The organism is Roseivivax sp. CAU 1753 (genome assembly GCF_054482575.1).
Genome location: NZ_JBTLRF010000005.1, coordinates 172,009 through 262,175, shown reverse-complemented (window position 1 = coordinate 262,175; position 90,167 = coordinate 172,009). Strand labels below are relative to the sequence as shown.

At 65.8% G+C, this 90,167-nt stretch carries 80 protein-coding genes and 1 tRNA gene (1 of these 81 running past the window's edge); 39 read left to right on the top strand and 42 right to left on the bottom strand.

Features of this window, described 5'->3' with window-relative positions:
• Window positions 1-187 precede the first annotated feature (187 nt).
• The 9 genes from ACXYMN_RS12795 to ACXYMN_RS12755 all read left to right on the top strand — a co-directional run bounded on the left by ACXYMN_RS12795 (window position 188) and on the right by ACXYMN_RS12755 (window position 9,986).
• Window positions 188-460 (top strand): DUF2160 domain-containing protein, encoded by a 273-nt coding sequence (locus tag ACXYMN_RS12795; protein WP_459014080.1) that lies wholly within the window; start codon window positions 188-190, stop codon window positions 458-460.
• Window positions 461-547: 87 nt separating this feature from the next.
• Window positions 548-2,269, top strand: a complete 1,722-nt coding sequence (locus ACXYMN_RS12790; RefSeq protein ID WP_459014079.1) for an ABC transporter substrate-binding protein — start codon at window positions 548-550, stop codon at window positions 2,267-2,269.
• Between the two features lie 127 nt (window positions 2,270-2,396).
• Window positions 2,397-3,560, top strand: a complete 1,164-nt coding sequence (locus ACXYMN_RS12785; protein ID WP_459014078.1) for an iron-containing alcohol dehydrogenase — start codon at window positions 2,397-2,399, stop codon at window positions 3,558-3,560.
• Between the two features lie 143 nt (window positions 3,561-3,703).
• On the top strand, window positions 3,704-4,690 hold the full coding sequence (locus tag ACXYMN_RS12780; RefSeq protein WP_459014077.1) for a tripartite tricarboxylate transporter substrate binding protein: 987 nt from the start codon (window positions 3,704-3,706) through the stop codon (window positions 4,688-4,690).
• Between the two features lie 288 nt (window positions 4,691-4,978).
• Complete coding sequence (locus ACXYMN_RS12775) at window positions 4,979-5,467, top strand: tripartite tricarboxylate transporter TctB family protein (RefSeq protein WP_459014075.1); 489 nt, start codon at window positions 4,979-4,981, stop codon at window positions 5,465-5,467.
• A gap of 12 nt (window positions 5,468-5,479) precedes the next feature.
• Complete coding sequence (locus ACXYMN_RS12770) at window positions 5,480-6,997, top strand: tripartite tricarboxylate transporter permease (protein ID WP_459014073.1); 1,518 nt, start codon at window positions 5,480-5,482, stop codon at window positions 6,995-6,997.
• A complete protein-coding gene (locus ACXYMN_RS12765; RefSeq protein ID WP_459014072.1) occupies window positions 6,987-8,198 on the top strand; it encodes a CaiB/BaiF CoA transferase family protein in 1,212 nt (403 codons plus the stop codon). Before ACXYMN_RS12770 ends, ACXYMN_RS12765 begins: the two co-directional genes overlap by 11 nt.
• On the top strand, window positions 8,195-8,962 hold the full coding sequence (locus ACXYMN_RS12760; protein WP_459014071.1) for a citryl-CoA lyase: 768 nt from the start codon (window positions 8,195-8,197) through the stop codon (window positions 8,960-8,962). Before ACXYMN_RS12765 ends, ACXYMN_RS12760 begins: the two co-directional genes overlap by 4 nt.
• Window positions 8,952-9,986: an AbrB family transcriptional regulator gene (locus ACXYMN_RS12755; protein WP_459014070.1), complete on the top strand. Its 1,035-nt coding sequence runs from the start codon at window positions 8,952-8,954 to the stop codon at window positions 9,984-9,986. The genes ACXYMN_RS12760 and ACXYMN_RS12755 overlap by 11 nt, the downstream gene beginning before the upstream one ends.
• Here the strand turns inward: ACXYMN_RS12755 and ACXYMN_RS12750 are convergent.
• Window positions 9,913-10,869, bottom strand: a complete 957-nt coding sequence (locus ACXYMN_RS12750; protein WP_459014068.1) for a LysR substrate-binding domain-containing protein — start codon at window positions 10,867-10,869, stop codon at window positions 9,913-9,915. The two genes, ACXYMN_RS12755 and ACXYMN_RS12750, sit on opposite strands and share 74 nt — an antisense overlap.
• Before the next feature lie 232 nt (window positions 10,870-11,101).
• On the opposite strand from ACXYMN_RS12750, the gene katG reads away from it, so the two are divergent.
• Window positions 11,102-13,306, top strand: coding sequence for a catalase/peroxidase HPI (gene katG / locus ACXYMN_RS12745; protein ID WP_459014179.1), 2,205 nt, complete (start codon window positions 11,102-11,104; stop codon window positions 13,304-13,306).
• Window positions 13,307-13,391: 85 nt separating this feature from the next.
• Here the strand turns inward: katG and ACXYMN_RS12740 are convergent, their stop codons facing one another.
• Window positions 13,392-14,561, bottom strand: a complete 1,170-nt coding sequence (locus tag ACXYMN_RS12740) for a pyridoxal phosphate-dependent aminotransferase (RefSeq protein WP_459014066.1) — start codon at window positions 14,559-14,561, stop codon at window positions 13,392-13,394.
• Between the two features lie 179 nt (window positions 14,562-14,740).
• On the opposite strand from ACXYMN_RS12740, the gene ACXYMN_RS12735 reads away from it, so the two are divergent.
• The 5 genes from ACXYMN_RS12735 (at window position 14,741) to ACXYMN_RS12715 (ending at window position 20,792) form a co-directional block, all read left to right on the top strand.
• Complete coding sequence (locus ACXYMN_RS12735) at window positions 14,741-15,202, top strand: (2Fe-2S)-binding protein (RefSeq protein WP_459014065.1); 462 nt, start codon at window positions 14,741-14,743, stop codon at window positions 15,200-15,202.
• A 1-nt stretch (window position 15,203) separates the two neighbouring features.
• Window positions 15,204-17,450, top strand: coding sequence for a xanthine dehydrogenase family protein molybdopterin-binding subunit (locus tag ACXYMN_RS12730; protein ID WP_459014064.1), 2,247 nt, complete (start codon window positions 15,204-15,206; stop codon window positions 17,448-17,450).
• A gap of 12 nt (window positions 17,451-17,462) precedes the next feature.
• Window positions 17,463-17,792, top strand: a complete 330-nt coding sequence (locus ACXYMN_RS12725) for a hypothetical protein (RefSeq protein ID WP_459014063.1) — start codon at window positions 17,463-17,465, stop codon at window positions 17,790-17,792.
• Window positions 17,793-17,925: 133 nt separating this feature from the next.
• Window positions 17,926-19,413 (top strand): glycerol kinase GlpK, encoded by a 1,488-nt coding sequence (gene glpK, locus ACXYMN_RS12720; RefSeq protein ID WP_459014062.1) that lies wholly within the window; start codon window positions 17,926-17,928, stop codon window positions 19,411-19,413.
• A 146-nt stretch (window positions 19,414-19,559) separates the two neighbouring features.
• Window positions 19,560-20,792: a lytic murein transglycosylase gene (locus tag ACXYMN_RS12715; RefSeq protein WP_459014060.1), complete on the top strand. Its 1,233-nt coding sequence runs from the start codon at window positions 19,560-19,562 to the stop codon at window positions 20,790-20,792.
• Window positions 20,793-20,794: 2 nt separating this feature from the next.
• Here ACXYMN_RS12715 and nagA read toward each other — a convergent pair whose 3' ends face one another.
• Together nagA and ACXYMN_RS12705 are read right to left on the bottom strand one after the other, a co-directional pair.
• Window positions 20,795-21,850: an N-acetylglucosamine-6-phosphate deacetylase gene (gene nagA, locus ACXYMN_RS12710; RefSeq protein ID WP_459014059.1), complete on the bottom strand. Its 1,056-nt coding sequence runs from the start codon at window positions 21,848-21,850 to the stop codon at window positions 20,795-20,797.
• Between the two features lie 62 nt (window positions 21,851-21,912).
• Window positions 21,913-22,776, bottom strand: coding sequence for a glucosamine kinase nucleotide-binding domain-containing protein (locus ACXYMN_RS12705; RefSeq protein ID WP_459014058.1), 864 nt, complete (start codon window positions 22,774-22,776; stop codon window positions 21,913-21,915).
• A gap of 127 nt (window positions 22,777-22,903) precedes the next feature.
• On the opposite strand from ACXYMN_RS12705, the gene lexA reads away from it, so the two are divergent.
• Window positions 22,904-23,602, top strand: a complete 699-nt coding sequence (lexA, locus tag ACXYMN_RS12700; RefSeq protein WP_459014057.1) for a transcriptional repressor LexA — start codon at window positions 22,904-22,906, stop codon at window positions 23,600-23,602.
• Window positions 23,603-23,752: 150 nt separating this feature from the next.
• On the opposite strand, the gene ACXYMN_RS12695 is transcribed toward lexA, so the two are convergent.
• Window positions 23,753-25,810: a ComEC/Rec2 family competence protein gene (locus ACXYMN_RS12695; RefSeq protein WP_459014056.1), complete on the bottom strand. Its 2,058-nt coding sequence runs from the start codon at window positions 25,808-25,810 to the stop codon at window positions 23,753-23,755.
• 81 nt (window positions 25,811-25,891) lie between these two features.
• Here ACXYMN_RS12695 and gltX point away from each other — a divergent pair, with 81 nt between their 5' ends.
• Window positions 25,892-27,304, top strand: a complete 1,413-nt coding sequence (gene gltX / locus ACXYMN_RS12690; protein WP_459014054.1) for a glutamate--tRNA ligase — start codon at window positions 25,892-25,894, stop codon at window positions 27,302-27,304.
• 95 nt (window positions 27,305-27,399) lie between these two features.
• Entirely contained in the window at window positions 27,400-28,695 is a 1,296-nt protein-coding gene (gene gltA / locus ACXYMN_RS12685; protein WP_459014053.1) for a citrate synthase, read from the top strand.
• Between the two features lie 173 nt (window positions 28,696-28,868).
• Here the strand turns inward: gltA and ACXYMN_RS12680 are convergent, their stop codons facing one another.
• From ACXYMN_RS12680 to zwf, 9 genes are all read right to left on the bottom strand, one after another.
• Complete coding sequence (locus ACXYMN_RS12680) at window positions 28,869-29,645, bottom strand: enoyl-CoA hydratase-related protein (RefSeq protein ID WP_459014052.1); 777 nt, start codon at window positions 29,643-29,645, stop codon at window positions 28,869-28,871.
• Between the two features lie 67 nt (window positions 29,646-29,712).
• Entirely contained in the window at window positions 29,713-30,186 is a 474-nt protein-coding gene (locus ACXYMN_RS12675; RefSeq protein WP_459014050.1) for a cytochrome c-type biogenesis protein, read from the bottom strand.
• Window positions 30,183-32,147: a heme lyase CcmF/NrfE family subunit gene (locus ACXYMN_RS12670; protein ID WP_459014049.1), complete on the bottom strand. Its 1,965-nt coding sequence runs from the start codon at window positions 32,145-32,147 to the stop codon at window positions 30,183-30,185. The genes ACXYMN_RS12675 and ACXYMN_RS12670 overlap by 4 nt, the downstream gene beginning before the upstream one ends.
• Window positions 32,148-32,223: 76 nt before the next feature.
• Window positions 32,224-32,808: a holin family protein gene (locus ACXYMN_RS12665; protein ID WP_459014048.1), complete on the bottom strand. Its 585-nt coding sequence runs from the start codon at window positions 32,806-32,808 to the stop codon at window positions 32,224-32,226.
• Complete coding sequence (locus tag ACXYMN_RS12660) at window positions 32,799-33,422, bottom strand: holin-associated N-acetylmuramidase (RefSeq protein ID WP_459014047.1); 624 nt, start codon at window positions 33,420-33,422, stop codon at window positions 32,799-32,801. Before ACXYMN_RS12660 ends, ACXYMN_RS12665 begins: the two co-directional genes overlap by 10 nt.
• A gap of 170 nt (window positions 33,423-33,592) precedes the next feature.
• Window positions 33,593-34,447, bottom strand: a complete 855-nt coding sequence (locus tag ACXYMN_RS12655) for a PRC-barrel domain-containing protein (protein WP_459014046.1) — start codon at window positions 34,445-34,447, stop codon at window positions 33,593-33,595.
• Between the two features lie 169 nt (window positions 34,448-34,616).
• Window positions 34,617-36,209, bottom strand: a complete 1,593-nt coding sequence (gene pgi / locus ACXYMN_RS12650; RefSeq protein ID WP_459014045.1) for a glucose-6-phosphate isomerase — start codon at window positions 36,207-36,209, stop codon at window positions 34,617-34,619.
• 5 nt (window positions 36,210-36,214) lie between these two features.
• Window positions 36,215-36,892: a 6-phosphogluconolactonase gene (gene pgl, locus ACXYMN_RS12645; protein ID WP_459014044.1), complete on the bottom strand. Its 678-nt coding sequence runs from the start codon at window positions 36,890-36,892 to the stop codon at window positions 36,215-36,217.
• Window positions 36,889-38,340 (bottom strand): glucose-6-phosphate dehydrogenase, encoded by a 1,452-nt coding sequence (gene zwf / locus ACXYMN_RS12640; RefSeq protein WP_459014043.1) that lies wholly within the window; start codon window positions 38,338-38,340, stop codon window positions 36,889-36,891. The genes pgl and zwf overlap by 4 nt, the downstream gene beginning before the upstream one ends.
• A 368-nt stretch (window positions 38,341-38,708) precedes the next feature.
• Here zwf and ACXYMN_RS12635 point away from each other — a divergent pair, with 368 nt between their 5' ends.
• The 3 genes from ACXYMN_RS12635 (at window position 38,709) to ACXYMN_RS12625 (ending at window position 40,803) form a co-directional block, all read left to right on the top strand.
• A complete protein-coding gene (locus ACXYMN_RS12635) occupies window positions 38,709-39,650 on the top strand; it encodes a nucleoside hydrolase (protein WP_459014042.1) in 942 nt (313 codons plus the stop codon).
• The gene (locus ACXYMN_RS12630; RefSeq protein WP_459014041.1) at window positions 39,647-40,261 is read left to right on the top strand and encodes a glutathione S-transferase family protein; all 615 of its coding nucleotides are present in this window, start codon (window positions 39,647-39,649) and stop codon (window positions 40,259-40,261) included. Before ACXYMN_RS12635 ends, ACXYMN_RS12630 begins: the two co-directional genes overlap by 4 nt.
• A 92-nt stretch (window positions 40,262-40,353) precedes the next feature.
• The gene (locus ACXYMN_RS12625; protein WP_459014040.1) at window positions 40,354-40,803 is read left to right on the top strand and encodes a GNAT family N-acetyltransferase; all 450 of its coding nucleotides are present in this window, start codon (window positions 40,354-40,356) and stop codon (window positions 40,801-40,803) included.
• An 18-nt stretch (window positions 40,804-40,821) separates the two neighbouring features.
• On the opposite strand, the gene ACXYMN_RS12620 is transcribed toward ACXYMN_RS12625, so the two are convergent.
• Window positions 40,822-41,361 carry a CBS domain-containing protein gene (locus ACXYMN_RS12620; protein WP_459014039.1) on the bottom strand — a complete coding sequence of 180 codons (540 nt, stop codon included), beginning with the start codon at window positions 41,359-41,361 and terminating at the stop codon, window positions 40,822-40,824.
• A gap of 95 nt (window positions 41,362-41,456) precedes the next feature.
• On the opposite strand from ACXYMN_RS12620, the gene ACXYMN_RS12615 reads away from it, so the two are divergent.
• Window positions 41,457-42,878 carry a protein adenylyltransferase SelO gene (locus ACXYMN_RS12615; protein WP_459014038.1) on the top strand — a complete coding sequence of 474 codons (1,422 nt, stop codon included), beginning with the start codon at window positions 41,457-41,459 and terminating at the stop codon, window positions 42,876-42,878.
• 19 nt (window positions 42,879-42,897) lie between these two features.
• Here the strand turns inward: ACXYMN_RS12615 and ACXYMN_RS12610 are convergent, their stop codons facing one another.
• The gene (locus ACXYMN_RS12610; protein ID WP_459014037.1) at window positions 42,898-43,776 is read right to left on the bottom strand and encodes a DMT family transporter; all 879 of its coding nucleotides are present in this window, start codon (window positions 43,774-43,776) and stop codon (window positions 42,898-42,900) included.
• 96 nt (window positions 43,777-43,872) lie between these two features.
• Between ACXYMN_RS12610 and ACXYMN_RS12605 the strand changes: the two genes are divergently transcribed.
• The 6 genes from ACXYMN_RS12605 to ACXYMN_RS12580 all read left to right on the top strand — a co-directional run bounded on the left by ACXYMN_RS12605 (window position 43,873) and on the right by ACXYMN_RS12580 (window position 50,016).
• On the top strand, window positions 43,873-44,817 hold the full coding sequence (locus tag ACXYMN_RS12605) for a CorA family divalent cation transporter (RefSeq protein WP_459014036.1): 945 nt from the start codon (window positions 43,873-43,875) through the stop codon (window positions 44,815-44,817).
• Window positions 44,818-44,898: 81 nt separating this feature from the next.
• Window positions 44,899-45,693, top strand: a complete 795-nt coding sequence (locus ACXYMN_RS12600) for a DUF533 domain-containing protein (protein ID WP_459014034.1) — start codon at window positions 44,899-44,901, stop codon at window positions 45,691-45,693.
• A 13-nt stretch (window positions 45,694-45,706) separates the two neighbouring features.
• The gene (locus tag ACXYMN_RS12595) at window positions 45,707-46,585 is read left to right on the top strand and encodes a DMT family transporter (protein ID WP_459014033.1); all 879 of its coding nucleotides are present in this window, start codon (window positions 45,707-45,709) and stop codon (window positions 46,583-46,585) included.
• A gap of 186 nt (window positions 46,586-46,771) precedes the next feature.
• Window positions 46,772-47,704, top strand: coding sequence for a DMT family transporter (locus tag ACXYMN_RS12590; RefSeq protein WP_459014032.1), 933 nt, complete (start codon window positions 46,772-46,774; stop codon window positions 47,702-47,704).
• A gap of 85 nt (window positions 47,705-47,789) precedes the next feature.
• Window positions 47,790-49,067, top strand: a complete 1,278-nt coding sequence (eno, locus tag ACXYMN_RS12585) for a phosphopyruvate hydratase (protein WP_459014031.1) — start codon at window positions 47,790-47,792, stop codon at window positions 49,065-49,067.
• Between the two features lie 298 nt (window positions 49,068-49,365).
• Window positions 49,366-50,016, top strand: coding sequence for a DedA family protein (locus ACXYMN_RS12580; RefSeq protein WP_459014030.1), 651 nt, complete (start codon window positions 49,366-49,368; stop codon window positions 50,014-50,016).
• A 4-nt stretch (window positions 50,017-50,020) separates the two neighbouring features.
• On the opposite strand, the gene ccmE is transcribed toward ACXYMN_RS12580, so the two are convergent.
• The 4 genes from ccmE to ACXYMN_RS12560 form a co-directional block, all read right to left on the bottom strand.
• Window positions 50,021-50,482 (bottom strand): cytochrome c maturation protein CcmE, encoded by a 462-nt coding sequence (gene ccmE / locus ACXYMN_RS12575; RefSeq protein WP_459014178.1) that lies wholly within the window; start codon window positions 50,480-50,482, stop codon window positions 50,021-50,023.
• A 250-nt stretch (window positions 50,483-50,732) separates the two neighbouring features.
• Complete coding sequence (gene olsA, locus ACXYMN_RS12570) at window positions 50,733-51,569, bottom strand: lyso-ornithine lipid O-acyltransferase (protein ID WP_459014029.1); 837 nt, start codon at window positions 51,567-51,569, stop codon at window positions 50,733-50,735.
• Window positions 51,566-52,327, bottom strand: a complete 762-nt coding sequence (gene olsB / locus ACXYMN_RS12565; protein WP_459014177.1) for an L-ornithine N(alpha)-acyltransferase — start codon at window positions 52,325-52,327, stop codon at window positions 51,566-51,568. Before olsB ends, olsA begins: the two co-directional genes overlap by 4 nt.
• A 100-nt stretch (window positions 52,328-52,427) precedes the next feature.
• A complete protein-coding gene (locus tag ACXYMN_RS12560; RefSeq protein ID WP_459014028.1) occupies window positions 52,428-52,616 on the bottom strand; it encodes a DUF3553 domain-containing protein in 189 nt (62 codons plus the stop codon).
• A gap of 11 nt (window positions 52,617-52,627) precedes the next feature.
• Here ACXYMN_RS12560 and ACXYMN_RS12555 point away from each other — a divergent pair, with 11 nt between their 5' ends.
• Entirely contained in the window at window positions 52,628-53,248 is a 621-nt protein-coding gene (locus ACXYMN_RS12555; RefSeq protein ID WP_459014027.1) for a histidine phosphotransferase family protein, read from the top strand.
• A gap of 156 nt (window positions 53,249-53,404) precedes the next feature.
• On the opposite strand, the gene ACXYMN_RS12550 is transcribed toward ACXYMN_RS12555, so the two are convergent.
• From ACXYMN_RS12550 to ACXYMN_RS12520, 7 genes are all read right to left on the bottom strand, one after another.
• On the bottom strand, window positions 53,405-54,670 hold the full coding sequence (locus tag ACXYMN_RS12550) for a glutamate-5-semialdehyde dehydrogenase (RefSeq protein WP_459014026.1): 1,266 nt from the start codon (window positions 54,668-54,670) through the stop codon (window positions 53,405-53,407).
• Window positions 54,671-54,697: 27 nt separating this feature from the next.
• Complete coding sequence (gene proB / locus ACXYMN_RS12545; RefSeq protein WP_459014025.1) at window positions 54,698-55,804, bottom strand: glutamate 5-kinase; 1,107 nt, start codon at window positions 55,802-55,804, stop codon at window positions 54,698-54,700.
• Complete coding sequence (gene obgE / locus ACXYMN_RS12540) at window positions 55,792-56,844, bottom strand: GTPase ObgE (protein WP_459014023.1); 1,053 nt, start codon at window positions 56,842-56,844, stop codon at window positions 55,792-55,794. The genes proB and obgE overlap by 13 nt, the downstream gene beginning before the upstream one ends.
• A gap of 82 nt (window positions 56,845-56,926) precedes the next feature.
• On the bottom strand, window positions 56,927-57,466 hold the full coding sequence (locus ACXYMN_RS12535) for a GNAT family N-acetyltransferase (RefSeq protein ID WP_459014022.1): 540 nt from the start codon (window positions 57,464-57,466) through the stop codon (window positions 56,927-56,929).
• Between the two features lie 208 nt (window positions 57,467-57,674).
• Window positions 57,675-57,944: a 50S ribosomal protein L27 gene (rpmA, locus tag ACXYMN_RS12530; RefSeq protein ID WP_459014020.1), complete on the bottom strand. Its 270-nt coding sequence runs from the start codon at window positions 57,942-57,944 to the stop codon at window positions 57,675-57,677.
• 28 nt (window positions 57,945-57,972) lie between these two features.
• Complete coding sequence (locus tag ACXYMN_RS12525; RefSeq protein WP_459014018.1) at window positions 57,973-58,623, bottom strand: 50S ribosomal protein L21; 651 nt, start codon at window positions 58,621-58,623, stop codon at window positions 57,973-57,975.
• A 213-nt stretch (window positions 58,624-58,836) separates the two neighbouring features.
• Complete coding sequence (locus tag ACXYMN_RS12520; RefSeq protein WP_459014016.1) at window positions 58,837-59,652, bottom strand: DUF2059 domain-containing protein; 816 nt, start codon at window positions 59,650-59,652, stop codon at window positions 58,837-58,839.
• 147 nt (window positions 59,653-59,799) lie between these two features.
• Here ACXYMN_RS12520 and ACXYMN_RS12515 point away from each other — a divergent pair.
• Window positions 59,800-59,889 (top strand) — tRNA-Ser (locus ACXYMN_RS12515).
• 567 nt (window positions 59,890-60,456) lie between these two features.
• On the opposite strand, the gene ACXYMN_RS12510 is transcribed toward ACXYMN_RS12515, so the two are convergent.
• From ACXYMN_RS12510 to ACXYMN_RS12490, 5 genes are all read right to left on the bottom strand, one after another.
• Window positions 60,457-61,011 (bottom strand): TadE/TadG family type IV pilus assembly protein, encoded by a 555-nt coding sequence (locus ACXYMN_RS12510; protein ID WP_459014015.1) that lies wholly within the window; start codon window positions 61,009-61,011, stop codon window positions 60,457-60,459.
• 11 nt (window positions 61,012-61,022) lie between these two features.
• A complete protein-coding gene (locus tag ACXYMN_RS12505; protein ID WP_459014014.1) occupies window positions 61,023-61,553 on the bottom strand; it encodes a TadE/TadG family type IV pilus assembly protein in 531 nt (176 codons plus the stop codon).
• Window positions 61,550-63,142, bottom strand: a complete 1,593-nt coding sequence (locus ACXYMN_RS12500) for a pilus assembly protein TadG-related protein (protein WP_459014013.1) — start codon at window positions 63,140-63,142, stop codon at window positions 61,550-61,552. The genes ACXYMN_RS12505 and ACXYMN_RS12500 overlap by 4 nt, the downstream gene beginning before the upstream one ends.
• A gap of 514 nt (window positions 63,143-63,656) precedes the next feature.
• A complete protein-coding gene (locus ACXYMN_RS12495) occupies window positions 63,657-65,021 on the bottom strand; it encodes a hypothetical protein (RefSeq protein ID WP_459014012.1) in 1,365 nt (454 codons plus the stop codon).
• A 19-nt stretch (window positions 65,022-65,040) separates the two neighbouring features.
• Window positions 65,041-68,835 (bottom strand): OmpA family protein, encoded by a 3,795-nt coding sequence (locus ACXYMN_RS12490; protein WP_459014176.1) that lies wholly within the window; start codon window positions 68,833-68,835, stop codon window positions 65,041-65,043.
• On the opposite strand from ACXYMN_RS12490, the gene ACXYMN_RS12485 reads away from it, so the two are divergent.
• From ACXYMN_RS12485 to ACXYMN_RS12475, 3 genes are all read left to right on the top strand, one after another.
• Window positions 68,728-68,991 carry a hypothetical protein gene (locus ACXYMN_RS12485; protein WP_459014180.1) on the top strand — a complete coding sequence of 88 codons (264 nt, stop codon included), beginning with the start codon at window positions 68,728-68,730 and terminating at the stop codon, window positions 68,989-68,991. The genes ACXYMN_RS12490 and ACXYMN_RS12485 overlap by 108 nt on opposite strands.
• Before the next feature lie 608 nt (window positions 68,992-69,599).
• A complete protein-coding gene (locus tag ACXYMN_RS12480) occupies window positions 69,600-71,450 on the top strand; it encodes a hypothetical protein (protein WP_459014011.1) in 1,851 nt (616 codons plus the stop codon).
• Between the two features lie 25 nt (window positions 71,451-71,475).
• The gene (locus ACXYMN_RS12475) at window positions 71,476-72,471 is read left to right on the top strand and encodes an OmpA family protein (protein ID WP_459014010.1); all 996 of its coding nucleotides are present in this window, start codon (window positions 71,476-71,478) and stop codon (window positions 72,469-72,471) included.
• 169 nt (window positions 72,472-72,640) lie between these two features.
• Here the strand turns inward: ACXYMN_RS12475 and ACXYMN_RS12470 are convergent, their stop codons facing one another.
• Window positions 72,641-72,904 (bottom strand): 2TM domain-containing protein, encoded by a 264-nt coding sequence (locus ACXYMN_RS12470; protein WP_459014009.1) that lies wholly within the window; start codon window positions 72,902-72,904, stop codon window positions 72,641-72,643.
• Between the two features lie 430 nt (window positions 72,905-73,334).
• On the opposite strand from ACXYMN_RS12470, the gene ACXYMN_RS12465 reads away from it, so the two are divergent.
• Window positions 73,335-76,961: a Hint domain-containing protein gene (locus ACXYMN_RS12465; protein ID WP_459014008.1), complete on the top strand. Its 3,627-nt coding sequence runs from the start codon at window positions 73,335-73,337 to the stop codon at window positions 76,959-76,961.
• A 120-nt stretch (window positions 76,962-77,081) separates the two neighbouring features.
• Here ACXYMN_RS12465 and ACXYMN_RS12460 read toward each other — a convergent pair whose 3' ends face one another.
• The 3 genes from ACXYMN_RS12460 to ACXYMN_RS12450 all read right to left on the bottom strand — a co-directional run bounded on the left by ACXYMN_RS12460 (window position 77,082) and on the right by ACXYMN_RS12450 (window position 78,581).
• Window positions 77,082-77,318 (bottom strand): hypothetical protein, encoded by a 237-nt coding sequence (locus ACXYMN_RS12460; protein ID WP_459014007.1) that lies wholly within the window; start codon window positions 77,316-77,318, stop codon window positions 77,082-77,084.
• 142 nt (window positions 77,319-77,460) lie between these two features.
• On the bottom strand, window positions 77,461-78,174 hold the full coding sequence (locus ACXYMN_RS12455) for an RES family NAD+ phosphorylase (protein ID WP_459014006.1): 714 nt from the start codon (window positions 78,172-78,174) through the stop codon (window positions 77,461-77,463).
• Window positions 78,168-78,581, bottom strand: coding sequence for an MbcA/ParS/Xre antitoxin family protein (locus tag ACXYMN_RS12450; protein WP_459014004.1), 414 nt, complete (start codon window positions 78,579-78,581; stop codon window positions 78,168-78,170). Before ACXYMN_RS12450 ends, ACXYMN_RS12455 begins: the two co-directional genes overlap by 7 nt.
• 195 nt (window positions 78,582-78,776) lie before the next feature.
• Here ACXYMN_RS12450 and tmpA point away from each other — a divergent pair, with 195 nt between their 5' ends.
• Together tmpA and tmpB are read left to right on the top strand one after the other, a co-directional pair.
• Complete coding sequence (gene tmpA, locus ACXYMN_RS12445) at window positions 78,777-79,922, top strand: 2-trimethylaminoethylphosphonate dioxygenase (protein ID WP_459014003.1); 1,146 nt, start codon at window positions 78,777-78,779, stop codon at window positions 79,920-79,922.
• Window positions 79,919-80,515, top strand: a complete 597-nt coding sequence (gene tmpB, locus ACXYMN_RS12440; protein WP_459014002.1) for a (R)-1-hydroxy-2-trimethylaminoethylphosphonate oxygenase — start codon at window positions 79,919-79,921, stop codon at window positions 80,513-80,515. The genes tmpA and tmpB overlap by 4 nt, the downstream gene beginning before the upstream one ends.
• A gap of 50 nt (window positions 80,516-80,565) precedes the next feature.
• Here tmpB and ACXYMN_RS12435 read toward each other — a convergent pair whose 3' ends face one another.
• The 6 genes from ACXYMN_RS12435 to ACXYMN_RS12410 form a co-directional block, all read right to left on the bottom strand.
• Window positions 80,566-80,922: a chaperone modulator CbpM gene (locus tag ACXYMN_RS12435; protein WP_459014001.1), complete on the bottom strand. Its 357-nt coding sequence runs from the start codon at window positions 80,920-80,922 to the stop codon at window positions 80,566-80,568.
• The gene (locus tag ACXYMN_RS12430; RefSeq protein WP_459014000.1) at window positions 80,919-81,857 is read right to left on the bottom strand and encodes a DnaJ C-terminal domain-containing protein; all 939 of its coding nucleotides are present in this window, start codon (window positions 81,855-81,857) and stop codon (window positions 80,919-80,921) included. Before ACXYMN_RS12430 ends, ACXYMN_RS12435 begins: the two co-directional genes overlap by 4 nt.
• Before the next feature lie 195 nt (window positions 81,858-82,052).
• Window positions 82,053-82,940 (bottom strand): YghX family hydrolase, encoded by an 888-nt coding sequence (yghX, locus tag ACXYMN_RS12425; protein ID WP_459013999.1) that lies wholly within the window; start codon window positions 82,938-82,940, stop codon window positions 82,053-82,055.
• A gap of 214 nt (window positions 82,941-83,154) precedes the next feature.
• On the bottom strand, window positions 83,155-84,777 hold the full coding sequence (locus tag ACXYMN_RS12420) for a thiamine pyrophosphate-binding protein (RefSeq protein ID WP_459013998.1): 1,623 nt from the start codon (window positions 84,775-84,777) through the stop codon (window positions 83,155-83,157).
• A 253-nt stretch (window positions 84,778-85,030) separates the two neighbouring features.
• Window positions 85,031-85,183 (bottom strand): DUF3309 family protein, encoded by a 153-nt coding sequence (locus ACXYMN_RS12415; protein WP_459013997.1) that lies wholly within the window; start codon window positions 85,181-85,183, stop codon window positions 85,031-85,033.
• Window positions 85,184-85,207: 24 nt separating this feature from the next.
• A complete protein-coding gene (locus ACXYMN_RS12410; RefSeq protein ID WP_459013996.1) occupies window positions 85,208-85,543 on the bottom strand; it encodes a hypothetical protein in 336 nt (111 codons plus the stop codon).
• Window positions 85,544-85,617: 74 nt separating this feature from the next.
• Here ACXYMN_RS12410 and ACXYMN_RS12405 point away from each other — a divergent pair, with 74 nt between their 5' ends.
• From ACXYMN_RS12405 to ACXYMN_RS12395, 3 genes are all read left to right on the top strand, one after another.
• Window positions 85,618-86,469 (top strand): PRC-barrel domain-containing protein, encoded by an 852-nt coding sequence (locus tag ACXYMN_RS12405; protein ID WP_459013995.1) that lies wholly within the window; start codon window positions 85,618-85,620, stop codon window positions 86,467-86,469.
• A gap of 852 nt (window positions 86,470-87,321) precedes the next feature.
• Window positions 87,322-90,000 carry a bifunctional acetate--CoA ligase family protein/GNAT family N-acetyltransferase gene (locus ACXYMN_RS12400; protein WP_459013994.1) on the top strand — a complete coding sequence of 893 codons (2,679 nt, stop codon included), beginning with the start codon at window positions 87,322-87,324 and terminating at the stop codon, window positions 89,998-90,000.
• 23 nt (window positions 90,001-90,023) lie between these two features.
• Window positions 90,024-90,167: the 5' end (the start) of a histone deacetylase family protein gene (locus tag ACXYMN_RS12395; protein ID WP_459013993.1), read on the top strand. The gene runs 774 nt beyond the window's last position; 144 of the gene's 918 nt are visible here — the first part of the coding sequence; its start codon is at window positions 90,024-90,026; its stop codon lies off the right edge, out of view.

Here is a 90,167-nt window from a genome sequence, read left to right as displayed (position 1 = left end):
GCAGCTGCCGGGCCTGCGCCGGACCGGCCCCACCGGTCCGGCGCATCGTCAAAGCGTAAACGCCGTTCGACCAACGCGATGATACGGCACCATAAAGCGCAACGCTCAGCCGATGCAGCGCCAGCCCGCCGGACCGGTGCAGGCCGTATGAAACCGTTCCCCTTGCATCAACAGGAGACCCGCTGACATGGCATGGATGGCATGGACCTGGCCCACGGCGATCTTCTTCATGGTCATCGCGGCGCTGCTCGTCACCTTCACGATCCTCGCGATCAAGTATCCCGAAACGCCGCGCACGGGTATCCTGCGCATCGAGACCACGCGCGGCGACCGGCTGTTCATCACCCTTCTGGGCTCGGCCTTCATCAACCTGGCCTGGCTCGGACTGGTCGGCGCAAACCAACCCTATGCGCTGATCGTCTGCCTGGTCTACGCCGCGGCGGTGTTCCGCTGGGTCTGAGACAGGCACCCACAGCGCACGGGAGATCCGAGGAGGCCCGGGCGCGTCAAACGATCCTCGACACTGGTTCATTAAGGGAGGAACCACATGACCCTGAACTTGAGATCCACCACGGCCATGGCGCTTGCGCTTGGCCTGGCCACCGGACCGGCCTTTGCCGGAATGGAAGAGGCCGCCGCGTTCCTGGACGCCGAGATCGGCGATATGTCGGTGCTCAGCCGCGCTGAACAGGAAGCCGAGATGCAGTTCTTCGTGGACGCCGCCGCCCCCTTCCAGGGGATGGACATCAAGGTCGTCTCCGAGACCATCACCACCCATGAATACGAGAGCCAGGTCCTGGCCCCCGCATTCACCGCCATCACCGGCATCCAGGTCACCCATGACCTGATCGGCGAAGGCGACGTCGTGGAGAAGCTGCAAACCCAGATGCAGTCGGGCGAGAACATCTACGACGCCTATATCAACGACAGCGATCTGATCGGCACCCACTGGCGCTACCAGCAGGTGCGCAACCTCACGGACTGGATGGCGAATGAAGGCGCGGACGTGACGCTGCCGACCCTCGATATCGAGGATTTCATCGGCACCGAGTTCACCACCGCACCCGATGGCAAGCTTTATCAGCTGCCCGACCAGCAGTTCGCGAACCTCTACTGGTTCCGCTACGACTGGTTCAACGACGAGAAAAACAAGGCCGACTTCCAGGAGGCCTATGGCTACGAACTGGGCGTTCCGGTCAACTGGTCGGCCTACGAGGATATCGCCGAGTTCTTCACCGGGCGCGACCTGTCGCATCTGGGTGTCGAGGGCGAGGTCTTCGGCAACATGGATTACGGCAAGAAGGACCCCTCGCTCGGGTGGCGCTACACCGATGCGTGGATGTCCATGGCCGGCATGGGATCCGAAGGCGAACCAAACGGCCTGCCGGTCGACGAATGGGGCATCCGGGTGAACGAGAACTCCCAGCCCGTCGGCTCCTGCGTGTCGCGTGGCGGTGCCACCAACGGCCCCGCAGCGGTTTATGCCGTGACCAAGGCCATCGAATGGCTCGAGAAGTATTCCCCGCCCGCGGCGGCTGGCATGACCTTCTCCGAGGCAGGCCCGATCCCGGCGCAGGGCAACGTCGCCCAGCAGATGTTCTGGTACACCGCCTTCACCGCCGCCACGGTCGAGCCCGACCTGCCGGTGATGAATGAGGACGGCACGCCCAAGTGGCGCATGGCCCCCTCGCCGCACGGGGCCTATTGGACCGAGGGCACGAAGATCGGCTATCAGGATGTGGGGTCCTGGACGCTGATGAAATCGACGCCCGAGGATCGCGCCAAGGCGGCCTGGCTCTATGCCCAGTTCGTCACCTCCAAGACCGTGGACGTCAAGAAAAGCCACGTCGGTCTGACCTTCGTGCGCGAATCGACCATCCAGCACGACAGCTTCACCGAACGTGCGCCCAAGCTGGGCGGCCTGGTCGAATTCTACCGCTCGCCGGCCCGGACCCAGTGGTCGCCCACCGGCACCAACGTGCCCGACTACCCCAAGCTGGCGCAGCTCTGGTGGCAGAACATCGGCGACGCGATGTCCGGTGCAAAAACCGTGCAAGAGGCGCTCGACGCGCTGTGCGAGGACCAGGAAAGCGTGATGGAGCGGCTTGAGCGCGCGGGCATCCAGGGCGATATCGGCCCGAAGATGAACGAGAAGAAGGACCCCGAGTTCTGGCTGAGCCAGGAAGGCTCGCCCAAGGCCAAGCTCGAGAACGAGGACGAAGAGCCCAAGACCATCTCGTATGACGAGCTGATCAAGTCCTGGAACTGAGTGACACCCGGTCGGGGCCTTCGGGCCCCGGCCACACCCAGCGGCCACCCTTTGCCAGTCCGACCCGGGCCGCGCGTTCTTCGGCCCTTGCCTTTTCCCGAAGCCCCTGCCGCTTTAGGATCATCCCATGCACAGCTTTACCCTGACCCTTCCGCAGCACATCCGCTTCGGTCGCGGCACCGCCTCCGAGGCCGCCGCAGCGGCGCGCGCCTTCGGTCCCGACGTGCTGATCGTGCGCAGCGCCTCGGCCGCGTATGCCGACACGCTGATCGCCGATCTGGTGCAAGGCGGCGGCCCGCCACCTCGCGTCATCACTGCCGCGGGCGAGCCGGATCTGCCCGGCGTCGAGGCGCATCTGGCAAGGCTTCGCGGGGCCGCGCCCGATGTCATCGTCGCGGTCGGCGGCGGGTCGGCCATCGATCTTGCCAAGGCGCTGGCAGCGCTGATCCCGCAGACAGGCAGCCCGCTCGACTATCTCGAAGTGGTGGGCAAGGGCCTGCCGCTCGGGGCCGATCCGCTGCCGATGATCGCCTTGCCGACAACGGCGGGCACCGGCGCCGAGGCCACCAAGAACGCGGTGATCGGCGTACCGGCACATGGCCGCAAGGTGTCGCTGCGCGATGCCCGGATGCTGCCGCGCCACGCCATCGTGGATCCCGCGCTGACCGATGGCTGTCCGCGCGCGGTGACGCTGGCCTCGGGGCTGGACGCGGTAACCCAGGTGATCGAGCCATTGCTGTCGTGCCGCGCCAATCCGGTGACCGATGCGCTCTGCCGCGATGCCATCCCCATGGGGCTGGCGGCGCTGACGACTTTGGTGACCGCCGAAGATCCCGCCATGCGCGACCGGCTGGCCTATGTCAGCCTCATCGGCGGCGTGGCGCTGGCCAATGCCGGGCTGGGGGCCGTGCACGGGCTGGCAGGCGTGATCGGCGGGCGCACCGGCATGGCCCACGGCGCGCTTTGCGGCAGGCTGCTGGTGCCGGTGCTGCGCGCCAATGCGGCGGCGATGGCTTCGGCAGGCATGGAGACCGCGCGCATCGACTGGGTCCTGCAGGTACTGGGCGGACAATTCGGCGTGCCGGGAACGGATGCGCTCGACAGGTTTCAGGGCTGGATCGACGCGCAGGACCTGCCCTTCATTCCGCGCCCCGACGCCGATGCCGCCACGCGCATGGCCTGGGCCGAAGATGCCGCCGCGTCGTCGTCGATGAAGGCGAACCCGGTAACGCTGGACGCCACGGTGCTGGCGCGGGTCGTCGACGCGGCCTGCGCGCCGAAGCCGCGCTGACCCGTCCGACCCCGCCGCCGACCGGCCTGAAACCGCATGTTTTTTTTGCACCGGATCGGCAGAGTCCGGTTCATATCGATTTGATCCTGTGTACACTCCGCGACAGGCGCCCTCGGGCGCAGGAACCAAACGGGAGGAAACCAATGACCACGATCACGCTGGGCCGACGCGCCCTGATCGCAGCAACGGCTGCGGCAATCGGCTTTGCAAGCCCCGTGCTTGCAGGCGGCCACCAGGTCGTCGAAAGCCTGCACTTTCTGATCCCCGGCGGCGCCGGTGGCGGCTGGGACGGCACCGCACGCGGCACCGGCGAAGCACTGACCGAAGCCGGTCTTGTCGGCACCGCCTCCTACGAGAACATGTCCGGCGGTGGCGGCGGCAAGGCCATCGGCTACCTGATCGAGAACGCCGAAAGCCTTGAGAACACCTTGATGGTGAACTCGACACCCATCGTGATCCGGTCGCTGACCGGTGTCTTCCCGCAAAGCTTCCGCGACCTCACGCTGGTGGCCGGCACGATCGGCGACTACGCCGCGATCGTGGTCCCCTCTGACAGCCCGCTGAACTCGATGTCGGACCTGCTCGAGACCTACAAGGCCGACCCCAACGCCTTCGCCATCGGCGGTGGCTCGGTGCCGGGCGGCATGGATCACCTGGTTGCCGCGATGACGATGAAGGCCGCGGGCGAAGATCCGACGGCGGTGAAATACATCCCCTACGATGCCGGCGGCAAAGCCATGGCGGCGCTGCTCTCGGGCGAGATCAAGGCGCTGTCGACGGGCTTTTCGGAAGCGATAGCACTGGCCGAGCAGGGCGAGGTGAAGATCCTCGGGATCACCGCGGATGAACGCGTCGCCGCCTACCAGGACGCGCCGACGATGCAGGAACAGGGCATCGATACCACCTTCGTCAACTGGCGCGGCTTCTTCGGCCCCCCGGGACTGTCCGACGACAAGCTCACCGCCTACCAGAACGCAATCAGCAAGATGTATGACACCCCCGAATGGGAAGCCGTGCGCGCACGCAACGGCTGGGTCAACATCCACAATTCGGGCGACGACTTCCGCAGCTTCCTCGAGCAGCAGGAAAAGGAAATCGGCGACCTGATGAAAGAGCTGGGTTTCCTGTAATCCGGCGCGCCTGATCCGGCCCGGTGCGAGGGACGCTGCCCCTCGCGCTCCCCGAGGTATTTTCGGCAAGAGGAAGGGGAGACCCGCGGCCTCCCCCTCCGAGAAAGGTGCGTCGCCTTCCCCTTGCACGGTCATCGGCTCCTCAGCCTGTGCCGCAGGAGGAAGCAGACACCAAAACGGTTAACAAGACCTTTCCTCTTGCCGAAAATACCTTGGGGTGAATTGAGCCGAAGGCTCAAGAGGGGCAACGCCCCTTCAACACCGCAGTCACGCAAGGAGAACGCGCACATGGCTCTCGACCGCTGGATCGCCCTGATCATCCTCGGTATCAGCCTCGCCTATGGCTATGCTGCCTTTTTCACCATGGACCAGTTGCTGCCGCCCTTCATGCAGCGCAATCCGATCTGGCCGTCGACCTTCCCGAAGGTGCTGGCGGTTCTGGCCATCATCACTGCCGCGGTGATCGTCCTCGGTCTCGAGAAAAAATCCTCTGACGACGAAAAAGAACCGGACATCGATTACCGACGCCTTGGCGACTATCACATCTACAAGGCGGCGGCCCTTATGGGGTTGATGGTGCTTTATGCGCTGATGCTGCGTCCTGCAGGCTTCATCATCGCGACTGTGGGCTTTCTCAGCGGCGGGGCCATCGTGCTCGGCGAGCGCAAGCTGTGGTTGTTGCTGCCGATCACTGCTTTCGCCACCGGCGTCGTCTGGTATCTGGTCGAGGGTGTACTCGGCATTTTCCTGCGGCCCTGGCCGTTTTTCCTGGGCTGAGGAGCACACGTCATGATCGAAGGACTTCTCATCGGCCTGACCACGGCCCTGTCGCTCACCAATCTGCTGATGGTCATCGGCGGCTGTCTTATCGGCACCTTCATCGGCATGTTGCCGGGGCTCGGGCCGATGTCGATCATCGCCATCATGATCCCGGTAGCGATCACGCTGGGCGATCCCTCGGCGGCACTGATCCTGCTGGCCGGGGTCTATTACGGCGCGATCTTCGGTGGCTCGACCTCGTCGATCCTGCTGAACGCGCCGGGGGTGGCGGGCACGGTCGCCTCGGCATTCGACGGGTATCCGATGGCGCAGAAGGGCATGGCCGGCAAGGCGCTGACCATCGCCGCGATCTCGTCCTTTCTGGGCGGCTCGATCGGGGCGCTGTTGTTGATGATCTTCGCGCCGATGCTGTCGACCGTGGCGCTGCTGTTCCATTCGGCGGAGTATTTCGCCCTGATGGTCGTGGGACTGTCGGCCATCGCCGCCTTTGCGGGCACCGGCAACGTCGCCAAGGCGGTTCTGATGACCCTTCTGGGTCTGATCATGGCCACCGTTGGAGAGGGTGCGCTGTTCAACATGCCGCGCTTCACCATGGGTCTGATGGACCTGCAATCGGGCTTTTCCTTCATCACGCTCGCGATGGCGATGTTCGCCCTGCCCGAGGCGGTCTTTCTGGTGCTGAACCCCGGGCGCACCGCGACCCAGTCCAGCGGCGGCAAGATCACCGGGTTGCGCATTTCCCGCGAGGAGGCGCGCAAGATTGCGCCGGTGATCGGGCGGCAATCGATCCAGGGGTTCTTCATCGGTGTGTTGCCGGGTGCCGGGGCCACCATCGCGTCCTTCCTGGGCTACGCGGTCGAGCGCAACCTTGCCACCGAGGAGGAGCAGAAGGAGTTCGGCAAAGGCTCGATCAAGGGGCTCGCCGCGCCGGAGACCGCCAACAACGCCGCCTGCACCGGTTCGTTCGTGCCGCTTCTGACGCTGGGCATTCCCGGGTCGGGCACCACGGCGATCCTGCTGGGCGCGCTGATCGCGCTGAACGTGACCCCCGGGCCGCGGCTGATGGTCGACAGCCCCGAGATCTTCTGGGCGGTCATCATCTCGATGTATATCGGCAACCTGGTGCTGCTGGTGCTGAACCTGCCGCTTATCCCCTATATCGCCAAGATCCTGTCGATCCCGCGCAACTACCTGATCCCGTTCATCCTTTTCTTCACGTTGATGGGCAGCTATATCGGCCAGAACAACGCCACGGAGCTTCTGATCCTCGTGGGCTTCGGGGTGGCGGCCACGGTGTTGCGCTTTGCCGACTATCCGCTTGCGCCGCTGCTGATCGGGTTCATTCTCGGGCGCATGCTGGAAGACAACTTCTCGCGGTCGATGCAGCTTTACGACGGAGCGGGATTCATCCTCGAGCGGCCGATGACGCTGGGTCTTCTGGTGATCGCGGTTCTGCTGGTCATCGTCCCGAGCTACCGGGCCCGCAGGGCAAGGGCGCGCGCCGCGGGTGTGGCGGATGGCGACTGACACCGCGACCGCCCCCCTGAAAGGGGTGCGGATCCTCGATCTGACCAACGTGCTGGCGGGGCCTTACGCGGCCTATCAACTGGCACTGATGGGGGCCGAGGTCATCAAGGTCGAGCGCCCCGGCCAAGGCGATCTGGCGCGGCAACTGGGGGCCGATGCCGCCCGCAACGACGCCTTCATGGGGATCAGCTTTCTGGCGCAGAACGCCGCCAAGGCATCGGTCACGCTGGATCTGAAATCGCCGCGCGGCAAGGCGCTGCTCAAGCGGCTGGTGGCGGGGGCCGATGTGCTGATCGAGAACTTCCGCCCCGGGGTGATGGACCGGCTTGGCCTGGGCCATGACGCCCTGAGGTCCGAGAACCCGGCGCTGATCTATTGCGCCATATCGGGGTTCGGACAGGACGGTCCGTGGCGCGACAACCCGGCCTACGACCAGATCGTGCAGGGTGTGGCGGGCGTCATGTCGGTGACCGGCGACGCCGAGAGCGCGCCTTTGCGCGTGGGCTATCCCCTGGCCGACACCATGGGTGGCATGACCGCGGCTTTCGCCATTGCCACTGCGCTGAATGCGCCCGAGCGCGGGACGTTCCTTGATATTTCGATGACCGAGGCGGTGATTGCCAGCATGGGCTGGGTCGTCTCGAACCATCTGGTCGGCGGCGTGGCACCGCGCCCGCTGGGCAACGAGAACATGACCGCCGCGCCCTCGGGCACCTTTGCCACCGCCGATGCGCCGATCAACATCGCCGCCAATCGCGACAGTCAATGGCAGGCGCTGGCCCGCCATCTGGGGCGCGACGATCTGCTGGCGGACCCCGACTTCGCCACCCGCGAGGCGCGCAAGGCCAACCGGCACCGCCTGCGGGCCGCGCTGGAGGCCGTGCTGACGACCCGCCCGGCCACGGCCTGGGTGGCCGAGCTGAACGCGCTGGACGTGCCCACCGGCCCGGTCCTGAGCGTGCCCGAAGTGCTGGCGACGCCGCAGATCGAAGGGCGCGGCCTGATCGCGGAGGTCGCCACGGAAAAGGCGACCGGTGTCGAGACGCTGCGGCTTTGCGCCTCGCCGGTGATGATCGACGGCCAGCGGCCGGTGCCGTGCCGGGCCCCGCCCGCGCTTGGGGCTGACAACGATGCGGTCTGGGGGGCGCTTGGCCTGACCCCGGACGAGATCGCAACCCTGAAGGACGAGGGCGTGATATGAGCGATGTCAGCGATTGGTGGCGCACCGCGATCATCGGCATGGAACCGGGGCGCATCGCCATCCGCGGCCACCCGATCGAAGCGCTGATCGGCACGGTCAGCTTTCCGCAGATGATCTGGCTCATGCTGCGCGGCGACCTGCCGACCGATGGCCAGGCGCGGCTTTTCGAGGCGGCCCTGGTGGCGGCGGTGGATCACGGGCCGCAAGCGCCCTCGATCGCGGCGGCGCGGATGGCGGTGACCTGCGGACTGCCGCTCAACAACGCGATGGCCAGTGCCGTGAACATGCTGGGCGACGTGCATGGCGGCGCGGGCGAACAGGCGGTCGAGCTGTATCACCACGTGCATGCCTTCGATGGACCGCTGGGCGCGGCGCTGGACGCGTGGATTTCCGACCGGGGCCGGATCGTGCCGGGCTTTGGCCACCGCTTTCACAAACCCGTCGATCCGCGCGCGCCGCGTCTGATGGCGCTGGTGCGCGACGCCGCGCGGGACGGCCATGTCGCGGGCACATTCGCCGATACAGGGGTGGCCATCGAGGCCGAGATCACAGCCCGCAAGGGCACGCCCCTGCCGATGAATATCGACGGGGCCACGGCGGTGATCTATGCGGAGCTGGGCTTTGCACCGCCCTTGGCGCGCGGGCTGTTCTGCCTCTCGCGGTCGGTTGGCATCCTGGCCCATGCCTGGGAACAGCAGCAACAGGGCGGGCGCAACAAGGGCCCGACCCCGCCGGGCTACCGCTGGACCTATGATGCGCCGTGACCTGCGCGACGCGGGCACCGCACTGGCGGTGGGACTTCTGGGGGCGGCGCTGTTCTGGCTGGTGGGCTTTCCGGCAGCGCCGCTGACCGGGGCCGCCACGTCGGTCACCGTCGCCGGGCTGTTGGGGGTCCGGGTGGCGCTGCCGGCGTTTCTGCGCATCACCGCCTTCATCCTTCTGGGGGTCGGCATCGGCACCGGCGTCACGCCCGAGATGATCCGCACCGCGACCGCCTGGCCCGCCACCATCTCGATCCTCGCGGTCAGCCTGCTGGTCGGTATGGCCGTGGCCCGATGGGGGCTGGAGCGGTGGATGGGGTTCGATCGGCGCAGCGCCGTGCTGGCCGCCGCCCCGGGCCATCTGAGCTATGTGCTCAGCCTGTCGCTGGACAGCGGCGGGCAGACCGCGCTGATCGCGGTGGTGCAGAGCATCCGCGTGCTGTTCCTGACGCTTTGCGTTCCGGTCTTCGTGGCCCGGGTGTTCGGGGCGACAGGGGCCGTGCTGGCGCCGCAAATCCACATGGGCCCCCTGCCCGCGCTGCTGCTGATCGCGGGCACCTACGGGCTGGGCCTGATCTTCGAACGCATCCGCCTGCCTGCGGCCTTCCTGCTGGCCGGGATGGCGCTGTCGGCTGCGGGCCATGCCACCGCGCTGACGCCAGGCCAGCTGCCCGCCCCGGTCACCTTTGCCGCCTTCTTGGTGATGGGCGTGCTGATCGGGTCGCGCTTTTCCGGGCAGGATCGGGACAATCTGCGGGCGGCTCTTGGCGCCGGGCTCTGGGTGACGGCGGTGACCATGATCACGACGCTGCTGGCGGTCGGCGGCGCGCTTGTCGCGCTCGGGCTGCCGCCCGCCCTGCTGATCGTGGCCTTCGCGCCCGGCGGGGTCGAGGCGATGGCCGCGATCTCGGTCACGCTGGGCCTCGATCCGGCCTTCGTGGCGGCGCATCACGTCACGCGGCTGCTGATCCTGACGGTGCTGATCCCGCTGATGATGGGACGGGCGCAGGCGCGTCCACCGGGCTGAGACCGGCGGCGCGCACGACCTTTGCAAGATCGGCGAGCTGCGCCGCGAGCGGCGACGATCTGCGCCAGATCATCCCGACCTTGCGACAGGGGCGCGGGGCGCGGAACCGGGCCACCGATACCGCGGCGCTGCGGGTCTCGACCGGGACCGCCATCTCGGGGATCAGGGTGACGCCGATCCCGGCCCCGACCATCTGCACCAGCGTTGCCAGCGACGACCCTTCCAGCCCTTCGCGCGGCAAATGCGCGGGCATCTTGCAAAAGGACAGCGCCTGATCGCGAAAGCAATGCCCCTCTTCCAGCAGCAACAGCCGCATCTTCTGCAGCGCCTCGCCATCGGGCACCGGCTCTGCCGCCTGGTCCATGGGCCGGATCAGCACGAATTCCTCGTCGAAAAGCGCCATCTCGGTCAGCGCGGGTTCGGACACCGGCAGCGCCACGATGGCCGCGTCGATCCGGCCCTCGCCCAACTCGTCGATCAGGCGGGCGGTCAGGGTTTCGCGCACATGGATGTCGATCCCCGGATGGGTGTCGGTCAGCCTGCCGATCAGACGCGGCAACAGGTAGGGCGCGATGGTCGGGATGATCCCCAGCCTGAGCCGCCCCGACAGCCGCGCCCCCGAGGCGCGCGCCATCTCGGCCAGCGCATCGACCTCGCGCAGGATGGTCCGGACCCGGAGCGCAAAATCCTCGCCGAAGCCGGTCAGCGACACCTGCCGCCCGCCCCGGTCGAACAGCCGCACCCCAAGGCCCTGCTCAAGCTCTTTTATCTGCACCGACAGCGCCGGTTGCGAGATCGCCAACGCTGCCGCCGCGCGTCCGAAATGGCCGTGCCGGGCCAGCGCGTCGAAATAGCGCAATTGGCGAAGCGTGATGTTGGTCATAATCAAAAACTATCGCGATAATGAAAAAATACAAATTAAACATATCGCCGGGAGCTGCTAGAAGACAACCGTGGTACCCATGGTGCCCTGCCTTGGACGCGCGGCAAATGCGCCTTCGTTTGCCCGAGGGGCTGTCACAGCGGGCCGCGACACCTTAGGTATTTCACAGGATTCGGGTCTTGCGACCCCCACGGCCGGACCGGCTTTGATCACCAACGGGAGACGAATTATGATGGACGGAAACGATATCGGCAGCGGCGGTGGTTGCCCGGTCATCCACGGCGCGACCACGCATACGCGCTTCAGCGCGCGCACCAGCAAGGATTGGTGGCCCAACCAGCTCAACCTGAAGATCCTGCACCAGAACGGTGCCGAGGGGAATCCGATGGGCGCGGATTTCGACTATGCCAAGGAGTTCGAAAAGCTCGACCTCGACGCGGTCAAGCAGGACATCTTCGCGCTGATGACCGACAGCAAGGACTGGTGGCCCGCGGATTACGGCCATTACGGCCCGTTCTTCGTCCGCATGGCCTGGCACTCTGCCGGGACCTACCGCACCGGTGACGGTCGCGGGGGCGCGGGGTCCGGGTCGCAGCGGTTCGCGCCGCTCAATTCCTGGCCCGACAACGCCAACCTCGACAAGGCGCGGCGCCTGCTCTGGCCGGTGAAGCAGAAATACGGCGCGAGCCTTTCCTGGGCGGACCTGCTGGTGCTGGCCGGCAACTGCGCCATCGAATCGATGGGTCTGAAGCCTGCGGGCTTCGGCGGCGGTCGGGAAGACATCTGGGAGCCGGAAGAGGACATCTACTGGGGCACCGAGGAAGAGTGGCTGGGCGACAAGCGCTATTCCGAAGGCCGGGCGCTGGAAAATCCGCTGGCGGCTGTCCAGATGGGCCTGATCTACGTCAACCCCGAAGGCCCCAACGGCAAGCCCGACCCCGCCGCCTCGGCCATCGACATCCGCGAGACCTTTGCCCGCATGGGCATGAACGACGAGGAAACCGTCGCGCTGATCGCGGGCGGCCATACCTTCGGCAAGACCCATGGCGCGGGCGATGCGGGCCTTGTCGGCGCAGAGCCTGAAGGCGGCGACATCGCGCTGCAGGGCCTAGGCTGGCACTCCACCCACGAGACCGGCAACGGCGTGAACACCATCACCTCGGGTCTCGAAGGGCCCTGGACGCCGAACCCGATCAAATGGGACAGCGGGTATTTCGACATGCTTTTCGGCTACGAGTGGGAGCTGACCAAAAGCCCCGCGGGGGCCTATCAATGGGCGCCCAAGGACATCAGGGAAGAAGACAAGGCGCCGCAGGTCGATGGCAACGGCAAGGTCGTGCCGATGATGGCCACCACCGATATCGCGCTGCGGGTCGATCCCGCCTATCTCGAGATCTCGAAGCGGTTCCACGCGCATCCCGACCAGCTGGGCGATGCCTTCGCCAAGGCCTGGTTCAAGCTGATCCACCGCGACATGGGGCCCAAGGCGCGCTATCTCGGCCCCGACGTCCCGGCCGAGGATTTCATCTGGCAGGATCCGATCCCTGCCCGCGATCACGATCTGGTCGACGCCGGGGATATCGACGCGCTGAAGGCGAAAATCCTCGAGTCGGGTCTGTCGGTGCAGGAACTGGTCTATACGGCGTGGTCCTCGGCCTCGACCTTCCGTGGCTCGGACAAGCGCGGCGGCGCCAATGGCGCCCGCATCCGTCTGGCCCCGCAGAAGGACTGGGACGTCAACCAGCCCGAGCAGCTGGCCAAGGTTCTGGGCACGCTAGAGGGTCTGCAGACCGCGTTCAACGACGCGCAGACCGGGTCCAAGCGCATCTCGCTCGCGGACATGATCGTGCTGGGCGGCAATGCCGGGATCGAAGAGGCCGCGCGCAAGGCCGGGCATGACATCTCGGTGCCCTTCACCCCGGGCCGCATGGATGCCTCCGAAGCGGATACCGATGCCGAAAGCTTCGAGCCGCTCGAGCCCAAGGCGGACGGGTTCCGCAACTACCTGCAGACCGAGTTCGACGTGCCGACAGAAGAGCTTCTGATCGACCGCGCCCAGCTTCTGATGCTGACCGCGCCCGAGATGACGGCGCTTGTCGGCGGCATGCGCGCGCTCGGGGTCAACCACGGCGGCGCGCAGCACGGTGTCTTCACCGACCGCCCCGGCGCGCTGACCAACGACTTCTTCGTGAACCTTCTGGACATGGAGACCGAGTGGAAGGCCATCGGCGACAGCACGCAGGAATTCGAGGGGCGCGACCGCAAGAGCGGCAACCGGAAGTGGACCGCCAGCCGCGTCGATCTGGTCTTCGGTTCCAACTCGCAGTTGCGCGCGATTGCCGAGGTCTACGCCGAAGGCGGCGTCGAGACGAAGTTCGTCGCCGACTTCGTCAAGGCCTGGACCAAGGTCATGGACGCCGACCGCTTCGACGTCTGAGACCCGCGCCACAGGGCCCGAGACCGCCAAGCCGCCCGCCCCGCGCGGGCGGCTTTCGTTTTGCGAAATTTTTTGTATCAGTGCATTACAGGACGCTCCTGATGCGGTCCATCGCCTTGCGGATATTGTCTTCCGAGTTGGCATAGGAAAAGCGCACGAAGCCTTCGCCATGGGCCCCGAAGGACGTGCCCGCAACGGTGGCGACCCCGGCCTTGTCAAGAAAGAGGTCCTGCGCCTCGACAGCGCCCAGCCCCGTGCCCGAGATATTCGCAAAGGCATAGAAGGCACCCGCGGCATCGGTGCAGCGCACCCCCGGCAACGCGTTCAGCCCCTCCACGATCACCCGACGCCGCGCATCGAAGGCCGCGACCATGGCATGCACCGCGTCCTGCGGGCCGGTCAGGGCGGCAAGTCCGGCAAATTGCGCCGCCGCGTTGACGCAGGAATGGTCGTTGATGCACAGCCGCGTGACATGATCCACCGCCACCTCGGGCCAGACCGCGTAGCCCAGCCGCCAGCCGGTCATCGCGTAGGTCTTGGACCAGCCGTCGAGCAGGATCAGCCGGTCGCGGATTTCGGGATATTGCAGCAAGGAGACGTGCCTGCGGCCATCGTACAGCATCTGGGAATAGATCTCGTCGGACAGGATGGCCACATGAGGATGCGCCTCCAGTCCCTTGACAAGCTTGTCGATTTCCACTTTTGGCAAAACGCCGCCGGTGGGGTTCGCGGGCGAATTGATGATCAGAAGCCGGGTCCGCGGGGTGATCTGCGACAGCACCGTTTCCGCCGAGAAGGCAAAGGCGTCCGCTTCGCGCAGAACGATGGGCACCGGTGTCGCGCCGGAATAGCGTATGACGGATTCGTAGATCGGAAAGCCCGGATCTGGATAAAGGATCTCGGCGCCGGGCTCTCCGAACATGGTGATGGCGAAGAACATCGTGGGCTTGCCGCCGGGCACGATCACCACGTGATCGGGATCCACCTCGGCCCCGTGACGCCGTTGCAGATCGGCGGCCACCGCATCGCGCAGTACCGGCAGGCCGTTGGCCGGGGTGTAGCCGTGATGGCCGTCGCGCAGGGCCTTCACGCCCGCCTCGACGATATGCTCGGGCGTGCGGAAATCCGGCTGGCCGATGCCGAGATTGACGATGTCGCGCCCCTCGGACGCCAGTTTCTGGGCGCGGTTCAGCACCACAAAGGCGGATTCGGTGCCGAGGCGCGACAGCGACTTGGCGAAGGTCAGGTGGGTCACGGGCATCTCCGGGGTGGACGTGTTGGGATATTCGGCAAGAAACGCCCGGCAATTGCAAGGCGGCAGGTGCGGCACCGAAGACGTAGCGTCACCGGACCCGTGGAGGTCGACCTGAAGGATGCACGCCCGCGCGGGGCTTGCTACCGTGCAGGCAACGGCAGCGATAAGGGGCGGCGCTCATGCAACTGACAGTCAACGGGTCGAAACACGAGGTGGATGTCGAGGACGACATGCCGCTGCTCTGGGTGCTGCGCGACGAATTGGGCATCACCGGCGTGAAATACGGCTGCGGTGCAGCGCTTTGCGGGGCCTGCACCGTGCATCTGGACGGCGTCGCGGTGCGATCCTGCCAGGTCTGGGCCGCGGATGCCGACGGGGCCGTGGTCACCACCATCGAGGGGCTGGGCCAACCGGACGCGCTGCACGCGGTGCAGGCCGCCTGGATCGCGCATCAGGTGGCGCAATGCGGCTACTGCCAGTCCGGCCAGATCATGCAGGCCGCGTCGCTTCTGGCCGAGATGCCCGATCCGACCGACGCCCAGATCGACGACGCCATGAGCGGCAACCTCTGCCGCTGCGGCACCTATCCCCGCATCCGCGCCGCGATCCACGATGCCGCCAAACGCCTGCAGGAGGTCTGAGATGAGCCGTGCCCGCACGATCACCCGCCGCGCCGTCCTTGTCGGCTCTGTCGCCATCGCCGGTGGCGTGGCCTTCGGGGTCTATGCCGCCCGCAGGCCCTTCGACAACCCGCTCGAGGTGGGGCTTGGCGCGGGGCAAGCGGCGCTGACGCCCTATGTGCGCATCGATGCCGAGGGCGTGACGCTGATCACCCCGCGCGCCGATTCCGGCCAGGGGGTCTATCACGTTCAGGCCGCCCTGATCGCGGAAGAACTGGACGTCGACCTCGATGCGATCCGCGTCGATCCCGGCCCGCCCGATGCGGCCTATTGGAACACCGCGCTCGGGGCCGAGGCGGCGGAGTTCATGGTGCCCTCGGCCGGGATCGCCCGGGATGCGGCCACCGGCGCGGTCAATACGGTGATGAAGCTGATCGGGCTGCAGATCACCGGCGGCTCGACCACGGTGCCCGACGGCTTTGTCAAACTGCGCGCGGCGGGGGCCTCGGCGCGCGAAACGCTGAAAGCTGCGGCGGCGGACCGGCTGGGCGTGGCGGTCGAGACGCTGACGACCGAAGCGGGCCACGTCATCGCCGCCGACGGCACGCAGCTGTCCTATGAGGCGCTGGCGCCCGATGTGGCCGGGCGCGCGCCGGTACAGGACGTGCCGCTGCGCGACCCCGCGCAGTGGCGCTACATTGGGAAACCCATGCAGCGGCTTGATATTGCGGCAAAATCCACCGGCACGCAGATGTATGGCATCGACGTTGCGGTGCCGGGCATGGTGCATGCAACGGTCCTGATGAACCCCGCCCAGGGCGGTGCGCTGGACAGCTTCGACACCGCCGAGGCGCTGAAACTGCGCGGCGTCAGCAGCATCGTGCCGATCACCGGCGGGCTGGGCATCGTCGCCGACAACACCTGGCGGGCGTTCCAGGCCCGCGCGGCGTTGCAGGCCCAATGGGGGCCGCCGGACTTCCCGCCCGACATGGACGCGCATTGGCAGGCGCTTGATGCGGCCTTCACCGACGCGGCGCTGGACAGCCGCAAACGCGACGACGGCGACGTCGGCGCGGCCCTTGCGGGGGCAGACACGGTGATCGAGGCGGAATACCGCGCGCCCTACCTGGCCCATGCGCCGCTTGAGCCGGTCAACGCCATCGTCCGGGTCGATGCCGATGCGGCCGAGGTCTGGACCGGAACGCAGATCCCGCGCTTCGTGCAGGCCAACGTGGCCCGCATTGCCGGGATCGCGCCCGACCGGGTCGTGGTGCATGCGCAGATGATCGGCGGCAGCTTCGGCCACCGCCTGGAGGACGAGGTCGTCAAGCAGGCGACCGAGATCGCGGTGCAGATGCGGGGCACGCCGGTCAAGCTGACCTACCAACGCGAAGAGGACATGATCCACGATTTCCCGCGCCAGATCGCCAAGGCGCGGCTGCGCGGCACGGTGCAGGACAACCAGGTCGCGGCTCTGGACCTCGGGATCGCGATGCCGTCGGTGATGGCCTCGCAGATGGCGCGGCAGAACCAGCCGGTGCCCGGCCCCGACAGCCAGATCGTCGCCGGGGCCTGGGACCAGCCCTTTGCCATTCCGCACCACCGCGTGACCGGCTACCGCGCCGCGCCGCTTGCGCCGATTTCATCCTGGCGCTCGGTGGGCGCGTCGTCGAACGGGTTCTTCTACAATGCCGCCCTTGATGAGCTGATCCACGCCGCCGGGGCCGACCCCCTGCAGGAACGGCTGCGGCTGGCGAATGACCCGCTCGCCCGCGCGGTGCTGGAAGCGGTGGGCGAGATGTCGGACTGGAGCGGACCCGATCTCGGGGACGGGCGCGGGCGCGGGATCGCGTTGACCCGAAGCTTCGGCGTCCATTGCGCCGAGGTGATCGAGGTCGCCCGGACCGACTCCGGGATCAGGATCGAAAAGGTCTGGGTCGCGGCAGAGGTGGGCCGCGTCGTCGATCCGGTCAATTTCGAAGCGCAGGTGCAGGGCGGCGTGATCTGGGGGCTCGGCCACGCGATGAACTGCGAGATCACCTATGCCGGGGGCATCGCCGAGCAGGACAATTTCCACGCCTTCGAAGGGATGCGCCTACGACAGACCCCCGCCATCATGGTGCGCGGGCTCGAGAACGGCACCCGGGTCACCGGTATCGGCGAGCCGCCGGTGCCGCCCGCCGCACCCGCGCTGGCCGGGGCGATCTTTGCCGCGACCGGCACGCGGTTGCGCGAAATGCCGTTCAACCGGTTCGTTCAATTCGCCTGACGGAGGCCCTCGATGTCAAATTTCGGATCCCTGCCCCATGCCGGTCGCCTGCTGATCGTCGCCACGGCGTTTCACCTGGTGGCGGCCTATTTCGCGGGCTTGCCCGAGATCGGGCTGGCGCTGCTCGCCCTGGCGGCGGGGCTGATCCTGCTGGCCGGAATGCGCTGGACCGGCTGGCTGGTCATGCTGGCGCTGATCGTGGCCATGGGCGCGCGGGCGGCGGCGCTGGGGGTGCCGCCGGTGCCGCTCTGGCTGCATGCGCTGGTGCTGGCGATGGACGCGCTGGCGGCGCTGAGCCTGTTTGTGGCGCTCTGGCGCCCCGCCTCCGCCAGCCCGACCTGACGCCCCTGCCCGGACCCGCGGTCCGCGGTCCGGCCTGCCGGATCGCAGGCGGGCCTGCCGCCCGCACCGACGCGGCTTTTCACAGGCGCGGCCAGCGGTTAAAACGAACCGGGACCAGACAGGGAGGCATGCCGTGACCTATATTCTTGCCATCGACCAGGGAACCACATCCAGCCGCGCCATTCTTTTCGACGAACACCTGAAGGTTGCGGCCCAGGCGCAGGAGGAATTCGAGCAGCATTACCCGGCCTCGGGCTGGGTCGAGCATGAGGCGGGCGATCTCTGGACCTCGACCGCCGCCACCTGCCGCGGGGTGATCGAAAAGGCCGGCACCCATGCGCGAGAGATCGCCGCCATCGGCATCACCAACCAGCGCGAAACGACCATCGTCTGGGACCCCGAAACCGGAAAAGCGGTGCACCGCGCCATCGTCTGGCAGGACCGCCGCACCTCGGCCTATTGCCAGGAGTTGAAGGCCGCCGGGCACGAAGACATGGTCACCGACCGCACCGGTCTGCTGCTCGACCCGTATTTTTCGGCCACCAAACTGAAATTCATTCTCGACGAGGTCGACCCCGACCGCAGCCGCGCGCGCGCCGGAAAGCTCTTGTTCGGCACTGTCGACAGCTTTCTGATCTGGAAGCTCACCGGTGGAAAGGTGCATGCCACGGATGCCACCAATGCCTGCCGGACGATGCTCTACGACATCCGCAAGGGTCGCTGGTCGACCTCGATCTGCAAGCTTCTGGACATCCCCCCCGAGATGCTGCCCGACGTGCGCGACTCCGCGGGCGACTTCGGTGTCACAAGCGGCGAGTTGTTCGGGCGCGAGATCCCGATCCTGGGCGTGGCGGGCGACCAGCAGGCCGCAACCATCGGTCAGGCCTGCTTTGAACCGGGCATGCTGAAATCAACCTACGGGACCGGCTGTTTCGCGCTTCTGAACACCGGATCAGAGCCGGTGCGGTCGGAAAACCGCCTGCTGACCACCATCGCCTACCAGCTTGACGGCACGCCCACCTATGCGCTCGAAGGGTCGATCTTCATCGCCGGTGCGGTGGTGCAGTGGCTGCGCGACGGGCTGAAGATCATCCGCGAGGCGAAAGAGACGCAGCCGTTGGCGGAACGCGCCGATGAGACGCAGAATGTCGTTCTGGTACCGGCATTTACGGGCCTCGGCGCACCTTACTGGAACGCTGAATGCCGGGGCGCGATCTTCGGGCTGACACGCAATTCCGGCCCCGAGGAATTCGCCCGGGCCGCGCTTGAAAGCGTCGGTTACCAGACCCGCGACCTGCTCGATGCGATGCGCGCTGACTGGCAAAGCGATGACGCCGGGCCGACCCTGCGCGTCGATGGCGGCATGTCCGCGTCCGATTTCGCCATGCAGTTCCTCGCCGACATCATCGGTGCCGATGTGGACCGCCCCGACGTGCTCGAGACGACGGCAATGGGCGCGGCCTGGCTGGCCGGAATGCAGGCCGGGATCTACCCGGGCCAAGACGGTTTCGCCGAAATGTGGGCACTGGACCGCAAGTTCGAGCCGCATATGACAGACGAGGTCCGCGAGACGAAATACGCCGCCTGGAAACGCGCGGTGGCGGCGGCCCAGGCGTTCTGATCCTGAGTAGCGCGGCGCAGGCCGACAAGGGGACAATCGCCGTCAGCGCGCCTGTGCCGAACGCGACGCACGCTCTTGCGGAGGGTCATCTCGCAGGTCACAGTCGCGCGCAGCACAAGACCCCAAAAGAGGCAAAGCCGAGCAGCATGACCCATTCGAGACGAACCTTTATCTTCGGGGCAACCGCCCTTCTGTCGGCCTGTGGCGGTGGCGTCGGCACGGCCCCGGCGCAGACAGCGGCGGTCGATCCGGGCCTGCGTCCCACGCCCAACCCTGCCTTTGACGCCTGGGTCGCGAATTTCCGCCCTCGCGCAGAGGCACGCGGCATTTCACGCAGCGCCCTGGACCGGGCGTTCCAGGGCGCCGGGTTCCTGCCCGGCGTCGTCGAACGCGACCGCAACCAGACCGAGTTCAAGCGCAGTTTCGAGGATTACCTCAACATCGTCGCGGGCGATGCGCGCGTTGCGACCGGTCGCGAAAAGTTTCGCCAAAACAGTGGCTTGCTAGGTGAGATTGAAGCGCGCTACGGTGTTCCTGCCGCGATTACCTGTGCGATCTGGGGGGTGGAAAGCCGCTTTGGCGAACGGCGCGGCGACATCCCGGTGGTCTCGGCGACGGCGACGCTAGCCTTTGACGGGCGACGCGGCGATTTCTTCGAGGCGCAACTGCTGGCCGCGCTGCGCATACTTGAACGCGGCGATACGACCGCCGCGCAGCTTACCGGGTCCTGGGCAGGCGCGATGGGCCATACGCAGTTCATTCCGACGACCTATCAGGCCCATGCGGTCGATTTTCGCGGCGACGGACGGCGCGACATCTGGTCGGAAGATGCAACCGACGCGTTGGCGTCGGCGGCGGCCTATCTCGCCGACAGCGGCTGGCGGCGCGGGCGGCCCTGGGGCCTTGAGGTGCAGGCCCCGGGCGGTCTGCCGGTGGGTCGCGGCGCGCGGCGCGGCGTTGCCGCCTGGGCGTCGCTGGGGGTGACGCCCGCCCGCGGTGGCGCGCTGCCCGCGCTAGGCGATGCGGCGCTGCTCAGACCCTCGGGCGACGGCGGTCCGGCCTTTCTCGTGTCGCGGAATTTCGACGTGATCCTGCGCTATAACAACTCGGAAAACTACGCACTCGGAGTGGGTTACCTGGCGTCGCGCATCGCGGGTGCCCCGCCCTTGTCCGCCGCCTTTCCGCCCGACAGCTTCGGCTTGACGGTCGACGATCGCAAACGCCTGCAGGAGCGCCTGACCGCACGCGGTTTCGACACTGGCGGCACCGATGGTGTCATCGGATCCCGCACCGAAGACGCCATCCGCGCCTATCAGGCCAGCGTCGGCCTGCCAGTGACCGGCACCCCATCGCAGGCATTGCTGCAGAGCCTGCGGTAGGGTCAGCCGTAGACGTCGATCAGGCGGAGGCCGCGGGCCTCCTGCCGCAACCGCACGGCGCGAAATGGCATCCCAGGTGCAAGTGCCCCGATCCCGCCACCAAGGCCCGCCGCCTCTGCGGGCAAGCGCGTTGCACGCGACAGCGCATCGGGCAAGGACAGCCCGCAAGTGGTCATCAGCACGGACACCGCGCGGGCCATGTCCAGATCGGCCCCTGCCAATGTCTGATCTTCGAGGCGCAACTCCCCGTTCTGTCGCAGTATTTTTCGATCTCCCAGCATGAAATCCGTCGCGTCGGTGCCCGCCACTGCCATCGCATCGCTGACCAGGAACAGCCTCGGATTGGCCATCAGCGCGACCTTCATCGCGACCGGATCGACATGTACCCCATCGGCGATCAGGCCACACCAGGCACCGTTTGCCAATGCGGCCCCCACCAGCCCGGGTGCGCGTGCAGTCATCTGGCTCATTGCATTGAACAGGTGGGTCACGCCACGCGCACCCGCATCCATGTAGTCCACTGCCGTCGCTGCATCGCAGGCGGTATGCCCGAGCGCCACGAAGATTCCAGCTTCAGACATCTCGGCAACCTGTTGACGCGAAACGTTTTCCGGGGCAACGGTGACCTTGAGAAGCGGCAATTTCCGGGCAGCCTCGATCAGCTCTGCCAGATCGCAAGCCTCCATCGGGCGGATCAGTTCCGGATTGTGTGCGCCGCATTTCGCTACCGACAGGTGCGGCCCTTCCAGATGAAGTCCGGCGATCCCCGGCACCCCCCCGGAGACGGCAGCAAGAGTAGCATCGATGGCGGCGCGGGTAAGCTCGGGGCGGTCGGTGATCAGGGTGGGCAGGATGGTCGTGGCGCCAAGCGCGCGATGGGCCGAGGCGATCCGCTTGAGTGTCTCGATGCTGGGATCATCGTTCAGGTTTACGCCGCCGCCGCCATTGACCTGCAGATCGACAAAACCCGGTGCCAGGATATCGCCATCTAGGTCCACAGAGACCGCCCCTTGTGGCGACTTCCCGTATTTTATCACTCCTTCGCATGTGGTTAGCATGCAATCTTCGTGCAAATCGCGCCCGTCGAACAGGTGCCCGTTGGAAAAGGCCAAAGTGCCGGTCATCGCGCGTTTTCCAATTCCTCGGCCAGGGAAAGCGCTCCCTCGAGCGGCGTTCCCTTCGGCCTGTGAAGGTTGGCCTGGATGCCAGCGGCAAGATACGGGGCCAGGTGTGGTCCGAGACCGCCGGTCAGGCAGACGGGCATGCCCGGGGTCATGCCGATATCCCATGCAATGTCAGACAGATACGCGGCACAGTTCACCAGCATGCGAACCGCTGCGGGGTCGTGCGGGGCGCATTCGACCACGCGCCGGGCAAGCGCCGCCACCTCGCGTACGGAAGACGTTCCGGCGAAGTGTATGACCTCGGCCGCGGCACCGATCTCCGCGTCGATCCACCGGGTCAAAGCGCCGGGTTCGGCGCGCCCCTCGGCCACGGCCAATCGCAGGCGCAAGACTTCGCGACCGAGCCAGAAGCCCGATCCTTCATCGCCCAGCCGCGCGCCCCATCCCCCCGCGAAACGGGTCGCGCCGCGCTGCTGGATGCCCACGAAGGATCCCGTGCCCGCATGCAGCACGACCCCGTCTGCGGCACCCAGCGCGCCCCGTATCGCGGCCAATCGGTCCTCGCGCACGCGCAGGTTCCGCATGGGCAAGGCCGCCTCGGCGCGCGCCGCGATCTCGTCCGAGACGACGCCCGCCAGCGCGAAGTAGGCCGGGATCGACAAAACCGCCCTGCCCGATGCTTGAGACAACGCATCAATTCCACGCTTCAATTCACTGATTCCAGATGAGAAATTCGTGGAAAGATTACAGGATTCCGTGTGTACCTCGATCACCTCGGCACCGACGCGCAATGCCAGCCGACAATGCGACCCGCCGCCGTCAACGCCGATGACCGGAGTATCTTCGTCGCCTGATGTCATTGAGACCTCTCGACAATTTCCTGCAGGACCCCGCGTTGACAAGCGAATATGTCCGATTCGGTAGACGGTTGACACAAAACGCGAACACAGGTAGAACAAAACCAGATAAAAGCAGGGATGTGGCCGTATGCTGACCAAGAAACAACTCGATCTTCTGGATTTCATCAACCGCCGTCTGCAACGCGACGGTGTTCCGCCCAGTTTTGATGAAATGAAAGAGGCGCTGGATCTGCGGTCCAAGTCCGGTATCCACCGCCTGATCACGGCGCTGGAAGAGCGCGGGTTCATCCGGCGGCTCGCCCATCGGGCCCGTGCGATCGAGATCGTCAAACTGCCCGAAAGCCTGGGCGGCGCATCGACGACAGGATTTCAGCCACGCGTGATCGAGGGCGACGCTGCAGGCAGTCAGCCTGCCGGTGCCACGGCGGTATCCGCACTGCATGCGACGGAACTGCCGATCCTGGGCCGGATTGCTGCCGGTCAGCCGATCGAGGCGATCAACGACTCGCCGCCGGAAATCGCGGTGCCCGGGCAGATGCTGTCGGGGGCTGGCAAGCACTATGCGCTTGAGGTCAAGGGCGACTCGATGATCGACGCCGGGATCAACGATGGCGACGTGGTTGTCATTCGCGAAACCGGCGATGCGCAGAACGGCGATATCGTGGTCGCCCAGGTCGAAGGCTATGAGGCAACGCTCAAGCGGTTCAAGCGCAAGGACGACATGATCGTGCTCGAGGCGGCGAACCCGGCCTATGAGCCGCGCATCCTGCCCAAGGGATCGGTCAAGGTGCAGGGGCGGCTGGTCGGATTGATCCGGACCTACTGACCCCGGCGGATCACCGGCGGATGGTTGTGCCGGGCCGGATAGATCGGGTGCCGCGCGGACCGAGTGCCGCGCAGGACGGATCAGGGCATCCTGGCGGCTTGTGTGACCGGCGCTGCAGATCGCGGGTCAGATGCGGGCCGGCGTTGGCTGCTACTTTGATGTACCTCCCGTACTCCTTGCCACGTCCCTCTTGCGTCGGCGTGGGGCTTCTGCGGTCCACAACCGGTGGCCGGACCGGGCGGTCGCGGCATCCAGATGATATCCGTCCGGCGTCCTGCTGACCGCAAGGGCGCCCGACGCTTGCAGGACATCCGGTCCGATCACCAGGCAGGGCAACTGCATATCGAGAGGATAGACGCTGACGACAAGGTCACCCTTGGCACAGCCCGAAAACGACTTGAGGTCGGACTTGCGTGACAGGTGATACACGCCCGCGCCGGATGGCGGCCATCGCGCCGCCGCGATGTCCTGCGGAGCATCGTCGCCATCGTTTTCGACCCAGAGCCGGGCCGCAAATCCGGCACCGCTCGGCTTGGACAGGGCGCGTCCCTCGGCGGTCATGACGCCGACAAGGCCGCCATCGCGCGCGATCAGCATCCAGGGCCGGTCGCTGGTGGCCCAGATCGCCATCGCCAGCACCGCGGGCAGCACCCCGACGAGGCGCCCGCGCCCCTGCCACAAGACCACGACCAGCCCGGCGACAGCGATCAGCGGCAGAACCACGGTGGGCGGCGCCTTGATCTGACCGACGGCACCGGGCCAGTCGAACACCGTCTGCGCCACACCCAGTATCCAGTCGAGCCCGAGGCCCATCGCCCACAAGGGGGCGGCCTCAAGTCCGAATGGCATTGCCGCGAGCGCCAGCAGACCGGCGGGCATGACCAGGATGCCCATCAGCGGCACCGCCATGAGGTTCGCCAACAGGCCGAAATGCGCAATCTGGTTGAAATGCGCCATCGAGAAGGGCGCCGTCGCCGCGCCTGCCACCGCCGAGGACAGGACCACCGCGGCGGCCCCGCGCGCCCATGTGGGCAGGCGGCCCTCGAAGCCGCGATTGCGCCAGGCGGCAAAGGCCGCGACAAGCGCGGTGGTGGCGGCAAAGGACATCTGGAAGCCCGGGGACAGAAGCGCTTCGGGGGTCAGGATCAGTACCACCAGCGCCGCCATCGCCACGGATCGCAGCGACAGCGCGCGACGGTCGAGAACGATGGCGAACAGCATCACCGCGACCATGATGAAGGCCCGCTGGGTGGCCACGTTTCCGCCCGACAGCAGCAGGTATCCGGCTGCCGCCAGAATTGCGCCGAGGGCGGCGATCTTCTTGACCGGCCACCGCAATCCGATGCCCGGCACGACCAGCAGGCCAAGCCGCAGGCTGGCAAAGACGAGCCCGGCCAGCAGTCCCATGTGCAGGCCCGAGATCGCCAGCAGATGCGCCAGGTTCGATTGCCGCAGCGCCGTCAGGGTCGCGGGCGTGATGCCGCTGCGGTCGCCGGTCAGGATCGCGGCGGCCACCGCACCACGATCCCCGCCCAGGGCGTCGCGGATGCGGGCGGCCAGCGCGTGCCGCAGCCGGGCCACCGGCAGCGCGCCGTCTGCCGCGCGCAGGGTCAGCACCGGTGTGCGGGTATAGCCGACGGCCCCCAGGCTCTGAAACCAGGCGTGGCGGCGGAAGTCGAAGCCGCCGGGTTCGACCGGACCCTGGGCCGCCGACAGATGCCCGGTCAGGATCACCACGCTGCCCGGGCGCGGATCGAGCCAGCGCTGATCGCCATGCAACGAAACACGAATACGGCGCGGGGCGCGCGATGGCGCGGTCCAGGGCAGCACCACCTGGTCGAGCGTCAGCCGCGGCTTGTCCGACGCCGACCGGTCGAGCCGCAGGATGCGCCCCTGGATGGGTCCGTAATAGCGCCCCTCGACCAGCGGGGTGGCGACCAGATGCGCGCGCAGTCCCGCCAGCGACAGACCGAGCCCCGGCACCGCCACGAGCAGAAGCAGCGCCGCCGCCAGGAGCCCGAGCCGCTGCGACCAGAGACACCCCGCCACACCCGTCGCCATCAGCACCGCCAGCGCCCAGGGCGGCGGTTCGACCGGCAGCGCGAAATAGCCGCCGACGCCCGCCGCGAACAGCACGGCGAGCCATGGAAACAGCGCCCCCGTCTGCCCCGCCAGCCATCCTTCCGTCACGGCCCAGAAGCGGCGCATGCTTGTCCTTTCGGCCCCTCGTGGGTATGGGTCCGCAACATCTTGCGCGCCCTTGGTTATCGAAAGGTTAACGCCCCTCCCATGTCCCAAGAGATCGTCACCCGTTTCGCCCCGTCGCCCACCGGATATCTGCATATCGGCGGCGCCCGCACGGCACTGTTCAACTGGCTTTATGCGCGGGGTCGCGGCGGCAGGTTCCTCTTGCGGATCGAGGATACCGACCGCGCGCGGTCAACCGAGGCCGCGACCGCCGCGATCCTCAAGGGTCTCGACTGGCTGGGGCTCGATCATGACGGCGCGGTTGTCAGTCAGGCCGAACGCGCCCCGCGTCACGTGGAAGTTGCCGAGGCGTTGCTGGCCAAGGGTGCCGCCTACAAATGCTTCTCGACCCAGGCCGAGATCGAGACCTTCCGGGACGCCGCGCGCGCCGAGGGCCGTTCGACCCTGTTCCGGTCGCCCTGGCGCGACGCCGATCCCGCGGCGCATCCCGAAGCCGCGCCCTACGCCATCCGGCTGCGCACGCCAGAAACCGGCGAGACCGTGATCGAGGACGCGGTGCAGGGTGCGGTCCGCATCGGCAACGACCAGCTTGACGACATGATCCTGCTGCGGTCCGACGGCACGCCGGTCTACATGCTGGCGGTGGTGGTCGACGATCACGACATGGGCGTCACCCATGTGATCCGCGGCGACGATCACCTCAACAACGCGGCCCGCCAGATGGGCATCTACAGCGCGATGGGCTGGGATCTGCCGGTCTATGCGCATATCCCGCTCATTCATGGACCGGACGGCAAGAAGCTGTCGAAGCGGCATGGCGCCGTCGGGCTCGAGGAATACCAGGCGATGGGCTACCCCGCACCGGGCATGCGCAACTACCTGGCCCGGCTGGGCTGGAGCCACGGGGACGCCGAATTCTTCACCGACGAGCAGGCGCTGGCGTGGTTCGATCTGGCGGGAATCGGCAAATCCCCCGCACGGCTCGACTTCAAGAAACTGCAAAGCGTCTGCGGGCAGCACATCGCCGTGATGAAGGATGCGGCACTGCTGCGGGAAATTGAGGCGTATCTGGCCGCCTCGGGCAACATTCCCTTGAATGCGACGCAAAAAGATGGTCTTTCTCGGGCCATGTTTTGCCTCAAGGATCGCGCGAAAACCTTGCCGGAACTTCTTGAAAAAGGGCACTTTATTCTGACGGAGACGCCGGTCGTTCCGGACCCGAAGGCCGCCGCGTCGCTGGATGATGTATCCCGTGGTATACTGCGAGAATTGACGCGGCAACTGCAAGATGTTAGCTGGTCGAGGGACGCGCTTGAGGCAGCTGCAAATGCTGTCGCAGACGCACACGGCATCAAATTCGGCAAGCTGGCGGGACCACTGAGAGCGGCTCTTGCCGGTCGTGCTGTCACACCCAGCGTGTTTGACATGATGCTGGTTCTGGGCCGCGCGGAGACGATCCTCCGGATGGAACAGGCGGGACAGGTCGGCGGGTAAGACCCCATCGCGGCCCCGGGCCCACGCGTGGGCCCAGTGAACAGGTACGTGCCGGTTTGGCGGCGCGGCAGGGAATGACAAGAAGGGATGACCGCATGGCAGAAAGCTCAAAGACCGCAACACTCACGATTGATGGCAAATCGTGGGACCTGCCGGTTTATTCACCGACCGCCGGTCCGGATGTGGTCGATATCCGCAAGCTATACAATCAGGCCGGTGTGTTTACCTACGATCCGGGATTCACGTCCACCGCAAGCTGCGACTCGACCATCACCTTCATCGACGGCGACAAGGGCGAGCTTCTGCACCGCGGCTATCCGATCGATCAACTGGCGTCGAAGTCGCACTACCTCGAGGTCTGCTACCTGCTGCTGTACGGCGAACTGCCCTCTGCCGCCGAACTGGAAGACTTCGAGACGACGATCACCCGCCACACCATGCTGCACGAGCAGATGGTCAACTTCTTCCGCGGCTTCCGTCGCGACGCGCATCCGATGGCGATCATGGTCGGTGTCGTCGGCGCGATGTCGGCCTTCTATCACGACAGCACCGATATCGCCGATCCGCGCCAGCGCGAGATCGCATCGCACCGGCTGATCGCCAAGATGCCGACGATCACCGCCTGGGCCTACAAGTATTCGGTCGGTCAGCCGTTCGTTTATCCGCGCAACGATCTGTCCTATGCGGCGAACTTCCTGCACATGTGCTTTGCGGTTCCGGCCGAGGACTACGTCGTCGATCCGATCCTCGCCCGCGCCATGGACCGCATCTTCACCCTGCACGCGGATCACGAGCAGAACGCCTCGACCTCGACGGTGCGGCTGGCGTCCAGTTCGGGGGCCAACCCGTTCGCCTGCATCGCCGCCGGTGTTGCCTGCCTCTGGGGTCCGGCCCATGGCGGTGCGAACCAGGCCTGCCTCGAGATGCTGAAAGAGATCGGCAGCCCCGAGAATATTCCCGAATACATTGCCCGCGCCAAGGACAAGGACGATCCGTTCCGCCTGATGGGTTTCGGCCACCGGGTCTACAAGAACTTCGATCCGCGCGCCAAGGTGATGAAGCAGTCCGCCGACGAGGTGCTGGACCTCATGGGGATCGAGAACAACCCCGTGCTCGCCACCGCCAAGGCGTTGGAGCAGGCCGCGCTGGCCGATCCCTACTTCACCGAGAAGAAGCTGTTCCCGAACGTGGATTTCTATTCCGGGATCATCCTCGAGGCGATGGGCTTTCCCACGTCGCTGTTCACGCCGATCTTCGCGCTGTCGCGCACTGTCGGCTGGGTCAGCCAGTGGAAAGAAATGCTGAACGATCCGCAGAACAAGATCGGCCGCCCGCGCCAGCTTTATCTCGGCAGCACGGCGCGCGACTACAAGGACATCGAGCAGCGCTGAGGCCTCGCGACCCGGAAACGGGAGCCCGACAAAAGGACGCCGCGGCATGGCTTGCCGCGGCGTCTTGCGTTCCGGATCTGTCGATGCCGCGTGGCTGCCGGTGCGGGGCAACCCGGGCCCCTGCCCGACCGTACCGGCTAATTTGCGGTGTCGACGGTGTCGACGATGCCGGCTCAGCGCCCCTCGAACACCGGCGGGCGCTTTTCGAGAAAGGCCACGACGCCTTCCTTGAAGTCGCGGGTCTTGCCGCATTCGCCCTGCAACCGCGCCTCGAGCGCCAGTTGCGCCTCGAGGTCGTTCTCGAAGCTGGCATGCAGCGCCGTCTTCACGCGGGCGAAGGCGGCGGTCGGCCCCTTGGCCAGCTGCGCCGCACGGGCCTGCCAGTGGTCGGCGAAGGCGTCATCGGCAACCGCTTCCCAGATCATGCCCCACTGGTCCGCCTGACGGGCGGTGATCTTCTCGGCGAACAGCGATGCGCCCATCGCCTTGGCCAGCCCCATCTGACGCGGCAGCGCCCAGGTGCCGCCCGCGTCCGGGATCAGGCCGATCCGCGTGAAAGCCTGGCTGAAAAAGGCGCTTTCGGTGGCGATCACCACATCCGCGACGAGGGCAAGGTTGGCCCCCGCCCCCGCTGCCGCCCCGTTCACCGCCGAGATGGTCGGCACCGGGCAGTCCACGATCGCGCGCAGCATCGGCACGTATTCGTCGCGCAGGGTCCGTTCCAGATCGAGGTTGGCCGCGTTCGACCGATCGCCCAGATCCTGCCCCGAGCAGAAGGCCCGCCCGGTGCCCGTCAGGACCACGCAGCGCGCCTCCGTGCCGCCCTGGCGGACCGCGTGGGTGATCTCGGCGCGCATCTGGCTGTTCAGCGCGTTCATCACGTCGGGGCGGTTCATGGTGACGACGGCGACACCGTCGGTCAGGGTGTAGGTGATGGTCTCGTATTGCATCGGTTCTCCTCTCGGGTTTGACGCATCAAACACACGCGGCCCGGGAAAGGCCAAGCGGGACGCGGCGTCAGACGTCGTCGAGAAGTTGCTTGAGGCGCTTCTGCTCTTCCGGGCTCAGCGCGGCCTCTGTCCCCGGTGTGGCCCGTGCGCGGGTGCGCAGGTAGCCCGCGCCCATCCCGCCCGCGACCAGCAGCATCAGGGGTCCCGCCGCCCAAAGCAGCCAGTTCCAGCCATCGGTCTGCGGGTTCAGCAGGACATATTCGCCGTAGCGTTCGACCAGGTAGGCCACGACTTCTTCGTCGCTGTCCCCGGCCACCAGCCTCTCGCGCACCAGCAGGCGCAGGTCGCGCGCCAGCGATGCGTTGCTTTCATCGATGGATTCGTTGCGGCAGACCAGGCAGCGCAGCCCCGCCGAGATCTCGCGCGCCCGGCTCTCGAGCACCGGGTCGGACAGCACCTCATCGGGCTGCACCGCCCCGCCCGGGGCCGCGAGGATCAGGGCGAAGACGCCCGCAAGGGCGGATGCGCGCCAGCCCGTCATTCCGCGGGAACCGCCTGGCGGGCGGTCTTGCGCGCCCCCGCCGCGACGCGGAAGCGGCGGTCCGACAGGCTCAGAAGCCCACCGAAGGCCATGATCAGGCAGCCCGCCCAGATCCAGTTGGCCAGGGGCTTGAGATAGGTCCGGATTACCCAGCCGCCATTGTCCTGCCGATCGCCGATCACAACATAGACGTCCCGCAGGAAGCGGTAATCGATGGCGGCCTCGGTGGTCGGCATCTGCGCCACCGGGTAGTTGCGCTTTTCGGGCGCAAGTTCGGCGATGACACGGCCGTCGCGCGCCAGGGTCACGTCGCCCATGGTCGAGATGTAGTTCGGCCCCTGCACCCGCGACACGTCGTTCAGGGTCAGGGTGAACCCCGCCACGTCGAAGCTTTCGCCGACCGCGACGACGCGGATATCCTCGTGTTGCCACGCGGTCAGTCCCGCGACCCCGATGAACAGGATGCCCAGACCGGAATGCGCGACCGACTTGCCCCAGTCGGCGCGCGGCAGGCGCAACAGTCGGCCCAGATCCCGGCTCTTGCCGGTGCGGGTCCACAGGTCGGTCAACGAGCCGCCGACCAGCCACGCGCCCAGAAACACGCCGACCGGGCCCAGCAGCGACCGCCCGGACTGCATCGCCCAGGCAAGGCCACCCAGCGCCAGCGCCAGCAGGAAGACGGGCAGCAGGGTTTTCGCGATCCGGCCCAGCTTGCCCCGCTTCCACGAAAGCATCGCGCCCAGCGGCAGGATCAGCCCGAGGATCAGCATGAAGGGGGTGAAGGCCGCGTTGAAGAAGGGCGCCCCCACCGACAGCTTCCGGTCGAACAGCATCTCGGCCACCAAGGGCCAGATGGTTCCGACAAAGACCACGAAGGACGACACCGCGAGCAGGATGTTGTTGGTCAGCAGCGCCGATTCCCGGCTGACGATGCCGAAGACGCCCTTGGCCTGCATGGCGCTGGCGCGGAAGGCAAAAAGGGTCAGCGCACCGCCGGTGAAAAACACCAGGATGGCCAGGATGAACACGCCGCGCTCGGGGTCGTTGGCAAAGGCGTGCACCGATGTCAGTACGCCCGAGCGGACGATGAAGGTGCCGATCAGCGAAAACCCGAATGCGAGGATCGCCAGCAGGATGGTCCAGGCCTTCAGCGCCTCGCGCTTTTCGACCACGATGGCCGAGTGCAACAGCGCTGCGGCGAAGAGCCAGGGCATGAAGGACGCGTTCTCGACCGGGTCCCAGAACCAGAAACCGCCCCAGCCCAGCTCGTAATAGGCCCACCAGGACCCCAGGCCGATGCCGATGGTCAGGAAGATCCAGGCCGCCAGCGTCCAGGGCCGGACCCAGCGCCCCCAGGCCGCATCGACGCGTCCCTCGATCAGCGCGGCGACGGCGAAGGAGAAGCAGATCGAAAGCCCGACATAGCCGAGATAGAGAAACGGCGGATGAAAGGCGAGCCCGGGGTCCTGCAACAACGGGTTCAGGTCGCGCCCGTCGAACGGCGGGATCGCAAGCCGCGTGAACGGGTTCGAGGTCCAGATGATGAAGGCGTAGAAGGCCACGCCCACCGCCGCCTGCACCGCCAGAACGCGTGCCTTCAGCGTTTCGGGCAGATTGCCGCCAAACCAGGCCGCCATCGCCCCGAACAGCGCCAGGATCAGCACCCAGAGCAGCATCGAGCCCTCGTGATTCCCCCAGGTGCCCGAGATCTTGTAGAGCATCGGCTTGGCCGAATGCGAATTCTGCACCACGAGGTCGAGCGAGAAGTCCGACACGATGAAGGCGTGCATCAATGCCGCGAAGGAGAACCCCACCAGCAGGAATTGCGTCGTCGCCGCGGGTTCGGCAACCGCCATCCATCCGGGCCAGCGCTTGTGCGCGCCGACGAGGGGGACGATCATCTGTACCAGCGCCACGAGAAAGGCGAGGATCAGGGCGAAATGGCCAAGTTCTGTAATCATGCCCCATCTATAGGCATGAAAAAGGGGCGGGCCAATGGTCCTTGGCCGCCCCCGGTTCAACTTGTCGCGCGCGGGCTTAGCCCCGCGCGGCACGCCAGTCGCTGAGCGCGGCATTCGGCCCGTCCGAAGCGCCGACAGATGCGCCCGTGGCCACCGGTCCGGGCGGACCCGGGATGTCAGCCGGTGCGGTGGCGGGTCCCGCATCGTCCCGCAGACCTTCGATGGCACGGACCTGGGCCATGACCTGCGGCACCCCGGCCATGGTCGCCGCGACCTGACGCTGGAAATCCTGGCCCTTGGACTGGTGGCGCGCGCCAAAGTAGAAGCTGACGATCGCCCCGAGCAGCCACCAGAGCGGCTCTGGCACCAGCGCGATGCCGCTCATCCGGGCGCCGAACCAGACCGGATCGACCATCGCGGTGACGAACAGCGCCAGCGTGCCCAGCGCCATCGCCGGGCGCGGTATCCGGTTCAGCCCGTCGATGACCCGATCAAAGAGCCCCTTCTTCGGCAGCGCGAATTCGGCCCCGAACTGCGCCATGGCGGCGGTGCGCAGGGCGGCCTCCCGGGCGGCATCGCCCTCTGCGTTCGACCGGAACACCTCGGCGGTTTCGGCCACCACGTTCCGGCCCGACCCGAACAGAAACTCGATCACGCCCATGACCGCACCCGCGCGCGAAACTCCGCGTCACTGAGATGGTAGCGCGGCGTGATGAATTCCTCGGCGCGCTTGATCCAGCCGCCCTTGCCGCCTGCCCGGGTCCGCGCGTATTTCCGCGATGCCGGGCGGCGGTCGGCCAGACCGAAGTAGTAGTTGCGCCGCGCGATACCGTAGGCGTCGACCATCAGGGGGCCGGCCTCGGCCCAGGCTTTCAGGCACGCCGCGCGCGTCTTTGGCCCGATTGCCCCATCGACCGACACCGGAAAGCCCATCTGCCCAAGCAGCCGTTGCAGGATCTTAACCGCGTTGCCGCCCGCGTTGACATACATGTCGAAGACCGACGCCTGCAGCGGTTCCGGCAGCCCCGGGATGCCGGGGCGCTGATAATAATGCGCGAGGAATATCTCGACCGCGTCCGCGCGGCTCAGCGCCCGCACGTCGGCCACATCGGTGTCGCCATCGCCATCAAGGTCGATCCGCAGCCGCATCATCGTGCCGATGGTAACGCCGTATTTCGTGGCCCCGCCGGGATCGTCCGGATCGTTCACGTAACCGCCCTCGCGGGCGACGATCGCCTCGGCGATCTTGCGAACCTTGGGATCTGTTCCGCTCATGTGTCTGGCCCTCTGCATGCCTTCGAGATGCCGACAAGGCTCTGCCGAACATCTTAATGCGGGCCTTCGACGCCGCACGCTGGGCCGGACCGGGACATCGGAGCATCGCGTGAACACGAAAAAACCGGGCCCCGCGAGGGACCCGGCTTGCCGAGGGAAACGTCGAAATCTCAGTTCCAGAAGCCTTCGTCGATATCTTCCATCTGCTCAAGCTGCTCTTCGGACTGACCGATGGCGATGGCATAGCTCTTGTCGTCAACGGGCACGAGTTGCACGTTATCGAGCGGCAGGTAGACATGCTTGTCACCGATATCGAGGAAGCCGCCAATTTCGATCACGACACCCATCATCTGGCCGCTCTTGCTCAGCACGACGTCTTCGATCTCGCCAATCTCGTCCCAGCCTTCGCCGACCATGTCGTAGGTCTGGGTGCCGAAGGACGCCACGCCGTTGGCGGTGTCCACGGTGTAGACCGGGCCGCCGGTGATGTCGCGGGTGCGGATCATCTGCGCGGGGTCGAACACGTCGAGGTCCATCGCGTTGACTTCGGCCTGAACCTCGTTGACCGCCTGATCGGTCGCGGCGGCAGCGTTCTCGGCTGCGTTCTCTGTGGCCTCAGCGGCGTTGTCATAGGCGTTCTCGGTTGCCTGGGCGGTGTTTTCGGCCGCATTCTCGGTCGCGGCGGCAGCGTTGTCGGCTGCGTTCTTGGTCGCCTCAGCGGCGTCTTCGTAGGCCTTTTCGGTCGCCTGCGCCGCGTTGCTGGCGGCGTTCTCGGTCGCCTGGGCCGCGTCGTTCAGCGCATCACCGGTGGCATTGGCGGCGTCGTTCAGCACCTTCTTGGTGGCGTCGGCGGCATCGCTGGCGGCATTGCCTGTTGCCTCGGCGGTGTTCTCGACCGCGTTGCCGGTCGATTCGGCCGCGTTCTCGAGGTTCTGCTCCGCCTCTTCCAGATTGGTATGGCTTTCGGCCATGGCGGTGCCGGCGGCCAGGGTCAGGGCGAGGATGGAGGTGGTCAGACGTTTCATGATCGGATCTCCTTTTATCGTGCACATTCAATGTTCATCGTTGTGCAAGGAGAACACGCCGCCGCGATGCTGCGTTCCAGAAAAGATGGGAAAAAGATTCACGAATTCTGCGGAACATTCCGGACCGCGCGGCGTTGGCGCGGCCCGTCGGGGATCAAACGTCGCACTGTCAGTCGGGTTCCCGGTAGAGGTTCACGTATTCCACCAGTTGCCGGGTCGAGCCGTCCTTGTCTTCGGCGCTTGCCTCGCCCGAGATTACCGGCCCGAGGGATGAGGCCAGTTCCTTGCCCAGCTCGACCCCCCATTGGTCGAACGGGTTGATGCCGAGGATCACGCCTTCGACAAAGACCCGGTGTTCGTAAAGCGCCACGATCTTGCCCAGCACCTCTGGGGTCAGCTGCGGATAGGCCAGGGTCGTCGAGGGCCGGTTACCTGGGAAGACCCGGTGCCGCGCCTGCCGCTCAAGCTCGGCCCCGGTCAGGCCCTTGGCGTGCATGATGGCGCGTGCCTCCTCAAGGCTGCGGCCCCGCATCAGCGCCTCGGACTGCGCCAGGCAATTTGCGATCAGCAGGTCATGATGGTGGCGCAGGTCCGGCTCGTGGCCCTCGGCACCGATCATGAATTCGCACGGCACGACCCGGGTGCCCTGGTGGATCAGCTGGTAGAACGCATGCTGCCCGTTGGTGCCCGGCTCGCCCCAGACGACGGGGCCGGAATGACACTGCAGGTCCGCCCCGTCCATCGAGACACGCTTGCCGTTGCTCTCCATCTCGAGCTGCTGAAGATAGGCCGGCAGCCGCGACATGCGGTTGTCATAGGGCAGAACCGCGCGCGTGGCGTGGCCCAACACCTGGTTGTGCCACATGCCGACCAGCGCCAGCAGGACCGGCAGGTTTTCCTGCGGTGCGGCGGCCTGAAAGTGGCGGTCCATCTCCTGTCCGCCGCGCAGGAAGGCGCGGAACCCGTCGGGACCGATGGCGATCATCAGCGACAGGCCGATCGGCCCCCACATGGAATAGCGCCCGCCGACCCAATCGGCGAAGCCGAAGACGCGGTCCGCGGGGATGCCCCATCCGGCCGCGGCGGCGGCGTTCGAGGACAGCGCCACGAAGCGCCCGTCGGTCGACACGCCCTTGTCCACCAGCCAGGCCCGCGCGGTGCGGGCGTTGGTCATGGTCTCGATGGTGGTGAAGGTCTTGGAGGCAACGATGAACAGCGTCGTCTCGGGGTCGAGCCCGCGCAGGGTGTCGGCGATGTCGGCCCCGTCCACGTTCGAGACGAAATGACAGCGCGGCCCGTCGCAATAGGGGGCCAGCGCCCGGTAGGCCATCGCGGGGCCGAGATCGGACCCACCTATGCCGATATTGACCACGTCGGTGACATCCGAGCTGCGCAGCTCACGGGCCAGCACCTCCATGCGGCGCAGCGTCTCGAGCACTTCGGGCATGACGTCCTGCCCGTCGACCAGCACCGGCCCGCCATCGAGATTGCGCAGCGCGGTGTGCAAAACGGCGCGGCCCTCGGTTTCGTTGATGGGCGCGCCGCCGAACATCGCGGCGCGGCGACCGTCAAGATCGCAGGTTTCGGTCAGCGCGATCAGCGCCGCCCGGATCTGGTCGTCCAATTGCGTCTTGGAATAGTCGAACAGCATGTCCACGGCGGTCAGGCTGAACTCGGGCGCACGGTTGTCATTCGCCTCGAACAGGTCCTCGATGCGGCGGTCCTGGATGCCTGCCGCCAGTGTCTTCAGATCGTCCCACATGTCGCTCACTCCGCCCAATGGACAATTGCACCGTCGAGGACGGCATTGATCGGGGCCTCTTCGACCGGCTTACCGCGTGCGTTCTCAAGCGCGTCGCGCTTGTCCGGCCCCAGTATAAGGATGTGCTTTGACAGTGCCCCGTTCAGAACCGGCGCCGTCAGCGTGATGCGCGGCTCGGGCGCACCGTCGGCGCGCATCGGCATCAGGATCGGGGCAGACTTCGACAGCGCGTCGGCCAGACGGTCGGCGCCGGGAAACAGCGACGCCGTGTGCATGTCGGACCCCATGCCAAGCAGCACGACCGACAGCGGCAGCTCGGGCCGGATGCGGTCCTCGATGTGCTTGATGCAATCCTCGGGGGTCTTGCCGTCGAGATACATCGGCAGCAACCGGGCCGCCGCCGCCTTCTCGACCAGAAGCCGTTCGCGCAGCAGCCGCGTGTTCGAGCGGTCGCTGTCCTCGGGCACCCAGCGTTCATCGGTGAGCAGCACGTCGACCCGGTCCCAGTCCAGATCCACCGAGCAGAGATCGTCGAAGACCGGCCCCGGCGACGTGCCGCCGGGCACCGCGAAGGCCACCCGGTCGGCCCGGTCCAGGGCGATGCGCAGATCGCCCGCCAGCCGCGCCGCGAGGTTGATGGTCAGCGCTTCGCGGTCGGGATAGGTCTCGAGCGTGTAGGTCATACCTTGATCTCCCGCCAGCGGCGTCCGTCGCGGTGCAACAGCATCAGCGAATCCTCGGGCCCGGAACTGCCCGGATCATAGGGCTGCGGCTCGTCGCCCCGGGACTGCCAGCCCGCGATGATCGGGTCGGTCCACGCCCAGGCGGCCTCGACCTCGTCGCCGCGCATGAACAGCGTCTGGTCGCCCCGGATCACGTCCATGATCAACCGCTCATAGGCATCGGGCACCGCGTCGCTTTCCGGCCCCAGCGCATCGGCGAAAGACATGTCGAGCGGCACATCGACAAGTCGCATGCCGCCCGGCCCCGGCTCCTTGATGGTGACGTTGAGGGTCATGCCCTCGTTCGGTTGCAGCCGGATCGACAGCACGTTGCGGTGCCGCCCGGCATCCTTGCCGAAGATCGAATGCGGCGCATCCTTGAACACCACCGTGATGTCCGAGGTCCGCGCCCGCAGCCGCTTGCCGGTGCGCAGGTAGAACGGCGTCCCCGCCCAGCGCCAGTTCGAGATGTGCACCTTCATCGCCACGAAGCTTTCGGTGAGCGAGCGGTCGTCTTCCACGTGGGTGCGATAGCTTTCCTCGCCCCCGCCTGCCGCATATTGGCCGCGCACGATGTCATGGGCGTCCACCGGATCGAGGGCGCGGATCACCTTGAGCTTTTCGTCGCGCACCGCGTCGGGATCGAACTTGGCGGGCGGCTCCATCGCGATCAGGCACAAAAGCTGCATCAGGTGGTTCTGCACCATGTCGCGCATCGCGCCCGACTGATCGTAATAGGCACCGCGTCCGCCGACGCCCACGGTCTCGGCCACGGTAATCTCGATATGGTCCACGTATTGCGCGTTCCACAGCGGCTCGAACAGGGTGTTGCCAAAGCGCACGGCCATCAGGTTCTGAACCGTTTCCTTGCCGAGATAATGGTCGATCCGGTAGATCTGCGTCTCGTCGAAATGCTGCGCCAGCGTGCCGTTCAATTCCTTGGCCGTGGCAAGGTCGTGTCCGAAGGGCTTTTCAACCACGATCCGGCTGCTGGCGTTGGCAAGGCCCTTGCCGCGCAGCCGCTCGGCGATGTCACCGAACAGCGACGGCGCAACCGAGAAATAGAAGGCGCGCACAGCGTCGTCGCGCATATGCCCCTTGAGGGCGTCCCAGCCGCCATCGCCCTTCGCGTCCACCGCCTCGTAATGGATCCGCTCGAGGAAGGCGTCGAGTTGGCCTGGGGCCTGCGGTCCGTGATCGAATTCCCCGATCGCGGCGCGGATCATGTCGCGGTACCCCTGATCGTCGATTTCGGAGCGCGCGGCGCCGACGATCTGCGCCTCGGGTGGCATCTGCCCCGCGCAGAAGCGGCGGAAAAGGCCCGGCAAGATCTTGCGGCGGGCCAGATCTCCGGTGCCTCCGAAGATTACCAGATCGAACGTATCTACCGGGATGACGCGGGATACCATGTGTGCAGCTCCGATTCGTCTTCTGTTTCGTCTATGGTGCGAACATCCTTGCCCGGTACGGGGTCACGGGCGCAATGCCCAAGGCAGGTCCGACCTATCTGTTTGTGGCCACGCCGACAGCGGTCCGCCGGTGTTCTGCCCGTATCTTGTGCGTTTCTTACGTATGGCAGGCCCGGGCGTCGTTAGCGCTAACGTTTTCGACGGATTGATTATCGCAGTTGTAGGGACTTGTCTAACCCTTCGCGGCGATTCTTGCCACGAAACTGCGTCTCGCATGCCAGTTGCGGGTATTGACCATGCCGGCAGAGGCCCGCTTGCACCGCCATCCTGCGCATGCGACGAACTCCGGACATGTGTGAGGAGTTGCCATGTCGCCGCGCAAGATCATCATCGACACCGACCCCGGGCAGGACGATGCCGTCGCCATCCTTCTGGCCCTGGCCTCGCCCGAGGAGATCGAGGTGCTGGGCATCACCGCCGTGGCCGGCAACGTGCCGCTGGCGCTGACCGAAAGGAACGCGCGGATCGTTTGCGAACTGGCCGGACGGCCCGACACACGGGTCTTCGCGGGTTGTGACGCGCCGCTGGCCCGCAAGCTTGTCACCGCCGAACATGTGCACGGCAAGACCGGTCTGGACGGGCCCGACCTGCCCGAGCCGACCATGCCACTGCAACCGGCCCATGCGGTCGACTTCATCATCGATACGCTGCGCCGCGCGGCACCGGGCACGGTCACGCTGTGTCCGCTGGGGCCGTTGACCAACATCGCCACCGCGCTGGACCGCGCCCCCGACATCGCCGGGCGCATCCAGGAAATCGTGCTGATGGGCGGGGCCTATTTCGAGGTCGGCAACATCACGCCCGCCGCGGAATTCAACATCTACGTCGACCCCGAGGCCGCCAGCGCCGTGTTCGCCTGCGGCGCCCCGATCACCGTCATGCCGCTGGACGTGACACACAAGGCGCTGGTGACCAAGGCCCGCAACGACGCCTTCCGCGCCATCGGCACGCCTGTGGGCACGGCAGTGGCGCAGATGACCGATTTCTTCGAACGGTTCGACCGCGAGAAATACGGCTCGGACGGCGCGCCGCTGCACGACCCCTGCGTGACCGCCTATCTGATCCGTCCCGATCTGTTCCGCGGGCGTCACATCAACGTCGAGATCGAGACCGGCTCGGATCTGACCCTGGGCATGACGGTCGCCGACTGGTGGGGGGTCACCGACCGGCCCGCCAACGCGACCTTCATGGGCGATCTCGACTCGGACGCCTTCTTCGCGCTGCTGACCGACCGGCTGGCGCGGCTGTGACGGCCCTGTTGCTCTATGGGCATCCGGATTCGGGCCATGCCTGCAAGGTCGCCGTGGCGCTGCGTCTGGCCGAACTTCCGCACGAGACGCGGCGCATCGATATCTGGGCCGCACGCGACACCCGACCGGCGGCGTTTCTTGCCGCCAGCCCCGCCGCAGAAGTGCCCTGCCTGATGATCGACGATGCGCCGCACGTGCAGTCCGGTGCCATCCTGCTCGAGATTGCGACGCGCTTTTCGGTGCTCGGCGGCGAGACGGCGCAGGGGCATCGGCGTGGTCGCGAGATCCTGTTCTGGGAGGCGAACCGCATCGGCATGTGCCTGCCGCAACTGGTCGAGGCGCGACGCCCCGGCGGCACGCCCTTCGCACCGGCGACGATCGACTGGCTGGCGGCGCGCTTCGCGGTCGACCGCGACCGGTTCGACCTGTTGCTGGGCGACGCCCCCTTCCTGCACGGACCCGCACCGGGCATCGGCGATTGCGCCGTCTGGGGCTACACCCAATGGCTGGAAAAGGCGGGCCAGTCGCCGTCCCGCGCCATGGACGGCTGGCGGCAGCGGATGCGGTCCCTGCCCGCCATGGCGGCGCCCGACGCGATGTTTCCCGCCTGAATCGCAAAGCTCCGCCGATCGCGCCGCCGCCTCTTTCACACCGGACGCGGATGGCATAGGGCACCGCTGAAGCACCTGCGCGAGAGGCGTCCATGAAATCCCTCCACCTTGCCACGCCCGACGACGCTGAAAAGCTGCTGCCGCTGGTGGCCGCGTTTCACACCGAATCCCGGTTCGACACCGATCTTGAGCACCGCACAGCCGCCATCGCCCCGCTGCTCGAGGGGATACCGCATGGCGCGATCTGGCTGATCGGGCCGCGCAAGGCGCCGGTCGGCTACATCGTCGTGACCTTCGGCTGGTCGGTCGAGTTCGGCGGCCTCGATGCCATCGTCGACGAAGTCTACATCCGGCCCGCCGTGCGCCGTCGCGGCATGGGCAGCGAAGCGCTGAACGAAATCGCCAAGGCGCTGAAGGAAGCGGGCGTCCGGGCGCTGCACCTCGAGGTGGATCGCGCCGACGAAGAGGCCCAGCGGTTCTATTCGCGCGGCAGGTTCAAGCCGCGCGAAAATTACCTGTTCATGTCGCGCGTCCTGCGCTGATTCGCTGCGGCAGCGCGATCAATTGACCGAAGCGACCACGATCACCATCAGGATCGAATAAAGCATGATGCCGCCGCCGATCATCCAGATCGGGTAGTTGCGACCGACGCTGGCCTGCGCAAGCTGCTTGGCCTGATGCAGCAGGTCTGGCCATGTGTAGCTGACGAAATCGCCCTGCGTGAAGACCACCTTGATACGGCCCTCGGCATCCACCACCGGCAGGCGGCGAAACCGTTCGTTCGACATGATGCGCAGCCAGTCGATCAGGTCGTCGTCTTCGCGTGCGACGCGCGGATCGGCGGTCATGATCTCGCCCAGCGTCAGGGTCGCGGCGTCTTTCTCGGCGGCGACGACCTTGCGCATGATGTCGCGTTCGGTGACGACGCCGGTCACCTTGTCGTCCGCGTCGCAGATGACCACAGAACCGTAGTTCTTCGCGCTCATCGCCTGCACCGCCTCGAGAACCTTGCGATCCCCGGTCATGGTCAGCGGTTTCGGCTTGGTCTTGAATTCCGGGCGATCCTTGATCGCCATTCCCACGCGGTCCGTCGCAGCCATCTTGCACCTCTTCTTTCCAACGTTGAATGCGAAGTAGCGCCCGGCACCGCAAGGCAAGGCTTTATGCCGGGCACCGATGCGCCTATATCTGGCCCATGACCCTGCATATCCCCTTCGACAACTCCTATGCGCGGCTGCCGGACGGCTTCTTTACCCGCCTCGCGCCGACGCCCGTGGCGGCCCCGTCGCCGATCGCCTTCAACGCCGATCTGGCCACCACGCTGGGCATGACGCACCCCGGGGACAGCACCGAGCTTGCGCGCATCTTCGCGGGCAACGCCGCCCCCGCCGGCGCAGAGCCCCTGGCCCAGATCTATGCCGGCCACCAGTTCGGCAGCTTCAACCCACAGCTCGGCGATGGCCGGGCCATCCTGCTGGGCGAGGTGGTGGACACGGACGGTCGCCGCCGCGACATCCAGCTCAAGGGGTCAGGCCCCACGCCCTACAGCCGCGGCGGCGACGGGCGCGCCTGGCTGGGCCCGGTGCTGCGCGAATACGTCGTCTCGGAGGCGATGCACGCCCTGGGCATCCCCACCACCCGCGCCCTTGCCGCGGTACGCACCGGTGAGCCGGTCTACCGCGAAGGTGCGATGCCCGGCGCGGTGCTGACCCGCGTCGCCGCCAGCCATCTCCGCGTCGGCACCTTCCAGATCTTCGCCGCCCGCCGCGACCTCGACGCGTTGCGCGCGCTTTATGACTACACCGTCGCGCGGCACTACCCCGATGCCACCGACCCGCATGACCTGCTTGACCGCGTCATCGCGCGACAGGCCGCGCTGGTGGCGCAGTGGATGTCGGTGGGCTTCATCCACGGCGTGATGAACACCGACAACTGCACGCTTTCGGGCGAAACCATCGACTACGGCCCCTGCGCCTTCATGGACGCCTACGATCCCGACCGGGTGTTTTCGTCGATCGACCGGATGGGGCGTTATGCCTATGCCAACCAAGCCGACATCATCGTCTGGAACATGGCGCAGCTGGCCACGGCGCTGGTGCCCTTGATGCCCGACCCCGAGGCATCGGTGGCGCGCTTTACCGATCAGGTCCACGCCATGCCCGACCTGATCCGAGCCGAATGGGAGGCCCGCTTTGCCGCCAAGATCGGCATCTCGCAGCCTCGCCCCGACGACAGGATGCTGGTGGCGGAACTGCTGTCGCTGATGCATGCCGGTCAGGCGGATTTCACCAACACCTTCCGGGCGCTGGCCCGGGGCACCGCCCGCGACGAGTTTGCCAACCCCGCCGATTTCGATGGCTGGGCGGTGAAGTGGCGCAGCCGCATCGTCGAGGAGCCTGAGCCAGAGGCGCTGATGGCCCGGACGAACCCCGCCTTCATCCCGCGCAATCACCGGATCGAGGAGTTGATCGCCGCGGCGGTCGCGGGCGATGACGCCCCGTTCCACCGGCTGCATGCGGTGCTGGCCCGGCCCTTCACGGACCAGCCGGAAGCCCTGGACCTCGCGCGTGCGCCCCTGCCCGAAGAGGTCGTGCCCGCGACGTTCTGCGGCACCTGAGCGCGGCGGTCGGCCTGCCTCAGGCCCGCTGGCGCACGTTGACAAGGGTGATGCCGACCGCAACCAGCACCAGCGCGCCGATCAGCCCCGGCCCCAGCGGTTCGTCCAGCAACGCCCAGCCCATCGCCACCGACAGGACCGGCGACAGGAACGAGAACGCCGCGATGTCGGATGCCCGGTAGCGGGTCATCAGCGTCAGCCAGAACAGAAAGCCCAGGCTCGCCACGAAGATCGACTGGAAGGCCAGCCCCGCCCAGTGGATCGGTGCGGGGTCCCGCAGCAGCGGCCCGAACAGCGGCGCCATCGCCAGAAGGACCACCGCCGACACCGCGAGTTGCCAGAACAGCTGCGTCTTGGGCGGCACCTGCGACACCCGGCCCAGCCGTACCGTCAGGGCGATCCCGGCCCATGCGAAGGCCGCCGCGAGCGACAGAAGATCGCCCAGCAGGTTTCCCGCCGCGCGCGAGCCCGGGTCGAACAGCGCCCAGCTCACCCCCGCCATGGCCAGCACCAGCCCCAGCGCGCGCCGCCGCGACAGCCGCTCTCCGGGCAGGGCCACATGCGCCGCCAGCGCCAGCCAGACCGGCATCGAGTAGAACAGGATCGACGCCCGCGAAACCGTGGTCAAGTCCAGCGCATTGTAAAGCAACACGAATTCCAGTGTGAAAAAGCCGCCCAGCCAAAAGCTCGAGGCCCCGCCCGCCCACAGACCCGGCAGCCGCCCCCGCGCGATGATCACAAGAACAGCCAGCGCCGCAACGGACCGCAGCCCGGCCCCGAAGACCGGCTGCAAGCCGCCATTGGTGACCGCGATCACCACCTGGTTGAAGGCCAGCAGCGTGGCAAACACCGTCAGCCCCGCCGCGCCTGCCATGTCCATTGATCTGCGTTCGCTCATCCCCGGTCCAGACACCCGAACGCGCCGGTCGTCAAGCACTTGGCGCGGCGGCGCACATCGGGCAAGGATCGCAGCACCCGAAACGAGGTCCCCGCCATGACACCGATCTGCGCCTTCGACATCACGCCCGATGGCCATGCCCATCCCTGCACCCCCTCCGACCCGCCCCGCGACGGCTATCGCTGGCTGCATTTCGACATGGCCGAACCGGGTCTCGATGCCTGGCTCTTCGCCAACCTGCCCGAACGCGTCGCCGAGACGCTGATCCAGCCCGAAACCCGCCCCCGGTCACTGGCCCATGCCGGTGGCATCATCGCCATCCTGCGCGGCCTGAACCTCAACGAAGGCGAGGATCGCGACGACATGGTCGCCCTTCGTATCTGGGTGTCCGAGCATCTCATCGTCACCACCCGCCGCCGCCGGGTCTTCGCCGCCGACGACATGCGCAAGCGCGGCCTGTCGGGCCGGTTGCCTGGAAGCCCCGGCATGTTCCTGGTGACCCTGGTCGAGAATTTCACCGTCCGCATCGAGGATAACGGCGTCGCGCTGGAGAACCGGGTCGATACGCTCGAGGATATCCTGTTTCTCAACGACCGCGACCCCTGTGCGCGCGAACTGCCCGAGATGCGCCGTGCGGTCATCCGGCTGGGGCGGTTCCTCGGCCCTCAGGCGCAGGCGCTGGGGCGTCTCGGCCATCCCGACATGCCCCTGATCGACGCCGAGGCGCGCGAGGATCTCGACGAGATCGCCAACCGCGCCGAACGCGCCGTCGAAGAGGTGCAGTCGACCCGCGAGCGGCTCGAGGCGCTGAACGACCATCTCGACCAGGTCCGCAACCTGCGTCTGGCGCGGAACTCCTACGCGCTGTCGATCGTGGCCGCGATCTTCCTGCCGATGGGCTATCTGACCGGTCTCTTCGGCGTCAACGTGGCGGGCATGCCCGGTGTCGACACGCCGTGGTCGTTTCACGCGCTGACGCTGGCGACCATTGCCATGGGCCTGTTCGTGTTTCTGGTCCTGCGGATATTCCGCCTTTTCTGACCCCGCCCGGGGCAATCGGGGCTGCACATCCCGCACGGATATGCCACCCTGCCCTTACCCCATGATCAAGGAGTTGACCCGATGAGCCTGATGAAAACACTGACCAAGGTCGCCTTGGGCTATGCCGCCGCCCGCGGCGTCGACCGCATGTCCTCGGGCAAGGGGCTTTCGGGCCTTTTCGGCGGCGGCGCGCAGCTCAAGGGGGATCATCCGGCGACCAGGACGGGCAGCCAGATGGCCAGTCAGATGCAGTCCGGGGCGAGCCAGGCCGCAAGCCCGATGCAGGGCCTTCTCGAGAATATGAAAAAGGCCGGTGTCGACCTGTCGGCGATGATGGGCGGCAATGCATCCGCCGCGCAGGGCCGGTCCGGCGGCCAACAGGGCCTGCTCTCGGCCCTGCCCGGCGCCGGATCGGGCGGCATCGCGGGCATGCTGGCAGCCGCGGGCGGGGCGGCGATGGGCAGCAGCGGTGCCGACAAACTCTTCGACCAGTTCAACGCCGACGCCGTCGCACCCGAGCTCGAAGCTTCCGCGGGCCTGATGCTGCGCGCGATGATCCAGGCCGCCAAGGCCGACGGCAAGATCGACGCGGACGAAAAGGCCAAGATCCTCGAACTGGTGGGCGACGACGCCTCCGCCGAGGACCTCGCCTTCGTCAAGGCCCAGCTCGACGCTCCGATCGACGTCGAGGCACTGGCCGCCGACACCCCCGAGGCACAGAAGATGCCGGTCTACTCCGCCTCGCTGATGACGATCCGCGTCGATACCGACGACGAGGCCCGGTATCTCGACGAACTGGCCAGAGCGCTGGGGCTCGACGAGCCGACGGTGAACGCGCTGCACGTGCAGATGGGCAACCGGCCGCTCTACGTCTGAGGCCGCGGCCATCATGGCGGCACGCACCCCGGCCTTCGGGCTCGGGCTGGCGACGGTCGGCGCGCTGATCCTGTCGCCGGACGCGCTTTTCATGCGGCTGTCGGGCATGGACGGGTTGCAGATGGTGTCCTGGCGCGGCACCTCGATGGGTCTCCTCTTCCTGCTGGCCTGGGGCCTGACCAGCGCCGATCGCCGCCGCGACCTCAGGGTCCTCGGCACCGGTGCCGGGGCCATCATCGTCGCCGCCCAGATCCTCAACGCGCTGCTGTTCCCGACCGGCATCGCGCTGGCCCCGGTGGCGATCATGCTGATCGCGGTGGCCACGAGCCCGGTCTGGTCGGCCCTGCTGTCGCGGGTGCTCTACGGTGAAAGAACCGGCATCGCCACATGGCTGACCATCGCGGCGGTGCTCTCCGGCATCGCCATCGCGGTGACCGGCACGGGCGACATCGCTCTGACCCGCGAAGCGCTAATGGGCGCGCTCTGCGGCGTCGGCGTGGCCTTCATCCTGGCGCTCACCTTTTCGGTGCTGCGCTTCCACCCCGAGGTGCCGATCCTGCTTGCCATGGGGCTCGGGGCCCTGCTGGCAGGCGGCCTCGGCATCGTCGCGACCGGCCCGGCCCACATGGCGGACGGCAACCTGCCCGCGATCCTCGTCACCGCCCTGCTGATCCTGCCGGTCTCGTTCTTCTGCCTCTCGCTTGCGGCGCGCTACACCGCGGCGGCCCATGTCAGCCTGCTGATGCTGCTCGAGACGGTGCTGGGCCCGCTCTGGGTCTGGGTCGGCATCGGCGAGGCCCCGACGCCCCGCATGCTCACCGGCGGCGCGCTCGTGGTATTCGCGCTGGCCCTCTTCCTCGCCCGCCGCAAACGCCGCCCGGTCCCACCCTGACCGCGCGCCCCCCCCCTTGCCCCCCGGCTCCGGTCGCGGCGCGCCCCTGCTCCTTTCCATTTCCGAAATACGCCGGGGGTGAATTGGTCCGCCACGGCGGGCCAAGAGGGGGCTGGCCCCCTTCGCCGCTGGCCAAGCGCGCCGATCCCGGTTACCGCCGGACACCAAACCCACACGCGAGGCAAGATGGACAACCTGCGCGGCATTGCCCTGATGGTGCTGGCCATGGCGGCCTTCGCCATCGAGGACGCCTTCATCAAAGTGGTCGCCCGTGACCTGCCGACGGGCCAGATCCTGATCGTGATAGGTGCGTCGGGCGGTGCGGTCTTCGCGCTCATGGCGTGGCGCCGAGGGATCACGCTTCTCGGCCCCGACCTGGTGCTGCGCCCGGTGCTGCTGCGCAACCTCGCCGAGATCGTCGGCACCATCGGTTTTGTCACCGCGATCACCACGATTCCGCTCTCGACCGCGTCGGCAATCGCTCAGGCCATGCCGCTGGTGATCACCATGGGGGCCGCGCTGGTGTTTGCCGAACAGGTGGGCTGGCGCCGCTGGTCGGCGATCCTGGTCGGCCTGACCGGGGTGCTGGTGATCATCCGTCCCGGCGTCGCGGGCTTCGATCCCAATGCGCTCTGGGCGGTTCTGGCGGTTTTCGGCCTCGCGGCGCGCGATCTGGCGGCCCGGGCGGTGCCGCGGACGATCCCGCATCTGCAACTGGCCGCCTACGGGTTTCTCAGCCTGATCCCGACCGGCCTGCTGCTGCTGCCGCTTGCCGCGACCCCTGTCGCGATGCCCGATCCGCGCCTTGCGCTGCTTCTTTCGGGCGCGGTGCTGTTCGGGATGCTGGCCTACTACGCCATCACCTCGGCGTCGCGCACCGGCGATATCTCGGTGGTCACACCGTTCCGCTTTTCGCGGATGCTGTTCGCGCTGATCATCGGCATGGCGGTCTTCGGCGAACGGCCCGACGCGCTGACCTATCTCGGGGCGCTGCTGATCCTGGCTTCGGGCACCTACACCTTCCTGCGCGAACGCAGGCTCGGTCGCACCCGGCAACCCACCCCGGTGGGCGTGGCAGTACCGCCGCCGCCACGACCGGACGCGCCGCGTTACCGCTAACAAATCCGGCCCGTCTCCGTTTACAAGCGCTTGCGGAGTGGTGTAGATCGAACAAAGGTCCCCCGATACAAAAGAGTATTAGCCCATGAGCATGATCATCGACATCCACGCCCGAGAGATCCTCGACAGCCGCGGCAATCCCACGGTCGAAGTCGACGTCACGCTCGAAGACGGCACCATGGGCCGTGCGGCGGTGCCCTCTGGGGCGTCGACCGGCGCTTACGAGGCGGTAGAGCGTCGCGATGGCGACAAGGCGCGCTACATGGGCAAGGGTGTGCTCGAGGCCGTCGATGCCGCCAACGGCGAGATCGCCGACGAGATCGTGGGCTGGGACGCGACCGAGCAGGTCGGCATCGACCGCGCCATGATCGAACTGGACGGCTCGGACAACAAGGGGCGCCTGGGCGCCAACGCCATTCTCGGCGTGTCTCTGGCCGTGGCCAAGGCCGCCGCCGATCACACCGAACAGCCGCTTTATCGCTATGTCGGCGGCACCTCGGCGCGGATCCTGCCGGTGCCGATGATGAACATCATCAATGGCGGCGAACATGCCGACAATCCGATCGACATCCAGGAATTCATGATCATGCCGGTGGCCGCAGAGAACATCCGCGACGCCGTCCGCATGGGTTCCGAAGTGTTCCACACCCTCAAGAAGGAACTGTCTTCGGCGGGCATGTCCACCGGCCTCGGCGACGAAGGCGGCTTCGCGCCAGAGCTTGGCTCGACCCGCGACGCGCTCGATTTCATCCTCAAGAGCATCGAAAAGGCGGGCTACAAGCCGGGCGAGGATATCTACCTCGCGATGGATTGCGCCGCGACCGAGTATTACCGGGACGGCAAATACGAGATGAAGGGCGAAGGCAAATCGCTGACATCCGAGGAAAACGCCGACTACCTCGCAGCGCTTTGCGACGCCTACCCGATCATCTCCATCGAGGACGGCATGTCCGAGGACGATTGGGACGGCTGGAAGATCCTGACCGACAAGCTGGGCGGACGCATCCAGCTGGTGGGCGACGATCTGTTCGTGACCAACCCCGCGCGCCTGAAGGACGGCATCGGTCGCGGCGTCGCCAACTCGATGCTGGTGAAGGTCAACCAGATCGGCACCCTGACCGAGACCCTGCAGGCGGTCGATATGGCGCATCGCGCGGGCTATACCAACGTCATGTCGCACCGGTCGGGCGAGACCGAGGATGCCACCATCGCCGATCTGGCAGTTGCCACGAATTGCGGGCAGATCAAGACCGGCAGCCTGGCGCGGTCGGACCGGCTGGCAAAGTACAACCAGCTGATCCGCATCGAAGAGATGCTGGCCGAAACCGCGGAATACGCCGGTCGCTCGATCCTGCGCGGCTGATCGCAGTCCGCCATGATCCGGCGGCGTGCGGGCCTTCTGGCCCGCACCCATGGCATCTCGATCCGGGCCAGATGGCCCGGAGCTCGGGTCTGGCCCACGTGGCGAAGGCGCGCGTTTGACCCTGTCCCGCGCCTGTGACACCGCCCCGCCGCTCCCGCCCGAAGGACCGATGCCGAACCGCTTCGCCGAACGGCGCCCCCCCATGCGACCGGTCGCGGATCCGCGCGGCATTTCGCCCCCCTGGCGCAACTTTTGGCCCGCCTCGCGCGTTGTGCAGGGAACCCACGAAGGAGGGCCCATGTCCGGCTGGATCACCCAATTCCTGAGCGATAACGGCTATTGGGCCGTCGCCCTGTTCATGTTCATCGAGAACGTGTTCCCGCCCATCCCGTCCGAAATCGTGATGCCGCTGGCGGGCTATACCGCCTCGACCACCGGGCGATCGCTGGTCCTGATGATCCTCGCCGGGCTGGCGGGGTCGGTCGCGGGCGCGCTGTTCTGGTACTGGATCGGCATCCGCATCGGCACCTCGGGGCTGCGTCGCGTGGCGCGCCGCTATGGCCGCTGGCTGACACTGACGCCCTCGGACGTCGACAAAGCCGACGGCTGGTTCGACCGGCACGGCCACAAGGCGGTCTTCGCGGGTCGGCTGATCCCGGGGGTGCGCACGCTGATCTCGGTTCCTGCGGGCCTGTCCGAGATCACGTTCCGCCGCTTCATGATCTACACCACGCTGGGCACGGCCCTCTGGACCACCGCCCTGACGCTGGCAGGCTGGGAACTGGGCCAGAACTACGAGGCCGTGGCAAGTTATATGGGGCCGGTCTCGAACGTGATCATCGCCGGGATGGTGCTCTGGTACCTGTACCGGGTGGTCACGTTCCGACCCAAGGCCGAGGCGATCGCCGCCAATGACGTCCACGCACCGGCATCAGACCCCCGGCGCTGACCGGTCAGCTGTCCGGCGGTGCCTCCCCCTTCGGGTCCTGGTAGACGCCCTGCGCCTTCAGCGCATCGACGACTTCCTTGGGCATGTAGGTCTCGTCGTGTTTGGCCAGGATCTCGGAGGCCTCGAAGGTGCCGCCGACCAGCCGCCCGGTGCCGACCATGCCCTGATTTTCCTCGAACAGGTCGGGCAAGACGCCGCGATAGGTCACCGGCACGCTGGCGCCGCCATCGGTGACCCGGAACGAGATGGTCTCGCCCTGCCCGCGCTTCAGCGACCCTTCCTCGACCAGGCCGCCGATCCGGAAGACCTCGTTCGGGGCGGGCGGCGCTTCGGCCACCTGGCTGGGCGAGCGGAAGAAATTGATTCCGTCGCGCATCGCATAGCCGATCAGCGCCGTGGACACGACCAGCGCCACCGCCGTCAACGCGACGATCTGGATGCGGCGTTTCTTCTTGAGGTTGGTCAGGGCCATGGGACGTCGCGCCTTCGTCTCGAAACATTCAACGGTGAAGATATATGCGATCCGGCGGCCCGCGCCTAGGGGCGCATGCCATCAACAGAGCAATCCGGCCTGCGACCCGGGCGCGCAGGCCGGGCCATACCGCGCGGCGCAGCGGATGCGCGGGTGCGGCGGTCCGGGGCACCGCGGATGGGACACTGCGGCCCGGGGCCCCTGCCGTTCGCCGTCGCCGGGATAGCTTGCCGCACCCCGACGCCTAGCCCGCCTGACCTCGGCGTGACGCCTCGAACCCCTTGCGCACCTGGTCTTCAAGCTGCCGCGCCAGCGTCTTGCGATTGGGAAAGGTATCGACGCGCACCGGCGCATGGTAGACCAGCTCGACCGCGCCCTGCCGCCGGGCCGCCAGCGTTTTCAGCAAATGCGGTCCGAAGTCCATGTCGCCCCACCAGCCGTAGAAATTGGACTCTTCGCCCTCGGGCGGGCGATAGATCAGCGTTACCGCCTGCATCTGCAACTCGTGGCGGATCCGCTCGCTCAGGAAGGCCTCGAACAGGGTCGTCTTGAACGGCAGCACCCTGAGTCCGTCGGTCGAGGTGCCCTCGGGGAAGAACACCAGCCTGTGCCCGTGGTGCAACCGCCATTCGAACACGCGGGTCTGTTCGGCGGCGTGTTTGCGGTCGCGCTCGATGAAGACGGTGCCGGTCGCGCGCGCCAGCCAGCCGATGCCGGGCCAGGCCGCGACCTCGGATTTGGACACGAAGTACAGGTTCATGCGGGAATTGAGCGCGAAGATATCGAGCCAGGACGTGTGGTTGGCCACCAGCGCCCCGTGCCCCTTCAGCGGCGTGCCGCGATGGCGGATCGGCAGGCGCAGGATGACGAAGGCCGCGCGGCAGACGCCTTGGGTGATATAGGGCGTGACCGGTCGGCGCATGCCGCCGAGGGGCCGCTCGATCAGGCGGGCCAACAGCAGGACAAGCAGCCCGCCGAAGACCAGCACGCCCAGAAGCGTGCCGCGCCAAGCCACGCGCAGCCAGTCGCCCGGACCGAACCGCCCGGGCGGCGGTGCGTCCGTACCGTCCCAGGTGTTCATCGCTGCCCCCGTTCATAGAGCGCGCGGCGGCTCGCGTTCAACCGCGCGGTGTCCATGATCAGGCAGACATCGACCGTGTTGAAGGCGTGATCGACAAACGCGCCCTCGCCCACGGTGCCGCCGAGGCGCAGGTAGGCCTTGATCAGCGCCGGGGTGTCGCGCACCGCCTGCCTGCGGTCGACCGCGGCCTCTGGCATCAGGTCCATCGGCTGGAACACCCGCGACCGGACCCGCAATTCGGGCGGCGCGAGGTGCTGGTAATGCAGGTTCGACAGAGGCTGGGCCAGGGCGCGCGGCGCCGTGCCCGGAAAGCTTGCCACGCCGAACAGGAGATCGATGTCGTGGTCGCGGATATACGCCGCCAGTCCCCGCCAGAGATGCATCATCGCCGCCCCGCCGCGATAATCGCGGTGCAGGCAGGACCGTCCCAGCTCCAGCAGGCGTCGGTTCGCGCGTTTGAGCAATGTCAGGTCGTATTCCGCCTCGGAATAGAACTGCCCGGCCTGCCGCGCCTGATCGTCGCGCAACAGCCGGTAGACGCCCACCACCGGATCAGCGCCGCGCGCGTCGTCGAACAGCAGCAAATGGTCGAAGACCGGATCGAACCGGTCCCGTTCCAGCCGGGCCGCGTGATCGACCATCGGACCGCCGCCGCCCAATTCTGCCACGAACACGTCATAGCGCAGCCGTTGCGCGGCGCGCAGCTCATCCGGTGTTGCCGCGAGGGCGACGCGAAACCGGGGCACGGTGTGCGGCATCCGGGCGGTGTCTCTCATGGCGCGACCCGGTCTAAAGGGCCACCGGGACGATTGCCAGGCGACCGTCATCCGGTGTTAAGTTTCTGATAACCTTACGCACCTAGTCTTGCCCGAAGATCGGAACCAGAAACACGCGGGTACCATCAATGACGACCTTGCCCTCATCCCTGAAATTGACCGTGATGCGACCGTTGATGTTGGATTGCACCTGGCCACGGCCCCAGTCGGGGCGGTCCGGATGCTCGACCAGCATTCCCGGCTCCAGCATCGCGTTCAGATCGTTGGACATGGGGCAGCCTCATGGATAGCCAACTGGATGTGATGCAGTGTAACGCAGAGCTCGCGGCGCTGATAGGGTCGCGCATCTGCCACGACCTGATCTCACCGATCGGGGCGATTGGCAACGGCATCGAGTTGATGAACATGACCGATGCAGGCGCGATGAGCCCGGAAATGGAACTGGTGGCCGACAGTTGCCGGGCGGCGCAGGCCCGCATCCGCTTTTTCCGGGTGGCCTTCGGGTCGGCGGGCTCCAGCCAGAACGTATCGGCGCAGGAGGCCGGCAAGATGCTTGCCGATTTTGCCCTGGGTGCGCGGCAGCGACCCGACTGGACCGTGACCGACGCCTTGCCCCGCTGCGAGGTGCAGCTGGCGTTCCTCGCCTATCTCTGCTTCGAGACGGCGATGCCCCATGGCGGTCGCATCCGCATCGCCAACGTGGACGGCATCTGGCATCTGCAGGCCGAGGCGGACCGCCTGTCGGTCGATCCCGGCCTCTGGTCGAGCCTGACCGGAACCACCAACGCGGGCGCGGTCGCACCTGCAAATGTGCAATTCGTGCTGCTGCCGATCGTCGCCGCCGACCGGGGCCGCCCCATTTCCGTGGGCCACGGTGAGACGACGCTGACGCTGACAGTCTGACCGTCGGGCAGGATCGGGGCCCGCACGTCAGTGCGGGCCCCGCCGGTCGGATCGCGTCAGCGATCCGAAACAATACGATGTCACCGGTCGGATCGCGTCAGCGATCCGAAACGTCCTGATATCACTTGCCGGATCGCGCCAGCGATCCCGCGCCGCCTATTTGCGCACTGTCCCGTCGCCCGTGACGAGGTACTTGAAACTGGTCAGCTGCTCGACACCGACCGGACCGCGTGCGTGCATCTTTCCTGTCGCGATGCCGATCTCCGCGCCCATGCCGAACTCGCCGCCATCGGCGAATTGCGTTGACGCGTTGTGCATCAGGATCGCCGAATCCACCCGCGCAAAGAAGCGCGCCGCGGTGTCGGCGTTTTCCGTCAGGATGCATTCCGTATGTGACGACGAATGCTGCCGGATATGGGCGATGGCCGCGTCGACATCCGCCACCACCCGTGCCGCGATCACCATATCGAGGTATTCGCAGCCCCAATCGCTGTCCTGCGCCGCAACAACACCCGGAATAGCGGTCAGCCGCGTGTCGCCCCGGACCTCGACGCCCGCGTCGATCAGCGCCCGGATCACGCCCTGCCCGATGGTGTCGACCACGTCTTCGTGGATCAGCAGACACTCGGCGGCACCGCAGATGCCGGGGCGCCGGGTCTTGGCGTTCAGCACCACGTCCAGAACCTTCTGCGGGTCCGCCTCGGCGTCGATGTAGATGTGCACGATGCCTTCGAGATGGGCAAAGACCGGCACCCGGGCCTCGCGCTGCACAAGCCCCACCAGCCCCTTGCCACCGCGCGGCACGATCACGTCGACATAGTCGGTCATGGTCAGAAGTTGGCTGACAGCGGCGCGGTCGCGGGTGGGAACACGCTGGATCGCGTCTTCCGGCATCCCCGCGGCGCGCAGGCCCTGCGCGAGGCAGGCATGGATCGCGGCGGACGAATGGAAGCTTTCCGACCCGCCCCGCAGGATCACCGCGTTGCCGGCCTTGAGGCAAAGCGCGCCCGCATCCGCCGTCACGTTGGGCCGGGATTCGTAGATCACACCGATCACGCCCAGCGGGGTGCGCACGCGCTGGATATGCAGCCCCGAGGGCCGGTCCCATTCGGCGATCACCGCGCCCACGGGATCGGGCAGCGCGGCGATGTCGCGGACCGCCTGCGCCATCGCCGCCACCCGCGCCTTGTCCAGCATGAGCCGGTCCATCATCGCATCCGACAGGCCCTTCGCGCGACCGTATTCAAGGTCCTGCGCATTGGCCGCCAGAATGGCGTCGGTCTGCGCAACCAGCGCCTCTGCCGCGGCTTCAAGGGCGCGGGTCTTGACCTCGGCCGGGGCCGCGGCCAGCTCTGCCGCCGCCGCCCTGGCGCGCTTGCCGATGTCGTCCATGAGCGTCGCGATATCGATGTCGTCTTTCATCTGCCAAGTCCCCTTTGCTGGCCCGGATCAAAGCGCCATATCGTCCCGATGCACAAGCACCGCGCGCCCCGGATAGCCGAGGATCGCCTCGATCTCGGCGGATTTGTGCCCTTGGATCGCGCGCGCCTCGGCGGCGGTGTAGCGTGTCAGGCCCTGTCCCAGAACCGCGCCATCGGCGCCCCTGATCGCCACCGGATCGCCGCGCCCGAAGCTGCCCTCGACGGCTGCGATCCCGGCGGGCAACAGCGACCGTCCGGCGCACAGGGCAGTCACCGCACCCGCATCGAGGATCAGCGTGCCACGCGTCTTCATCGCCGCGATCCAGCGCTTGCGGGCGGTGTGCGGGTCGCCCTGCGGCGTGAACCACGTGGCGGGCGCGCCGTGTTCCAGCGCCACCAGCGGGTGCATCCGGGTGCCTTCGGTGATCGCCATCGCGCAGCCCGCCGCCGTGGCGATCTTGGCCGCCATCAGCTTGGTCTTCATGCCGCCCTTCGACAGGCCAGACCCGGCATCGCCCGCCATCGACTCGATCTCGGGGGTGATCGCGTCGATCACGTCAAAGCGACGCGCGTCGGGGTCGTCATTGGGGTTGCCGGAATAGAACCCGTCGACGTCCGACAGCAGGATCAACTGGTCGGCCCCCGCTGTTACCGCCACCTGCGCCGCGAGCCGGTCGTTGTCGCCATAGCGGATCTCGTCCGTGGCGACGGTGTCGTTCTCGTTGACGATGGGCACCACGCCATGCGCCAGCAGCGCCTCCATCGTGGCGCGCGAATTGAGGTATCTACGCCGGTCGGCGCTGTCCTCAAGCGTCACCAGAACCTGCGCGGTGGTGATGCCATGCGGGGCCAGCACTTCTTCCCAGGCGCGGGCCAGCCGGATCTGACCCACCGCCGCGGCGGCCTGGCTCTGCTCCAGCGGCAGGACGGTCGCGGGCAGGCCCAGCACGCCGCGTCCCAATGCGATGGACCCCGATGAGACCAGCACCACGTCGGTGCCCCGTTCGCGCATCTGCGCCACATCCTCGGCCATGGCGCGCAGCCAGTCGGTGCGCAGCGCCCCGGTCGCCCGGTCGACCAGCAGCGCCGAGCCAATCTTGACGACGCAGCGCCGGGCGGCGCTCAGGGTTGCCACTGGCCCGTCTCCTCCGCGGCCTCGACAGGATCGGCCTTCTTGCGCCGCAGCCGTTCGTCCTCGATCTCGGCGCGGAGCGCGCGCAAGACCTGGGTCACTCCCTCGCCCGAGATGCCCGACATGGTATAGACGCGCTGACCCGCGACCTCTTCCAGCTCTTCGCGCAGGAAAGCGCGTTCCTCGTCGTCCATGGCGTCGATCTTGTTCAGAACGGTGATGCGTGGCTTGTCGGCCAGGCCCGCGCCATATTCCTCGATCTCGTGGATGATGGTCCGGTAATCCTCAAGCAGGGTTCCAGAGGTACCGTCGACCAGATGCAGCAAGGCGGCACAGCGTTCGACATGGCCCAGGAACTGGTCGCCAAGCCCGCGCCCTTCATGCGCGCCCTCGATCAGGCCCGGGATATCGGCGACGACAAATTCGACGTCATCGACCCCGACCACGCCAAGGTTGGGATGCAGCGTGGTGAACGGGTAATCCGCGATCTTGGGGCGTGCGTTCGAGGTGGTGGCGAGAAAGGTGGACTTGCCCGCGTTGGGCAGCCCCAGCAGGCCCACATCGGCAATCAGTTTCAGCCGCAGCCAGATCGTGCGGTCGATACCGGGTTGCCCGGGATTGGCGCGGCGCGGCGCCTGGTTCGTCGATGTCTTGAATTGCAGGTTGCCCCAGCCGCCATTGCCGCCCTTGGCCAGCGTCACGGTCTGACCAAGTTCGGTCATGTCGGCCAGCACGGTTTCCTGATCCTCGTCGAGAACCTCGGTCCCGACGGGCACCCGCAGCACGATGTCCTTGCCATCGCGACCGGTGCGCTGGCGGCCCATGCCGCCCTGACCGTTCTCGGCAAAGAAGTGCTGCTGATACCGGAAGTCGATCAGCGTATTCAGCCCGTCGACAGCCTCGACGATGACCGATCCGCCCCGGCCGCCGTCGCCGCCATCGGGCCCGCCATATTCGATGTACTTCTCGCGCCGGAAGCTGGCCGCCCCCGAACCGCCGCTGCCAGAGCGGATGTAGACCTTGCAGAGGTCGAGAAATTTCATGGCGTGGCCTCGTCGATGAAGTGTCAGAGGCGATAGTCGGAATGCACGCCCCGCTCAAGGGGCCGCGCGCGCCGATCCGGCCTCAGGAAAGCTGTTTCAGATAGGTCCAGGTCGGCACCGTGGCGCCCCGGGCGATGCAGAACTGCTCGGCGTCGCCGATATAGTCGAAGCCGCAATTGGTCAGCACACGGGCCGAGGCGGCGTTGTCCTGGAACACGGTCGCGAACATCGTGGCGTTGCCAAGCGGGTTGGTTTCGACCAGCACCCGAACCGCGTCAGAAGCCAGACCGGTGTTCCAGAAACCCGGGGCCACCCAATACGCGATCTCGGACTGGTTGCGGTCCATCCGCTTGAGCGCGATGACGCCCATCAGCTCCGGCGCGTCCGACAACTGCCCGTCGATGGCCCAGATATCCTCGGTCCGATCGGGCGCATGGGCGCGTGCGATATAGGCCTCGGCGGCACCCGGCGGATAGGGATGCGCGATCTCGCCGGTCATGCAGGCCACCCGTTTGTCGCCCGCATAAAGCGAGATCAGGCCCTGATCCGAAACGCGCAAGGGACGCAGCACGAAACGGTCGGACGATATTGTCGGTTGAAGATCGGTCTGCTCGATCGTCATGGCAGGGTCTCCTCCTGGTGCCGGTGCGGGTCTTGTGGCGCGGGTCGTGCGGTACAGGGTCGCATCCGGAATGTAGGGCGAACCGACCGCGAATACACCCTGCCGGTTCAAATGACAGCGCATGGCCCAAGGTAAAAAACGGATAAAATACAAAGGGGACCGGCCCGTCGCCGATCCCCCGATTGTCTTCTAGCGGCGTCGGACTGGCTTATTCAGCGGCCTCTGCCACTGGCAGAACCGATACGAAGGTCCGGCCCTTGAAGCCCTTGCGGAAGCTCACCGCGCCCTCTTCGACCGCGAACAGCGTGTGGTCCTTGCCCATGCCGACACCGTCGCCCGCATAGAACTTGGTGCCGCGCTGGCGCACGATGATATTGCCCGGGATGGCCCGCTGCCCGCCATAGAGCTTCACGCCCAGACGACGACCGGCAGAGTCGCGACCGTTGCGGGAGGAACCGCCTGCTTTTTTATGTGCCATTGGTTAAGTCTCCTTGATCTGTCGGCGCTTACGCGCGCGTCTTGGCCTCTTCGACCCATTCCGGCTTCACCTTCACAGCGTCGAAGCTGTCGGCGTCGATGGCGGCGAGCTGTGCGAAGGTGGTGATCCCGGCCTCGTTCAGCTTGCTTTCGGCCGCGGGGCCGATGCCGTTGATCTCCTTGAGATCGTCCTTGGCGCCCTCGGCGACGGCGGCCTGTGCCACCGGCTGTGCCTTGGCCTCATCATTCTTGACGCGGGCCTTCATGTCCGACTGCTCGGAGCGGTTGGACGTGATCCGGTCGTCGCCATGGCCGCGCGGCAGGATGCCCGCACCGATTGCCGCCTTGACGCCGGATGCGTCCGCGCCCGATGCCAGAATGTCGGTCACGCGTACCAACGTCAGCTGCTGGCGGTGGCCCTTGGTGCGCTGCGACGAGTGCTTGCGGCGACGCTTGACGAAATGGATGACCTTGTCACCCTTGATCTGGTCGACGACTTCGGCCTGAACCGCGGCCCCGTCGATGAAGGGGGCACCCACCGTGGTGTCATCGCCACCCAGCATGAGAATCTCGTTGAACTGGACGGTTTCGCCAGCATCGGCCGCAAGCTTCTCCACGCGGAGCGTATCGCCCGCCTGAACCTTGTATTGCTTGCCACCGGTCTTCATCACCGCGAACATGCGCGTCTTCCTTGTCTTGCCGCGTTCTTCGGCCCCGCCTCATGCGGTGTTTCCGGGGTGTCCCCGCCTCGAACAGCGCGCCCGGTTTCGGGCGTCGTGAAATCCAAAACGACAAGCGGGGCGCAGGGCCCCGTCTGTCAGAGCCGCGCTTATGCGCAGGAACACCCCTGCTGTCAAGCGCCGCCGCGGGCGAACATCGCCCCGATGCGCCGCTTAAAGGTCGATGCCCGACATCTCGGCGGCGGCCCCCAGACCGAGCGCATAGGAGATGTCGTCATACATCTGCCCGAAGCCTGCAAAAAGCGCCCGGTTGAGCGCCCTTCCCACCTCTGATTCCGACAGCGTGACATAGGTTTCAAGCTCGGCGTCGGTCAGCGGCCCGTACGCCATCATGAGATAGCCATAGACCCATTCCTCGGTGTCGCGGCGGGTGGCCTCTTCCTGCCCCCAGATATCGTCCAGCATGTCGGCCTCGCTCATCTCGAGCGCGCCGCCATCCGCCAGACCGTTGTAGAACGCGAAGGACGCATTGAGCGCGCCGGTCACGTTCTGCTCGATCAGGTCGTTGGACACGACGAAACGCTCGATCAGGGCGATCGTCGGATCACCCTCGCCGGTCAGATTGCGGTAATCGGCGCGCGCGGCCTCTTCGACATCCTCCAACAGCAGCGCCTCGCGCGCCCCGATCTCGAGTGCGACAACCTCGCGGCCAAGGTCGCTGTCGAAAAACTCCAGCAGCGGTCCGACCGCGTCCGGATCGAGCGCCGCGCGGATACCCTCGGAGACCGAGGCCACCATGGCGTCGGCATCATAGATCGAGGCGACGGTCTGCTGCCAGCCGACACTGGGCCCGCCGAACATGTCGCGGGCAAGATCGGTCGCGTAGCCCTGCCCCTCCTCGCGCATCACGGCGATCGTCGCGTCGATGCGCAACAGGTCGATCAGGTCATCGACCGGGGCCGCGAATGCCGCGCCCGGTCCGGTCGACAGCGCCAGGCAGAACGCGATGCCGCCGGTTATCTTGCTCATGAACATCAAAGCGGTCCCTTGCCTCACCTGCGCCAGAGATACGATCTGCGCGCCCGGTTTCCAACCGCTGGCTGCGCATCGCGAAAAATTCGTGTCGCCCCGGGTTGCAAGCGCCCGCACCCTTGGGTATTGGCGGCTCCAGACCGCGGAGAGGTGCCGGAGTGGTCGAACGGGGCGGTCTCGAAAACCGTTGAGCCTTCACGGGTTCCCAGGGTTCGAATCCCTGTCTCTCCGCCAACTGCCTTGTTCAAATCTTTCAGTTTACATAAAAGATCTGAACTCTAGGCTGTGCGGATACCTCCCGAGATACGTTTCGCGCAGCCGTTCGTGTTGTCATTGAATTTATCGGTTTTGGCTTTTGGCTCGCAATTCGCGGGTCAGCTCGCGATTAACGTTTCGAACCAGTCGCTTTGCGCGACCCCCTGAATTTCAGACACCGACGCAAGCTGCAGTTTGCGGTCTGCTGGTTTTCAACACGAAGGAGATCAGAGATGCCAAAACGGAAGCGACATCAGACTTTCCGATCCAATCAGGCGGGCGGCAGACCGGAAAGACGACTTCGACAAGAGCTCATGATCGGCAGAAACAGATCGTGCGCCGCGCCTGATATCAGCGACCGGAATACACGCCCAAATCCCGTGATGTTCTGTCCTGTGCCCAAACCAGCGGCTTTCCCGATGTGAAGGGGCGCTGTCTTGCGTTGCATCTCGCCCTGAGTTCACCACGCTCAGGCCGCACGGCCCGCATCGATTTTGCCCGGTCGCCCTACACGCCCTCGGCACACCATGGCAGCTCTGGAGGGTCTCAACCCGCCGCTTCGGCGGCCTTCGCGGCATAGCGGGGTCGGGTGAAACTGAACGTGGTGATGTCGAAAGGGTTCAGGCCGATCTGCAGCGCCGGTTGATAGTGATCGATCGTCTCCACCACGAACAACTGGTCCCCGTCGATCACCGGCGGCAGGCGGGTCTCGAGGGCGTCGGGTCCCTCGCCGTCCAACGTGCCACTTGCGGACCGTGTTTGGGACCACACGATATCCCATCCGCCGATTTCGCCGTCATACTCGACGAGGCTCACGCGCAGCGCCCCATCGGAGCCATTGCTCAGGGTCAGCGTCTGGAACAGGCTGAACGTGCTGTCGATAAAGCCCTCGTCGATATAGTCTGTCTGCCGCGAAAGGATATCGCTGATCGCGTAATTCGCCTTCTGGTTCACGTTCTGCTGGCGGAAAGCATCGAAATAGACCCACCCGACCCCGAACAGCGACAACAGGATCGGCAGCACGATCACCGCCTCGACGTTGACATAGCCGCGCGTGTCTTTTGCGAAGGCGGCCAGTCGACTTTGAAGAAACCTCATCATGTATCCCATCCTCACAGCGGTTCGTTTACGAAGGCACTGCTCGAGACGAGTGCCGTATAGCCATTCTCGTCCTTGGGCAGGCTGGCATTGAAGCCGCCCAGGGGCGTGATCGGCTTGTACTTGAAACAGGCCCTGACCAGCATGACCTCGTGCGCGTCACCCTGCTGGAATGTGCGGTGCGGCGTTGCGACCGCGCCGGTGTCCACGCACTCGGCCCGGGCGGACGGTTGCTGCCAATCCGCCATATCGAGACGGATCATCTCGAGATGCAGATTTGCCTCGCAGGACGGCAGGATCGCAGCGCCGTTACAGATCGCATCCTTGAGCGTTGCCGCGTCACCCGGCAATTTGCCGATCTTCAGATCGCGCATTGCGGTATCGACCGCGCGCTCCATGACCGTTTGGCGGACGGTCATCGTGCCCAGTTCAATGGTCGAGATAATCAGCGTCAGGAAGATCACCATCCACAGCGTGAAGGGCACCACCATCGTGCCGTCCTCGTTCTGGCGGAATTGCCGAAGCACCTTGCAAATACGCGTCATTGGATCAGCCTCAACTGGGTCAGGTTACGGGCAATTCCGGAGAACGTGTTCTCCAGGTCAGAGCCCTCAACGTCGAAGAAATGGGAGGCCGAAGAGGCACAATCCCTCATGGCCCGGCGCCCTTCCTCCGGGGCCTCCACGCCGATGGCATAGACGACCACACCTTCCTGCTTGGCCGCGCCACAGATCTGGGACAGCCGCGCATCGGCGAAATCACCACCTGCAATCGCGCGATACGGAGACAGCAGGGTCTGATAGCGGTCCCAATCCATCACGCCGTCCGCGTAAGGCCTTTCGAACAGTAGGTCTGCCGCCACGCGGGTGCCGAAGCGATGGAACACGTCGTTGTAGCTGAGTTCGTGCACATGGGCAGGATTGGTCTCGAGACCGTCGATCCCGGGCTGGTAGCGCGCATCTTCGTCCCCGGCGAGGCGCGTCCAGAAGTAGCTGTAGGGACCATCGCCCGGACCTGCGCCCGCTGCGGAGGACGCGCCAGGGATCGGGTCGACCCGAACGGAATAGTCATCATCCGAGAGGTCTTCGGTTCCGTAGGTGTTCACGAAGATCCCCGTGAGCGCGTCTGACGGCTTCAGTCCGGGCTTGAGGTCATATTGCGTGGTGTTCTTGCCATCCGTCATCAGGACGATGAATTTCTGCGTGTCCGCGGTGCCATAGGCGTCGGGACGCTGGGCATGACCGTCATTGACCAGACCGTCCTCGGCCATCGCCCCGACCACGCCACGTGCCGAAGGATCCAGCAAAGCGACCCCCCACTTCATTCCGACATCGATCGCCGTGTTGCCGCCAGCGGTCAGCGTGGCGATCTGGGACTTGAGCGCTGCCGGGTCCGAGCTGTGAACGACGATGGACGCGGTATCACCGGCGTGGCACCAGTGCCGGTCCGCCTGACCTGCGATGGAGTCCGTGGAATAGGGGTCGAATTGCCCGAGCTGTTCCAGAAGGACCGAGGTGTCAAGCGCCGTGCTGAAGAAGGCGTCATCCGCGAATACGGCACAGTTCGAATAGTCGTGCTGCCGGTCGAGCGCGATGTAGTCCGGTAATATCGTGCCCATGTTGACCGTCGCGTTGTAGGGGACGATCGACACGGTCGTGGACACCTGCGTTGCCTCCGATCCGAGGACATTGTCGACAAACGTGCTGGCGGCCTGCTTCAATTGCTCGATCTTGCGACCCGACATCGACCCGGAGATATCGAGGATCAGCGCGATCTCGATATTCGTCACACCGTTTTCCGCGGTCGCCAGGCCCTCGGCCTGGAGGTTGTCGAAGCCAAGCAGTTGAATGAAGTTCGTCGGCATGACCTGCCGCCCGCCTGCCGTCACCTTACGGTAGGACTTGTCTTCCACGGGCGTGACGCCGACCAGTGCCTCTTCCATGTTCTGCACGCGGAAATAGTCGCGTACGACGGTTTCGGCATCCTGCTCGTTTTCGATGGACGCCGCCGCGAGCACTGCACGGTCGAGCGCGTTCTGCATCTTGGTACGCTTGAGCTCGGCATGCATCAGGTCCACGCCAATGCCCCCGAACGCCATCATCACGAAGGCGGTCGTCAGGCCCAGATAGGACATACTGCCTTGCTGCTCGGTCCAGAACCGCTTGGCGCATTCCTGAATGATATCACGCGCGACAATTTTGTGCCCGCGACCAGGTCTCTGATTTCCAAATAGCTTGGCCATCGCGTTACATCTTCCGATCCGCAGATCGAAGATGCCTTCCATCGATCAGGCCCCCGACACAATCTAGCCCAACATGTGGCGAGAAAGGAAGAATTTGTCGAAATTGCCCTTCATTAAATCGGTACGGGCGACAGTCTGGCGGGTTCGGGGGAATTGTACCCGGATCACCCAGCAGTGGGGCTTATTCTGCACCCAGATATCGCCGCAATTCGCCGGAAGTGTCGGATCAACCGATTCGGATGCGACCGATTTTTTGCAAGATCCATCGATCGGGCCGGTCGTCATAACCCACCGCTGACGGCCAAAGCGTCGAGATGTCCGCGAAGGGCAAGCGACGCCGCGCCAGAAGGGCTGGCGGCTCCGGCGCAAGCTCAAGAACGTGCGCTTGCTCGGATCGGTTTATGGCTCACGGAAGGAAGCCGCCTCCGGTATTCGCCGTCGACGCATCCGATGTGCTGGCATTCGCCGAGTCCTGAACCGGCGCTGGCGCGGCGCGCACCCGAAATGCCCGTCCGGCCGCTCTTTGCTGGCTGGCGGGCAGCCGCGCGGCATTGAACGGCAGAGCCGGTTTGAGTTCGCGCGGCGGTTTGGCGGGCGGCCGCTGCGCCGCAGGCAGCGGCGGCAAAGGCTGATGGGCGGCCTGATCGAACCTGGCAACGGGCAGACTGCCGTAGGTATTCTCCTCGGGGGGAAGCTGCACATAGGTCAGATGGGTGTTGCCATCTCGTCCCGTCGGGTTCGCTGCGGGCCTGCCCGCCTCGAAATTGCCGCGCTGCACGGCTGCCGCGGCGTTCCCGGTCAGTGGCGGGGCATCGTATTCGACCGGTGGCAGCGCAAGATGCAGGTTGCCCGCATCCTCTGCGGCGTTCTGCTGGTTTCTTTCGATGTTTCTGCGTTGTCTCTCTGCCAAGACCGAGGAGTCGTAGACGCGGCTGACCGGGATGGCTTCATCGCTGGGCATCCGCTCCATGTTCGCAGCTTGCGCGGCGCTGACAGAACCGTATTGAGAGTCCGGATCCGGCGGCGGCCTCTGGCCGGGCGGGGTGAACCCGGATGCCGCTTCCGCAATGCGCGCCATTGCGTCGTAGTGATCCCGGAGGCGACGATGCTTGTCCAGAACCTCACCGAAGACCTCGTCGATCTCGTCCTGCGCTTCTTCAGTTTCGCTGTTCTTCAGAATATCGTGGCGCGCCAAACCCAGACTTTCCAATCGGTTGATTATCGCGTCGCGCTCTTCCCGCGACGGCCCTTCTGCGCCCCAGACCTCAAAGGCGGATTGCTGCACCATGGTCGCCCTGTTCGCCGCGTCGCGCAGGTTTTGAGGCGGCGCAGGGCGACCCGCGGCAGCCCTCTTGTCCCCGAAGTATTCACGGTATTCACTGTTCACGGCGGCGGCGCTCCGAGCGGCAGCAGCCAGATCGGAAAAGGCCTGAGCCTGTGCGCGCTGCAATTCGAGCAACTGGTTGTTGGCGTCGTTTATCTGCCTTTCAGTCCCGGCTTGGCGTGGACCTGACCTGAGACTCCGGAGTTTCCGACCTGTTTTACCCAGCTGATCGTGAAGGTTCTCCACCCTCGCCGCATGAGCCATCACTGTCTCATGGGCCCTTTTGTGCCGCTCATGGATGCGGTCTTCGTCCGACAGGACCTCTTCACGTTCGGCGGGGGTCAACGCCGCGACGGGCTCAGGCAAGGACGCGATGACAAGGATTGCGACGCCAATCACTGCCGGAAGCGTCGCACGGCATCTTATCAAGCCTTTCATGATCGACATCTCAAAACCTTTCAGGACCTCAACGGGTACAGTTCAAGCGCGTGGCGGGGCGGGCAAAGCTATCGCGGATCTCGCGGATGCGGAAAACAACCTCCGCCCGCTCGCAATCGGCGCTTGGAGCAACCTCACCTGCGTGGAGACATTGCTGACTGACCTTCCGGCAGGTCGGGGTGTCGCGGTTCGGGGCGCCGATGCATTGCACGACCTTGTCACACAGCGCACGGCGTCGATCGAGGTCCATGTCGAAGCCCGGCGCGATGACCGATATCGGCCCCGCGCTGACCCTTTCGCATTGTGATGGAAGACCCAGAATGCCCTCCGCCAACTCTGTCAGAAAGGTCTCCGATTGCAGCGCCGCAAGCATGGCGCATTCCTCGATCTCGAAAACCTCGTCCTTGTCGACCAGACATAACGGTGAGCCACTGGACAAGAGGTCCGAGTCGGCGCTGAGCGTGATTTCCCTGCTGCCCGTTGCAGGAAAATCCCGCCATTCGATCAGGCGGCCGCCGCGATAGCTTTCGTTCGGATCGACGATCTCGGTGTCATACTCCGTGAAGTCCGCAAACAGCTCGAGTGAGCCGCCAAGCTCGACCGCGCAGGGATCGACGGCATAGACCTGTCGGAGCGCCCCGGCGTCGCCGGTATCGGTGTCGCGGACGTAATAGGACTGCTTCGAGCTGGCATCGACCGAGACCAGATCGGTGGAGTTCGGCGCGGGCTGGTCGCGTTCCGGGCGGGCCACATCGAAAAACACGCGCGCGCCGTCGGTCTGAGCGAGACGGCGGACCGAACCCGCAGGGATCGCAGACCCCGGTGGGCCGTTGGCCCCGGACATCACCTTGCCGCCGATTTCCCAGACGGCATCTGCCTCGGCGCTGCGTACGCTCGAGCGGATCTTGACCAGCGTCACCTCGTAGAGGCGCGGCATGGTTTCCGTCTCTGCCGCCAAAGCGCGGTCTGCCGCATCGATATGCCGGTCTATCGCTGCCTGCACCTTGCGGCGCAGTTCGTAATTCACGACGGGATCGAAGAAGAACGGCGGCAGCAGCAATTCATCCAGCGTTCGCAGGCTGACATGGACCGGCACGACGCCATCGATGCCGACACCCCAGCTTTCCTTGCCCTGACCGGAATGCGCACCGCCGACCCAATAGAAATTCTCGGTCTCGTTGCCCATCTCCTGCTGGAACTTGTCGTTCGAAGAGGTGCCGGAGCCGACGTTGAAGCCGGCCTTGCCCTTGCCTTTGACCTCGCCCTGAGCGCCGCCGGCAATGTCGACCTCATCACTCACCAGCCGCCCGATCGTATTGCCGGAATACGCCATCTCGAGGACACCCATCCCGCCATAGATCACCGCTTGCGGATAGTGCGTCCCGAAGATGTCCACGAACGCATCGAACGCACGGTCGTCCTCGGCCTCTTTCAACCGCAGAACGCGCGTCACGAAATCCGGGTGCAGGCGCATGCGCGCCTTGTCGAGGACGAGATCGTAGAAATACGCCTTCGACAAGCCCAGGGTCAGGGAGTTGTTCCGGCCCCGGATCTTCTCCGAGGCGCGCTTGTGACTGTAGCTGCCGCTGAAGCTTGCGCCGGGGATCCCAAGCGTCACGCTGACATTCGTGCTGGTTGCCTTGGTGTAATCCGCCATCGAGGTGACGACATGGGTCTCGGCGTGCTGTTCGCCGGTGAATTCAGGAACATAAAGCAGTCCCTTCGGAATGAAGATGCGGTTCGCATCGTAATAATCCGCAGAGGCCGGGTCCGGCAGCGCAAAGACCATCTTGCCCGTGCCCGTATCCGTCAGGTGCAAGGGGTCCATCGTCGTGATGTCATAGCCGCGGTAATTCGAGCGCAGGTTCACCGCTTTGGCTTGCGCAATGAAGACATTGTCGAAACTCGATAATTCGCCTTTCGGCGGCTCGTGTGGATGCACTGGCACGAGGTCTAGATCGATGCCGTCGATGCGAATGAGTTCGGGCGTCAGGATCCTCAACTCCGGCAGATCCGATGTGGACAATCCGCCCGCGGCGTGGGTCGCGCGGTAGGTATTGCGACCGGTTTGGCGAAACCGCGTGACCTGGCCGTCTTCCAGCGTCACGACCACGCTGGCGCGATCGGTATCGAGATCGCCGGTCAGCCCGACCGCCATCAGAAAGCCGTTGTCGATCCGCGCCGTCATGCCGGACATCGGCACCCCTTCCGGAAGGAAGTTGCTGAACGGCACCGGCTCGAAAAAGCGCGGCGGCTCGGCGCCGTACGGTCCGTAGACCCGCTGATTGGTGTGCACCGACAGCTCGTATATCCAGCCACGGCTCTTGTCGGCCTTGCCGGTCAGCCCGATCAGGAATTCCCCGTCCCGCAGCAGCACGAGGTCCGATTCGGCGTCCAGCAGGAAATCCAAATCCGTTTCGCCGAACCACGCCGCCTTTTCTTGCCCGTCTGCTTGCACGTAGTTCATGCGGATGGTGATGATGGATGCCCGTTGATACCAGACGCGCATGGAGCGGAGTTTGGCACCCGCAGGCAACTCGTGGTCGATGCGTTCGCCCTTCTCGCCCGGCACCGGTTCGAAATCGAGATCGAAGCCAAGCGCGGGCTCCTGGAGGATGTGAAACAGCGGGTAGCTGGAAAACACGGTATCCGGCCCCGGCAAGGCATCGTGCAGCAAATCGACATGCGGCGATTTCAGCTGGGCCGCCACCGCCGGGTCGCGTGCGGGATCGTTGAAGATCTTGGACCGCGCAATTTCATCGCGGTTGATGATACGGATCGCATCGCTGCCATAGGTCGTCCAGGCGCCGCTTGCGATCTGGATGGCGGTGTCGAGCGCTTGGTATTCCAGATCGCCTCTGATCGTCTCGGTCAACGCGCCGTTGAAGGCGGGATACAGCGGGGAGTCGACCTGCACCGCACCGGCGCTCCGGGCCGCCGTCCGGATCTCCTCCGGCTCAAGCGGCCTGTTCCAGCTGCGCACGCCGCCGATCAACCCGGTAAAGGCCAGCGCGGTCTCTTCGTTTGGAAATCTGCCCAAAGTGAGGACTTGCTCATTTGGCGCTCCGGGCTCCCAGTCCAGCTCGGCCAGCGGTTGGCCGTTGATGAACACCAGGGCCGCACCATTGGCAAAGGCGATGGCGACGTGGTGCGGAAGGTCTTGGGTGAAATCGAACCCAACCACCTGCTGATCTGCCACGTCGTACCCGCCGTTCCACAAGACGAGGGCGTCGCGCTCTTGGGTGATCTGCACGCTCAGGCGTGTTCCGTCGAGGCCGTGCACCGACATCACGACCGGCGCCGCATCGGAGAGATCCTGATCCGGGTCCGGAACGTCCCATCCCGGTTGCACCCAGAACTCCAGAGTGCCGCTCTTGTCCATGCCAAGTCCGGCAGGCTTGGCACCGTCCCCGAACGGCAAGGCCGCGCTGCGCGGCGGCTGGCTCGGCTCGAAGCGCAGCAGCGACAAGGCCTCGGGAACGAGCAGGCTGCTCTGCGCGATCCGCATCGGAATCACCGTCGTGAGGTAGATCTCGACCCGGCGCTGCAATTGGCTTTCGGGGCGTTCCCCGGATTTCGGCGCGGCCTCGCCCATCGGCTCGATCGAAATGCGATCCGCTGCGATGCCAATCGTGTCCCGCAGATACGCAGCGACCGCCTCGGCACGCCCGATGGAGAGCGCGAAGTTCGTTTCGACAACCCCCTCGCTGCTGGAATGACCGACAAGAATGACGCCCGCATTTTGCATGTCGGGACTTTCCAGCGCCGCACCCAATTCATCCAGGATAGCGCTCTGATCTGCGCGCAGCGTGGTGCCCCCCACAGAAAAATCGATCCGACTGAAATGATGAATGTCGATGATGCGTCCGGCATTCGCGGCGGCATCGATGAGGGTTTTGTATTCTTCGACGATCTGATCCGCGGTGGCATCCGACTGCGGTTTCCATTCTGCCGCTGCGATCGATGCGAAACAGAATAAAAAAGCGAAGATCGCCGCTAAAAGGCGTGGAATTGGCACGGGATAATCCAGTTCGAAATGACTGATGCAACTGTCCGAGTCTACAACCACCGATACGTGCCGTGTCAATCGGGTGCCGTCGATTGCGCCGTCGACATGTTCCCATCGCTTGGCGTGGCAAGCCGATCCGACCTTCCAGCAGGTCCATTTCCGCCTCGCCATGCGATCCGCCTTGATGCGCGAAGCGCGCGACCACCGACCACCGGGAAAGGCGTCCCAGGGGAACGTTTTCCGATCCTCGCTCTCGTTCAAGCGCAAGCTCAGGCATGACCGCCTGACGGCACACCGATCATAAATCTTGTGATTTCACGCGAAAAATGAGAGGATCGTCGCACGCATTTCAATGAAGACAGCCCTCACGGCGCGGTCGGACACAACGTCCCGATTGCCGCGCAATGTCTTGGTGGCGAAATTTTCGCGTCCCCGAGAATGCGCCGGAAAATTCCATCTTTCGGCGGTCCAGGCTTGGATACATGTCCAGACGGACAAGGCTGGCTTGATCAATTCGATGGGTGGACCGGGCACATTGCGCCCGGCCCCGGCATCAAGATATTCAAGGAGTTTTTTTCATGCACAATTTCGTTGCCTGCGGTCTGGCCGTGGCGATTGGTCTGTGTCTTCCCGCCACCGCCATGTCCCAGGCCTTCAGCGCCGACGACATGCAGCGCTACAATATCGATGCAGAGAATGTACCGGCCTTCCTTGCGGGCTTCAGTTCGGCGTCTCTGCGCACCCAGCCGCGTTGCGCCCGGGCGGCCGACCAATATACGCGCGGCTCCGCCGATCCGGCCTCGTCCGAGTTCCGTTACATCACCAGCGTGGACGAGATCTTTTCGGAACAGCAATTGTCTGTCGGCGCGAAGGTTGCGGTAAAATACATGGGCGTGGGCGGCAGCGTCGATGTCCGCTACGCCGAGATCGAGCGCCAATCGCGCAATTTCGAGGATGGCGCGATCTACGGGTACTTCGAACGCGTGAGCCCGATCCGCATGCTGTCGGCACCGCGCATCCGGCTGAATGCGCGCGGGCGCGAGGTGCATGACGCGGCGGTGCGCGCGGGGCGTATGCAGATCTTCTTTGACGCCTGCGGCGACGAGCTGATCGTCGGCAAGCAGCGGGCCAGTTTCGTTCAGGTGATCGGCACGCTGAAGATGGCATCCGGCATGAACGAGACGGAGCGGTCCCAAGCGGTGACCGCCGCGCTCGAAGTGGCGACCGGTGCGCTCGATGTCAGGGCGGAAACCACCGTCGCGCAGGACTCGCACCTGATCGAGGCGTATAAGCGCACAGACATCAACGTTTCGGTCAAGCATACGGGCGAGTCCGGTTGCGCGCTGCCCAGCCTGCAATTGACCGATGCCGGAGACTTCTTCAGCTGTTTCAGAAGTGCCGATTTCGCCGAGCGTTCGGACCTGCATGCGATCTATACGGTGCGCTATATCGACGTGATCGACGGCTTCGGCGAACTGGACGGCGCGGCCATGGCGCATGACCGACACGACGATCTGAACCGCATCCTGAACGCGTTTCAACTGCTCGAGATGACGCTGCTTGAATTGAAAAACCGTGATACCGACCAGTTTCTGCAGGTCCGCGAAGATTACCGCAATTCCACGGCGCAATTCGTGCGCGAAAAGGGCTGCCTGACAGTATTCACGCCGGGGTGCGAAAACCTTCTGCTGCGCTTTCGCCAGCATCCCGCCGCCACACCCGCCGACGCGAGACGCCTGGCCGATCAGCTGATCGCGGGCGGCCGGGTCTGCCGGTCGGATTTCAATTCGACCCGAACGACATTCCCGATGGTCAGCCCGAATGGCTTTCTGGGCTGCCGCAGATGCGGTCCAGGGCTGTTTCCCATTTTCATCGACGGTCGGAACGGCCAATGCGGCCTGCCGATCCCCGAAGAGGAGGACAGCGTCGCGCGGTATTACTCCGACGACCTTGTGACCGAGGCGCGGGAAATGCGGCGGGATGCCAGCGGCGGTCTGCGCGAGGTCACGGTCGAGCGACGTCCTTCTCATTGTATCGGGCGCAAGGAGGGCTGCTTTCAGGACCGTGCGGACGAAATCTGCATTGCGCGGGGGTTCGACAAGGCGCGCAGATGGCTCACAACGCCCATGAAGCGCGCCTATTACGCCGACAACAGCCCCTGCCTGCAATCGCAAGAGGACGAACGCCTCACCCCTGCGCAATGCCGCACCTTCGCGCTGCTCGATTGCGCCTGCCCGCCGTCGCATGTCGCGGTCGGGCGTCATTGTTCGCAAGTGAACGCGTTCAACGACGGCGTCGCGATCGGGTTTCAGGCCCGGACAGAGCCCTTCGCCGACGGCACGCTGGATCTGATCCTGCGTCCCGAAGGCGATAACGCCGCGCCGGTTCCGCGCATCTACCAGGGGTTCGGCATTTCCGGATCCGACTGAGCGCCATTTTCCCAAGGAGTTTTCCATGCGCCCATTTTCAACGAACTTTGCGTTTCTCGCGGTCACCCTGCTGACCTTCTCGGCCCCCCTGCCCGTCCAGGCACAAAGCGAGGCGGAATGCACCGAAGACGACCGTATCATCGCCTGTTTCGAATCTTTCTCGTACGAATTGCGCGACTTCCATCCGGCGCAGATCGCGCGGATCGCCAACGACATCGCGCTGAACTACGTCGAATCCAACGACGATCGACACGTCATAACCGTGACCGGGCATGCCGCGACATACCAAGACACGCCGCAGCTTGAATACCTCAAGAATTCCTTCGGGCGGGGCATCACCGTCGCCGCGATGCTGCGCGACATTCTGCAGGACGAATACGGCATCGGTCCGGGTCAGGTGGGCGTCACGGTCGCCTCCGCGTCGAACGGCCAGCCGCGCGACGGGATGGGCTACGCCACCCAGCGCCAACGCGCCCTGCAACGACGGGTCGAGATCACGGGCGTTGCCCAGAATTTCGCGCCTCCCCCCCGGCAAAGGCTGGGCGAGGCCCTTGACGAGGCTGCCCGGAACCAGTGTCAGCGCCTTGTCGTGGCGCAGATCAAGGACGAGGACCAATCGCCGGTCTTCGTGGCCTCGCACCTCTTGGCTGTCTATTTCGGCGAAGCCCTCGATCCGTCGGATTTCAGCCCCTATGGCCACAAGCGCGCCGATCAGGACATGCGCCAGATCGTGCGCGACGAATGGCAGAATTCGCGCGACATGGAGGCCGACCGGCGCGTGCAGCGTCTGCGGATCAGGCTGCGCAACATCTGCCGCGACATCAATGGCGTGATCAACGCCCTGCCCAGCATGGCTTGCGACGACCCGCGTGTCGTCACCTTCCGCGCGGAGTTTTTCACGCGGATCGACGATGACCGGACCATTTACGCGCAATCGCCGATCAAGGAGCGAATTGAAGACCGGATCGACGCGATGGACGGGTTTTTCGGCGAGATCCGGCCGGAATTGTCCTGTCTCTAGGCCGATTGAACGGCGCGTGTCCCGGTCGCGCGCGCGTGGGTCAATTCAACGGCGCATCGCCGCGTGTGCCCGGATGTCCGGGTGGGCACGCTGCGCCGTTGTCCGGGCCCCAAATCGGCATCCCGACCCCCTGCCCCGCCAGACGCACCGGTCCACCTCGGGACGGCGTTCAGCCCTTGCGCATTTCCTTCTGGATCATCTCCTCGGTGACGCCGAAACGCCCGGGGAAGACGAAGACCGCCAGCGCATGGAGCGCCAATGCGAGCCCCCAGCCCAGCATCGGCCATTGAAACCAGAGGCTGCCCGACGAGGTCAGCAAGTTGATGACCACAAGAAGTAGGATGACGGCCACATAGACCGACAGATGCGTGTAAAAGCCCATCCTGGCCTCCAGGCGCTTCTTGGCGGATTGATATGCTTCGGTCTGCTCCATGGCATTTCTCCTTCTGCGGCTGTCTGACGGACCCAGTCTACCGGTCGAAGCGTTTGCCGGTCTGACCTATGTCAAACCGGCCCGGACCGGCCCGGATGGTGCGCCGGACCCCGGACAATGCGCGCTTGCGATTGGCCAAGGCGGCATCGACCGGCGTTCGGGCGCGGTCACACGTCACCGGGCGGGATACGTTCGCGTCCGGGCCCGCGACCGTGACGGAGCGGTCTTTCACAGCGCCGCCATCGGTGGGTGCGCGCTGTTGCCCGCATCGATGATGCTTTGCATTCCGATACGCCCAGCAGGCGCAAAGTTGGGCAAAAAGGCCATAAAGCGTGCCAAATTCCGCCTCAAACCCCGGCTAATTTTCCAACAATACCAATAAAAAACGCCGGAGCCATCAAGAGCATCCGGCGATATTGAGGAAAGCAAGATGCCCGTTGGCTACCTGGTCACATTGGGTGACGGTAATCTCGATCCCGGCGACGCGATCGCGACCACCACCACCACGTTCACCGCAACGCAATCCTGGGGCGCAGGCACCTGGATTTATCGGGGCCGGGACGCGAACGGCAACATCGTCCGGGACCAGGTCGAAACCGGCCAGTACTACGCCGACGCCGCCGGGAATATCTACTTCGTTCCCGACAATGGCCTGCCGGTCAGGGTCAGGGCACCCGAGGTCGACACCGCGCCCCCCGCGCCAACCGATGACGGCATCGTTTCGGGATCCGCGGGCGACGATACCATCGACACAGCCTATAGCGGCGATGCCGACGGGGAAGTGGTCGACGGCAACGATGCGGTCGGCGTCGCGCTTCCGACCGCTGCCGAATTCAACTGGGCGGACTACACCGACGAACAGGATCTGCGCGGCGGCGTGGTACAGGATACCGGCGATGTCAGCGTCACCGTCACCTATTCCGACGTCCAGACGAACGAGAATTTTTCGGCCGAGACCAGCGGCGGCGGCGATGCCATCTATGTCGCGCCCGGCGAGACGTTCAGCACCACGTCCGCGGGCTATCTTCTGGCCAACGGCAGCCCGGACAACACGACCGTCACATTCGATTTCACGGCCAATTCCGGTTCGGGATACGAAGACGGCGTCGAGAACGTTCGCTTCCGGATCAGCGATATCGACGGTCTGAACGACGGGACCAACAACTTCCAGGACATCGTGACCGTGCGCGCCTATGACGTCGACGGCAACGAGATCCCGGTCACCATCACGCCCGGCAGCAACCACACGCTTGTGGGCAATACGATCACGGCCGGCCTGTCCAACGGCTCTGCCGCCGACGCGAGCGGCTCCGCGCTGTACGAAATCGAGGGCCCGGTCGCCCGCATCGAGGTTGTCTATGACAACGGCGGCACGACCCAGCAGGCCATTTACTTCTCGGATATCGAATTCGACGCCGTCCCGCTTGGCTCCAACGACGACAGCATCGACGCCGGGGGCGGCAATGACGTTGTGCTCGCGGGATACGGGGACGACACGGTCAGCGGCGGCACCGGCAACGACACGATCTCCGGCGAAAGCGGCAATGACAGCCTGATGGGCGACCTCGGCGACGACTCGATCCTGGGCGGCGCGGGCGATGACACGCTGCAGGGCGGCGACGGTGCCGACACGCTCGATGGCGAGGCCGGCAATGACAGCATCGACGGCGGCCTGGGCAACGACATCCTCGCAGGCGGCGACGGCAACGACACGGTCCTGGGCGGTCTGGGCGACGACATCCTGTTCGGCGATACCGGGGCCGACAGCCTGCTGGGCGGCGACGGCAACGACGTGTTCTGGGACGGCACCGGCGACGACTATATCGACGGCGGTGCCGACGCCGACACCTTCTATACCCAGTTCGACACCGGCAACGACACCATCGTCGGCGGCGAGGCCGGCACCGACAACGACCAGATCGTCTCGTTCAAGAACGTCGATACCGTTCTGGACCTGACGGCGAACGGCACCAGTGCCGACAGCGAAAGCGGCACGCTGACCACCTCGGTCGACAGCATCACCTTTTCGCAGATCGAAAGCATCACGCTCAGCAGCGGCGACGATTCCGTCATCGGCTCATCCGGCAACGACAGCGTAAACACCTCGTCCGGGGCCGACACCGTCGACGGCGGCGCGGGCGATGACACGTTCGACCTCGGCGCGTTCGACGGCGCGGTCGATACGGTTGTTCTGGCCGATGGCGATGGCAACGACAATATCAGCGGGTTCGAGGCCCCGACGGACAACGGCGACGGCACCTATGCGGGCCGCGACCAGGTCGATGTCAGCAATCTGACCTCGGATGGCGGCACCACGCCGGTCTACACGCGCGATGTGACCGTGTCCGACGACGGCTCGGGGAATGCGGTCCTGACCTTCCCGGGCGGCGAAAGCCTGACCCTGATGGGCGTCGCGCCAGGCCAGGTCGACAGCAGCGCGGAACTCGAGGCGATGGGCATTCCGCTGGCACCGCCCGAAACCATCCATGACGCGATCCGGTTGACCGGAATGCCCGGTGGCACGGACCTGCTGATCTCCGGCACCGAGATGGCGCCGGTCGAGGACACCCTGGCCTTCAACACGCAAAACGCCGGCCAGCTGACCGTCGGCGATACGATCACCATCGGCGGCACCGTCTACGCCATCAACGCCCTGCATGACTACGAAGCCGATCTGACCAACAACAACGGCGCGATCGAAGAGACCGTGCACGGCCATATCGTCGAGCTTGACGACGGCGCGGGCGGCACGCTCACCTACATGCTGGTCGATGACAGCTACGGGCCCAAGCCGGACATCACCCAGGCGCAGTTGCTGTTTGTCGATCCCGCCGTCTCGCCGGTGCTGGTGTCGGGCTATGACGACGACCAGAACGTCACCCTGACCTCGTTGAACTTCAACGTCGAAGGCACCGGCGGCGCGGATATCATCGACGCGTCCTACCTTGGCGATCCCGAAGGCGACCGGATCGACAACGCCGACCATTCCGACGGCTCGAACGACGATCTGGTGACGGCGGGGGGCGGCGACGATTACGTGGCATCCGGCGCGGGTGACGACACCGTGTTCGGCGACGACGGCGCGGATACGCTGGACGGTGGCATCGGCAACGACAGCCTCGACGGCGGGATCGGCAATGACAGCCTGATCGGCGGCCTCGGGGCCGATACCCTGACCGGCGGCGCGGGCGACGACCATTTCGCCGTGGCCGAGGGCGATGTCGCATCGGGCGGCGACGGCGACGATGTCTTCACCCTTACCGATCTCGGCGAGGCCGGAAGTGGGTCGATCGTCATCTTCGGCGGCGAAGGCGGCGAGACCGCGGGCGACACGCTGCAACTCGGCTCGCACGTCGCTTACGGCGACATCACCTTCACCAACACCGACGACACGGCAGGCGGTCTGTCCGGCAACTTCACCATGGCGGACGGCACGCTGGTGAGCTTCTCCGAAATCGAGAACATCATCTGCTTCACGCCCGGTGCCCGCATCCTGACCCCTTGCGGCGAACGCGCCATCGAAACGTTGCGCCCCGGCGACATGGTCGTCACACGCGACCACGGGCCCCAGCCGATCCGCTGGCTGGGCAGCCGTACCGTGCCCGGACAGGGACGATTTGCCCCCGTCGCCCTTGGCCGGGGCGCGCTAAACGGGGCCAAACGCCCCATCCTGGTGTCACCCCAGCACCGGTTCCTGTTCACCGGCTATCGCGCCGAGTTGCTGTTTGGCACGCCGGAAGTTCTGGTGTCGGCCAAGCATCTGATCAACGGCGTGGACATCCGGCAGGAGACGCAGGACGCGGTCACCTACCTGCACCTCATGCTCGACGCGCACGAGGTCCTCTATGTGGATGGCGTGGCAACCGAGAGCTTTCACGCGGGCGACATCGGCATCTCGGCCATTTCCGGGCAATCGCGGGAAGAGATGTTCGCCGCGTTCCCGGCGCTGCGGTCGAATGTGGGGGCCTACGGGGATACCGCGCGCAAATGCCTCAAGGCGCATGAGGCGCGGTTGTTGATCGAACCCGCCGATCTGCACATGGCCATGGCCGCCTGATCGGATCCTGTCGCGCGCGGCCCCGCCGCGTCCCGACCGCCAAGGCCGCCTAAGGCGACCGGCCTCGACGCGGGCCTGCGCCGTCGCCCAAAGCCCGGCCCGAGCGCGGTGCGGTCGGCCTCAAAGCCCGAGCAATGCCTTCGCCTGCGCCAGCGCATCGACCGAGGCTTGATGATTGCCCGCATCGTGCTCGGCCTCGCCCCTCGCGCGCAGCTGCTTTACCTTGTCCATCTGCGCGTCAGACAGGGTCGCGGTCGCCATTGCGGAATCGATTGCGGCCATATCGGCGGGGCATTGAAAGGCCAGGACCGGCCCGGCAAGGATCGCGAACAGTCCGGCAGTGATCAGCGTTTTCATGGCAGGCACCCCTTGGTTGGACGGCGATTCTACCATTTCCCCGCAACCGCGACGGTCAAGTTTCCGTGCATGATCACCGAAGCGCCCCGCGCCGCCCGGCCCCGCGCCGCCCGGCCCCGGCCCCGGCGCAGCGTCCTCTGGGTCATTCCCCCAGCGAATAGATCCGGCGCGTGGCAATATTGCGCACCCGGCTTACCGCCCGGCCGTCCCAGTAGAATTCATAGTGATCGCCCTGTCTGGGGATCGGCAGAACGTCCGGCCAGAAGACACCGATGCACAGGCCGTCAGGCGCTCTCACGCTGGGGTAGACCACCCCGTCTGAGCCGCCTCGGCGCAGGTCCCGCGCGAGGTCCTGACTTCGCGAATAGTCGTCGGGGTCCAGCGCCCCGGGCACATCCGATACATCGTGCAGGGTCGTATCGACATGGCCGATCAGCACCCGGAACTGCGATGTCCAGCCTGCCTTCTGCGCGGTGCTGGCCATGAACGCCGCATGGTGATGGGCGACTTCGTACAGCGCCACCTCTTCGGCATCCGCCGCGTAGTAGACGCCGTAGCTGCCGTCCGAAAAGCGTCCGGGCCGGTCGGTCGAACAGTGAAAGAACGGTGCCATCAGAAGCGACGCGCCGCAGCCCGCCACCCGCCGGTCAGGCGGCACCAGCGAAAGGTTGCCCACCTGGTCCCAGACCCGCGGGTTGGTCTTGGCCTCTGCGGATGCCAGCGCGTCCCAGTCCGCCGGGTCGGCGATATCCTCGAACAGGTCGATTGGCGGAAAGATCGACCGGATGATGCGGTAGGTCTTCGGCCAGCACACCCGTGCGCGCGGGACGCGTGCGACCACGCTGTCGCTCACCATCCAGAGCGTTCGGCGTCCAGGTAGCGACGCACGCTGTAAAGATCGATGATCTGGCCACCCAGCAAGACATCGAGGGCGCTTTGGCCGCCGAACACGGTGTTCCGCGCCCTGATCCAGCCATAGGCCCGCTGGAGGTCGCGATTAAACAGGTAGCGCGTCGCCTTGTGGATGCCCAGCAGCAGCGACAGGCGGGTTGCCAGATCGCGGTCGATCCGACCGATCGCACCGGTCTTCCAGCGCGCCCAGGTCCGGGCAGGCAGGCCGCCGAGCACCTGCCGCGCCTCTTCGTCCGACAGACCCCATTTCGCGAACAGGTTTACCACTGCCCGCGCCGAGGCCTGGGCCTCCTGCGTGCTCAGTTCCGGGCCATCCGGCGATGGCGGTGTCCGTTCGACTTCGGTCAGCATAACGCGCTCCAAAACTGCTGTTTGGCATATATAGTTTTATTTACGCCAAATGGCAAGGCTGCTGGTTCGACCGCTTCCTGTCGCGGAAGATTGCAACCCGCGATAGCGAAGCCTCGGACAGGCAATTCCCGGTTTGATCTTGCGGCGGAAAATCCCGATGGTGTCTGCCAAGACCAATCCGGCGAGGACCGCACCATGACTGCCGTCACCATCGATCCCTCGGGCGCGTTCCTGACCGTCACGACCGCGACCACGGCGCACCGCTTCCACGCGATCTGGCTGCGCGACAACGCCGCCGATCCCGCGACCCGCGACCCCGGCAACGGTCAGCGACGGATCGCGCTGCGCGACATTCCCCCGGACACGACCATCGGCAGCGCCGACCTCACGGGGGCAACGGTCGCGGTGACATTCCAACCCGAGGGCAAGACCGTGTCCTACGACCTTTCCTGGCTGGCAGCGCATGCCTATGACACCGCGAAGGCGCGCCCGCGCGGCTGGACAGCGCCGGGGATCGCGCTCTGGGACGCCGGATTGGCCAACGACGTCCCGGTGGGCGACTTCAACCAACTCTGCGGCGACCGCGCCGCGCTGCGCCGCTGGCTGGGGGCGGTCAACCGCTACGGCTTTGCCAAGGTGGTGGGCGGACCGGTCGCCGAGGGGGCGTTGTTCCGGATCGTCGATCTCTTCGGCCATGTGCGCGAAACCAATTACGGGCGACATTTCGAGGTCCGGACCGAGGTCAACCCGACCAACCTCGCCTATACCGGCCTTGGCCTGCAGGCCCACACAGACAACCCCTACCGCGATCCGGTGCCGACGGTTCAGGTGCTCTATTGCCTCGAAAGCTCTGCCGCCGGTGGCGCGAACATGGTGGTCGACGGGTTCGCTGCCGCCCGCCGCCTGCGCGACGAGAACGCGGCCTATTTCGACGTCCTCGCCGACCACTGCGCCCGCTTCGAATACGCCGGCGACGCGGGCGTCTGCCTAACCGCGCGCCGCCCCATGATCGAGCTTGCCCCGGATGGCGAATTGATCGCGGTGCGGTTCAACAACCGGTCCATGGCCGCCGTCACGGATGTGCCGTTCGACAGGATGGCCACCTATTACGCCGCCTATCGACGGCTGGGCGAAATCATCGACGATCCGGCGATGGAGGTGACCTTCCGCCTTGCCACCGGTGAGGCGTTCATCGTGGTCAACACCCGCGTGCTGCACGCGCGCAAGGGCTATTCCGGCGACGGCACGCGCTGGCTTCAGGGGTGTTACGCCGACACCGACGGGCTGCGCTCGACCCATGACGCCCTGTGCCGCGCGCGTCTGCCGGAGGCCGCCGCGTGAAACCCGATATCGACGCGCTGACCCCGGACACCGTCGTCGCCTTCATCGGCGACATCTTCGACCGGCGCGGGGGCGAGGAATACCTGGGCGAGCCGGTGAACATGGGCCAGCACATGCTGCAGGGCGCCACCATCGCAGAGCAGAACGGACAGCCGGACGAAATCGTGGTGGGCGCGTTGCTGCACGACATCGGGCATTTCACCAGCGAATTCGGCACCTTCCGTATGGATGACACCGAAGACCGCCACCACGAGGACGCGGGGGCCGCGGTGCTGGAGCGCTTTTTCCCGACCATCATCGTGGATTGCGTACGCTACCACGTGGCCGCCAAACGCTACCTCTGCGCAACCCGGCCAGACTATCTGCGGCGGCTGTCCGAGGCGTCGGTGCATTCGCTCACCCTGCAAGGGGGCCCGATGAGCGCGTCCGAGGTTGCGCAGCTCGAGAGGAACCCGAACCTCGAACAGATCGTCGCGGTGCGTTACCTCGACGACGCGGGCAAGCGTCCGGACATGGTGACGCCGGATTTCTGGCATTTTGCCCCGATGGTCCAGCGGATGGTGGACCGGCATGCGACCGCGAAGACCGCGTAGCACCACCGCCGCAGCGCGCGCCGCCCGTCTTCAAACGTTCCTCGCGGTTTCTAGCGGTCGTCGTCCGGTCCGCCTGCCCGGTCCTGCAGATCGAAGAACTGCGTGACGACCCTTTCGCGGATGTCGTCCGGTTGCGCCTCGAGCGCCTCGGTCAGGACGCGCAACTCGCGGCGCGTCTGGTGCAGCCGGTCGATCAGCGTCAACACGACCGGCAGCGCATCGGTCGGAAGCGACAGGTCTTTCTTGAGATCGCACAGCAGCCGGATGCGGGCGACGTCCACATCGTCGAAGACCGGACCTTTTTCGCTGCGGGCGGGGCGGACCCAGCCTTCACGCACCCAGCTTCTCAGCTCTCTCAGGTTCAGGCGCTCGACGCGCGCGACCACGGTGTATTCATCGAATGTCATGTCTTCCTCCGCAATTGCTTGCGCGGATCGAACTGCGCATGCTCCCGCCACTGCGTCGCCAGTTCCTCCATCCGGGCGTCGATCCGGTCCGGCAGCACGATCCTGAGCCGCACGTACTGGTCCCCGACCGCCCCCTTGGCAGGGGCGATCCCCTTGCCCTTCAACCGCAGCCGGTGCCCGGATGACGCCCCCTTGGGAATCGTCATCGACACCGACCCCGAGATGGTCGGCACCTCGACCTTGGCCCCAAGGACCGCTTCGTCGAAGGTGACCGGAAGCTCGACCTCGATATCGTTGCCCTCGCGCATGAACACCGGGTGCGGGCGCACCGCGATGGTCACCAGCGCGTCGCCCGCAGGGCCGTTGCCGAAGCCGGCCCCACCCTTGCCGCGCAAGCGCAAGGTCTGGCCGTCCTTCAACCCCGCCGGGATCTTGATCTCGAGCCGGTTGCCGTCGGGCAGCGTCACGCTGCGACTGGCCCCCGCCGCGGCCTCGAGGAAATCGACCTCGAGCTGGTAGCGGCTGTCTGGGCCGCGCGCATGCATGGTCTGCTGGAACCCGCCGCCGCGCGCCCCCTGCCTGCCCCGCCCGAACAGTTCGGAGAACAGATCCGACGCGTCCTCGAACCCGCCGGACGGGCCGCCCTGGTCATAGCGCCGCCCCGCATCCTGCCCGGCATACTGGTGATAGAATTGCCGCTCGGCGCGTTCCTGACCGCTGGCGTCGATCTCGCCCGCGTCAAAGCGTTTACGCTGCTCGGGATCGCTGAGCAGGCTGTTGGCCGCAGAGACGGCCTGGAACTCGGCCTGCTTGGACTCGTCGCCGGGATGCAGGTCGGGATGCAGCTTTTTGGCAAGCTTGCGATAGGCTTTCTTGATCTCGTCCTGCGTGGCCGACTTGGTGAGGCCCAGCACCTTGTATGGATCGTCACTCATGCACTTGTCCCCGGATCACAGAAACGGGCAGTCCCCCGAACCGGCACCGGTTGCGCCGATGCCGCAGGTCGCCACGGGCCATATATGGGCCAAGCCCGCCGCCCATACAACGACCCGCGGCCCCGGACATGCCACAGCGCCGGGTTTTTTCCGCATCGGTTCCGACACTTGGTCTGCACGACGCATCGCCGGTTGCTAGACCAGGTACGTCCTGAAATGCGCAATCGTCCGGTCCCAGGACAGCTCTGCCATGGCTTCGTCATAGCGCGGGGTGCTGTCGTTGTGAAAACCGTGATTGGCGCCTTCGTAGATATGGGCCTCGTAGGTCTTGCCGTTGGCCTTGAGGGCTGCCTCGAAGGCGGGCCAGCCGGCGTTCACCCGCTCGTCCAGGGCACCGTAGTGCAACAGCAGCGGCGCCTGGATCTTCGGCACATCCCCGGCGGCGGCCTGCCGCCCGTAATAGGGCACCGCGGCCTTGAGTTCGGGATAGGCCACCGCCGCCGCATTCGCGACGCCGCCGCCATAGCAGAACCCGGTGATACCGACATTGCCGGTCGAGCCTTCATGCGTCATGAGGTACTCGACCGCCGCGAAGAAATCGTTCATCAGCTTTTCGGGATCGACGGATTTTTGCAGATCGCGCCCTTCGGCATCGTTGCCGGGGTATCCGCCGACCGAGGTCAGACCGTCCGGGGCCAGCGCCAAGAACCCGGCCTTGGCAACACGGCGGGCCACGTCCTCGATATAGGGATTGAGACCACGGTTCTCGTGCACCACGACCACCGCTGGCAACTTGCCTTCGACACCCGCCGGGCGGACCATGTAGCCGCGCACCTCGCCATGCCCGTTGGGCGACGGATAGGTGATGTATTCGGCAAGAATGTCAGGGTCGTTGAACGACACCTGCTGGGCCAGCGCATAGTCGGGCGACATCAACCCGAGGAGGGTCGTCGCGGTCATACCCGCCACCGCGAACTTCGCCGCGCCGTCCAGAAACTGGCGCTTGGTGATCATGCCATGGGCGTAAAAATCATAGAGTTCGAGAAGCTTGGGATCGAAGTCCTTCGCGGTCAACCGGGTCATGCGCACGCCTCCTTGACGGGTGATAGGAGTGCAGAGTAGCGCGCGCCGAAAACCTTGCAACACATATGGTTGCGACCGACCGACAAGGTGGAAAATCCGCCGATCGATCGGCCCTGGCGCGCCACTTCTGTCGGCGCGCGAACCGGGGCGGCGGGGCACGGCCCGGGTTTGGCCCGGCCCGCCCCTCTTGCGGCGCGACCGGCGCTGTCACCGGTCAGATGCGCATACGCGGCACCTCGTTCGGATCCAGGCGCAGTTCGATCAGGAACGGACCCTTCCTGCGCCCGAGCGCCTCGAGCGCTGTCTCCAGTTCGTCCTTCGAGCGTACCTCGGCACCGTCCCCGCCGAGCGACCGCGCGATCTCGGCAAAGGAGGGCCAGTTGAACTCGGTCAGGCCTGGGTCCATCTCGCGGTCGATGAACTGGATATGCTCGGCCCCATAGGCGGAATCGTTGGCGACGATGACTATCAGATCGAGCCCGAGCCGCACGGCGGTGTTGAACTCGTTGATGCCGCCCATCATGAAGCCGCCATCGCCGCTGAACAGCACCACCGGGCGGTCGGGCGCGGCAACGCCTGCGCCAATCGCCTCTTGCAGGCCCAGTCCGATGGCCCCGAAATTTACCGTGCCGACAAAGCTTTGCGGGTCCTGCACCGACACGCGGCACCAGACTTCGGTCATGAAGCGCCCGCCATCTGTCACCAGCACGCGGTCCTGCGGCAGGGCTTCGTCCAGCCGTTTCAGCGCGTGCACGTAATTGACGAAACCCTCGGTGCTTTTGTCCGGCCCGGCGGGATGCGTCGTCAGCGTGGCCACGTCCAGTTCGCGGGTGAAGCCGCTGGACGGCACCTCTGCCTCATCCAGCCAGTAGAGGATGGTTTCGGCGGTCAGGCCCGCATCGGCGACAAGTGCCGCGTCCGGGTGCAGCCCGCCGCCGATCGCTTCGGGCCGGACATCGATCTGGACGATCCGCTTGTCCTTCATCAACTTGCCACGGTCGGTGGTGAAATCGTGCAGCGCAGTACCGAAGCAGACGATGCAATCGGATTTCGCGATCAGGTCATAGGCCGCGGGCGTCGACAACGTGCCGAAGATATCGATGTTGAAGGGGTGATCGCGGAACAGCCCCTTGGCCTTCAGCGTCGTGGCAAGCGGTGCCTCTAGTCGGTCCGCAAGCCGGATCAACCGGTCCCGCGCCCGGACCGCACCGCCCCCCGCGAGGATCAGCGGGCGGCGCGCCGACGCGATCATGCCGATGGCGTTGTCCAGGATGTCCCCCTGCGCCACGCCACCCGGTGCGGTGAACACGTCCAGCACGTGACCTTCGTCGTTCGATTCCTGCCACATGAAATCGGCGGGCATGTTCAGAACGATGGGGCGGCGTTCGACCTGCGCGCGGTAGAACGCCCGCGCGACGTCCTTGCCGACCGTCGCGGGCGACCGCAGCTGCTCGAACCCGGCACCGGTCACCTTGACCAGTTCGCGCTGGTCGATGCTTTGCAGATGGCGCGGATTGTCCACCGGCGTATCCCCGGCCAGCACGACCAGCGGCACATGGCCCCGCGCCGCTTCGGTCAGTGCGGTCATTGCATTTGTCAGGGCGGGCCCGTGGGTCACCGTGGCGACACCGACTTTGCCCGACACATGCGCATAGGCCACCGCCATCAGGACCGAACTGCCCTCATGCGCCGCGGGCACAAAGCGCCTGCCGAAATCCCGAACGAAGCTGTCCACCATGAAGAGATTGGCGTCGCCCATCAGTCCGAACATGGTTTCGACCCCGTGTTCATGGGTCGCGCGTGCGATGGATTGATAGACGTACGGCTTGCTGCTCATCGGTCGGACCCCTTCTGCCTGATGCACCAGACATAGCAGACACCCCATGCGCGGACTCCGCAATCTGGTCTTTTTTGGCGCGCTGCATGCGGCGAACGAAGACGATTTGCGCCGACCATGCGGGTATCGCGCATGTGCGCACGACACCGGTCCGCGCGCAGGCTGCTCTTCGACACCCAAGGCGTCAGAACGAAAAATCGCCCGCCTGTGATGCGACAGGCGGACGACATGCGTCAGAAATGATGGATTGGGGTCAGATACTGCCGGTCAATGCCAGTATGATCACGATGATCAAAATGAGGCCCAGACCCCCGGACGGCAGATAGCCCCACGACCTGCTGTGACCCCAGGTGGGCAACGCGCCGATCAAAAGCAGAACGAGGATGATGACAAGGATCGTGCTCATGGCGATGGTTCCTTATTGCCAGGGTTATTCGGACTTCGGCAGTTCGATCGATACATCGACGTTCTTGTCGGCCACCGGCGCTTCTCCGCCGAAGAAGAAGTAGCCGCCAATCGCCACGATCACGACCAGCGCGCCGATCAAGAACCAGCTCCCGCCGCCGCCGCCACCGGTTGTCACGACTGTTGTTTCTTTCGTTGTCCCATTATCGGCCATTGTCAGCTCCATTACGTGAATTGTTGCTGTCAAACGCCCCGATCCCCCATTGGTTCCAAGATGTCGCGCACAATTTTCCACCGTTAAGTTGCGCGTATAGGAAGCCCTGCCCATTTCCAGAAAAAATTCGCAAGCGATCCGGAACAAGTTGTCGCGCCATCTGTTCATTCAACGAAGCACTGCACAAGCCGGTGCCGTAATCCACACAGAGGAGTCTGACAATGAAACGCTTTCTTGCAACTGCCGCCACTTCGCTCGTCCTTGGCACATCCGCATATGCCGAAGCGCACACTTCGGCATTCTCGGACATGACTTTCGACCAGGCGTCCAATCTTTATGCATCCGAGCTGATCGGGATGCGCGTCTATGCCACCGAAGCCGAGATCGAGAACGAGATCGAAGCCGATGGCGAAACCGAATGGGACGACATTGGCGAGATCAATGACATCATCCTCACCCGCGATGGCCAGGTCTCTTCCGTGATCGTTGGTGTCGGCGGTTTCCTGTCGATCGGCGAAAAGGACGTCGCCGTTGACATGTCGCAGATCAAGTTCGTCGCCGAAGAGGGCGAGTCAGACGATTTCTTCCTTGTCATCAGCGCCAATGCTGCCGGTGTGGAAGAAGCCCCTGCCTTTGAGCGCGGCATGGACGACCACGCCGACATGACCGACGAAGACAAGGCCGCAATGGCCGATGGCGACAACACCGCAATGGCGGATACCGACACCACGATGTCGGACGACCGCATGATGCTGACCGCCCCGTCGGTCGAGCGTGACGGCTACCAGAACGTCAAGGTCGAGGACCTGAACACCGAAGACCTGACCGGTGCCCGCGTCTACGGCTCTGACGACGAAGATGTCGGCGAAATCAGCGAGTTGCTTCTGACCGACGATGGCAAGCTCGACCGTGCCGTCATCGATGTCGGCGGCTTCCTGGGCATGGGCGAACGTCCCGTCGCCGTGACCATGGAAGAGCTGCAGATCATGCGGACCGACGATGGCGACGACGTTCGCGTCTACATCGAAAGCACCGAGGACGCGCTCAAGCAACTGCCTGAGTACGACGGCTAACTAAACCAACTGCGATGGGCCGGATCAATTCCGGCCCATTGCCTTACATGGCACGGCACAATAGGGGCTGCATTCCTGATCCCGAGGAATTTTAATTTCTTCGGATAATTCTTTTGTATTCGACGTTCTATTCTATCCGGTTGGTCGTTATTCGCTATATTCGACCGTTCCGAAAGCGGCAGGCGACCTCAACGACGATCTTGACCGGTGGCGTCTGATACCTATGGCCTTTCACCATTCTCGCGTATTGTTTTGAAATATAGGTGTCGCCAACCTCAGGCGATTAAAGTCGTCTCTCTTTCTACGGCGTTGATTTGCTCCGCCAGCCATATCCGGACGGCTATTTCCTTTCCCTTCGAAAGCTACAAACCAACCGCCAGGCGGTAAACTGGCACGCCCAAATTCTCTCGATCCGCGTGTCCGATGCCGCACGTCCGCGCAGGTACGAATAATTCTGCTCTATATTCCCAGAGATCGCTTGAAAGCCGCGCTTTGGCCGGCAATCGCCCGCCTAATGGCCCGCGGCCCGGGCGCGCAAGAAATTGCCCCCTGGTGCGCCCCATCATCAGATCATACAACTCGACGTCTGCCTTTCACCCGAACCGGTAACCGGGCATACGGGGCCGGACGCGTTGCACCGGCGCGCACCACGGCTATCGTCCCTGCCCCCGACGCCGCATGCGGTGGTCCGTTGCGGTCATGTCCCGTGGCTGGGATCGGCGGTATTTGACTTCGGTCAAGGAAGCCCCGTGGCCATGGCGGTAAGCAGCGTCTAGGTCGGGCCAGCGCGGCAGGCGTGCGGACCAGTCGCGGCGTATAGCGCTTTCATCCACGTCCTCAGGAGACGACAGCATGGGTCCGAACCCACTCCAACCCCTTTTCGATCCGAAATCCATCGCCGTCTTCGGCGCAAGCGACCGTGTCGGCAGCGTTGGGGGCAAGGTGTTCTCAAACCTTCTGGCCGGCGGTTTCGAGGGGCCGATCCACCCGATCAACGCCAAGTATGACAGCGTCGCGGGGCGCCCGTGCTTCGCGTCCCTTGCCGAGGTCGGGCAGCAGGTCGATCTGGCGGTGATCGCCACCCCGGCGAGCACTTTGCCGCAGATCATTCGCGATTGCGGCGCTGCCGGGACCCGCAATGCGATCATCCTGTCGGCGGGCTTCGGCGAACAGGGCGCGGACGGGCGTGCCCGCGAGGCGGCGCTTGTCGATGCCGCGCGCGCGGCAGGCGTGCGGTTTCTCGGGCCGAACTGCGTCGGGATGGTGCGCCCCTGGGTCGGGATGGACGCGACCTTTCTGAATTCCGCGCCCCCAAAGGGCCGCATCGCGCTGGTGTCGCAATCGGGCGCGCTCTGTTCGGCGATCTCGGACTGGGCGGGGCCGAACCACCTGGGGTTCTCGGCGCTGGTGTCGATGGGGAATTCCGCGAATATCGGGTTCGGAGACACGCTGCGCTATCTGGCCGAGGACCGGCACACGGACGCGATCCTGCTTTATGTCGAGGGCGTGCGCGACGCGCGCGGCTTCATCAGTTCGGCGCGCCACGCCGCCGCGACGAAGCCGGTGATCGTGCTCAAGGCCGGACGCCATGCGCAAAGCTCGAAGGCGGCGCACACGCATACCGGTGCGCTGATGGGGTCGGACGCGATGTTCGATGCCGCGCTCGAGCGGACCGGCGCGGTCCGGGTGGATACCTTCGGGCAACTGTTCGCCGCCGCCGAGATTCTGGCCCCCAATCGCCGCACCGCGGGCAACCGGCTGGGCATCGTCACCAACGGGGGCGGTGCGGGGGTGCTGGCCGCCGACAGGGTGGGCGATCTGGGCATCGCCCTGCCGCAGCCGGGCGCGGCAACGCTTGCGGAACTCGACGCGCTGCTGCCGCCGTTCTGGTCGCATGGCAACCCGGTCGACATTCTGGGCGATGCCACCCCCGACGCCTACCGGGTCGCGGTAAAGGCGATGCTGGCCGAGCCGTCGACGGATGGCGTGCTGGTCATGCTGACCCCGCAGGCCGTGACCAATGCGACCGAGGCCGCGCAGGCTGTGCTTGATGCGGCGCAGGGATCGAAGAAACCGATCCTGACCTGCTGGATGGGCGAATCGTCGGTGACCGAGGCGCGCCACCTGCTCAGCGCCGCCGGCATCCCCGACTTCACCACGCCCGAGCGCGCCGTCGAGGCGTTCTCGTTCCTCGCCCAGCACCGGCGCAACCGGACCCTCGCGCTTGAGACGCCTGGGCCCCTGTCGGGTGCGCGACCGCCAGATATCGACGGCGCGCGGACGATCCTTGCGACCGCCCTGTCCGACGGGCGCGAGATGCTGTCCGATATCGAGTCCAAGGCGGTGCTGACGGCCTTCCACATCCCGGTCACCGCCACGCGCGCGGCAGCGACCGCCGCCGAGGCGCAGGCCGTCGCCGATACGCTGGGCTATCCGGTCGCGGTCAAGATCGCGTCGCCGCAGATCAGCCACAAGTCGGACGTGAACGGCGTGCGCATGAACATCCAGTCCGCAGAGGCGGTCCGGGCGGCCTTCGACGCGGTCACCGCCGCTGCCCGCGCGGCGCGGCCCGACGCCACCATTTCAGGCGTCACGGTCGAGGCGATGGCCGATCTCGAACATGCGCGCGAGCTGGTGGTCGGCGCGGTCAAAGACCCGGTCTTCGGCCCCGGCATCCTGTTCGGCGCGGGCGGCACCATGGTCGAGATCCTGCGCGACAGCGCCACCGCCCTGCCGCCGCTGACCACCATTCTGGCAAACCGGCTGATCGACCGCACCCGGGTCGCGCGCCTGCTCGACACCTTCCGCGATCAGCCCGCGGTCGACCGGGACGCGGTGGTCAAGGTGCTGATGCGGCTGTCCGACATGGTCTGCGAATTGCCCGAGATCGCCGAGCTGGACATCAATCCGCTGTTTGCCACGCCGCACGGCGTCATCGCCGTCGACGCCCGCATCCGCGTGGCTCCGCGTCCCGCGTCCGCGCAGGACTATGATCACATGGCGATCCTGCCCTATCCGCGCCACCTCGTGCAGCGGGGCACCCTTGCCAATGGCGACGCCGTGACCATCCGCCCGATCCGCCCCGAAGACGCGGAAAGCGAACAGACCTTCATCCGCGAGCTGTCGCCCGAGTCGCGGAAATTCCGCTTCATGGGCACGATGAAAGAGCTGAGCGCCGAAATGCTCGTGCAGTTCACCCAGATCGACTACGCGCGCGAAATGGCGCTGATCGCCGAACTGGGCGAAGGGGCGGATGCGCGTCAGGGTGCGGTGGCCCGCTACGTCATCAATCCCGACGCGCACAGCTGTGAATTCGCCGTCGTCGTCTCTGACAGGATGCAGGGCAAGGGGCTGGGCACGCGGATCATGACCGCGCTGATGGACGCCGCCCGCCTGCACGGGCTCGACACGATCGAAGGCACGGTCCTGCGCCAGAACGGGCCGATGCTGCAGCTGATGCAGGACCTCGGCTTTTCCATCACCCCCTCGCCCGGCGATCCCGATCTGGTGGCCGTGTCGCGCAGGCTCTAGCTTCAACCGGAAAGACCCCTCTCATGCTGACCATAATCTCGCACCCCGATTGCCAGGACCATGACGCCGGGCCGCTGCACCCCGAAACCGCCGAGCGACTGGACGCCATCAACAACCAGATCATCATGTCGGGTCTGGATTTCGTGGTGCACCGCGACGAGGCGCCG

Bases quoted from the DNA above. Each gene is read 5' to 3' on its own strand.
- ACXYMN_RS12435 (WP_459014001.1), bottom strand. From the start codon at position 80,922: ATGACATTCGATGAATACACCGTGGTCGCGCGCGTCGAGCGCCTGAAC.
- ACXYMN_RS12620 (WP_459014039.1), bottom strand. From the start codon at position 41,361: ATGGCTGCGACGGACCGCGTGGGAATGGCGATCAAGGATCGCCCGGAA.
- ACXYMN_RS12660 (WP_459014047.1), bottom strand. From the start codon at position 33,422: ATGAGCGGAACAGATCCCAAGGTTCGCAAGATCGCCGAGGCGATCGTC.
- pgl (WP_459014044.1), bottom strand. From the start codon at position 36,892: ATGACCTACACGCTCGAGACCTATCCCGACCGCGAAGCGCTGACCATC.
- ACXYMN_RS12470 (WP_459014009.1), bottom strand. From the start codon at position 72,904: ATGGAGCAGACCGAAGCATATCAATCCGCCAAGAAGCGCCTGGAGGCC.
- ACXYMN_RS12635 (WP_459014042.1), top strand. From the start codon at position 38,709: ATGTCGCCGCGCAAGATCATCATCGACACCGACCCCGGGCAGGACGAT.
- ACXYMN_RS12475 (WP_459014010.1), top strand. From the start codon at position 71,476: ATGCGCCCATTTTCAACGAACTTTGCGTTTCTCGCGGTCACCCTGCTG.
- ACXYMN_RS12755 (WP_459014070.1), top strand. From the start codon at position 8,952: ATGCGCCGTGACCTGCGCGACGCGGGCACCGCACTGGCGGTGGGACTT.
- ACXYMN_RS12520 (WP_459014016.1), bottom strand. From the start codon at position 59,652: ATGAGCAAGATAACCGGCGGCATCGCGTTCTGCCTGGCGCTGTCGACC.
- ACXYMN_RS12400 (WP_459013994.1), top strand. From the start codon at position 87,322: ATGGGTCCGAACCCACTCCAACCCCTTTTCGATCCGAAATCCATCGCC.
- ACXYMN_RS12790 (WP_459014079.1), top strand. From the start codon at position 548: ATGACCCTGAACTTGAGATCCACCACGGCCATGGCGCTTGCGCTTGGC.
- gltA (WP_459014053.1), top strand. From the start codon at position 27,400: ATGGCAGAAAGCTCAAAGACCGCAACACTCACGATTGATGGCAAATCG.
- ACXYMN_RS12420 (WP_459013998.1), bottom strand. From the start codon at position 84,777: ATGAGCAGCAAGCCGTACGTCTATCAATCCATCGCACGCGCGACCCAT.
- obgE (WP_459014023.1), bottom strand. From the start codon at position 56,844: ATGAAATTTCTCGACCTCTGCAAGGTCTACATCCGCTCTGGCAGCGGC.
- ACXYMN_RS12495 (WP_459014012.1), bottom strand. From the start codon at position 65,021: ATGTCGATCATGAAAGGCTTGATAAGATGCCGTGCGACGCTTCCGGCA.
- ACXYMN_RS12580 (WP_459014030.1), top strand. From the start codon at position 49,366: ATGTCCGGCTGGATCACCCAATTCCTGAGCGATAACGGCTATTGGGCC.
- ACXYMN_RS12415 (WP_459013997.1), bottom strand. From the start codon at position 85,183: ATGAGCACGATCCTTGTCATCATCCTCGTTCTGCTTTTGATCGGCGCG.
- ACXYMN_RS12760 (WP_459014071.1), top strand. From the start codon at position 8,195: ATGAGCGATGTCAGCGATTGGTGGCGCACCGCGATCATCGGCATGGAA.
- ACXYMN_RS12750 (WP_459014068.1), bottom strand. From the start codon at position 10,869: ATGACCAACATCACGCTTCGCCAATTGCGCTATTTCGACGCGCTGGCC.
- zwf (WP_459014043.1), bottom strand. From the start codon at position 38,340: ATGGTATCCCGCGTCATCCCGGTAGATACGTTCGATCTGGTAATCTTC.
- ACXYMN_RS12770 (WP_459014073.1), top strand. From the start codon at position 5,480: ATGATCGAAGGACTTCTCATCGGCCTGACCACGGCCCTGTCGCTCACC.
- rpmA (WP_459014020.1), bottom strand. From the start codon at position 57,944: ATGGCACATAAAAAAGCAGGCGGTTCCTCCCGCAACGGTCGCGACTCT.
- ACXYMN_RS12480 (WP_459014011.1), top strand. From the start codon at position 69,600: ATGCACAATTTCGTTGCCTGCGGTCTGGCCGTGGCGATTGGTCTGTGT.
- ACXYMN_RS12525 (WP_459014018.1), bottom strand. From the start codon at position 58,623: ATGTTCGCGGTGATGAAGACCGGTGGCAAGCAATACAAGGTTCAGGCG.
- ACXYMN_RS12535 (WP_459014022.1), bottom strand. From the start codon at position 57,466: ATGACGATCGAGCAGACCGATCTTCAACCGACAATATCGTCCGACCGT.
- ACXYMN_RS12625 (WP_459014040.1), top strand. From the start codon at position 40,354: ATGAAATCCCTCCACCTTGCCACGCCCGACGACGCTGAAAAGCTGCTG.
- ACXYMN_RS12485 (WP_459014180.1), top strand. From the start codon at position 68,728: ATGACCGACAAGAATGACGCCCGCATTTTGCATGTCGGGACTTTCCAG.
- ACXYMN_RS12505 (WP_459014014.1), bottom strand. From the start codon at position 61,553: ATGACGCGTATTTGCAAGGTGCTTCGGCAATTCCGCCAGAACGAGGAC.
- ACXYMN_RS12510 (WP_459014015.1), bottom strand. From the start codon at position 61,011: ATGATGAGGTTTCTTCAAAGTCGACTGGCCGCCTTCGCAAAAGACACG.
- ACXYMN_RS12730 (WP_459014064.1), top strand. From the start codon at position 15,204: ATGAGCCGTGCCCGCACGATCACCCGCCGCGCCGTCCTTGTCGGCTCT.
- ACXYMN_RS12450 (WP_459014004.1), bottom strand. From the start codon at position 78,581: ATGCTGACCGAAGTCGAACGGACACCGCCATCGCCGGATGGCCCGGAA.
- ACXYMN_RS12590 (WP_459014032.1), top strand. From the start codon at position 46,772: ATGGACAACCTGCGCGGCATTGCCCTGATGGTGCTGGCCATGGCGGCC.
- ACXYMN_RS12430 (WP_459014000.1), bottom strand. From the start codon at position 81,857: ATGAGTGACGATCCATACAAGGTGCTGGGCCTCACCAAGTCGGCCACG.
- ACXYMN_RS12460 (WP_459014007.1), bottom strand. From the start codon at position 77,318: ATGAAAACGCTGATCACTGCCGGACTGTTCGCGATCCTTGCCGGGCCG.
- ACXYMN_RS12605 (WP_459014036.1), top strand. From the start codon at position 43,873: ATGACACCGATCTGCGCCTTCGACATCACGCCCGATGGCCATGCCCAT.
- lexA (WP_459014057.1), top strand. From the start codon at position 22,904: ATGCTGACCAAGAAACAACTCGATCTTCTGGATTTCATCAACCGCCGT.
- ACXYMN_RS12680 (WP_459014052.1), bottom strand. From the start codon at position 29,645: ATGCAATACGAGACCATCACCTACACCCTGACCGACGGTGTCGCCGTC.
- ACXYMN_RS12725 (WP_459014063.1), top strand. From the start codon at position 17,463: ATGTCAAATTTCGGATCCCTGCCCCATGCCGGTCGCCTGCTGATCGTC.
- ACXYMN_RS12670 (WP_459014049.1), bottom strand. From the start codon at position 32,147: ATGATTACAGAACTTGGCCATTTCGCCCTGATCCTCGCCTTTCTCGTG.
- katG (WP_459014179.1), top strand. From the start codon at position 11,102: ATGGACGGAAACGATATCGGCAGCGGCGGTGGTTGCCCGGTCATCCAC.
- ACXYMN_RS12765 (WP_459014072.1), top strand. From the start codon at position 6,987: ATGGCGACTGACACCGCGACCGCCCCCCTGAAAGGGGTGCGGATCCTC.
- ACXYMN_RS12600 (WP_459014034.1), top strand. From the start codon at position 44,899: ATGAGCCTGATGAAAACACTGACCAAGGTCGCCTTGGGCTATGCCGCC.
- ACXYMN_RS12785 (WP_459014078.1), top strand. From the start codon at position 2,397: ATGCACAGCTTTACCCTGACCCTTCCGCAGCACATCCGCTTCGGTCGC.
- ACXYMN_RS12500 (WP_459014013.1), bottom strand. From the start codon at position 63,142: ATGTCCTATCTGGGCCTGACGACCGCCTTCGTGATGATGGCGTTCGGG.
- ACXYMN_RS12550 (WP_459014026.1), bottom strand. From the start codon at position 54,670: ATGAAAGACGACATCGATATCGCGACGCTCATGGACGACATCGGCAAG.
- ACXYMN_RS12695 (WP_459014056.1), bottom strand. From the start codon at position 25,810: ATGCGCCGCTTCTGGGCCGTGACGGAAGGATGGCTGGCGGGGCAGACG.
- nagA (WP_459014059.1), bottom strand. From the start codon at position 21,850: ATGCTAACCACATGCGAAGGAGTGATAAAATACGGGAAGTCGCCACAA.
- ACXYMN_RS12780 (WP_459014077.1), top strand. From the start codon at position 3,704: ATGACCACGATCACGCTGGGCCGACGCGCCCTGATCGCAGCAACGGCT.
- gltX (WP_459014054.1), top strand. From the start codon at position 25,892: ATGTCCCAAGAGATCGTCACCCGTTTCGCCCCGTCGCCCACCGGATAT.
- pgi (WP_459014045.1), bottom strand. From the start codon at position 36,209: ATGTGGGACGATCTGAAGACACTGGCGGCAGGCATCCAGGACCGCCGC.
- ACXYMN_RS12795 (WP_459014080.1), top strand. From the start codon at position 188: ATGGCATGGATGGCATGGACCTGGCCCACGGCGATCTTCTTCATGGTC.
- ACXYMN_RS12775 (WP_459014075.1), top strand. From the start codon at position 4,979: ATGGCTCTCGACCGCTGGATCGCCCTGATCATCCTCGGTATCAGCCTC.
- yghX (WP_459013999.1), bottom strand. From the start codon at position 82,940: ATGACCCGGTTGACCGCGAAGGACTTCGATCCCAAGCTTCTCGAACTC.
- ACXYMN_RS12655 (WP_459014046.1), bottom strand. From the start codon at position 34,447: ATGAAACGTCTGACCACCTCCATCCTCGCCCTGACCCTGGCCGCCGGC.
- ACXYMN_RS12615 (WP_459014038.1), top strand. From the start codon at position 41,457: ATGACCCTGCATATCCCCTTCGACAACTCCTATGCGCGGCTGCCGGAC.
- eno (WP_459014031.1), top strand. From the start codon at position 47,790: ATGAGCATGATCATCGACATCCACGCCCGAGAGATCCTCGACAGCCGC.
- olsB (WP_459014177.1), bottom strand. From the start codon at position 52,327: ATGCCGCACACCGTGCCCCGGTTTCGCGTCGCCCTCGCGGCAACACCG.
- ACXYMN_RS12465 (WP_459014008.1), top strand. From the start codon at position 73,335: ATGCCCGTTGGCTACCTGGTCACATTGGGTGACGGTAATCTCGATCCC.
- ACXYMN_RS12665 (WP_459014048.1), bottom strand. From the start codon at position 32,808: ATGGGCGTGATCGAGTTTCTGTTCGGGTCGGGCCGGAACGTGGTGGCC.
- ACXYMN_RS12595 (WP_459014033.1), top strand. From the start codon at position 45,707: ATGGCGGCACGCACCCCGGCCTTCGGGCTCGGGCTGGCGACGGTCGGC.
- ACXYMN_RS12555 (WP_459014027.1), top strand. From the start codon at position 52,628: ATGGATAGCCAACTGGATGTGATGCAGTGTAACGCAGAGCTCGCGGCG.
- ACXYMN_RS12675 (WP_459014050.1), bottom strand. From the start codon at position 30,186: ATGACGGGCTGGCGCGCATCCGCCCTTGCGGGCGTCTTCGCCCTGATC.
- ACXYMN_RS12705 (WP_459014058.1), bottom strand. From the start codon at position 22,776: ATGACATCAGGCGACGAAGATACTCCGGTCATCGGCGTTGACGGCGGC.
- ACXYMN_RS12735 (WP_459014065.1), top strand. From the start codon at position 14,741: ATGCAACTGACAGTCAACGGGTCGAAACACGAGGTGGATGTCGAGGAC.
- ACXYMN_RS12455 (WP_459014006.1), bottom strand. From the start codon at position 78,174: ATGGTGAGCGACAGCGTGGTCGCACGCGTCCCGCGCGCACGGGTGTGC.
- olsA (WP_459014029.1), bottom strand. From the start codon at position 51,569: ATGAACACCTGGGACGGTACGGACGCACCGCCGCCCGGGCGGTTCGGT.
- ACXYMN_RS12560 (WP_459014028.1), bottom strand. From the start codon at position 52,616: ATGTCCAACGATCTGAACGCGATGCTGGAGCCGGGAATGCTGGTCGAG.
- ACXYMN_RS12610 (WP_459014037.1), bottom strand. From the start codon at position 43,776: ATGAGCGAACGCAGATCAATGGACATGGCAGGCGCGGCGGGGCTGACG.
- tmpA (WP_459014003.1), top strand. From the start codon at position 78,777: ATGACTGCCGTCACCATCGATCCCTCGGGCGCGTTCCTGACCGTCACG.
- ACXYMN_RS12715 (WP_459014060.1), top strand. From the start codon at position 19,560: ATGACCCATTCGAGACGAACCTTTATCTTCGGGGCAACCGCCCTTCTG.
- ACXYMN_RS12405 (WP_459013995.1), top strand. From the start codon at position 85,618: ATGAAACGCTTTCTTGCAACTGCCGCCACTTCGCTCGTCCTTGGCACA.